This window comes from Streptomyces sp. NPDC028635 (assembly GCF_040637635.1).
Classification (GTDB): Bacteria; Actinomycetota; Actinomycetes; order Streptomycetales; family Streptomycetaceae; genus Streptomyces.
In genome coordinates this window covers 1-93,705 of the sequence record NZ_JBEZWX010000027.1, presented here as the reverse complement: position 1 = coordinate 93,705, position 93,705 = coordinate 1, and the positions used below count along the sequence as shown (strand labels likewise).

The following is a 93,705-nucleotide window of genomic DNA, read 5'->3' as shown; positions in this document are numbered from 1 at the left end:
GGGGTGTCCGCCCGCAGCGGCCGGCACCGAGACACTGAGCGCTCGTCGGGGACGGGCGGCCGGACCGAGGACGGACACCCCCCACCCCGGCCCCGACCCACAACGCACCGCAGGCGCGACACCAGCCCACCACGCACCGCGACGGGCCGCCGCAGGCACAAAAGGGGCGCGGGGAACTGCGCGACCAGCCACCACGCACCCGCAGACGACAACGCACCCGACCAGCCGGCCGCACGAAACCGCGCAGCCCCCTCACCTCACGGGCTCTCCGTCTCCGACTCCAGCATCGCCCGCGTCTGCGCCCCGTACACCCCCAGCCCGTCATCCGTGACGCCTCTCGCCCACTGGTAGTTGCGCAACGCGTCCTCGACCTGGGCGCTGAAATTGCCGTTGGCCTCGCCGTTGTACAGATACAGCTGGCGCAGGCGCAGCTGGAGTTCCGTGACCGCCGGCCCCCGGTCACCACGCCGCAGCACCTCGGCGTCGGCGTCCCGGTCGCCGTCGCCGGGGGCGGACGGCACCCCCGCCGAGGGTCCCGGGGACACCGTCGCCGTAGGAGTGGACACCGGTGTCGACGTCGGGCTCGGCCTGCCCGTGGACGCGGAAGGCGACGGCGTCGAGGACGGGCTCGCGCTCGTCCGGGACGCGCTCGGGGTGGGCGAGGACCCCGACGGAGAGGGTGACGGCGGAGGAGACGACGGCCCGGCCGTAGCCGTGACCGTGACCGTGTCCGGCACCGCCGCACGGACGCCCTCGGGCGCGGCACCGGCCCGGGTCGGCGTGTCGTACGACAGCAGCCCACTGGCCGCTCCGGCCACCGCGACCACGCCCACCACGGCCCCCGCCGCCGCCAGCAGCACGGCGGTACGCCGACGCCCGCCCGGCCCCGCAGCCCGGTGTTCCTCACGACGGGAGCCGCCGTCACCGGAGCGCCACGGTTCCGCCGTGTCGAACAGCCGCAGGTCCGTCACGCTGGGCGCCGAGTCCGACGGCGAGAGGGGCGCCGGCAGAACACTCGTAGGGTCATCCCCGACAACCGCCCGCAACGGAACGGTCTCCTCCGCGGCAGAACCACTCGCCGCGACAGAAACCCCCTCCGCGGCGGAACCCCCTTCCACGGCAGAGCCCCTCTCCGCGGCGGAACCCCCTTCCGCGGCAGAACCCCCCTCCACCCCCGCGCCCCCCGCGCCCGCCCCCGTCCCCGTGCCCGCCCCCGCCCCGTCCAGCTCCACATACGGCCGGATCCGCAGCGGATCGAAGTCCTCCGCCGCGGCCGCCGCGGCGCTGCGCGTGGCGCGCAGGGCGTCCGACGCCTGCCGCGTGCAGCCGCACGACGGGGTGCCGTCGGCCGCCCGGGGCTCCCCGCACCGCGGACACCGATGCGCCGGCGTCCCGGCCCCCGCCCCGCCACCCCCGTGTTCGTCCATGTGTTCGCCCCTCCCCATAGGAACTCCAGAGATTATGCGGTTCCTCCACACGGGCGAAGGCGGCTCCCCGCGGAATAGTGGGCTCCAACAGGACTCAACAGGCCATAACCGGTCACACCGAACAGGATGGATGTGTCACGAACGCTGGGGAGGTCTCCATGACCGTGGACGCGCACGCCAGGGCGGGAAGTGCGCAGCAGGAGCACGTGTCCGGCAACGTGCTCGTCTCGATCGGCGCCCTGCTGCTCGGCATGCTGCTCGCGGCCCTCGACCAGACCATCGTGTCGACCGCGCTGCCTACCATCGTCAGCGACCTCGGTGGTCTGGAGCACCTGTCGTGGGTGGTCACCGCCTACCTGCTCGCGTCCACCGCCGCGACCCCGCTGTGGGGCAAGCTCGGCGACCAGTACGGACGCAAGAAGCTGTTCCAGGCGGCGATCGTCATCTTCCTCATCGGCTCCGCGCTGTGCGGAATGGCCCAGAACATGCCGCAGCTGATCGCCTACCGCGCCGTGCAGGGCCTCGGCGGCGGCGGTCTGATCGTGCTGTCGATGGCGATCGTCGGCGACGTCGTCTCGCCCCGCGAACGCGGCCGCTACCAGGGCCTGTTCGGCGCGGTCTTCGGCGCGACGAGCGTGCTCGGCCCGCTGCTGGGCGGCCTGTTCACCGAACATCTCAGCTGGCGCTGGGTGTTCTACGTCAACCTCCCCGTCGGCGTCGTCGCCCTCGCCGTGATCGCGACCGCGCTGCACATCCCGCGCCGCCCCACCCGGCACGTCATCGACTACCTGGGCACCGCCCTCATCGCGTCCGTCGCCACCTGCCTGATCCTGGTCGCCTCCCTCGGCGGTACGACGTGGGGCTGGGGCTCGCCGCAGATCATCGGTCTGGCGGTGCTCGGCGTGGCGCTGGCCGGTGTGTTCGTCGCGGTCGAGCGCCGGGCCGCCGAACCCGTCCTGCCGCTGAAGCTGTTCCGCATCCGCACCTTCACCCTGTCGGCGGTGATCAGCTTCATCGTCGGCTTCGCGATGTTCGGGGCGATGACCTATCTGCCGACGTTCCTCCAGGTCGTGCAGGGCGTGACCCCGACCCTGTCCGGGGTGCACATGCTGCCGATGGTGTTCGGCATGCTGCTGTCGTCGACCGTTTCCGGGCAGATCGTCAGCCGTACCGGCCGCTGGAAGGTGTTCCCAATCGCCGGCACCGGCGTCACGACGCTCGGGCTGCTGCTCCTCCACCGGCTCGACGAGCACAGCTCGACGGCCGAGATGAGCGTGTACTTCTTCGTGTTCGGCCTGGGGCTCGGCCTGGTCATGCAGGTCCTCGTCCTGATCGTGCAGAACGCCGTCTCCTACGAGGACCTGGGCGTCGCCACCTCCGGCGCCACCTTCTTCCGCTCCATCGGCGCCTCCTTCGGCGTCGCCATCTTCGGCACGGTCTTCGCGAGCCGCCTCAGCGACAAACTCGCCGACGCCTTCCGGGGCGTACGGCTGCCGGGCGGGGCGTCCCCGGACGCGCTCAAGGCCGACCCGCGCGGCATCGGCGCCCTGCCGCCCGCGCTGCGGCCTGCGGCGCTGCACGCGTACGCGTCCTCCATCACGGACGTCTTCCTGTACGCCGCGCCGGTCGCCTTCCTGGGCTTCCTCCTGGCGTGGCTGCTGAAGGAGGACCGGCTGCGGGGCTCCGTCACGGCGCCGGACGTCACCGAGACGCTCGCCAGCAACCCCGTCGAGCGTTCCTCCTACGACGAGGTGTGCCGGGCGCTGTCCGCGCTGGGCACCCGGGAGGGGCGGCGCGAGGTGTACCGGAAGATCACCGAGCGGGCCGGGTACGACCTGCTGCCGGCCGCGAGCTGGCTGCTGCTGCGGATCAAGCGGTACGGGCGGGTGGAACCGGCCGTGCTGGCCGAGGGCGGCCCGGTGCCGCTGAAGGTGATCCTGGAGGCCGCCCGCCAGGTCGAGGAGCGGCAGCTCGCCCGCCGCGAGGGCATCGACCTGGTGCTCACGGAGCGGGGAAGCGAGGTCGCCGCACGGCTCGCGCAGGCACGCGAGGAGTCGCTGGCCCATCTGCTCGGCGACTGGTGGGGGCCGGACCGCCCCACGGATCTGACCCACCTGGTCAAGCTCCTCAACGAGGAACTCTGCGGCTCCACCCGCGAACAGCCCCGCACCCCGGGCCGGACGGCGGCCTCCGGCTGACACCCACGGCCCCAACACGGAGGTGTCCGGCGGCAGCGGCGGGAAGACCGGCCGGCCGACCCTGACCCGGCGCCTCGCGCACCGGGCTCGGCCCGGGCCCTCTCAGACGAGGCTCTTCCTGAACCAGTGCTCGGCGTACGGTTCGTCGTTGTGGCGTTCGGTCTCCCTGTAGCCGAGGCGGCTGTAGAGGGTGCGGGCCTCCACCAGGTCGCTGCGGGTGTCCAGGATCAGTTCGGTGGCGCCCAGCGCGCGGGCGGCGTCCTCGGCGGCGGCCACCAGCGCCGCGGCCCCGCCCCGGCCGCGCGTGGCGGGCAGCAGGAACACCCGCTTCAGCTCCGCCGTCGCCGCGTCCAGCAGCCGTACGCCCGCGCTTCCGGCCGGCTCACCGCCGTACCGTGCGATCAGCAGCTGCCCGCGCGGTGGCGCCAGATCGGAGCCGTCGGCCGCGGCGATCTCCCGTTCCAGCTCGTCCGGATCGGTGCGGCGCCCCTCGTGCAGCAGGTACCAGCGGTCGCTGACCTCCGTGTAGTACGCCCGCCACAGGGCGCGGGCGTCGGGGGAGTCGTACGGCTCGGGGGCGATGGTCCAGGTCATGGCCGTCATTGTGGGAAGGCGACCCGGGCCGGCCGCAACCCGATAAACGGACCCGCCCCGCACGCGGCCGTGCACGGACCGTTTGCCGGGCGGACCGCGGGCAACCCGATGAACGAAACCGGTCGGACGGGCCGGTCAGAATCGGAAGGCACCCGGAAGGCATTCATGTCCACAGGCGTGCTCATCGCTGTGATCGTCATCGTGGCGGCCGTCGTCCTCGTCGCGGCGGCCCTGACCCTGCGTGCCCGCGGTGCGGGCGGCGGACGGAGTCTGAAGCGGCGCTTCGGACCCGAGTACGACCGTGCCGTCGCCCGGCACGACGGGGATGTCAAGGCCGCCGAGCGGGACCTCGCCCGGCGCGTCGAGAAGCACGGAAGGCTGCGCGAGCAGCCGTTGGAGCCGGCCCGGCGCGAGGAGTACGAGGCCCGCTGGACGGCACTGCAGGAACACTTCGTCGACGCGCCGCACGAAGCGGTCGCCGAGGCGGACCGGCTGCTGGCCGAGGTGGCCGGCGCCCGCGGCTATCCCGACGGCGGCCAGTACGAGGAGCAGCTCGAAGCGCTCTCCGTGCACCACGCCCACCGCGTGCAGGGCTACCGTCACATGCACCGCGTCGCGCACGCGCCGCTGGCCGCGGACAACGACGGGTTCGGCACGGAGGAACTGCGCGAGGCACTCGTCGCGGCGCGCGAGCTGTTCACGGAACTCATCGCCCCGGCGCCCCACGACAGCGGGCGGCACCGCGCGGACCGCGCCGCGAAGGACGGACGCGAACAGGTCGCCGCGTCCCGGCCCACCCACCAGCCGTGGGGGCTGACCCGCGGCCACGCCAAGGGGAGTTGACCGCCATGACCGACGACAGCCGTCAAGGCATGCGCCACGCCCCGGTGACGGAGGAGCGCGCGCCGGTGGCACCCGCCGGGCACGCCGAGGGCCACACCGTGGCGCCCCCGGGACAGGGAGAGACCGTGCCCGGCCTGGGCGACAGGTCCATGACCGCCCCCGGCCCCGGCCCCGCTTCCGAACCGCCGACCCTGCCCCGCGACCCGGACGCACGCGGCGAGACAGCCACCGGCACCACTCACGGCGCCGGCCCGGCCGCGACGGCCGGCACCACCGCGACCGCGACGGCCGGCACCACCGCGACCGCCGCGAGCGGTACGCCGGCCGGAACCGGCGGCGCCACGGCCGCAGCGGCAGCGGCCGACGGCTCCAGCGGCCCCCTCATGCCGCACGAGGAGGTCGACGAGTTCCACGAGCGGCTCTCGCACACGCTGGCCGGGTTCGTCGACGGGCCGAGGGACGCGGTGGAGGAGGCCGATCGCCTGCTGCAGGAGATCACCGCGCACGTCACCGACGCCGTCTCCCGGCGCCGCCGCACCCTGCGGATGACCTGGCAGGGCGGCGAGGCCGGCGAGGACAAGCCCGCCACCGGCACGGACACCGAGCAACTCCGGCTGGCCCTGCGCGACTACCGCGAGCTGTCCCGGCGCCTGCTGCACCTGTGAAGCTCAGTTCACCGGACCGCCGCCCGCGGCCGTCCGCCGCTCACGCCACTGCCGTACGACGTCCTCGACGTCGTACGGCTTGCGGCCCAGCGGTGGGCCGGGCGGCGGTTTGAACATCATGTCGCGGATCTTGACGTTGACCTCGGTGATGATCCGCCGCACCAGGTGCTCCGACGGCGCCGCGTAGGCCGCCGCGAGCGCGTCGTCGGCCTCCTTGCGCAGCGCCAGCGCGGGCGGCAGCACGGACAGCCCCTCGCGGTGCAACTTGCGCTTGACCCACCACAGTTCGTCGTACGTCGACTCGATCTCGGGCGGCAGGGGCTCACCCGCGCCGGTCAGCCGGTCGAAGTCACCGCGGGCCTGCGCGTCGCGGATCTGCTTGTCGACCCAGGACTCGAACGGCACCCCGGGTGGCTTTCGCTCGGTCATGTACCCATTGTGCCGGACGCGGCCCGGCCGGCCGATCTATCATGCGGCGGCGGTGGACCAACCAGGCCACCGCATCGCGACGTCGCAAAGGGAGCGCACGTGCTCGAACTCACCATGGCCTCCGTCTCCGGGGGAGACGAGGGCGTCACGGCCGGGATGACCATGGCCGACGCGCCCAGCGAGCCGGGCGCCGTGCTGAGGGTCGGACGCGACGCCGCCACCTGCCGGCTCGTCACGCCCGAGGACTGGCTGTTCGTCTCCCGCGTGCACCTGGAGTTCCTCTGCGGCGCCGACGGCGGCTGGCAGCTGACCTGGCTGCGCGGCTCCCAGCCGGACCCGTCCTCCGAGGTGCGGATGATCGTCGGCGAGTACGCCCAGCCCCTCGTGTACGGCGGCACGGTCGCGCTTCCCCGGGGCGGCTCCGGCGAGATCGTCATCCAGGACCGCACCGGCCCGCGCAGCGTCAACGTCGGCTTCTACCACGACGTCTGAGCCCCGGCCCGCACACGCCCCCGGTCTCAGAGGACCCGGGCGAGGGCGAAACCGTCGTAGCCCTTGCTGCCGACGGTCTGGATCGCGGTGCCGCTGAGCCGGGGGTGGGAGCCGATCAGCTCGATGGCGGCGCGCGTGCCGCGGACGTCGGGGTCCTCGCTGCCGGCGTCGGCGACGCGGCCGCCGCGGACCACGTTGTCGACGACGATCAGGCTGCCCGCGCTGGTGAGGCGCAGCGCCCACTCCACGTAGTGGGCGTTGTTGGCCTTGTCGGCGTCGATGAAGACCAGGTCGAAGGGCGGCGGGTTCTCGTCGGCGAGCTGCGGCAGCGACTCCAGGGCCGCCCCGACGCGCACCTCGACGATTTTGTCCAGGCCCGCCCGGGCGATGTTGCGGGCGGCGATCTCGGCATGCTTGGGGCTGTACTCCAGCGAGATCAGCCGGCCGTCGGCGGGCAGCGCCCGGGCCAGCCAGATCGTGCTGTAGCCGGCCAGGGTGCCGATCTCCAGGACGTTGCGGGCGCCGTGGACCTGGGCGAGCAGCTGGAGGAACTTGCCCTGGGTCGGGGTGACGCTGATCCGCGGCAGCTGCGCGGCCTCGCTGTCGCGCAGCGCGGCCAGCAGCGCCTCGTCGTCCAGTGCGAGGTGGGTGGAGAAGTAGTCGTCGACGTCGTCCCAGAGCTGCGACCCGCTCATGCGTCTGCACCTTCCATGCGAATCCCGCGTCCCAGGCACAGCATTTCAGAGGTTGGGCACGGGTGCCCGGGAGGTGCGGCGGCGTGTGGCGCGTACGGTGCACACGGCGATGACGGCCGCCGACACCACCAGGACCCCGCCGGTGGCCGCGAGCCATGCGGGCAGGCCGGCGATCTCGCGCAGCCGGTAGTCGTAGACGACCTCGCGGTAGGCACGGTCGGTCGCGGCGCGCCGCAGCTCGTGGTCCCCGTCGATGCGGGACGGCACCGGAAACTCCTGGTCGAGCGCCGTGAGGTAGTCCGTGCCGCGGCTCAGTCCGGCCAGGGGGCCCCGGGCGTCCCTGACGCGTCCGGCGAAGGTGACCTTCGGACGGTCGCCGCCAATGGTGGTGCGCGGCTCCATGCGGTGCGCGGCGAGCAGGTACAGGCCGAGCGACTGGGGGTTGGCGGCCAGGCGGGACAGGCGCATCGGGTAGACGGGGGCGTCGGCGGCGAAGGTGAGGTGCAGCGGGTCGAGGGCGCCGTACAGGGCGGTGCGGCCGTCGCTCCGCGGGGCGAGCCGGATCGCCACGTACTCCCAGTGGCGGTCGACGTACGGCTGGAGGGCCTGCGCGAGGCGGGCAGGCAGGGCGAAGCCGTTGCGGTGCAGCCAGTCGCTCAGCGCGGCCGGGTCGTCGGCGGTGAGGCGGGCCACGTCGAACGGGCCGAGCCGCTGCCGGCCGACGACGCCGACGCCGGCGCCGGCCGCCGGCGGGGCCGCGGCGGAGGCGCCGTCCCCCGAGGCGAACGGCCAGTCGCCGGAGCGGGGCCAGAAGTAGTACCGGGTGCGGTGCTCGGGAGCGGTCTGCTCCTGCAACTGCTCGAAGAGACGGCGGTCCCCGAGGCGGACGGTGGCGCGGTGCGGGACGGGCATGATCCAGGCGGCGCGGTCGGCGGTGCCGGCGACGGTCAGACTCATCACGATCTGCTCCTGCCGGCCGTCCCACCGCACGACGGAGACCTCGCGGTCCACTCGGACCTGCGTGTGCCCGCCGGGGATCATCGCCCCGCACCCACAGGCGTACGCCGGCGCGGCGAGCCAGGCGAGCTGGATGCCGAGCAGCGTGAGAACGAGGGTGAGGATACGAGGTGTTGTGCGCACGCCACGTATGGACGACGACCCGGACCCCCCGGTTCCGACCGGGAGACACCCGACGTTGCGCGGCCGCGGCCGCGTTGTTGGCTGGTCGCGCAGTTCCCCGCGCCCCTAGGGGGTTGGCGGGGACCGTCGGCCGTTGACGGAGCGTCCGGCTGGAGGGGCGGTGCGTGGGGGCCGCGGGGGTTCGTTGGCCTGTGCGGGTGCGTCGTGGCTGGTCGCGCAGTTCCCCGCGCCCCTAGGTGACCACGGTCGCCGTCCGCGTTGGACGGACCGCCCGGCCCGCGCCCCGCACCGGACCCGGAAGGGGCGACGGGCCGCAGGCGCCGACGGCGGGGAGGGGACGGGGTGGGGGGTGTCCGCCCGCAGCGGCCGGCACCGAGACACTGAGCGCTCGTCGGGGACGGGCGGCCGGACCGAGGACGGACACCCCCCGCCCCGGCCCCGACCCAAGAACCGGCCGTAGGCGAGACGGCAACCGGCCACCGGACGGAAACGGGCCGCCGCAGGCATATAAGGGGCGCGGGGAACGGCGCGACCAGCCCCCACCGGCCCGCAGCCGACAACGCGACCAGCTACACCGCACCCCGCAGACGAACAACCGCGCCACGCCACGGCCCCGCCCCCGCCGGCACCACACGCCCGCCGGCGTCACGCGCCTGCCGACGCCACGCGCCCCCCGGCGTCACGCCCCCGACGAGACCACGTAGCCCGCCGGCGTCACGCCCCCGGCAAAGTCACGCCCGGCGGCGTCACGCCGCCCGGGACACCGCCGGGGCCGACCCCGGCAGCGGCCGTCCCGCCGACTCCGCCATGTACCAGACGGCCACGCCGCCCACGACAGCCGCCGCCATCATGTAGTACGCGGGCATCATCATGTTCCCGGTCGCCCCGATCAGCGCCGTGACCACCAGCGGCGTGGTCCCCCCGAACAGCGACACGGAGACGTTGAAGCCCACGGACAGCGACCCGTACCGCACCCGCGTCGGGAACAGCGCCGGCAGCGCCGACGGCATCGCGGCGGTGAAGCACACCAGCAGCAGCCCCAGCGCCCCCATGCCCAGCGCGACAGCGACCAGGCTGCCCTGCCGGATCAGCAGCAGCGCGGGCACGGACAGCAGCAGAAAGCCCGCGCACCCCGCCGCGATCACCGGACGCCGGCCGACCCGGTCGGTCAGCGCGCCCGCGAACGGCTGGACGATCATCATCACGGCCATCACACCGAGCACCACGAGCAGCCCGTGCGTCTCGTCGTACTTGAGCTCACTGGTCAGATACGACGGCATGTACGACAGCAGCATGTAGTCCGTGACGTTGAAGACGAGCACCAGGCCCATGCACAGCAGCAGCGCCTTCCACTGCCCGGTGATCATCTCCCGCAGCGGCACCTTCGGCCGCGCCGACTCCGCCTTCTCGACCTCCGCCGCGAACGCCGGGGTCTCCTCGAGCTTCATCCGCAGGTACAGGCCGATGATCCCCATCGGGCCCGCGATCAGGAACGGGATCCGCCAGCCCCACGAGGTCAGGTCGTCGGTGGACAGCAGCGCCGTCATCAGCGTGACCAGCCCCGCACCGCCGATGTAGCCGGCCAGCGTGCCGAACTCCAGCCAGCTGCCGAGGAACCCGCGCCGCTTGTCGGGGGCGTACTCGGCGATGAAGGTGGACGCGCCCGCGTACTCACCGCCGGTGGAGAAGCCCTGTACCAGCCGCGCGGCGAGCAGCAGCAGCGGCGCGCCGACGCCGATCGACGCGTACGACGGGATCAGTCCGATCGCGAACGTGCCCGCCGCCATCATGATCATCGTGACCGCGAGCACCTTCTGGCGGCCGACGCGGTCACCGAGCGGCCCGAAGACCATGCCGCCGAGCGGCCGGACCAGGAAGGCCGCGGCGAAGGCGCCGAAGGTCGACAGCAGCTGGGCGGTGGGGTTGCCCGAGGGGAAGAAGACCTTGCCGAGGGTGACGGCGATGTAGCTGTAGACACCGAAGTCGAACCACTCCATGGCGTTGCCCAGCGCCGCCGCCTTGACCGCGCGCTTGACGAGCGCCGGGTCGGTGACGGTGACGTCCGGGGTCTTCTTCAGGGTGACGGGCGTGACGGGATGAGCGACGGTCGCGGCCGAAGACAAAACTTCGCTCGCCTGCCTTTCGACGGGGACAGGGACAGGGTCCACGCGGCGGCGGTGACGGCGGACCGAAAACCGACCATAGGCGCCGTTGGTCCCGTTACGGGGCGTACGCACCTCGTTGCATGATGCAGCTAAACGTCGGTTGTGCAGGGGCATCTGCCCGATCGCGCCGCGGTCATCCGCCACTCCGGTGTGATCCTTCTCGCGCCGTGCGCAGATCATCACCAGCCAGGCGGTCTATCGTCTACCGGAACAAAACCGTCACTCATGGGTCAAGCGGGACGAGCGGGGTGGAGGGCCGGCCAGGCGTGGGGAATGCCGAGCACAGCGGGCGACCCGCGGCAGCCGTCGGTGCGACGGCCGGCCGCGCGGCCCGGGCGCGCGTGCGCGCCCTCAGGCTGGGTCTGTGGCTGGTCGCGGCCGTCCTCGCCGCCCGCGAGGTCGCCGCCGTCCTCACCGGCCCGCGCGGAAAGCGGCTGACCGATCTGGAGACCTGGGCCGGCCCGCACGGCGTGCTGCACGTCAACGGCTCCCTGTACGACTCCACCCGCTTCACCGGTACTCCTTTCGGGGGGCTCGTCCTCAAGCCGCTCACCGGGGCCGCCGAGCAGGCCCTCGGCTGGGGCTGGACCCTCTCCACCCTGCTGCTGGTCGCCGCTCTCGGCGTCGTCGCCGCCCGCGCCGTGCCCCACCCGGCCGCCGCCCGTGCCCTGCCCCACCCGGCCGCCGCCCGTGCCGTGCCCCACGGACCGGCCGCCACCCGCACCCTGCCCCACCCGGTCGGCGTCCGGACCTCGCTGCCGGCCGCGCCGGTCGCGATCAGCCTGCTCATGCTGTCGCTGCCGGTGCGCAACGCCCTGTGGCTCGGCCAGACCGGCATCCTGCCGGTGCTGCTGGTCCTGCTCGGCTGCTTCGTCGCCCGCGGCCGGTGGACGAGCGGCGTCCTGATCGGCGTGGCCGCCGCGCTGCAGCCGACGCTGCTGCTGTTCGCTCCGCTGCTGTGGTGCACCGGCCGCCGCGGGGCCGCCCGGTCGGCGGGCGTCGCCTTCGCCGTGTGCACGGGGCTGGCCTGGGCCGCGATGCCGCGCGACTCCGCCACCTACTGGGTGCACCACCTGGCCGGCGCGGGCCTCGGGGGGCGCGCCGACGCGCTCGGCAACCAGTCCCTGCACGGCGCGCTGCTCCGCCTCGGCCTCACCGGGCCGGCGGAGATCGCCCTCTTCCTCGCCCTGGGCACGGTCGTCGCCGTCCTCGGCGTACGCCGCGCGGTGCGCTACGCCCGCGACGGCCAGCTCCTCCTCGCGGTCGCCGTCACCGGCTGCGCCGCCATCGCCGTATCGCCCACCGCCTGGCAGCACCAGCTGCTGTGGGTGCTGCTCACCGCCGCCGGACGGGTCGGCCGGCGGGCCGCCGACCGGTATGTGTGGCCGGTCGCGGTCGTGCTGGTGATGACCCTGCCGGCCCGGACGCTGCTGCCGGACAAACCGCTGTTCCAGCCGCTGCTGGAGAACCTCGTCCTGCTCGCCGCCCTCGCCGCGGCCACCGCCGTGCCCTTCCTGCTCCGCTCCTCGGTGTACTTCGACAGCCCGGTGCCCACCCGGTACGCCGCGTCCGCGCCCGCCCGCTTCCGGCGGCTCCCCCGGCTGCCCGCCGTGCGCCGTGTCCTCAGCCGTCCGAGCCTGCTGTTCGAGCTGTTGCTGATCCGCCTGACCTACTGGGGGTACGCCCAGGTCCGGCTCGCCGCGACCGGCGGCACCACCAGCGGCGGGCGGGCCCGGGCCGAGCGGCACGGCCACCAGATCCACGGCCTCGAGGCGGTGCTGCACATCGACATCGAGCACTGGGTCAACCACACGGTCGTCGCGGCCGGCCGGCCCGCGGAGTTCTTCAGCTTCTACTACGAGTCGTTCCACTTCGGCGTCCCGCTGGCGATCCTCGGCGTCCTGTACCTGCGCCGGCCGCCGGAGTACCGCTGGGCCCGCTCCGCGCTCGGTTTCGCCACCCTGCTCGCGCTCGCCGGCTTCTGGCTCTACCCGCTCGCGCCGCCGCGCCTGATGCCGGGTCTCGGCATCGTCGACACCGTCAACGGCCCGCAGGACTTCGCCAGGCCGGACTACGGCACGCTCACCGAGCTGACCAACCAGTACGCGGCCATGCCCTCGCTGCACTTCGGCTGGGCGCTGTGGTGCGGTCTGGTGGTGCTGGTCCTCGCGCCGCGCGGGTGGATGAAGGCGCTCGGTCTGCTGCACCCGCTGCTCACCCTGTGCGCGATCGTCGCGACCGGCAACCACTGGGTGCTGGACGCGGTCGGCGGCGCGGCCGTGGTCGGTGCCGGCTTCGGCCTGATCCGCCTGATCCAGGGCCCGCGCGCCACTGGCGTCACGAGCCGGGCCGTGCGGGTCGGCAGCCGGCCGACGGAGCCGGAGCGGGACCGTACTCCGAGCTGATCTGGTACCGGCCCGGTCCGGACACGGTCAGCCGGGTGAACTCGCCGTCCCGGCTCAGGCAGCCCCCGTCGGAGCGCAGCCACGGCGACCAGACCACCCGCACGGTCACCGCTCCCGGCCGGGACACCCGCAGCACCAGGTCGGCGCCGGTGGCCCGCACCACGCTGCCGGGCGCGGAGACCAGCGGGACGGCGTCGCGCACCCGGAAGACCCGCCAGTGCGCGTCCCGCCACACCGGCTCCAGCCAGGCCGGCCGGCGGTCGCGCACGAGGTCCGCCTCCTGCCGGGCGTATCCGTCGGGCGGGGCCGGCGGCAGTACGACGTAGCCGACCGCCCAGCGGTCCAGCCAGGCCCGGTAGGCGGACGCGGAGAAGGTGCCGTCGTAGAAGAGGCGGGCCCGGACCATGTCCAGCTGCCGGTTCCAGCCGCGGGCCAGATTGAGGTGCCGGGCCAGTTCGACGGCCTCGCGGTGGTCGCGGGCCGGGACCGCCTCGACGCGGGCGCGCTCGGCGCCGAGGTCGCGCAGTGCGCGCACCACGGGCCCGGTGTCGGCCGCCCACGCGGGCACGGTCGTGGACACCCGCAGATCGTCGGCGGTCTTCTTGGCGACCCAGCCGACGGAGAACACCAGGGCCACGATCAGGGCACCGCGGCCGAGCCGGCGCGCCCGCGGTGCGGTGAGCAGCGCCGCGAGGAGAGCGGCGGGCGCGAACAGCTCCGCGAACCGCTCGATGTTCGTGCCGATCGGCGAGGGGATCAGATACACCAGCACGGTCCCGGCCGCGTACACCGCGCCGCTGATCCGGGCCACGCGCCAGGGCCGGGGTGCGAACGCGGCCAGGATCAGGCCCAGCGCGAGGGGCGGCCAGATCCGCGCGAGGGGCATCGGCTGCTGTCCCGTGAACGGGAACAGCGCGGCGGTCGCCGCGACGACCACGGCGGGCGGCACCAGCAGCGCCGCCGCCCGCCGCCAGTCCCGTACGCGGGCATGCCCGGCGCCGACCACCGCCAGCAGCAGCCCGGCCACCGGTGAGGCCGTCGTCGCGAGCAGCGCGTATCCGGCGGCCGGGACCCACCGCCGCTCCCCGGTCAGCAGGACACAGGCCGCGAGCCCGAAGGCGACCCCGAGCGCGAACGTGGAGCGCCCGGAGGCGACGTCGCACCACAGCGCGAGGGACGCCAGGAGGGCGGGCCCGAGCGGATGCCGGGTGCCGGTCCGGGCGATCAGCACGCCCGCCAGCCAGGAGGCCGCGAGGCCGGACAGCACGGTGACCGTGCGCACGCCGAGCGCGGCCATCAGATACGGCGAGATCAGGCTGTAGCCGGCGGGGTGCATCCCGCCGTACCAGGACAGGTCGTACGCCGATCCGCCGTACCGTGCCGCGAACTGCGCCCAGGCGTCCTGCGCGGCCAGATCACCGCCGCCCGTCGCGAGGAACACCCACCACACGGCGTACAGCGGCAGCACCGGCAGGGTGGCGAGCAGCGGCACGCGGTGCGGGCCGCCGAACGGGCGCGGCGCGCGGCCCGCCGACGGCGGGGCGGGTGCCGCGCGGCCGGGGTGGGTGGTGTCGGCGTGGGCCACACTTCCCACGATGCGCCAGGACGGGGCGGCGTTCACAGGGACGGGGCGTCTTCACTCCTGCGGGTCAGCGCGCGCGGACACGGCGAAGGCGGCGGCCCAGGGGATCGGGGGCCGCCGCCTTCGCGTCTGCCGGGGTACGGAAAGCGGGTCCGTACCGGCGCCATCAGTACCAGTTGTGGGCCTGCCAGAAGTTCCAGGCACCACACGGGCTGCCGTAGCGCTCGTTCATGTAGTTCATGCCCCACTTGATCTGGGTCGCGGGGTTGGTCTTCCAGTCGGAGCCGGCCGAGGCCATCTTGGAGCCGGGCAGGGCCTGCACCAGGCCGTAGGCGCCGCTGGAGGAGTTGGTGGCGTTCGGGTTCCAGCCGCTCTCGCGCTCGACGATGTTCGAGAAGCACTGGTACTGCGCCGAGCTGCCGATCATCTTCTGCGCGACCGCCTGGGCCGAGGAGGCCTGCGTCGTCGCGGCCTGGGCGGGCGCGGCGGCGATCAGGGAACCGCAGGCGGCAGCCGCCAGGGCGGCACCGGCGAGGGCCTTCTTGGGGGTGGAGACGCGACGGAAGAGGGAAACGGCGGTCACGGGAAGCCTTTCGTCGGGGACACTGGCGTCGCCGGCACACCGTGAGCACGTGATGCGTGGGGCCGCCTGGGTGCGGCCGTGGCATGCGGAGGCGCCGCGGCCCTGGGGGCACGTCGGCGCCGTGCGACGTCATCCAGAGAAGCAGCCCCGGCAGGCGTCCGCAATGACCCCTTTTACTAGTTGTGGTCGCATCGAGAAGAACGCCCCGGTGTGTGACCTGGCTCTCAAAGCCCAGGTCAGGCCCCATAAGGACGCGCGCATGACAGGCGGATGGATCTACGGCCCGGCCTCGTAGGTGACCTGGGTCATGTGGGGTGCTTCACCGGCGGGCCCCCCGCCCGTTCACGGTCGGCGACGGCCCCTCACTCCCCGGCCGGACCGAACGTGACCGGCGTCTCGAACGCCGCCCGCCGGGTGGCCCGGCGCAGCGCCCTGAGGATCGCCGGGCCGAGGGTCAGCGTGAGGACGAGCGTGACGAGCGCCCGGCCCAGGTCCCAGCCCAGCGAGGTGGCGAGGCAGTACGCGACGAAGCGGGCCAGGTTGGCGCCGGGACCGGCGTGCGGGTCGAAGGCGATGTTCGAGGCGTTGCCGCCCATGAAGGGCCAGCCCGCGAGGTTCATGACCGTGCCGTAGGCGAAGGCCGCCAGGAAGCCGTACCCGGCGAGCACGACGAGCTCGGCGCGACCGCGCAGCCGGTCGGGGCCGGGCAGCAGGCCCGCGCCCATCGTGAACCAGCCCATCGACAGCATCTGGAACGGCAGCCACGGACCGACCCCGCCCGTCAGCAGCGCGGAGGCGAACATCGTCACCGCGCCCAGCACGAAACCGAACCCGGGACCGAGGACCCGGCCGCTGAGCACCATCAGGAAGAACATCGGCTCGATGCCGGCCGTGCCCGCGCCCACGGGCCGCAGCGCCGCGCCGGTCGCCGCCAGCACCCCGAGCATCGCGACCGCCTTCGGGCCGAGTCCGGACTCCGAGATCGTCGCCGCGGCCACCGCGACCAGCAGCACCAGCAGCCCCGCGAACAGCCACGGGGCGTCCTGGGCGTGCGCGAGCACCTGGGAACCGGGCGGGGCGAGGAACGGCCACAGCAGCGCGGCCACCCCGACCGCGCCGACCAGCACGAGAGCGGCGACGGAACGGGGGCCGAGGCGGACGGCGTGCGTCCGGGCGGGACGTATACGCGTGCGGCGGGCGGCGCCGGGGGAGCGGCTCATGCGAGGGCCTTCCGCACCTGCGCCACCGTCAGCCACTGCTGCGGCGCGAGGATCTTCGTGACCTGCGGGGCGAAGGACGGCGAGGACACCACGACGTCCGCCGTGGGCCCGTCGGCGATCACCTCGCCCTCGGCGAGCAGGACCACCCGGTGGGCCAGCTCCGCGGCCAGCTCCACGTCGTGCGTGGCCAGCACCACCGCGTGCCCGGCGGCCGTCAGCTCGCGCAGGATCGTCACCAGGCGGGACTTCGCGGCGTAGTCCAGGCCGCGGGTCGGCTCGTCCAGCAGCACCAGGGGCGGCCGCGCGGTGAGCACGACGGCCAGGGCGAGCGCGAGCCGCTGGCCCTCGGACAGGTCCCGGGGATGCGTGCCGTCCGTCACGCCCGGCAGCAGCGCACGGACCAGGGCCCGGCAGGCGCCAGGCTCGGCGCCGGCGTCCTCGTCGGCGGCCGCGCACTCGGCGGCGACCGTGTCCGCGTACAGCAGGTCGCGCGGTTCCTGCGGGACCAGGCCGACCCGGCGCACCAGCTCGCGCGGCGGCGCGCCGTAGGGGGCCGCGCCGCCGGTCAGCACGGTGCCGGAGGTGGGCCGGACCAGCCCGACGAGGGCGCCGAGCAGCGTCGACTTCCCGGCGCCGTTGCGTCCCATCAGGGCGATCGTCTCGCCGGGGGAGACGGTCAGGTCGACGCGGCGCAGCGCCTGCACATGACCCCGGCGCACGGCGAGCGCCCGCACCTCGGCGGCGTACGCCTGCGGCGCGGCGGAGCCGGAGGGCCGCCGGCCCAGCAGCCGGGCGAGCCGGGACGGCGCCGGCCGCCGTGAGGCCGGCGGCGGAAAGGCCGGTGCGGCCGGGTTCGCGGGGGCTTCCGTCGCCGGGGCGGTGTCCCGTTCGGTCAGCCGGTCCCGCAGGCCGCCAGCCCGGCGCCGGGCGTCGCGGACCGTCAGCGGCAGCGGGGACCAGCCCGCGAGCCGGCCCAGGTCCACGACGGGCGGGAACACCGGTGACTCGGCCATGACGTCGGCGGGGGTGCCGACGACGGGTGCCTCGCCGGGGCCCGGCAGCAGGGCGACGCGGTCGGCGTACTGGACGACGCGTTCGAGGCGGTGTTCCGCCATGAGGACCGTCGTCCCGAGGTCGTGGACCAGGCGCTGGACGACGGCGAGGACCTCCTCGGCGGCGGCCGGGTCGAGTGCGGAGGTCGGCTCGTCGAGGACGAGGACCCGGGGGTGCGGGGTGAGGACCGAGCCGATCGCGACGCGCTGGCGCTGGCCCCCGGAGAGCGTGGCGATCGGGCGGTCGCGCAGATCGGCGAGGCCGAGCAGGTCCAGCGTCTCCTCCACGCGGCGCCGCATGACCTGCGGGGTCAGACCGAGGGACTCCATGCCGTAGGCGAGTTCCTCCTCGACGGTGTCGGTGACGAAGTGGGCGAGCGGATCCTGGCCCACCGTGCCGACGACGTCGGCCAGTTCGCGCGGTTTGTGGGTGCGGGTGTCGCGGCCGGCGACCGTGACGCGGCCGCGCAGGGTGCCGCCCGTGAAGTGCGGGACGAGCCCGCTGACCGCGCCCAGGAGCGTCGACTTGCCGACGCCGGAGGGGCCGACGAGCAGCACGAGCTCCCCTTCGGGCACCTCGAGGTCGACGCCCCGGACGGTGGGTCCGCCCGCACCGTCGTAGGTCACGGAGACGTTCTCGAAGCGGATCACGACGATTCCTCCGGCTCCTTCTTCGGCGCAGGGGACGGTTCCCTCGGCGCGGGTGCCGTGAACGCCGGCAGCAGGCCCAGCAGTACGGCCGCCGCCGGCCACAGCGGCAGCGCGGGCGCGGTGAGCGGGACCACCCCGGGGTTCAGGTCGGGGGAGCCGGCGAGGACCAGGGCCGCCGCCACGGCGACACCGCTCGCGGCGACCGACAGGGCGCGGGCGTCCCACGGGTCGGGGCGGTAGCGGGTGCGCGGGGTGCGGCGGCCGCCGAGCCACAGGCCGGCCAGCGCGGCGGCGAGCCCGACCAGCAGCACCGGCAGCCCGTAGCGGTCACCGTCGGCGGTGAGCAGCCCGTAGGTGCCGGCGCACACCCCGAGCAGCCCGCCGAGGGTGAGCGCGGCCGTCGTACGGCGCACCGGCGCGGGAACGTCGGCGCTGCGGCCGTAGCCGCGGGCGTCCATCGCGGCGGCCAGCGCCACCGACCGCTCCAGCGCGCCCTCCAGCACCGGCAGCGCCACCTGGAGCAGCCCGCGCAGCCCGCGGTCCGGGCGGCCCCGCAGCCGGCGGGCGGCCCGCAGGCGCTGCGCGTCGGCGATCAGATGCGGGGCGAAGGTCAGCGCGACGACGACGGCGACACCCGTCTCGTACAGCGCGCCCGGCAGCGACTTCAGCAGCCGCTGCGGGTTGGCGAGCGCGTTGGCGGCGCCGACGCAGACCAGCAGCGCGGCCAGCCGCAGCCCGTCGTACAGGGCGAACAGCACGCCCTCGGCGGTGACCCGGCCACCGAGCCGGATGCCCTGCGCCCAGTGCGGCAGCGGCACTTCGGGCAGGGTGAGGACGACATGCGTCCCGGGGATCGGGGAGCCGAGGACGACCGCGAAGCAGAGGCGTACGACGAGGACGGCCAGGGCCAGCTTCAGGAACGCGGCGTAGGAGCGGGCCCAGGGCGCGCGCGGGCGGCACGTCGTCACGACGTACGCGGAGACCGCGACGAGCAGCGCGAGCAGCAGGGGATTGGTGGTGCGGGTGGCGGCGGTGCCGAGGCCGAGGGCCCACAGCCACCAGGCGCCGGGGTGCACGGTGGCGGGGCCACCGTGCCTAGGCACGCCGCCGCCGCGCCTGCCACACCGCCGCCGCGCCCAGGGCGACGACGGCCGCGCCGCCCGCGATCAGGCCCACCGACGGGCCGCCGCCGTCGTTGCGCGTGGCCGGGGCCGCCGACGGGGCGCCGGTGGCCTTGTCCGAGACCTGCTCCCCGCAACCGCGCCGCGGATACCCGGCGATCGCGCACAGCAGGGCGTTGGTGTCGTAGCGCAGCGGCTTCGCGACCGTGGCCAGGGCCTCGGCGGTCGTCGCGTCCTCGGGCACCCGGGCGCAGGCCGTGCGGGCAGCACCCGGCGGCTTCTCGCCGGCGGGGGCGTCGGCGGGCGTGCCGAAGTCGATGACCAGCGCCACCCGCTTCGTGCCGTCCTGCCGCGGGGTGTGCGCGCAGATCGCGCCGAAGTCGGCCGCGCCGCGCGGCTGGTCGGCGTCGCCGGAGTCCTCGCTCACCGCGAACCGGAAACCCTGCACGGCACCGTCGGACGGCCGGGCCGTCGACGGCCCCTGCGTGGCGTACGTCCAGGCGGAGCCGTCGCGGTCCCAGAACGACCAGTACCGGTAGCCGGCGGCCCGCGCCTGGCCCGCCGCCACCAGCGGCAGCAGCAGGGCCAGGCACAGCAGGGCGACGCGGCGGATCACTTGGTGCGGCCCTTGCGGCCGCTGATGAGGAAGCCGGCGCCGATGCCGGCGACCAGGCAGACGCCGACGAACCACCACACGCCGAAGGGCGAGCCGTCGTCCTTCTTCTCGTCCTTCTTGTCGTTCTGCTGCTCGGCGGTCTGCGGGGCGGGACCCGTCGCGTTCAGCCCGGCGACGAGGTCCTGGCCGCCGAAGTGGCGCGGGTCGGCGCCCGCGGCGTGCGCGGCGAAGATCAGCTGCGCGTAGGCGGCGGGCCCGCTCTGCTTCGCCCAGGCGGCGCTGTTCTTCTCCAGCCACGCCAGCGGCTTCGCGGCCTGCGCGGCACCGCCCTGCGCGGCGAGCGCGACGACGGCGTCGGCGGTGTTGCCGTAGTCGGGCTGCGGGGTGGCGCCGGGCATGGCGGAGGTCAGGTGAGCGTCCTTCGCCATCGTCCTCGCCAGGTAGGCGGCCCCGTTGGCGGCGGCCTGCGCAGGGGTGCGGCCGTCCTTGCAGACCGCTTCGGACGCCGCGCCCGCGCCGGTCACCAGACCCTTGCCCAGCAGGCCGACGACACCGGCGGCGGTCGCGTCCGCGTTGGCGGCGAGCTTGCCGGACTTGTCGGGCTGGAAGGCGAAGGCGCCGCCCTCGGCGCAGGGCAGGGAGAGCTTCAGCAGGGCGTCCGCGGGCGACTTGCCGTCCTTGGTGACGCTCTGCGGCTTCTCCCCGGCCGCGGCGAGCGCGCCGACGACGACGGAGGTGGAGTTGGTGTCGCTGGCCCCGCCCGCGACATAGCCCCAGCCGCCGTCCTTGTTCTGCACGGACTTCAGCCACGCCAGCGCCTTGGTGACGGCCGTGTCGTGACCGCCGAGCGCGGTGAGGGCCTGCACGGCGGCCGCGGTCTGGTTGGTGTCGACCATCGTCCTCTCGTCGCACGGCTTGGCCGGCTCGGCGCGGAACGGGGCGAACGCGCCGCTCGCGCACTGCTGTCCGGTCAGCCAGTCCACGGCCTTGGCGGCGGGCTTCACCCCGGTGGTGTGCTGCGCCAGCAGCGCGAGCGACTGCCGCCACACACCGTCGTACGTCGGGTCGCCGCTGCCGAACAGCCCGGAGGGCAGCGCCTGCGACGGGGACGGGGCGGGCGACGCGGCCATGGCGGGCGCGGCGCCGCCGAGCACGGCTACGGCGGCCACGGCCGCTGCGCTGCGACGAATGTTCATGATCGGCGGGTGCCTCTCCCTGTGCCGGGAGCCGGGCGGCACGGGAGGACCCCGGGCGGCTCGGCCCCGTGGACCTCGACGGTGCGTGAGCCGTTCACGTCCGCACAGGGCGGTCCGGCTCGCCACCCTCTGGGCAGCTCACGGACAGGGCTCTCCCCTGCTCGAGCGCAGCCGAGCACGCGGGGAAGGGTCGGTGCCGGATGTGCACCGGCTTCCCCCTGTACGGGTGTGATGACGACGCGGCCACTTTACCGGGCCGTGGGAAAGGGCCCCCGAGGTGCCCTCGCTCCGCCGGCCGGGGCGGCGAGCGTCACCGGTCGCGCTCGTCCTCGGGCAGGTCGATGAGCCGGCACACCGTCTCGATGTCGAGGGTGACCTGGGCGATGGAGGCGCGGCCCGAGAGCCAGGTGATCAGGGCCGCGTGCCAGGTGTGTTCGATGACGCGGACCGCGGAGAGCTGGGCGGGGGTCGGGTCGGCGGTGCCCATCGCGTCCAGGATGATCGCCGTCGTCCGGCGGGAGACCTGGTCGACCTCGGCGGAGACGCTGCGGTCGGCGAACGTCAGGGCGCGGACCATCGCGTCCGCCAGGTGCGGCTCGCGCTGCAGGCCGCGGAAGGCGCGCATCAGGGTCTCCGCCACGCGTTCCGCCGCCGTCTCGCCCGCCGGGGGCCTTTTGCGGAGCGTGCCGTGCATGTGGTCCAGCTGGTCCTGCATGGTGGCGACCAGCAGATGGATCTTGGAGGGGAAGTAGCGGTACAGCGTGCCCAGCGCCACCTGCGAGGCCTCCGCGACCTCCCGCATCTGCACCGCGTCGAAGCCGCCCCGGCCGGCCAACTGCGCGCTCGCACGCAGGATGCGGCGACGCCGCTCCTCCTGCCGCTCGGTGAGCGGGGAGGGGCTCGGGGAACTGACGTGCGCAGGCATGGGTCCCGTCCGTGACAGTCGGTGAGGGCGTGCGTTCGGTCAGCATGGCAGCCGTGCACCCGTGGTGTGAATCACCTGATCCACTGCTCACAGCGCCGCTACCTGCCGGTAGATTCAGAGCCTCCTGAACGATCAAGTCTGAAACTTGTTCTAGATTAGCGTCCCGGCGTAATCTCGCGGGACGGAGCAGGCAGAGAGGGGCCCGGAGTGACCGCTGAGGCCAGTCGGACGGGGTCCCGTGAAGACCTCGCCGCGGACGGCGGGCGACCGCTCGACATCGCGCTCCTCACCTACAAAGGGAACCCGTTCTGCGGCGGCCAGGGCGTCTACGTCCGGCACCTGTCGCGGGAGCTGGCCCGCCTCGGCCACCGCGTCGAGGTCATCGGCGCGCAGCCCTATCCCGTCCTGGACGAGGGCTTCGACGGACTGCGCCTCACCGAGCTGCCCAGCCTCGACCTCTACCGCCAGCCCGACCCCTTCCGCACCCCGAAGCGGGACGAGTACCGGGACTGGATCGACGCCCTCGAGGTCGGCACCATGTGGACCGGCGGCTTCCCAGAGCCGCTGACGTTCTCCCTGCGCGCCCGCCGCCATCTGCGGTCCCGGCGCGGCGAGTTCGACGTCGTCCACGACAACCAGACCCTCGGCTACGGCCTGCTGGGCGACCTCGGCGCACCGCTCGTGACGACGATCCACCACCCCATCACCGTCGACCGGCAGTTGGAGCTGGACGCCGCCGAGACCTGGCAGCGCCGCTGCTCGGTGCGCCGCTGGTACGCGTTCACCCGCATGCAGAAGCGCGTCGCGCGCCGCCTGCCCTCCGTGCTCACCGTCTCCGGCACCTCCCGCCAGGAGATCGTCGACCACCTCGGCGTACGGCAGGACCGTGTCCACGTCGTCCACATCGGCGCCGACACCGGGCTGTTCTCGCCGGATCCGTCCGTGGCCAAGGTGCCCGGCCGGATCGTCACCACCTCCAGCGCCGACGTCCCGCTCAAGGGCCTGGTCTTCCTCGTCGAGGCGCTGGCCAAGGTCCGCACCGAGCACGTCGACGCCCACCTCGTCGTCGTCGGCAAGCGGCCCACCGAGGGCCCGGTCGCGCAGGCCGTCGAGCGCTACGGCCTCGAAGGCGCCGTCGGCTTCGTCAAGGGCATCTCCGACGCCGAACTCGTCGACCTGGTCCGCTCGGCCGAGGTGGCGTGCGTGCCGTCGCTGTACGAGGGCTTCTCGCTGCCCGCCGCCGAGGCCATGGCCACCGGCACCCCGCTGGTCGCCACCACCGGCGGCGCGATCCCCGAGGTCGCCGGCCGGGACGGCGAGACCTGCCTGGCCGTGCCGCCCGGCGACGCCGGGGCGCTGGCCGCCGCGCTGGGCCGGCTGCTGGGCAACCCGGAGCTTCGCACCCGCCTGGGACGGGCTGGCCGCGAACGCGTCCTGCGCCACTTCACCTGGGCGCGGGCCGCCGAGGGGACCGTGGCCCGCTACCGCGAGGCGATCGACGCCGCCGTGGGCCACCGGCCGGGCCGTACCGCGACCGCACCAGCAGCCATCTCCTCCGAAAGCCACTCCGAAAGCAGGGCCACGTGCTGACCGTCGACTTCTCCCGGTTCCCGCTCGCCCCGGGCGACCGAGTCCTGGACCTCGGCTGCGGAGCCGGCCGGCACGCCTTCGAGTGCTACCGGCGCGGCGCCCAGGTCGTGGCCCTCGACCAGAACGGCGAGGAGATCCGCGAGGTCGCCAAGTGGTTCGCGGCGATGAAGGAGGCCGGCGAGGCCCCCGAGGGCGCGAGTGCCACCGCCATGGAGGGCGACGCCCTCGCCCTGCCCTTCCCGGACGACTCCTTCGACGTCGTCATCATCTCCGAGGTGATGGAGCACATCCCCGACGACAAGGGCGTACTCGCCGAGATGGTCCGGGTGCTCAGGCCCGGCGGGCGCATCGCCATCACCGTGCCGCGCTACGGCCCCGAGAAGGTCTGCTGGACGCTGTCCGACGCCTACCACGAGGTCGAGGGCGGCCACATCCGCATCTACAAGGCCGACGAACTGCTCGCGAAGGTCCGCGAGGCCGGCCTGAAGCCCTACGGCACCCACCACGCGCACGCGCTGCACTCGCCGTACTGGTGGCTGAAGTGCGCGTTCGGCGTGGACAACGACAAGGCGCTGCCGGTGCGCGCCTACCACAAGCTGCTGGTCTGGGACATCATGAAGAAGCCGCTGGCCACGCGGGTCGCCGAGCAGGCGCTGAACCCGCTGATCGGCAAGAGCTTCGTCGTCTACGCGACCAAGCCGCACCTGCCGGCCGTGTCCGCAGAGGCGGACGCCACGTGACCACTCCCCGGACAGAACACCTCGTCCTGCCCGGGGTCCTCACCGCCGAGCAGGCCGCCGCCACCGTGCGCGGCATCCTCGCCGTGCAGCGGGAGGACGGGGCGATCCCCTGGTTCCGGGGCCACCACCTCGACCCGTGGGACCACACCGAGGCCGCCATGGCCCTCGACGCGGCAGGCGAGCACACCGCCGCGGAACGGGCCTACGACTGGCTCGCCCGCCACCAGAACGACGACGGCTCCTGGTACGCCGCCTACGCCGACGGCGCCCACGACCACGTCACCGACACCGGCCGCGAGACCAACTTCGTCGCCTATGTGGCCGTCGGGGTGTGGCACCACTATCTGTCCACGGGCGACGACACGTTCCTGGACCGCATGTGGCCGACCGTGTACGCGGCCGTCGAGTTCGTGCTGCGCCTCCAGCAGAGCGGCGGGCAGATCGGCTGGCGCCGCGAGGACGACGGCACGGCGACCGCGGACGCGCTGCTCACCGGTTCCTGCTCCATCCACCACGCGCTGCGCTGCGCGCTCGCGATCGCCGAGCAGCGCGAAGAGGCGCAGCCGGACTGGGAGTTGGCGGCGGGCGCGGTGCGGCACGCGATACGCCGGCACCCGGAGCGGTTCCTGGACAAGGACCGCTACTCCATGGACTGGTACTACCCGGTGCTGGGCGGCGCGCTGACCGGCGCGGAGGCCAAGTCGCGTATCGAGGACCGCTGGGACGACTTCGTCGTGCCCGGCCTCGGGGTGCGCTGCGTGGTCCCCAACCCGTGGGTGACCGGCGGCGAGTCCGCCGAACTCGCCCTGGCGCTGTGGGCGATGGGGGAGTCCGACCGGGCCCTGGAGATCCTCCAGGCCATCCAGCACCTGCGCGACCCCGCCACCGGCCTGTACTGGACGGGATACGTCTTCGACGACGAGGCGATCTGGCCGCGCGAGCTGACGACGTGGACGGCCGGGTCGCTGCTCCTCGCCGTCGCGGCGCTCGGGGGCCACGACGCGACGTGCGCGGTCTTCGGCGGTGAGCTGCTGCCGACGGGTCTGGAGACGGACTGCTGCGGCTGAGGCGGACGCGGCCGGACGCACGACGGCCCGTCCGCCCGCACGGTGACGTGGGGTGGACGGGCCGCGTACCGGCTAGTTGTCGTTGAGGTAGTTGTGCGTGGTCTGGGACTTGCGGTCCGGGCCCAGCCAGACGGTGATGCTGATGTGCCGGCCCTCGGGGAGGTCGTGCACGCCGCCCTGGGAAGCGCGGCTCGTGACGCAGGAGCCCTCGCCGCCCGAGGCGGTGAGCGAGTACTGCAGGTCGTAGAGACCGGCGATGCTCTCCTCGCTGAAGATGTCGGCGCGGGGAGCGAGTCCGTCGGCCGCGGTGTCGCAGAGCGAGATGACGTCGCCGTACTCGGAGACGTAGACCGTGCCGCCGTGCTTGGCGTCCGAGGTGGTGTACGTGTGGTCCCAGCCACCGCCGGGCGGGTCGACGGTCGCCGACGCCGACGTGGCGGTGGCGAGCGACGCGCAGCCGAGCATGACGGTCGTCGCGGCCAAGGCCGCGATCTTGTGACGCATGGGTCTTTCCCCCTTCATGGGCTCGCTCGTGGTCAGGCGAGCAGGATGACCCTACGTCAACTCACCGGTAACTTAGCCCAAGTTTCGATCAAGCTTGCGACCCCCGGGCCCGGTTGACGACGAACCACGCGACCCGCCGGGCCCGGGGTGTGCCGTGCGGGAGAGCAGGCGGGGGGCACCCCCGGGGTCGCGGGGGCGGGTTGGGCCGGTGGTGTGCCGTGTGGGGGAGACGGGCGCGTGTGGACGACGCGTGGGGGGCGCCCCCACCCTGGGGGCATCAGCGGGGCGCGTGGGCGCCTGGCGCCTCCCGGGGCGTCACCCGGGAGGCGGTGCGGGGCCCGCCGGAGGTGTCAGCTCCGGTGGATGCGGTTGGCGATCGCGTGGCCGACGAAGAGGTAGACCACGGCAGCCAGGCCGTAGCCGGCGACCACGCGGGCCCAGGCCTCGTCGAAGGTGAACAGGTCGCGGGACCAGCTCGCCAGCCAGTCCGCCGTGTTGTGGACGAACCGGACCAGGTCGTTGGCCCGGTTGGCGTCCAGCAGGTACATCAGGATCCACAGGCCGAGGATGACGGCCATGACGTCGGCGACGACGGCGACGACCGTCCCGGCCTGATTCGCGCTGCTGCGATATCGAGGGGACATACCCGTCGTGTTGCCGCCGGCCGGGGCGTGAAACCCGAACGGCCCCGCACCGCTGGCGGGTTCCGGCACCCCGGGTGAGGCTGCGGGAGAAGTGACACGCGTGCCTTCGGAGGACCCCGTGCCCGCACCCCTGCGCCGCCTCGCCGTGGCTGTCGTCCTGTGCTGCGCCCTGCTCGCCGCCACCACCGCCTGCGGTGGCGACGGCAAGGACGACGCCGCCGCCACGACCGGCGCCACGCCCACCGCGACGACCTCCGCCGAGAAGCAGAAGTTCGCCAAGACCCGCTTCGTGGCCAACGCGGGCCTGGCCGCCGGCGCCACCTACCAGTGGATCGTGAAGCCCTGGAAGGCGGGCCGGTTCACCAAGGGCGCCGACGGGCGTACGGCGGCCCTGATCAAGGCCGGCCTGGCCGGCGGCTTCGCCTACAACCGGCTCAAGGCGGCCGCCCGCAACGCCGAGGGCGACCCGACGCTGGCCAGGGCCGTCGCACCGCTCACCGCGGGCATCGACGCCCTGAAGGACCTGCCGTCCAAGCTCCGCAAGGGCGACACCTCCGCCGCCGGCGCCTTCGACGACGTCATCGGCAAGATCAAGGACGCCGGCCGCAGCGCGGGCGCCGAGGTGCAGGACAAGGTGCCCAGCGCAAGCGAACTGGCCGCCGGCTCCTAGGAGTTCACCGCACGGCGACGGCCCCCCCGCCCGGCAGGGGCGAGGGGCCGCGGAGGCGACGACGGCGGGCGGTCAGCCGCGCTGGATGCCCGAGGTGTCCTGCAGCACGCCCCGGCGGCCGTCCTGCGTCTGCGCGACCAGCTGTGCACCGCGCTGCTCCACCGCCAGGTACCAGGTGCCCGGAGCCAGTTCGGCGATCGGAGTCGGCGAGCCGTCCTCCGCGTACAGCGGCCGCGGCACCGGCACCGCGAACCAGAACGGGGAGAACTCCCCGGCCGGCGCCTGCGCCTGAGCCTGGCCGGCCTGCTGCGGCTGCGCGGCCTGCGGCTGCCCACCGTAGGGCTGGGCACCGCCCGGCTGCGGCTGACCGCCGTACGACGGCTGCTGCGCGCCGGGGTAGCCGTAACCACCCTGCGGCTGGGCGCCGTAGGGCTGCGGAGCGGCAGGCTTCGGGGCCGGCATCAGCGGTGCCTGCAGCGCCCCGACCAGCGGCGTGGCGATGGCGCCGCCCGCCAGCACCACGGCGGCGAGGAAGCCCAGGATGAGACCGGCGCCGGCGTTGCCCGAGTCGATCAGGGACCACAGCAGGACCCACGCGACCACCACGGTGACCGCGGTGCCGAACGCTCCCAGGTCCTGCCCCGCGATCTTCCGCGAGCCACCCGGCTGGAGACGGGCGAGCGCGACCAGGACGGCGCCGATCACCCCGGCCATGTAGACGCCGAGTCCCATTCCGAGGCTGTCCCACGCGTTCATGCGGTCGACCGCGTTGCAGTAGGGGTCCGGGGCGTTGCAGCCGGACTGAGCGAGGAACGACGCGATGAACAGCAACACCGCTGCTCCGATCACCACGCCGTCGCCTCGAGTGAGGGAGCGGATATTCACTTCAGGTCCTTCATAGGTCGTCTCGTCGTCGGAAGAGGCGTCGCTGTCACCATGTCGCCGTCAGGCCCCGGTGTGAAGCGCGGGGGTGGCCCCTCATCGTAGGGACGACATTATCGTCCGGCCGACGAGGCTGTCCGCAGGGAAGAGCGCGCTGATCCCTACCCGCGCAGGAAACTCACGATTCCCTCAGAGATCCCTTGCGCCGCTTTCTGCCGCCAGGCGCCGCTGGTCAGCAGCGCCGCGTCCTTGCTATCGCGCATGTTGCCGCACTCGATGAACACCTTGGGAACCGTTGACAGATTGAGACCGCCGAGGTCCTTCCGCGTGACGATCCCGGTACCGTCGCCGACGTAGTTGGAGGGCGCGCTGCCGGTGACGCGCACGAAGTTGCCGGCGATGCGCTCGCCGAGGTCGCGCGAAGGCCCCACGATGAGGCGGGTGTCGGCGGCGCCCGCGTGCACGGCCGCCGGCAGGATCACATGGAAGCCGCGGTTGCCGGGCGCGGAGCCGTCCGCGTGGATCGACACGACGGCGTCGGCGTGCGCGGTGTTCCCGATCCGGGCCCGCTCGTCCACACACGGACCGTACGGCCGGTCGCCGTCCTGCGTCAGCTTCACCGTGGCGCCCTGCTGCTCCAGCAGCGCGCGCATCCGGTGGGCGACGTCGAGGCTGAACCGGGCTTCGGCGTACCCGTCGTTGGTGGAGGTACCGGTGGTGTCGCACTCCTTCCAGTTCGTGCCGATGTCCACCTTGCGGTTGATGGCGGCGGTGTGCTGGACGTTGCCGGGGTTGTGGCCGGGGTCGATGACGACGACCTTGCCCTTGAGCGGGCCGGAGGCCGCGGGGGCGGACGCGCCGGGCGCGGAGGGCGACGCAGGGGGCGCGGGGGCGGCCGGGGTGGACGATCCGGCGGGGGCCTTGCCGTCGTCCTGTGCCGAGGGGGAGCCGCCGGTGTGCCGGGGCGTCGCCACCGCCGACGTCCGGTCGGGGCCGCCCGCGTCACCGGGGGCGCCCACCGCCTCGTACACCAGCCAGCCGAGCAGCGCGCCCGGCACGAGCGCCGCGAGCCCCACGACCAGCGGGCGGCGGGGGAAGCGGCGAGGCGTGGGTGGATCGAATTCCGGGCCTAGGTACGACACGCCTGCCACCCTAACCGGGGCGGACGCCCGGTGTTCAGATTCCGCCGCCCGTACGCCGCAGCACCCGCAGCGACCGCGTCACGGACACCTCGGTGAACGCGCCCGACTCCAGCGCCCGCAGATAGATCCGGTACGGCGCCTGGCCCGTGAACTCGTCCTCCGGGTCCGGGAAGACGTCGTGGATGACGAGCAGCCCGCCCTCGGCGACATGCGGGGCCCAGCCCTCGTAGTCGGCGTTCGCGTGCTCGTCGGTGTGCCCGCCGTCGATGAACACGAGCCCCAGCGGGGTCCGCCAGAACGCCGCCACCTGCGGCGAGCGCCCCACCACCGCGACGACGTGATCCTCGAGACCCGCCCGGTGCAGGGTCCGCCGGAACGTCGGCAGCGTGTCCATCAGCCCGAGCTCGGTATCGACGGTCTCCGGGTCGTGGTACTCCCACCCCGGCTGCTGCTCCTCGCTGCCTCGGTGGTGGTCGACGGTGACGGCGGTGACCCCGGCCTGCCGGGCGGCGTCCGCCAGCAGCACGGTCGACCGCCCGCAGTACGTCCCGACCTCCAGCAACGGCAACCCCAGCGCCCCCGCCTCCACGGCGGCCGCGTACAGGGCCAGCCCCTCGTCGAGGGGCATGAACCCCTTGGCGGCCTCGAACGCGGCGAGGACCTCGGGCTTGGGGGCGGTGGACATGGACGGGCGCCTCTCGGTCGTACGGCTCCTACGGGGGCCTTATGCTGCCGCACCCCCGGCCGACATCTCGACCGGGGGTGCGGGCAGCGCCCCGAAGGGGCACGGGGAACTGCGCGACGGGCCGCGACGGCGCCGCGGCCGCGGACGGCGGCTCAGGCGTTACGCGTCGACCGTCTCGCCGGGGAGGGACAGGTCCAGCTCGACCGAGAGGTCACCCCCGGCGTGGCTCGCAGCCGAAGCCAGCGGAGCATGCCCCGCGGCCTTGGCCGCGATGACGTACGGCCCCGGGTCCGGCACGGCCAGGGCGTAGCTGCCGTCCGCCGAGGACACCGTCGCCCCCGCCTGCCGCCCCCGCCGGTCGATCAGCGTGACCTTGGCCCGGGCGACCGGGGAACCGTCCGCGGACAGCACCCGCCCGCGGAAGCCCCGCAGCGCCTCTTCCGCCCGTGCCAGGTTCGCGTCCTCCTCGCTGGAGGCGACGAGCTGCGGCACCGCGGACGGCTTGCGTCCCGGCAGCAGCAGGGCCATCACCAGGCCCGCCGCGACCGCCACCGTGGCGATGAGGAAGGACACCCGGAAGCCGTGCATGGTCGGCACGGCCACGCCGCCCACGTGGTTCGCCGTGTTCGCCAGCACCATGCCGATCACGGCGCTCGACACCGACGTACCGATGGACCGCATGAGAGTGTTCAGTCCGTTGGCCGCGCCGGTCTCGGAGGCCGGGACCGCGCCGACGATCAGCGCGGGCAGCGAGGAGTAGGCGAGGCCGATGCCCGCGCCGAGCATGACCGAGGTCACGATCGTCTGCCAGGCTGCGCTCATCAGGCCGAGGCCGCCGGCGTAGCCCACCGCGATCACGAGCAGACCGATGATCAGCGTGACCTTGGGGCCGTAGCGGGCGGACAGGCGGGCGTAGAGCGGCGCCGTGAACATCATCGTCAGGCCCAGCGGGGCCACGCACAGGCCCGCGACGACCATGGACTGGCCGAGGCCGTACCCGGTGGCGGTGGGCAGCTGGAGCAGCTGGGGCAGGACGAGGGAGACGACGTAGAAGCTGACGCCGACCATGATCGAGGCGAGGTTGGTGAGCAGCACCTCGCGGCGGGCGGTGGTGCGCAGGTCGACCAGCGGCGCCTTGAGCCGCAGCTCCATCACGCCCCACAGCAGGAGCACCGCGACGGCGGCCGCGAACAGGCCGAGCGTGGTGGCGGAGGCCCAGCCCCAGTCGCTGCCCTTGGTGATCGGCAGCAGGAGCAGCACCAGGCCGGCGGACAGACCGAGCGCGCCGAGCACGTCGAACGAGCCCTCGGCCCGCATCGGGGACTCGGGGACGGTGAGCAGGGTGAGGACGATGGAGAGCACACCGAGGCCGGCCGCGCCGTAGAAGAGGGCGTGCCAGTCGGCGTGCTGGGCCACCAGGGCGGCGGCGGGCAGTGCGAGGCCGCCGCCGACGCCGATGGAGGAGCTCATGAGGGCCATCGCCGAGCCGAGCTTCTCGCGCGGCAGGGTGTCGCGCATCAGGCCGATGCCGAGCGGTATCGCGCCCATCGCGAAGCCCTGGAGGGTGCGGCCCACGATCATCGTGAGCAGGTCGTCGGTGACGGCGCTGATCAGCGCGCCCACCACCATCACGGCGAGGCTCAGGATCAGCATGCGCCGCTTGCCGTACAGGTCACCGAGGCGGCCCATGATCGGGGTGGCCACGGCGCCGGAGAGGAGGGTGGAGGTCAGGACCCAGGTGGCGTTGCTGGGCGCGGTGTGGAGCAGCTGCGGCAGGTCCTTGATCACCGGGACGAGCAGCGTCTGCATCACCGCGACCACGATGCCCGCGAAGGCGAGCACCGGGACGACGGCCCCGCTCGCTGACCGGGCGGGCTGGTCGGTCGTCGTTCGTGTCATGACCAGCAGCAACCCGTATGCATGGGCAACTATTCCGATGCTTTGGCCAGCTAATGATTTCTTGACCATGTCATGACCATCTGAACGGATGTCAGGCCACCGCCCGGCGGCGAGGCGCCACCGGGGCGGCCGACGGCGGGCTCCCGGGACCGGTCGGCGGCACGGCCCTGGGGCCGGCCGACGGCGCTGTCCTGGACCGGTCGGCGGCGCCGTCCTGGGGCCGGCCGGCGGGGCGGTCCTAGGACCGGGGGCGGACTCCGGTGCCCGGCGAAATCCCGATGCAAGGGGCGCCGGCCGGTTGAGAGCATGACACCCATGCTCGAAGCCGCCGCCACGCCCACCCGGACCCCCATCCGCTCCGCCCCGCCGACGTGGCTGGTCGTGGCGCTCGCCTGCGCCGGGCAGTTCCTCGTCGTCCTCGACGTGTCCGTCGTCAACGTGGCACTGCCCTCCATGCGCACCGACCTCGACCTGAGCGCGTCGGGCCTGCAGTGGGTGGTGAACTCCTACGCCATCGCCTTCGCCGGCTTCATGCTGCTCGGCGGCCGGGCCGGCGACCTGTACGGGCGTAAGCGGATGTTCCTGGTGGGGCTCGGCCTGTTCACGCTGGCCTCGGTGGGCGGCGGCCTGGCCCAGGAGAGCTGGCAGCTGCTGCTCGCCCGCGCCGTGCAGGGCCTGGGCGCGGCCGTGCTCGCGCCCTCCACGCTGACCATCCTCACCGCGGCCGTGCCCGAGGGCGCCGCCCGGGCCCGGGCGATCGCCACCTGGGCGGCCGTCGGCGCGGGCGGCGGCGCGGCCGGCGGCCTGGTCGGCGGGGTGCTCGTCGACGTGCTGTCCTGGCGCTGGGTCCTGCTGATCAACGTGCCCGTCGGCGCGGTCGTCCTGGCCGGTGCGCTGGCCTGGCTCCCGGAGAGCCGCACCGGCGACGGCCGGCGCCTGGACCTGCCGGGAGCCGTCCTGGTCACGGCCGGCCTGGCCACCCTGGCGTACGGGATCTCACAGACCGAGGCGCAGGGGTGGACCGCGCCGCAGACGCTGGCGCCACTGGCCGCGGGGCTCGCGCTGATCGCGCTGTTCCTCGCCGTGGAGGCGCGCACCGCGTCCCCGCTGATGCCGCTCGGCCTGCTGCGGCTGCGCTCGGTCGCCTCGGCGAACGCGGCGATGTTCGTGAGCGGTTCGACGATGTTCTGCATGTGGTTCTTCATGACCCTGTACGCCCAGAACGTGCTGGGCTACAGCCCGCTGGAGGCCGGGCTCGCCCTGGTGCCCAGCTCGCTGGCCGTCGTCCTCGGCTCCAAGGCCGCCCCGCGGCTGATGCGCTCGGCCGGGCCGCGCACGGTGGCGGTGCTCGGCTCGCTGGTGGCGGCGACCGGGTTCGGCTGGCAGTCGGCGATGACCGCGCACGGCCCCTATGTCACGACGATCATGATCCCCGGTGTGCTGATGATGCTCGGTGGAGGCATGGCCATGACCCCGCTGGCCGCCCTCGCCACCTCGGGCGCGGCGCCGGGGGAGGCCGGACTGGTCTCCGGTCTGGTCAACACCTCCCGCACGATGGGTGGTTCCCTGGGACTGGCGGTGATGTCGACGATCGCCGCGGCCCGTACAGGCGACGAGGGCACCCCGCAGGCCCTGACGGACGGCTACGCCCTGGTCTTCCGCGCGTCCACGGCGGTCCTGCTGGCGGGTACGGCGCTGATGCTGGTCTGGCTGCCGCGCAGGGGGACGACAGGGTGATGCCGCGCAGGGCTGCGGCAAGGTGAGGCGCGCGGCGCGGTGACGCACGGCGCGGCGCATTGCGGTACGGCGAGGTGAGGGCCCCGTGTGCCGCGGCGCGACGCCGATTTCCCGGGCCGCCGGAAACGCGCTTCCCGGGCCGCCGGAAGCCCGCTTCCCGGGCCGCCGGAAGCCCGCTTCCCGGGCCTCCGCGAACCCCGCTTCCTAGACCGCCGGAAAAGTGTCCCGGGCGTCCGCCGCAACGCCCCCGCCCCGCCCCGTCCGCGGGTCCCGGCCGCGTTTTCCCCGTACTCCCGGGGTGACGCCTCCCGCCCCCTCGCGCCCGCCCGCTCACGGCCCGCCCGGGCCTGTGGGCAGCGCTCCGGCAGAACCGCCTGACCTGGGCCCGAGCCCTTCTCCCGCCTACGATCACGGCACCCGGCAGGCGAGGGAAGCGAGGGCCTCATGGACCGTCACATCCGTACCACCGACGACGTACTGACGCTGCTGGACGGGCTGTTCGCGCCCGGCGCGGACCGCTGGACGGCCCGGGCGGCCGGATGGTGGGACGACTTCTACGCCGACCGGAGCCGGCCGGTGCCGTTCTTCGTGGACAAGCCGGACGAGCATCTGGCCGCCTGGCTGGACGCGGGCCGCATCACCGGGCGGCGCGCCCTCGACCTCGGCTGCGGCCCCGGCCGCAACGCCCGCCACCTCGCCGCGCGCGGTTTCCAGGTGGACGCCGTCGACCTGTCCCCGGCCGCCGTGGCGTGGGCACGGGAGAGGACGGACACCGCCGCGGTGCGCTATCTGTGCGGCAACGCCTTCGACTTGATGGGTACGGAACTGACCGGACCGTACGACCTGATCCACGACTCCGGCTGTTTCCACCACCTGGCGCCGCACCGCCGCATCAGCTACCTCGCCCTGCTGGACCGGCTGCTCGCGCGCGGCGGCCACTTCACCCTCTCCTGCTTCGCGTCCGGTGCCATGGGCTCGGAAGTGCCCGACGCCGAGCTGTACCGCACCGGCGCGCTGCACGGCGGCCTCGCCTACACCGCCGAGTCCCTTCGGGCGGTCTTCGCCGATCTGACCGAGCTGGAACTGCGCCCGATGCGCGACGAGCCGCAGGCCTCCCCGTACTTCGGGGAGCCGTTCCTGTGGGCGGCGGTGTTCCGGCGGGAGCCGTGAGCGCGGGAGCCGTGACAGCAAGAGCCGTGACGGCGCGCCGCTATGACGGCCGCCCCTTGGCGGCGGCCCCGCGAGAGACGGCCCCGGCAGCCGGTCCCGCTACAGCCACCCCTGCCGGCGGGCCTCGCGCATCGCTTCCATGCGGTTGCGGGTGCCGGTCTTGCCGATCGCCGAGGACAGGTAGTTGCGGACCGTGGACTCCGACAGATGCAGGACGGCGGCGATGTCGGCGACCGTCGCGCCGTCCGCGGAGGCCTTCAGCACGTCGCACTCGCGCACGGTCAGCGGACTGGGACCGGCGCTGAGCGCGGCGGCGGCCAGCGCCGGGTCGACCACCGTCTCCCCGGTCAGCACCCGGCGGATCGCCTCCGCCAGTTCCTCCACCGGGCCGTCCTTGACGAGGAATCCGGCGGCGCCCGCCTCCATCGCCCGGCGCAGATAGCCGGGCCGGCCGAAGGTGGTGAGGATCAGCACCCGGCAGTCGGGCACCTGCTCACGCAGCCCGGCCGCGGCGTCCAGCCCGCTGATACCGGGCAGTTCGATGTCGAGGAGCGCGACGTCGGGGCGGTGCGTCAGCGCGGCGTCCACGATCGCGTCCCCCGTGCCGACCTGCGCCACGACCTCGATGTCCGGCTCCATCCCCAGCAGTAACGCAAGGGCCCCGCGCATCATCCCCTGGTCCTCGGCGAGCAGCACCCGGATCGACTTGCCGGGGCGCCGCCCCCGGGGCATCTCCTCGTTCACCCGCCCAGCGTAGGCCGCACCGGCGTGGTGCACCCCGCTCATGCCGTGACCGTGTGCGCGACATCCGCCGGTGCCGGCAGCTCCGCCCGCACCACGAACCCGCCGCGCTCCCCGGCCCCGGCGGTCAGCGTGCCGCCGGCCGCCGCCAATCGCTCCGTCAGCCCCGTCAGTCCCGTACCGCCGACGCCCGCACCCGCAGTGAGGGGCCCGCGCCCGTCGTCGCTGACCGTCAACCGCACCTTCTCCCCGCCTCCCGTGACCGCTATCTCGCACCGCCGCGCGCCGCTGTGGCGCACCGCGTTGGTCACCGCCTCGCGCACCACCCACCCCAGCAGCGCCTCCGTCTGCGCGGCCGGCGGCGGCCCCGAGCGGCGCACGACCGGTTCGATGCCCGCCGCGGTCAGCGCGGAACGCGCCCGGTCCAGCTCCGTGGACAGGCTGCCGTCCCGGTATCCGGTGACGGCCTCCCGGATCTCGGTGAGCGCTTGGCGGCCGACCGACTCGATGTCGGTGATCTGCGCCAGCGCCGCGTCCAGATCACGCGCCGCCAGCCGCCGTGCCGCCTCGGACTTGACCACGATCACGGACATCGTGTGCCCGAGCAGATCGTGCAGGTCGCGGGAGAAGCGCAGCCGCTCCTGCTCCACCGCCCGGTGCGCCAGCTCCTCCCGGGCGGCGCGCAGTTCACGCACGGCCTCGGACAGGGAGAGGATCGCGGCCGTCACCATCGTGGAGGTCCACGTGGCGTACGCGATGGTCATCCCGTCCCAGCCGTCGTGCGCGTAGGACACCGCGCCCGCGAGGACGGCCACGGCGGCCCCGACCGCCTTCACCCGCGGCCCGCGCACCACCGAGCCCGTGGCCAGCCCCAGCAGCGGGAAGAACAGCAGCCAGCCGTCGCCGTACCCGACGGCCAGCCCGCACGTCACCGCGGCCATCAGCCCCAGCGCCACGCGCGTGGAGCGCTCCTGCCGCTTTTGCTTGTCGAACGCGCGGAACACGACGTAGATGTACAGCGAGTTGAAGGCGAGCAGACCCAGACCGCCGATCCACGGGTTCGAGGTCCGTCCCTGGAAGACGTTGGAGAACGCCCCCAGGCCCATCAGGAGCCAGGGCAGCAGGGTGAAACCGCTGGGCGGCGGGCCCGGGTTCTCCTCCTGCTTCCCGCACCGGCGGGTCCCGCGGGTCTCCCGCTGGCTCGCCCGGAAGCGCGCCATCTCCGTCCTGCTGCGGGCCGCCGCCTCCCGCGTCTTCCGCAGCCGGTGCCCTGCGTCGTCCCTGAACCCCATCCGTGATCCCCCGATCGATTGTGTCGCCGCGCGCTCAGCCGGTCCGCAAACGCGCCGGTACGGCCTACCGGGTCCGCACGCAAGGCCGTCCGCCGGCCGACGAGGACGAGCATGGCAGCCGTCCTGGGCACATGTCCCACCGCGTCCTTGACGGTACGGAGAGGGGGCGCCGTCCGGCAGATACGCGTGTACGGATTCCGGCAGGACAAATGTCCTTCCGGCGCACGTGGCCGACGGCCCGTCATGCGGTTCCGTTCCACCGGCGCACCGGGTTATACAGAGGGCAGTCGGCGACGTACAGGAGTCCCATGCCCATCGACACGAGCAAGGCCCTCGCGGCCGCGCCCCTCACCGGTGACATCTCCTGGACCGCCGAGGACGTCCAGCTCTATCACCTCGGCATCGGCGCGGGCGTCCCCGCCACCGACCCCGGTGAGCTGCGCTACACCCTGGAGTCCCGGCTGCACGTCCTGCCGAGCTTCGCCACCGTCGCCGGTTCCGGCGCGCCCGGCGTGATCCGCGCGCTGTCCGTGCCGGGCGTCGACGTCGACCTCGCACGCGTCCTGCACGCCGGGCAGACGCTGACCGTGCACCGCCCGATCCCGGTGGAGGGCACCGCGCGGACCACCTCGCGCATCACCGCCGTGCACGACAAGGGCGGGGCGGCCGTGCTCGTGCTGCGCACCGACGCCGCCGACTCCGGCGGCCCGTTGTGGACCGACGAGGCCCATGTCCACGTGCGCGGTGAGGGCGGCTTCGGGGGCGCCCGCGGCCCCGCCTCGCGTCTCGCGGCACCCACCGGTGAGCCCGAGCGGATCGTCGAGCACGCGACCCGCGAGGACCAGGCGCTGCTGTACCGCCTCTCCGGCGACCACAACCCCCTGCACGCCGATCCCGGATTCGCCCGGGCCGCCGGATTCGCGCGGCCGATCCTGCACGGGCTGTGCACCTACGGCATGACCCTCAAGGCCGTCGTCGACACACTGCTCGGCGGGGACGTGACGCGGGTGCGGTCGTATCGCGCACGGTTCGCCGGGATCGTGTATCCCGGGGAGACCCTGCGCATCCGCATGTGGCGCGCCGAGGGCGGTGTACGGGTCACCGTGAGCGCCGTCGAGCGGGACGAGGCGCCCGTCCTCACCGATACCGTCGTCCACCACGCCTGAGGCACCGGTCCCGGCGACGCGCCCCCCCGGAGACGCGGAACGGCCCCGCCCCGACTGCCCGGGCGGGGCCGTTCGCGCACGTACCGTCAGGCCGCCGATTCGGCCTGGTCGGACGTCCTGCGGTGACGGCCCTGGGGGGCCGCCTCGCCGTCCTGCACCGACACCGGACCCCGGTGCCTGCCGTGCCCGGCTGCTGCCATCTCGGCCTCACGGCCCTGCGGCTGCGTCGTGCTGGCGTCGCTCATCGGATGAATTCACCCCGTCAACATGATCTTTCCTTACAGCCGGGCGAGTGTAACCGGCGCACCTCGGGCCCGATCCAGCCGCACACGCCAACCGGCACTACTTCGTTACAAGTCGCCCCAACGGCGCCTGTTGCAACGGCACCGGGCGCGGCGCGGCCGGCTCGGGGGCCTCCTCGACCGGGGTCTCGCGTGCCGGCGGGACCACCGCCGGCACGCTCAGCCGGGCCAGCCCGCAGGGCACTTCCGCCGTGGTGTACGGCAGCAGCAGCTCGCCCTCGGGCGTGACGAGCCCGGCGCCCGTCAACCAGCCCGCGGGCGCGGCGAGATGGTGCACCTGCCGCTCGGCCGGCCGCCACATCCCGGCCCAGGTGCCCAGCGGCCCGTCGATGCGCAGCGCCACCGCGCAGCTCTCCGGCGTCAGCACCTGTCCCGGCTGGACCGCGAACGGCGTCACCCGGCACTCCGGCAGTCTGAGGCTCTCCGGGAAGCGCACCGGCAGGGTGCTGCCCATGACACCCCAGCCGAGCCGGGGCTCGCCGGGCGAGGGCGCGTCCGAGGAGATCAGCAGCAGCCCGCTGTCGGGGTCGGCGAGCAGCAGCCGGTCGTCGCTGGCCTCGGCGATCTGCAGCAGCGGCGACACCTCGCCGTCGCGCCCGAGGTCCACCACGACCGTCTTGGTCCGCCCGCCGTTCTCCCGGTCCAGGGCCAGCATCCGCCCGGCGTGATCCAGCCACACCCCGCCCGAGCAGCGCCCCGGCACCTCCGCCAGCCGCTCCGGGCCGAACGCCCCGCCCGCGACCAGCCACACCGTGCTGGAGCGCGGGCCCACCGCGAGCGCGTAGGCCCGCTCGCCGCCCGGAGCCGGCGGCAGCAGCCGCAGCGCGCCGTCCTGCGGGGGTGTCACCGCGCCGAGCGGCGCCTCGCCGGTGCCGGGGCCGGTGGGATAGAGGAGGCAGAAGTCGTAGCGCTCGCCGACCCGGCGCTTGATCAGCACCCGGCCGTCCGCCATCGGCTGCACCTCGCTGCCGGCCTCCTCGGGCTGGTTCCCGGGCAGCGGCACGGCGTAGGGCTCGGGGCCGCCGAGGGTCCAGCGCTCGGGGAAGGGGGACTCACCGTCGTGGGCGAGGCGCGCGGCGTAGCCGCCGTCCGCCGTGATCACGCACCCTGCCTGCGGGGAGAGGCCGTCCTCGTCCGCCGCCGGGGGTTCGATCGCACAGGCCGTCATCGTTCGGTCACCTCCGGCGACGAAGCTAGTTTTCGCACGCACGGGCGGGGCACGCGGCGGCCGGCCCTTCACACATAAGGGTGGTGCAGAAGCGATTCGCCTGAGGAAAACGGGGCGAATGTGCTGAGCGGCGCAGACCCGGTCACAGGGGCGGCGACAGCTGTACAGAGGGGCAGATCAGCCAGGTAGCCTTGCACCCGTGCCCCGTCTGTCTGAAGTCATCGCCGCGCTGGAGAAGCTGTGGCCCGCCGAGCGGGCCGAGTCCTGGGACGCGGTCGGCACCGTCGTGGGCGACCCGGAGCAGGAGGTCACGCGGGTCCTGTTCGCCGTCGACCCCGTGCAGGAGATCGTCGACGAGGCCGTCAAGCTCGGCGCCGACCTGCTGGTCACCCACCACCCGCTCTACCTGCGCGGCACGACCACGGTCGCGGCCTCCCACTTCAAGGGCCGGGTCGTGCACACGCTGATCAAGAACGACATCGCGCTGCACGTGGCCCACACGAACGCGGACACCGCCGACCCGGGCGTGAGCGACGCGCTCGCCGGCGCGCTGGACCTTCGTGTCGTACGACCGCTCGTGGCGGACCCGAGCGATCCGGAGGGCCGCCGGGGCCTCGGCCGGATCTGCGAGCTGGACCACCCGCTGCCGCTGCGCGAGTTCGCCGCGCGTGCCGCGGAGCGCCTGCCCGCGACCGCCCAGGGCATCCGCGTGGCCGGCGACCCGGAGACGGTGATCCGCACGGTCGCCGTCAGCGGCGGCTCCGGCGACAGCCTCTTCGACCAGGTCCGCGCGGCCGGCGTCGACGCCTTCCTGACCGCCGACCTGCGCCACCACCCGGCGAGCGAGGCGGTCGCCCACAGTCCTCTCGCGCTGCTCGACGCGGCGCACTGGGCCACCGAGTGGCCCTGGTGCGAGCTGGCCGCGAGCCAGCTCGACGAGATCTCCGACCGGCACGGATGGGACCTGCGCGTCCACGTCTCGAAGACGGTCACCGACCCCTGGACCAGCCACTCCCCGTCACCTGGAGCCCCCAACTGAACGCCGCGCCCGCCGACCAGATCCGACTCCTCGACGTCCAGGCCCTGGATGTGCGCCTGCAGCAGCTCGCGCACAAGCGGAAGTCGCTGCCCGAGCACGCCGAGATCGAGTCGCTCACCAAGGACCTGACCCAGCTGCGCGACCTGCTCGTGGCCGCGCAGACCGAGGAGAGCGACACCGCCCGCGAGCAGACCAAGGCCGAGCAGGACGTCGACCAGGTCCGCCAGCGCGCCGTCCGCGACCAGCAGCGCCTGGACTCCGGCGCCGTGACCTCGCCGAAGGACCTGTCCAACCTCCAGCACGAGATCGCCTCCCTCGCCAAGCGGCAGGGCGACCTCGAGGACGTCGTCCTGGAGGTCATGGAGCGCCGTGAGGCGGCCCAGGAGCGGGTGGGCGAGCTGACCGAGCGTGTCTCCTCCGTCCAGGCGAAGATCGACGACGCGACCGGCCGCCGGGACGCCGCGTTCGAGGAGATCGACGGCGAGGCCGCCTCGGTGACCAAGGAGCGCGAGGTCGTGGCGGCCTCGGTCCCCGACGACCTGCTGAAGCTGTACGACAAGCTGCGCGCCCAGCAGGGCGGCGTCGGCGCGGCCAAGCTGTACCAGCGCACCTGCCAGGGCTGCCGCCAGGAGCTCGCCATCACCGAGCTGAGCGAGATCCGCAAGGCCGCGCCGGACACCGTGGTGCGCTGCGAGAACTGCCGCCGCATCCTGGTGCGCACGGCCGAGTCCGGGCTGTAGGGAGCCTTCGGGGTGCGGGAGTTCATCGTCGAGGCCGACGGCGGGTCGCGGGGCAACCCCGGCCCGGCCGGGTACGGCTCCGTGGTCAAGGACGCGGCGACCGGGCAGACGCTGGCCGAGCGGGCCGAGTACATCGGCGTCGCCACGAACAACGTCGCCGAGTACCGGGGACTGCTGGCCGGTCTGCGCGCGGCGCACGAGCTGGACGCCTCGGCCTCGGTGCACGTCCGGATGGACTCCAAGCTCGTCATCGAGCAGATGTCGGGCCGCTGGAAGATCAAGCACCCCTCGATGAAGCCGCTCGCGGCTCAGGCGGCGACGGTGTTCCCGCCCGGCCGGGTCACCTACGAGTGGATCCCGCGCGAGCGGAACAAGCACGCCGACCGCCTGGCCAACGAGGCGATGGACGCGGGCGGCCGCGGCGAGCAGTGGACGCCGTCGGCGTCCCGCGCGGAACTGGACGCGGCCGTGATCCCCGAGCCGTCCGGTCCGCCCGGCGACGCCGCAGCGGGCGCGGCCCGCGCCCGCGCGGCCCTGGCCGACGTCCGCGCGGCCCGCACGGTCGCGGGAGCGACGGCGCGGGGGACGCCCGCGGCAGCGGCGCCCGGCACGGCCCCGGCCGTCTCGGATCAGGCGGGCGGCGCCGCCGAGACCTCCGCGCCCGGCTGGGGGTCCGGCCCCGATCTCGGGGCGCCCGCCACGTTCGTGCTGCTGCGGCACGGTGAGACGCCGTTGACGCCGCAGAAGCGTTTCTCGGGCAGTGGCGGCACCGATCCCGCCCTCTCCGGCGTCGGCCGGGACCAGGCCGAACGGGTCGCCGCCGCGCTCGCCCGGCGCGGCACCGTCCAGCACGTCGTCGCCTCCCCGCTGACCCGCACCCGTGAGACCGCCGGCATCGTCGCCGACCGCCTCGGACTGGAGGTGACGGTCGAGGAGGGGCTGCGCGAGACGGACTTCGGCGCCTGGGAGGGGCTGACCTTCGCCGAGGTGCGCGAGCGCTACCCGGACGACCTGAACGCCTGGCTCGCCTCCCCGGACGTCGCGCCGACCGGCGGCGGCGAGAGCTTCGCGGACACCGCGGTCCGCGTCGCGGCGGCACGCGACAAGCTGATCGCGGCGTACGCGGGCCGCACGGTCCTGCTGGTCACCCACGTCACGCCGATCAAGACCCTGCTCCGGCTCGCCCTGGGCGCGCCCCCGGAGTCCCTGTTCCGCATGGAACTGTCGGCGGCGTCCCTGTCGGCCGTGGCGTACTACGCCGACGGCAACGCGAGCGTGCGCCTGTTCAACGACACCGGGCACCTGCGCTGAGCGGTCAGCGGCCGCGCCCACCGAGCCCGGCCGCCTCGCGAGCCAGCCGCTCGATCCGCGCCCAGTCGCCGGCGGCCACCGCGTCCGCCGGCACCATCCAGCTTCCGCCCACGCAGCCGACGTTGGGCAGGGCCAGGTAGTCGGGGGCCAGGTCCGGCGTGATGCCGCCGGTGGGACAGAAACGGGCCTGCGGCAGCGGGCCGGCCAGTGACGTCAGATATCCCGTGCCGCCCGCGGCCTGTGCCGGGAAGAACTTCATCTCCCGCAACCCCCGCTCCAGCAGCGCCACCACCTCGGAGGCCGTCGACACCCCGGGCAGGAACGGCACCCCGGAAGCGGTCATCGCCGCCAGGAGGCCGTCCGTCCACCCCGGGCTGACCAGGAACCGTGCCCCGGCCGCCACGCACCGGCCGACCTGCTCCGGGGTGATCACCGTGCCCGCGCCGGCCACCGCGCCCGGCACCCCGTCCGTGATCGCCCGTATCGCGGCCGGTGCCGCCGGCGTGCGCAGGGTGACCTCGATCGCGGGCAGCCCGCCGGCGACCAGCGCCCGGGCGAGCGGTACGGCGTCGGCGGCGTCCTGCAGGACGACGACCGGGAGGACGGGGGCGAGGTCCAGCACGGAGCCAGGGGCAGGGGCGGAGACGGGCGCAGCGGACGCGGGGGCAGGCTGAGGCTCGGGCATGGCCTCATCCTGCCCGCCCGGTGCAGCCTGCGCAAAGGTCGTTGCAGAGAATGCAACGACTGCTGGTCGCGGCCTCAGTGGACCTCGTCCACCAGCACATCCAGGGCCCACGCCCGGCCCGACTTCGCGGGCGCCTCCGCCTCCACGACGTACCCGAGGTCCCGCAGGGCCTCCACGAGCCGCGCCGGGTCCTCGGGCGCGGCCCCGGCCGTCAGCAGGCTGCGCACGATCCGCCCCTTCGTCGCCTTGTTGAAGTGGCTGACCACCTTCCGGGTCGGCGCGTGCAGCACCCGCACCGTCGCGGTGCGGCCCGCCACCTCACCCTTCGGCTTCCACGCCGTCGCATACGCCGCCGACCGCAGGTCCAGCACCAGCCCGTCCCCGGCCGCCTCCGGCAGCACGGACGCCATCGGGGTGCGCCAGTACGCGCCCAGCGCCCCCAGCCCGGGCAGCTTCACGCCCATCGAGCAGCGGTAGGAGGGGATCGCGTCCGTCACCCGTACGGCACCCCACAACCCCGAGAACACCAGCAGCGAGCGCGCCGCCCGCTCCCGCGCCACCCCGTCCAGCGAGGCCAGGCCCAGGGCGTCGTACAGCACCCCCGTGTACACCTCGCCCGCGGGCCGCGCACCGGCCTCGTACAGCGCGGCGTTCTTCGCGACCTCCCCGCGCAGCCCCTCGCTCAGCCCGAGCACCTCGCGCGCCTTCTCCTCGTCGGCGGCGCACAGCTCGACCAGCTCCTCCAGCACGGTCCGCCGGGCGGCCGTGAGCCCCGGCAGGGACAGCGACTCCAGCGACAGCGGGGCGCCGGGGCCGGACGGCGCCTTGCCCTCGGAGGGCGGGAGCAGGACGAGCACGGGCTTTCTCCTTAACCAAGGGGGACCGCCCCAGCGTACGGCGTGCCACCCGGCCGCCCGCGCCCTACGGTGGCGGTATGCCCCGCTGCCCCGTGCACGTGACCGGCGCCCCCGAGGCACCGATGCGCAGCGCCCTCGACGCCCTGCGCACCCGGCTCGCCGTCCCCGGTCCCTTCCCGCCGGAGGTGCTCGCCGAGGCCGACCGGGTCGCCCGGGACCCGGCGCTGCCGGTGCACGACGCCACCGACGTCCCGCTGTTCACCATCGACCCGCCCGGCTCCCTCGACCTGGACCAGGCCCTGCACCTGTCCCGGCAGGGCGCCGGCTACCGCGTGCGGTACGCCATCGCCGACGTGGCCGCCTTCGTCGTACCGGGCGGTCCGCTGGACCGGGAGGCGCGGCAGCGGGTGCTGACCCTGTACTTCCCCGACGGCCGCGTCCCGCTGCACCCGCCCGTGCTCAGCGAGGGCGCCGCGAGCCTGCTGCCGGGCCAGACCCGGCCCGCCGTGCTGTGGACGATCGACCTGGACGCCGACGGCCGGACCCGGAGCGTCGACGTCCGCCGCGCCCTGGTGCGCAGCCGGGCCCGGCTGGACTACGCGGGCGTGCAGCAGCAGATCGACACCGGCACCGCGGAGGAACCGCTCGCGCTGCTGAAGACCGTCGGTCAGCTGCTCCAGGCGCGGGAGGCCGAGCGCGGCGGCGTCTCGCTGCGCGTGCCCGAGCAGGAGATCGTCCCGCGCGACCACACCTACGAACTCGCCTACCGCGCCCCGCTCGCCACCGACGGCTGGAACGCCCAGATCTCCCTGCTCACCGGCATGGCCGCGGCCCAGCTGATGCTGGCGCACGGCACGGGCGTCCTGCGCACCCTGCCGCCCACCCCGACCGGCGCCGTGGACCGGCTGCGCCGCACCGCGTTCGCGCTGCACATCGACTGGCCGCACCACGTGTCGTACGCGCAGCTGGTCCGCTCCCTGGACCCGCACCTGCCGCGCCACGCCGCGTTCCTCCAGGCGTGCGCGACGGTGATGGGGCACGCCGAGTACACGGTCTTCCGCGACGGCAACCTCCCGGAGCTCACCACGCACGCCGCGGTCGCCGCGCCGTACACCCACTGCACGGCCCCCCTGCGCCGCCTCGTCGACCGCTGGACCTCCGAGATCGCGGTCGCGGCTTGCGCGGGGAAGGAACCGCCCGAGTGGGCGCGCGCCGCGCTGGACGTGGTGCACGACCGGATGGCCGAGGGCGGCCGGCTCGCGAGCAAGGTCGACCGGGCCTGCATCGACCTGGTCGAGGCGGTGGTGCTCCAGGACCAGGTGGGGGCCGTGTTCCAGGGGTGCGTGGTGGAGCTGGACGACCACCGGGGAACCGTCCAGGTGGAGTCGCCGGCGGTCATCGGCGAGATCCGCGGCGCCGGCCCCGGCTCCCTCGGGGAGCGGCTGCCGGTGCGGCTCACCCAGGCCGACCCGCAAGCGGCGAAGGTGAGCTTCGAACCGGCGTGACCCCCCCCGCACCGGACCCCCGGCGCCGTCCGCGTACAGCCGCACGACCCCCACCTCCCTCCGCCGGCCCGGCAGCGCGACGTGGACGCCCTCGACGACCGCGGCGAGTTCTCCGATCCGCATCACCCCGTGAAGACGGTGGCGTCGCGGCAGGCCGAGCCACGGTCCGCCGCCTGACGCCCGCGTTCGTCGTGTGCCACGATCGAGGGGACGGTTTCCGATCTCTCGGACGGGTGATCACGCGATGTCCCAGCCTGGCGAGCGACCGAAGGAGGGGCGTGACATGACTGCCATGGCCCATGAGCCGCTCACGCAGGAAGAGGTCCTGCTCGAGGGCTTTCTCGCCCTGGACACCCCCGAGGGTTTCCGGGCCGAGCTGGTCGAGGGGGAGATCGTAGTGACACCGCCGCCCGACGGGGATCACGAGGACTACATCGAGCTGATCGTCAACCAGGTGTACAGGCGGTCGCGGACCGACATGCAGTTCTCCGGGAACAAGGGGCTGAAGCTGCGGAGCGGGGGCGGCTGCCCGAAGGACCACGTGATCCCGGACGGCACGTTCGCCCCCCGGAAGCTGCGGCTGTACCGGGGCGCCGACCCCTGGATGCCCTGCGACGGGGTCGCCATGGTGCTGGAGGTGACGTCCACCAGGCCGAAGGGCGACCGTGAAGCCAAACGCCGTTGCCATGCCCGCGGCGGCATCCCCCTCTACCTGCTCATCGACCGAGAAGCCTCCTCCGTCACGCTGTTCAGTGATCCGGAGAAGGACGAGTACCGCGAGCAGTGCACCCGCCCGCTCGGCAAGGCCCTCGCCCTGCCCGAGCCGTTCGCCTTCGAGCTGGAGACCTCGGACTTTCTCTGAGCCGGACGGTGTTGCACTCTCCGAGTCCAGGGGGTGCACGGCATGGGTGACGGGCGTGAAGAGGCGCGGTGGACCAGGGCGCGGCTGGGCCGTGGCGGGCCGCCGCTCGACCTGCTGACCGCCTCCTTCGACCGGCACGTCTACGCCCCGCACGCCCACGCCGAGTACACCGTCGGCGTCACCCTCGGCGGCCTGGAGGTCATCGCCTACCGGGGCGGCCGGATCCACTCCGGTCCCGGCTCCCTCGTCGTCCTGGAACCCGGCGAGATGCACACCGGCGGCCCCGCCGCGCCCGAGGGCTACGCGTACCGCGCCCTGTACGCGGCGCCCGCACTGCTGGGCGACGGCCTGCTCGGCGAGGGCCTCCCGCACTTTCGCGAACCGGTCCTGCACGACCCCGAACTGGCCGCCGCGCTGCGCCTGACCCACACCGAGCTCGCCGCCTGCCCCGATCCGCTGGAGGCCGAGTCCCGGCTGCCGTGGCTGCTCACGGCCCTGGCCCGGCGCCACTCCACGGCCCGCGCGGCGAGCGACACCGTGCCCGGCGCCGACCGCGTCGCCGCCGTCGTCCGTGACCGCCTGGCCGGCGAACTGCTCGCCCCGCCCTCCCTCGCCGACCTCGCCGCCGAGCTCGGTCTGTCCCGCTACCAACTGCTGCGCGCCTTCCGCACGGCGACCGGGATACCGCCGTACGCCTGGCTGGCCCAGCACCGGGTGAGCCGGGCCCGGGGGCTGCTGGAGGCGGGGCTGCGTCCGGCCGAGGTGGCCGGCCTGGTGGGCTTCGCCGACCAGGCGCACCTGACCCGCTGGTTCCGCCGGGTGCTCGGGGTCACCCCGGCGGCGTACCGCAACAGCGTTCAAGACGCGCGGTGAGGCCCTGGCCGAAACTCTTCGCATGACTGCACGCGGCTGGTTCCTCTTCTCCCTGATGGGAGTGGTCTGGGGCATCCCCTATCTCATGATCAAGGTGGCGGTGGACGCGGTGTCCCCGGCCACGGTGGTGTTCGTGCGCTGCGCGCTCGGCGCGGCCCTCCTGCTCCCCTTCGCCCTGCGCCAGCCCGGCCTGGCCCGTTCCGTGCGCACCCACTGGCGTCCGCTGCTGGCCTTCGCGTGCATCGAGATCATCGGCCCCTGGTACACCCTCACCGACGCCGAGCGGCACCTGTCCAGCTCCACGGCGGGCCTGCTGATCGCGGGCGTCCCGGTGGTCGGCGTGGCCCTGGCCCGCTTCTTCGGCGCCACCGAACACCTCGGCGTACGACGGCTGAGCGGCCTCGCCCTGGGTCTCGCCGGCGTCGGCGTCCTCACCGCCCCGCATCTGACCGGCGGCGACGCCCGCTCCCTCGCGGAGGTACTGCTGACGGTGGTCGGGTACGCCACGGCACCGCTGATCGCCGCCCGTCACCTCAAGGACGTCCCGTCCCTGCACCTGACGGCGCCCTGCCTGGCGCTGGCGGCGCTGGTGTACGCGCCCGCGGCGGCGGCGACCTGGCCCTCGCAGGTACCCGCGCCCCCGGTGCTGGCTGCGCTGGCCGGGCTCGGGGTGATCTGCACGGCCGTGGCGTTCGTCGCCTTCCTCGAGCTGATCAAGGAGGCGGGCCCGACCCGGGCGACGGTGATCACGTACGTCAACCCGGCGGTCGCGGTGGCGGCCGGCGCGGTGTTCCTGGGCGAGCGGCTGACGCCCACCATCGGCGTGTCCTTCGCCCTGATCCTGGCGGGCTCGGTCCTCGCGACGGCGGCGGGTCCGCGCAGGACCACCCGCCCGGTACCATGGTCCACACGGCAGACGAGCCGGGCGGACGGCCGCGTGGAGTCCCCTTGACGGGGGGCTTCCCGAGGAACGTCCGGGCTCCACAGGGCAGGGTGGTGGCTAACGGCCACCCGGGGTGACCCGCGGGACAGTGCCACAGAAAACAGACCGCCGGGGGCTTCGGCCCTCGGTAAGGGTGAAACGGTGGTGTAAGAGACCACCAGTGCCCAGGGTGACCTGGGCAGCTAGGTAAACCCCACCCGGAGCAAGGTCAAAAGGAGCGCTGTGAAAGGCGCTCTGCGCGGACGTTCGAGGGCTGCCCGCCCGAGTCCGCGGGTAGACCGCACGAGACCGGCGGCAACGCCGGCCCTAGATGGATGGCCGTCGCCCCGGCGTCCGCGAGGACACCGGGGAACAGAACCCGGCGTACAGCCCGACTCGTCTGCCCCAGCTGTGCCCGAAAGGGCCTCCGACCCGCGTCGGAGGCCCTTTCGCGCTGTTCGCGGGCGCACCGGTTTTTTGCGGGCTCGCCTGACCCTCGCGGGCGCACGTGCTCTTCGCGGGCTCACCGGCTTCCCGCAAGGTCACCTGCTCTTCGCCAGCTTGCGTCCTCCTCGCGGGCTCACCGGCTTCTCGCAGGCTCGCCCGTTTCTCGCCGCTCAGCCGCTTCCGGGGGCTGCCGCGCCGCCGTGCGGCTCGGCGCCCGGGCCACCCGGAGTTCTTCTCGCGTAGACGCCGTGTCGGCCCAACCTTTCGACAGGCGACGTCTGTTGACGGTCGGTCACCTGTTCGTCCGATGATACGATCACCGCACTTGCGGAGCGGGCGCGTCCACTCTCCTGGACGGGATCATCAGCCGGCCGTCAGTCGCCTGAAGAGAGTCTTATGACGGAATACACAGCGAACCCGGTGCTCTGGGCGCTTCTCGTCCTCCTCGTCGCCGCCGTCGCCCTCGTCGTCCGCCAGCGCAGGGCGGCCCGAGCGCTCCGGCAGGAGATCGACGGGCTCACCAGCCACTACTCCGACCTGGAGAACCACTACACGCAGTCCGTCCAGGCCGCCCAGGAGGAGGCCGAGGAGGCGACCAAGACCGTACTGAAGTCCGCGATGCGGACCCTTCAGGGCCTCGCCGCCGAGCAGCAGCTCGTCGTCTCCCGGCTCCAGGAGAAGTACGGCGACTCGGCCATCCTCCAGGACCTGCTGGAGATCGACCACACCAACTCGCAGTTCGGCCGGCGCGCCCAGTCCATCGCCGTGCTCTGCGACGGCTGGCTCGGCCGCCACCGCGACGTGGCGTCCGTCTACGACGTGGTGCGCAGCGCCCAGGGCCGCATCCGCCACTTCCGGCGCGTGGAGATCCTCTCCCAGGTGGACTTCGGCATCACCAGCCGGGCCGTCGAGCCGGTCGCGCTGGCCCTGGCCGAGCTGCTCGACAACGCCACCAGCTACTCCAGCCCGGACACCGTCGTCGAGATCAACATCCGCACCGTGCCCAAGGGCATCTGCATCGTCGTCGACGACGCCGGTGTCGGCATGAACGACGAGGAGCGGGCCCGCGCCGAGGGGCTGCTGTCCAGCCGCCGCGTCAAGGGCGTGTCCTCGCTCGGCAACCCCCCGCAGTTCGGCTTCGCCGTGATCGGCGTGCTCTGCGAACGCTTCGGCTTCGAGGTGTCCGTGGACTCCTCCTCCCCGTACGGAGGGGTGCGCGCGGTCGTCCTGCTGCCCCACGAACTGCTCACCGCCATGCCCGAGCAGAAGGCGCCGGCCCACATGCCCCCGCACGCGATACCCCACGCCACCGGGCCCGAGCCCGCGCTGACCGCGTCCGCCACCGCCGACGGCCTGCCCCGCAGGCGCCGCAAGCGGCCGATGGCGATCGTGCCGGGCAGCGCACCCGACGCCCGCACCTCCGGGCGCTCCGGCGCAGAGACGGCGGCGATCATGGGCGCGTTCCAGCGGGGCACGCAGTCCGGCCGGGCCGCGCGCGACGAGGCGGGCCCTACGAGCAGCACACGTGGTGCAAGCAGCGAAGGACATGAGGTCTCGTGAACGACGATCTGTCATGGATGCTCGACAGCGCCCTGGAGATTCCCGGGGCCCTGCACGCGGTCCTGATCTCGGCCGACGGTCTGTTGATGGCCCGGACGAAGGACTTCGACAAGGACGACGCCGACCGGGTCGCCGCCGCGATGAGCGGAGTGCAGTCCCTCAGCCGGTCGCTCGGCTTCTTCTGTGAGGACCCCCGGCACGCCTGGCGGCAGACGCTGGTGGAGTTCGACGGCGGCTGGGTCTTCCTGATCTCCGCCGGCGAGGGAGCCTACCTGGGCGTGTCCGCCTCCCCGGACGTCGACATGCAGGACATCACCTTCCGCATGCAGCAGCTCGTCGGCCAGCTCGGCAAGGCGCTCGCCGCGCCGCCGCGCGAAGACCTCGGCCTGCGCTCATGAGCGGGTACGAGGACTGGGAGCCCGAGACCGCGCCGTTAGTGCGTCCCTACGTCATCACCAAGGGACGCGGACTGCCCGACGACGAGCAGCTGTCCCTGATCACCCTCGTCACGGCGGCCCCCGAGGAGGGACAGCGGCCCACCCGGCTGTCGCCCGAGGAACAGCGGCTGCTGGACATCTGTTCCGCCGGTTACCTCTCGGTCGCCGAGATCGCGGGGCACACCCGGCTGCCGCTCGGCGTGGTGCGCATCCTCCTCGCCTCGCTGGCGGAGGGCGGCTACCTCATCACCCGCCCGCCCGTGGCCCGTGCCCCCCTCGCCGACCGGGAGATCCTCGAGGAGGTACTGAATGGTCTCCGCGCCAAGTTCGGCTGAGCCCGCCCGGCTCGGTGAGCAGGCGTACGTCCGCGGCGGCGCCGACCAGACCGCCGTGAAGATCCTCGTCGTCGGTCACTTCGCGGTGGGCAAGACCACCTTCATCGGCACGATCTCCGAGATCGAGCCGCTGTCCACCGAGGAGACCATGACCCGGGCAGGGGAGGGGATCGACGACCTCAAGGGCGTCACGGGCAAGACCACCACCACGGTCGCCATGGACTTCGGCCGCCTCACCATCAGCGACCGCGTCGTGCTGTACCTGTTCGGCACCCCCGGCCAGCAGCGCTTCGTGCAGATGTGGGAGGACATGGCCCGCGGCGCCCTCGGCGCGCTGGTGCTCGTCGACCCCGAACGGCTCGCGGACTCCTTCCCGGTGATCGACCTGATCGAGACCTACGGCCTCGACTACGCCATCGCCGTCAACCACTTCGACGGCTCCCCGCTGCGGGACGAGGCCGCGCTGCGTGACGCGCTCGACCTGCTCGAGGACACGCCCGTCGTCACCTGCGACGCGCGCGACGAGAAGTCGTCGGCGGCGGCGCTGACCACGCTGGTGCGGTACCTGCTGGACCGCGCCCGGTAACGCCTCGGCGCCGCGCCGGCGCGGGGGCGATCGCGGCCGCGGCACCGTCGTGGCCCCTCGCGCCCACGCGGCGCGGCCGCGTGTCGGACACAGCCCCGCGCCCCCGCGGGGCGCTTCGTGCCCCTCGCCCTCCCACCCCCCGGCACACCCCTAGGAACTGACATGGACGCTCACACCCCCGCCCCGGTGCCCCCGCCTGGGTGCCCGGCCCACGGCTCCGGTGCCCGGGTGCCGCTGTACGGGCCGGAGTTCGCGGCAGACCCGCAGGCGTACTACTCCTATCTGCGCCACTACGGGCCGGCCGCGCCCGTGGAGCTCGCCCCCGGTGTCGAGGCCACCCTCGTCACCGACTACACGGCAGCGCTGCAACTGCTCCAGGACTCCGGCACCTTCCGCAAGGACGCGCGCCGCTGGCGGGCCTTCGCCGAGGGCAAGGTGCCCGCGGACAGCCCGGTCGCGCCCCTGCTGGCGTACCGGCCCAACTGCATGTTCGCCGACGGTTCCGAGCACCTGCGGCTGAGGCAGGCGGTCACCGACTCCCTCGCCCGGGTCGACGTGCGGCGGCTGAGCCGCAGCACCGAGCAGATCTCGACGTACCTGATCGACCAGTTCGCCGGGCGCGGCTCGGTCGACCTGCTCGGCGACTACGCCAAGCAGCTGCCGCTGTTCGTCTTCAACGAGCTGTTCGGCTGCCCCGCCGACATCGGCGACCGGGTGCTGTTCGGCATCTCCGGCATGTTCGACGGCGTCAACGCGGATAAGGCCGTCGAGGTCCTCTTCCAGGCCGTCGGCGAACTCGTCGCGCTCAAGCGGAGCAAGCCGGGCGACGACGTCACCTCCTGGCTGATGCAGCATCAGGCGGCACTGTCCGACGAGGAGATGGTGCATCACCTCGCCCTCCTGCTGGGCGCCGGCGCCGAACCGCTGCGCAACCTGATCGGCAACACCCTGCACCGGCTGCTCACCGACGACCGGTACGCCAAGGAGGGCGGTCTGATCGACGAGGCCCTCGACGACACGCTGTGGGACAACCCGCCCATGGCGAACTACGCGCCCCACTACCCGGCCGCCGACGTGGACTTCGCCGGCCACCGGCTGGAAGCGGGCGAGCTGGTCCTGGTCAGCTTCGCCGCCGCCAACTCCGGTCCGGCACTGGCCGCCACCCGGCAGACCGGCAGCAACCGGGCCCACCTCGCCTGGAGCGCCGGCCCGCACGCGTGCCCGTCCAAGGAGCCGGCCCGGCAGATCACCGTCACGGCCGTGGAAAACCTGCTCAACCGGCTGCCCGACATCGAGCTCGCCATCCCCGAGGACAGCCTCACCTGGCGCTCCGGCCCCTTCCACCGCGCCCTGGCCGCCCTGCCGGCCCGGTTCACGCCGGTGCGCACCGTGCCTCGCGCTGTGCCGCCGCAGACCACCGCCCCCGCGGCGACGGCCCCCTCGGCGCCGGCCGGCCGCAAGCCCGAACGCACCGGTCTGTGGAGCCAGTTCCTCAACTGGCTCAGGTGACCCACCCGACACTCAGCGCCTTCGCCTCGTCGCATGACGGCTCGGCCTCACGGGTAGTGAGGAACGCGGCATTCCGAGTTACCGACGAGGCGAAGGAGGTTCCGTGGATCACATATCCACCGGCACCGGACCCAGACCCACCCTCAGCGAGTGGCAGCATCCCCCGATACCCGTCTTAGCAGGCGGGTATCTCCATGCCCGCCCCGGCTCGCGGCGGGAGCAGCGGTGATCGCCGCGCGGGCCGGGACGCTCGGCGGCCACACCGCCGGGCAGCTGCGGCGGCTGTGCGCGGTGGCGGGTCTGGACCCGACCGACACGGACACCTACGCGGACGTCCTGCTCACCACTCTGGGCCCGGCCGCCGAACGGCCGCTGGACCTGCCGCCGCCGTCGCGGACGTTCCTGTCCGACGACCACACGCCGGTGGAGTACTCCCTGTCGTTCACCGCCGGTGCGAACCCCGCACTGCGCGTCCTGCTGGAACCGGGCTGTGGCGCAGGCAGCCTGGCTCGCGGCGGCCGCGCGGCCCTGGCCGCCGTCCGGGAGATGGCCCGGCGCTGGGAGTTCTCCACCGAGCGCCTCGACGACCTCGAGGACCTGTTCCTGCCGCCGTCCCCGCACGGCCCGCTGGCCCTGTGGATCGCGCTGGAACTGCGGCCGGGCGGCGTGCCCCAGGTCAAGGTCTATCTGAACCCGGCCGCGTCCGGGCCGCACCGGGCCGCGCGGACGGTACGGGAGGCCCTGGGCCGTCTCGGCCACGAGCGGGCCTTCGAGGCGCTGCCCCCGGCCGACGGCTACCCCTTCCTCGCCCTGGACCTGGGCGACTGGGAGGCGCCCCGGGTGAAGGTGTACCTCAAGCACCTCGACCTGTCGGCCGCCGAGGCGGCTGGGCTGTGCCGGACGGAGCCGGGACCGCCCGCCGGGGAGGTCGCCGCGTTCCTCCACACCGCCGCCGGGGCCGCCTCGGCGTCACGGCTCGACCGCCGCCCCGGGCTCACCTGCCATTCCTTCACGGAGACGGACAGCGGGCTGCCCAGCGGGTTCACCCTGCACATCCCGGTCAGGGACTACGTCCGCGACGACGCCGAGGCGCTCGACCGCGCCCGCACCGTCCTCGCCGGACACGGCATGGACGCGGGACCGCTGACGCGTGCCCTGCCCGCGGTCACCGGCCGCCGCCCGGAGGACGGCGTGGGCCTGATCGCCTACCTGGCCCTGGCCCACCAGCGCGGCAGACCGCCGCGGGTGACGGCGTACGTCTCCTCGGAGACCTACGCGGTCCGGCCGCCGGCCCCGACACCCGAGCGGATCGACGCGCAGCCCGTGCACTGAGCCGGCCCGGCGAGCGAGGCTCCCGGTGCCGCAGGGGGCCTCGCCGCACGCGTCACACCGGCTGCAGCTCGCTCAGCTCCGCCAGATACGGCCCGAAGTCCACCTGGATCGAGGAGCCCTCGGTGTCGCCGTAGCGCTCTGCGACGGCGGCCAGATAGGTGTCGATCTCCTTGCGCATGACGTCCTCGGACGGCAGCGCGACGTCCCCGGCGACGATCCCCGCCACCCAGCGGGCCTGGGCCTCCACCAGTCGTGTGATCGCCCCCTGCGGCCGGACCAGCCCGACGAAGTGCAGCCCGGGGTGCCCGGGCGCGACCACCCGCTTGTACAGCTCCACGGCCCCCTGGGCGTTCACCGGGCAGCCGTCGGGCAGGGCGGGGAACGACATCCGGAACCCGGTGCAGCAGACGATCGCGTCGGCCCGTTCGGCGGTGCCGTCGGTGAAGACGACCCGGTCCCCGTCCAGCGAGCCGATCGCGGGCTTCGGTACGACGGCACCGTGCCGGATCCGGCTGAGGATCTCGTCGGAGACGGTCACGGCGGACGAGAAGATCGGGTGATCGGGCTCGGGCAGCCCGTAGTCGCCGAGTTTGCCCCGCGCCACCAGCAGCGCGTTCTCCACGAACCGGCGCGCCTCCGCGAAGGGCATCGCGGTGAACCAGGGTGCTTCGGCGATCAGGTCGACCGACATCCCGAACAACTGCTTCGGCACGATGTGCAGACCCCGCCGCACCGACAGCACGGTCCGCTCGGCGTGCCGGGACAGATCCGTGGCGATGTCCACGGCCGACGCGCCGAGCCCCACCACGACGACCCGCTGACCGGCGAAATCACGGGCGTCCTGGTAGTCCACGGAGTGCAGGATCGTTCCCGCGAACGACTGCGCGCCCTCGGGAAGCGGATCGGGCAGCGCGGGATCGGTGTTGTGCCCCGACGCGACGACCACATGGTCGAAGAGCCGGGTCCGCCGGCCGCCCCCCGCGCCCCGGGTCACCACCCGCCAGCCGCCGCCCGGTTCCTGCCGTACCGACAGCACCTCGGTGGCCGGCTCGATCCGCTCCCGCAGGCCCGCCCAGTCGGCGAAGGCACGCAGATAGTCCGCGACCTGGCTGTGCCGCGGGTACATCGGGTAGTCACCGGGCATCGGGAAGTCGGCGTACCCGGTCAGCGACTTGGCCGTGTTCAGGTGCAGCGTGCGATACCCCGGCCCCCGCTCACCCGCCCCCGGCTGCCGCCAGATCCCCCCGACGTCCGGCGCCTTCTCCACACACACGAAGTCGACGCCGCGGGCGTTGAGCGCGTGCGCGGCCGCCAGTCCGGACAGACCCGCACCGATCACGCACACGCTCACGCGTCCCCCCACACCGTCACCACCGATCGTTTTCGCACGGCCAGTGACTGCCCATCGAACACTTGCGTCACACCGGCGGCAGGGTGGTATACGCCACTACCGCACCACGGCCCCCACGCCACCCAGGTCACCACGCCACCGGCTCCACATCCCCCCTACGACGGCTCGCTCCCGAGGGACCGCCGTCTCACCCGCTCCAGATGCCCCGCGAACACGTCCCGCGCCTCCGGCGTCAGCGTCCGCAACGCCACCAGCGCGGTGATGACGACGTCGCACAGCTCGCCCTGGACGTCGTCCCAGGTATGACTGGCCCCCTTGCGCGGGTTCTGCCCGGTGGCCCCGATCACGGCCTGGGCGACCTCCCCGACCTCCTCGGACAGTTTCAGCACCCGCAGCAGCAACCCGTCCAAGCCGTCATGGCCCCGCCGCTCCTCCAGCCAGGCCCACAGCTCCTCGACGGTGCCCCACAACTCCACGTCCCGCTCACTCATACGGGGAGACTGCCACGCAAAGCGGCCTACTCGCCTTCGAACAGAGCCTCCTGCTCGCCCTCCCGCTGCCGGCGCAACTGCCTCATCCGGGCGCCGATGACGACGGCGGTGCCCGCCGCGGCGGTCGCGAAGGCGACCGGCACCATCCAGCCCCGGTTCACACTGTGGCCGAGCACCGCGTCCAGGGAGAGCCGGCCCGGCCCGGTGACGGCGAGCCCGGCGGCGGTCAGCCCCAGGGAGGCCGCGTACTCGTACCCGCCGCTCTGCGCGAAGAAGCCGTTCGGCGCGTGCACGGCGGCCGCGCCCGCCATCGCCCCGGCCGCGGACGCCCCGGCGGCCGGCGTGGCCAGCCCCAGCGCCAGCAGCACCCCGCCGCCGGTCTCGGCGAGCCCGGCCGCCATCGCGCTGGTCCTGCCCGGCCGGTACCCGACGGACTCCATGAACTGTCCGGTGCCCTCCAGGCCGTGCCCGCCGAACCACCCGAACAACTTCTGCGCCCCGTGCGCGGCCAGCACCCCGCCGGTCCCCAGCCGAAGCAGCAACAGCCCCAGATCACGTCGATCGAACGTCGTCACGGTCACTCCCTGAGCCCACGAGAAACGGCCCCCCTCCCACGGTGACACGGAGCCCGTCCGCCCACCCGCGCGAGCGTCCGTTCGGGTAGGCGGGTCAGACGCCGGCGCTGGGCTCCCGCACGGGCTCCTCCCGGGGCGCCACCCGGTCGTGCCGGGGGAGCAGGAGCGGGGTGGCGAGGATGAGCAGTCCGGCCACCGTCACAGCGGTGCGCGGGCCGGTGGCGTCGGCGAGCAGCCCGCCGAGCGCGGTGCACACGGCGATGGCCGCCTGCTGGCCGATCGACCAGGCCGACAGGGTGCGGGCGACGAGATGCCTGGGCGTGTGTTCGAGCCGGTAGGTGGCGAGCACCGGGGTGTACAGGCTCATGTTGACGATGATCGCCAGCTCGACGGCCATCACGGTGACGAGGCCGACGACACCGGGCCGCACGAAGGCGAGGCCGATCAGCCAGACGGCGCGCAGGGTGCCGACCCGGCGGAAGACCCACTGCGGGCCGTGGCGGGCCACGACTCGGCGTGCCAGCCGGGACCCGATGAGTCCGCCGAGGCAGGGGGCGGCGAAGGCGAGGCCGTACTGCCAGGGCGGGAAGCCGAGCCGGCGCACCAAGAGCACGGCCAGCAGCGGTTCGGTGGCCATGATCAGACCGGCGACGAGCATGTTGTTGAGGTAGAGCGCCCGCAGCCCGGGATGCCCCATGATGTGCCGCCAGCCGTCGAGCAGCCCGCCCGCCCGGACCCGGCCCGCGCCGGCCGTGCGCGGTGCTTCCTCCCGGCCGCCGATCGCGGTGATGCCGAGCGCGGAGAGCAGGTAGCTGAGCGCGTCGGCCGCCACCGTGACGACCGGCCCGAACAGGCCGATCGCCGCTCCGCCCAGCGGCGGTCCGACCGCGATGGAGCTCCAGTTCGTGGACTCCAGCCGGGCGTTGGCCACGAGCAGATCGTCCGGCGGGATCAGCGCCTTGAGATAGGCGCCGCTCGCCGCGCCGAACGCGATCCTGGCGGCGGCGGCCACCGCCGAGACCACGAGCAGCTGGACGAAGCCGAGCAGGCCGACGGCGTAGGCGACCGGGATCGTCGCCATGACCGCGAACCGGGTCAGATCCATCGCGATCATGACCGCCCGCTTGCGCCGGAACTCCACCCACGGCGCGAGGGGCACCGCGATCAGCGCCCCCACGGCGGGCCCCACGGCGGACAGCGCGGACACCTCGGCGGGCCCGGAGTGCAGCACCATGACGGCGATCAGCGGCAAGGCACCGAACCCCAGCCCGGACCCGTAGGCGCTGACCGCGTACGCCGCCCACAGCAGGCCGAACCGCCGGCCCAACCGTCTCCTGCCCACCACGCTCCCGCCCGGACAAACCCGCGTTGCCCACGCAGAGCTAAGCGAGACGCGCAACCCGAGGTCAAACAACCGCCCGGCCGTGGACGCACAACCACCGGTTGTTCACTAAGGTGACCCGGCGTGGATCTACAAGCAGTCCGTACGTTCGTCGCCGTCGCCGAAGCGGGCCAGTTCCAGAAGGCCGCCGCCGACCTGTCGCTCACCCAGCAGGCCGTCTCCAAGCGCATCGCGGCGCTGGAGCGCGACCTCGGCGTGCGGTTGTTCACGCGCACGCCGCGCGGTGCCGCGCCGACCATCGACGGGCAGGCGTTCCTGCCCCACGCGCGTGAACTGCTGCGCGCCGCCGAGCGCGCCGTCACCTCCGTGCGCGCCGGCCGCCGACCCCTGCGCGTGGACGTGCTCAACTCGCGCGGCGCGGCCTCGGGCCTGATGCGCGGCTTCCACCGCGCACACCCCGGGGTCGATCTCGACGTGGTGATGCTGCTGGACATCGAGACGGCCGTCGACGCCATCCGCTCCGGCACGGTCGACGCGTCCTTCCGCGCCGTCGCCGCGCCCGGCCGGCCCCTCCCCGAGGACATCGCCTCCGTGCGGGTGATCGACGAGCCGCTCCAGCTCCTCACCGGTCCCCACCACGCGCTCGCGGGCGCCCGGTCGGTGACCCTCGCACGGCTCGCCGGGCACCGGATCTGGATGCCGGGCATCGTTCCCGGGTCGGAATGGGCCGCCTACTACGACGACCTCGTCGCCGAGTTCGGCCTGACGATCGAGGCGACCGGCCCCAACTTCGGCTCCGACGCCCTCCTGGACACCGTGGCCGACACCCCGGCCCTGGCCACCTTCATGGGCGAGCACACCCGGCTCATCTGGCCCGCGGACCACGGCCTGCGACGCATCCCGGTCACCGGCCCGACCCCGGTCTACCCCCACTCACTCCTGTGGCACCGCGACAACCCCCACCCGGCGCTGCCCGTCCTCCGCGCCCATCTGACCACCGCGCCCCCCGCCCACTCGGCCCCCGGCACCTGGGTGCCGCGCTGGACGCTGCCGCGCTGAACGCACTCCGGCAGCGCCTCCCGGCGACCCCGGCGGACCCCGGCGTCCCGGGTGGCGGAAACACGGCAGCCGCCCCACCCGCACCGTCGCGCGTCCCGCAGGACGCACCCCCCCGGTGCTGTGGGACGGCTGCCGCCTCCCCCCTCGCCATGGCCTGCGGCCCGACGGTGGAACCATCGTGCTCCACATGTGAAGCTCCGATGAAGGAAAGTTGAGCATAAGTCCACCACCGGCCGCAATGCCACGGACCTTCAAATTCCACTTGTGCACATCACCGGCCTGACGCCCCGGCGCCTCTCAACCCCGTCCCACATACGGCATCGTCGTGGCCAGCACCGTCGCGAACTGCACGTTCGCCTCCAGCGGCAACTCCGCCATGTGCCGGACCGTGCGCGCCACATCGGCCACGTCCATCACCGGCTCCGCGGCCACCGCCCCGTTCGCCTGCAGCACACCCGTCTGCATACGAGCCGTCATGTCCGTCGCCGCGTTGCCGATGTCGATCTGCCCCACCGCGATCCGGTACGGCCGCCCGTCCAGCGACAACGCCTTCGTCAGCCCCGTCAGCGCGTGCTTCGTCGCGGTGTACGGCGCCGAGTGCGGCCGCGGCGCGTGCGCCGAGATGGAGCCGTTGTTGATGATCCGTCCGCCTTGCGGCGTCTGCTCCTTCATCTGCCGGTACGCCGCCTGCGCGCACAGGAACGCCCCGTTGAGGTTCGTGTCCACCACGTGCCGCCAGGCGTCGTACGGCAGTTCCTCCACCGGCACGCCACCCGGCCCGAACGTGCCGGCGTTGTTGAACAGCAGGTCCAAGCGCCCGAACCGCTCCACGGTGGCGGCGAACAGGGCGGCCACCGACTCGGGCTCGGTCACGTCTGTCGGCACGGCGAGCCACTCGGCGCCCGGCACCAGCGCCCCCGTCTCCTCCAGCGCGGCCGCGCGCCGCCCGGCCAGGGCCACCGCCCACCCCGCGCGCATCAGCTCGGCGGCGACCGCGCGCCCGATCCCGGACCCGGCGCCCGTCACGACCGCGACGCCGCGCCGTTCGGTGTTTCGTTCAGCGTTCATGGTCCCGAAGCGTAGACAAAGGTCCACACTCCGGAACCGGCCTTCCGTCATACGAACACGTGCCCGGGAGCGGCATCACCCGGGCAGGCGCACCGGCCGTCACACCGCGGTGAGTTCGGCCTCTCCCGTGAGGTCCCCCGTCTCGCTCGGATACCGGACACCGACCCGGCCGCGGATCGCGTCGAGCGTCCGCATCACCGCGAGCGTGCCGTCCAGCGGCACCAGCGGCGACTCGGTCTCACCGGCCCGCAGCGCCCGCATGACCTCCTTCGCCTCGTGCCGGAAGCTGGTGCGCGGCCCGTCCGCCGGGTCGGCGGCGAACTCCTCGGGCTCCTTGCCGTCGCGGTGCAGCACGAAGCGGTCGGGGTGGAAGAAGCCGTTCGGGATGTCGATCCGGCCGGCCGATCCGGTCACGGACGCGGTGACCGCCGTACCGCCGACGATGGAGCAGTGCACCGAGGCGAGCGCGCCGGAGTCGAAGGACAGCAGCGCCGCCGTCTGAAGGTCGACGCCCTCGGGGGAGAGGACCGCGCGGGCCGTGACGTCGGACGGCTCGCCGAGCAGCAGCTGGGCGAAGGAGACCGGGTAGACGCCGAGGTCGAGCAGCGCGCCACCGCCCTGCCGGGGGTCGCGCAGCCGGTGCGCGGGCGGGAACGGGCCGGCGAGCCCGAAGTCGGCCTGCACCGTGCGCACGTCCCCGACGGCCCCGTCGTCGACGAGGTCCTTCAGCCGCCGTACCAGCGGATTGCAGTACATCCACATGGCTTCCATCAGGAAACGCCCGTGCTCGCGGGCCAGTGCGACGAGTTCCTCGGCCTCGCGCAGGTTCAGCGTGAACGGCTTCTCGCACAGCACGTTCCGCCCCGACCGCAGGAGCAGCCCGGCCGCCGCCCGGTGCGCGGCGTGCGGGGTGGCGACGTACACCACGTCCACCTCGGCGTCCTCGGCGAGCGCCCGCCAGTCGCCGTAGGCCCGCTCGATCCCGAACCGTTCCGCGAACGCCGCCGCCGACTCCTCGGACCGCGAGGCCACCGCGACGACCTGCGCGTCCGGCAGATCCACCAGGTCCGCCGTGAACGCGGCCGCGATCCCGCCGGTCGCGAGGATGCCCCACCGCACGCCGTCCGCCGTCATACCCGCCCCACCCTCTGTTGCGTCTTCAAGCAGTCGTTCCGAGCTGAGAGCATAGGTGCCGATCCGTCGCCGAGGGAGTTCGAAAGGGAGGGCGCATGCCCGAGGGAGGGGCCCCCATACCCGAGGCCGCGCATCCGGCCACCACCGAGGCCGCGCGTCCGGCCACCACCGAGGCCGCGGATGCGCCCGCCTCCGAGACCACCGCAGCGGCCGCCACCGGCGCCACCGCAGCGGCTCCCACCGGCGCCACCGTGGGGGCCGGTACCGCCGCCGAGGCCGCCGCCCGTGCGGCGCACCGCCGCACCGGATGGCTCGTCACCCTCGTCCTGGGCGGCCTGACCGCCACCCCACCGCTCGCGATGGACATGTACCTGCCGTCGCTGCCGGCGGTGACCCGGTCCCTGCACGCGCCCGCCGCGACCGTGCAGCTCACCCTCACCGCCTGCCTGGCCGGCATGGCGCTGGGCCAGCTCGTCGTCGGCCCCATGAGCGACAAGTGGGGCCGCCGCCGCCCCCTGCTCATCGGCCTCGCCGTCTACGTCGTCGCCACCGCCCTGTGCGCGCTCGCGCCGAACGTGGAGACCCTGGTCGCCTTCCGGCTGGCGCAGGGCCTCGCGGGCGCCGCCGGCATCGTCATCGCCCGCGCGGTCGTGCGCGACCTGTACGACGGCGTCGCCATGGCCCGCTTCTTCTCCACCCTCATGCTGATCTCCGGCGTCGCCCCGATCGTCGCGCCGCTCATCGGTGGGCAGATCCTGCGCGTGACGGACTGGCGGGGCGTGTTCGTCGTGCTCACCGTGGTCGGCGTCCTGCTCGGCGCCCTGGTCCTCACCCGGCTGCCGGAGACCCTCCAGCCGCGGGACCGCCAGGACGGCGGCGTCAGCGAGGCGCTGCGCTCGATGCGCGCGCTGCTGGCCGACCTGCCCTTCACCGGCTACATGCTGGCCGGCGGCTTCGCCTTCGCCGCGCTGTTCGCCTACATTTCGGCCTCTCCCTTCGTCATCCAGGAGATCTACGGAGCCTCCCCGCAGACCTTCAGCCTGCTGTTCGGGCTGAACTCGGTCGGCCTGGTCGCCGTCGGCCAGCTCAACGGGAAGGTGCTGGTCGGCCGGGTCGCTCTGGAGAAGGTCCTCACGGCCGGCCTCACCGTCGTGATCCTCGCCGCGGCCGCGCTGCTGCTGATGGCGACGGGCACCTTCGGAGACGTGGGGCTCGCGCCGGTCGCGGCCGCCCTGTTCGTGCTGATGTCCGCGATGGGCGTCACCATGCCCAACACCCAGTCCCTCGCCCTGCTGCGCACCCGGCACTCCGCCGGCTCCGCCTCCGCGCTGCTCGGCACGTCCTCGTTCCTGGTCGGTGCCGTCGCCTCTCCGCTGGTCGGGATCGCCGGTGAGCACACGGCCGTCCCCATGGCCGTCGTCCAACTGGTGGCCGCTGTGGTGGCGATGGCCTGCTTCGTGGGAATGTGCCGTCCCTGGAACGCACGTGCGGAGGGAGCAGGGAACTGAGCGCGCCGAGACTGCGCAGGGACACCCCGGAGAAGGCCTGCCTCGACCCCGAGGAGCTGTGCCGCCTGGTCGCCGACGTGCGCGCCCTGACCGCCGGGCCGCGGCCCTGGGCGGCGGGCGCGGTCGTGGTCGCCGGACGCGGGCCGGTCGTCGCCGTTCAGGAGGCGTCGGGCTGGGCCCTGCGGTACGCCGCCTACGACCCGGAGACGGACAGCGGGGTGGAGCTGCCCGAGCCGGACCGGGTGCCGATGACCGTGGACACCCCGTTCGACCTGGCGTCCCTCACCAAACTCTTCACCGCGGTCGCGGCCGTGCAGCAGATCGAGCGCGGCACCCTCGGCATCGACGCCAAGGTCGGCGCCTACCTGCCCGACTTCCGGGCGGCCGCCGACCACGGCATCACGGTCCGGCAGCTGCTCACGCACACCTCCGGTCTGCGCCCGGAGCTGCCGCTGTACGACTGCGCGAACCACGCGGAACGCCTGGCCCTGCTGCGCGCGGAGGCGCCGAGCACACAGCCCGGCTCCTACGCGTACTCGGACCTGAACATGCTGCTCCTGCAGCACCTTCTGGAGCGGCTGACCGGCCGCACCCTGGACGTCCTCGTCCGCGACGGCATCACCCGCCCCCTGGGCATGACGGCGACCGCCTTCGGCCCGTGCCCCGGCGCCGCCGCCACCGAGGACCAGCGCCGCCCCTGGGCCAAGGCGGACCGGGGCCTGCTGCGCGGGGCCGTGCACGACGAGAACGCCTGGGCGCTGGGCGGGGTGGCCGGCCACGCCGGTCTCTTCTCCACCGGCCACGACCTGGCCGTCTTCTGCCGCACCCTGCTCGCCGGCGGCTCCTACGGCCCGGCCCGCATCCTCGGCCCCGACTTCGTGGAGCTGCTGCTGACCCCGCCCGGGCTGGGGTTCGCCGTGGACCAGCCGTGGTTCATGGGAGCCCTGGCCGGCCACGGCGCGGCCGGACACACCGGCTTCACCGGGACGTCCCTGGTCGTGGACCCGGCCACGGACACCTTCCTGGTCCTGCTGGCCACCACGGTCCACCCCCGCCGCCGCCCCCCGGACAGCCGCCCCCGAGCCGCGGCGGCCACCCGCCTGGCGCGGGCCGTCCGAGCGACGAAGGGCACGGCGGGACCTGAGAGAATTCCGGGGTGAACGCCCCCGTCTCCTCCTCCCCGGCCGAAACCCTGCGCACCACCCTCGCGCACCTGCTCGACGGGCTGCCGCCCAGGCAGGCCGCGCAGGCCGTGGAGCGGCTGATCGCCCACTACCGCGGAGCCACCCCGACCGACGCGCCGATCCTGCGCGACCGCGCGGACGTGGCCGCGTACGCCGCCTACCGCATGCCGGCCACGTTCGAGGCGGTGCGCGCGGCGCTGGAGGCGTTCGCCGAGGCCGCCGGGGACTGGACGCCGGGCAGCCACACCGACGTCGGCGGCGGCACCGGCGCCGCGACCTGGGCCACCGCCGCGACCTGGTCCGGCGAGCGCCCCGTCACCGTGCTGGACTGGGCCGAGCCCGCCCTCGCCCTCGGCAGGGAGCTGGCGGCCGCGCACCCCGGTCTGCGCGCGGCCCGCTGGCAGCGCGCCCGGATCGGCGCCGCCCTGACCCTGGAGGCCACCGACCTGGTCACCGTCTCCTACGTCCTGAACGAGCTGACGGCCACCGACCGGGCCGCCCTCGTCGACGCGGCGGCCTCGGCCGCGCAGGCCGTCGTCATCGTCGAGCCCGGCACGCCCGACGGCTACGCCCGCGTCATCGAGGCCCGCGACCGGCTCATCGCGGCCGGCTTCCGCATCGCCGCGCCCTGTCCCCACAGCGCCGGCTGCCCCATCGCGCCCGGCACCGACTGGTGCCACTTCTCCGCGCGGGTCAGCCGCTCCTCCCTGCACCGCCAGGTCAAGGGCGGCTCACTGCCGTACGAGGACGAGAAGTTCGCGTACGTCGCCGCCACCCGCTTCGCGGTCACCCCGGCGCCCGCCCGCGTCGTACGCCGCCCGCAGATCCGCAAGGGCCAGGTCCTGCTGGACCTGTGCGAGAGCGACGAACAACTGCGCCGCACGACGGTCACCAAGCGGCACGGCGAGCTGTACAAGGCGGCCAGGGACGCCGACTGGGGCGATCCCTGGCCGCCGCCGGGGGAGTGACTACCCCCGTTTCTCCTGGAGCCTGCGCAGCAGCTCCCGTTTCTGCGCCCGCGGGTCCGGGCCGCCACCGGCCCGGCCCGCGCGGCCGTTCCCGCGCAGTGCCGCACGCCCGAGGTTCTTCCGGGTACCGCCGACACCCAGCATCCCGCCCGCACCACTTCGCGCCATGACGCTCTCCTCCCGTTCCCAGTCGAGACGATACGTACCGTCTCGTGAAATGGATGATCCCAGCGTCGGCGAGACGCGCCGTCTTGTCAACCTGGTAGGTTGCGCCCATGGCCACCAGCAAGCCCACCCCCGACACCAGCCGCCGCAGCGAGAAGTCCCGGCGCGCGATCTACGACGCCGCGCTCGCGCTCGTCGCCGAGGCCGGCTACCCGAAGACCACCATCGAGGGGATCGCCGCCCGCGCCGGCGTCGGCAAGCAGACGATCTACCGCTGGTGGTCGTCGAAGGCGGACGTCCTGCTGGAGGCGTTCCTCGACCTCACCCACCAGAGCGCCGGGACATCCGGCCAGGAGTCCTACGCCCTCCCCGACACCGGCGACCTCGCCGTCGACCTCAAGGCCGTGCTGCGCGCCACCGTCGACGAACTGCTCGACCCCCGCTTCGAGGCACCCGCCCGCGCCCTGACCGCCGAGGGCGTGGTCAACGAACAGGTCGGCAGGCAGTTCATCACCCACCTCCTCGAACCGCAGCTCCAGCTCTACGTCGACCGCCTGCGGGCCGCCCAGTCCGCCGGTCACGTCCGCCCCGACCTCGACCCGCGCATCGCCCTGGAGCTCTTCGTCTCCCCGCTCGCCCAGCGCTGGCTGCAGCGCACCGGCCCGATCTCGTACGCCTACACCGACGCCCTGGTCGACTACGCCTTGTACGGCCTCGCCCCGCGCTGAGCGTGTGCGGTACGTCTCGTCCCCGGTACCCGGGATGTCCGCACAGGCCCCCCGATGCACCGGATGGTGGGACCATAGGGCATGCTGTCGGCACCACAGCGAGGCGAGGGGATAGATGAGCGCGGAGTTCGGCGGTCCGATGAGCCTGAGGGGCAAACTCACCCAGTGGCTGCGGGGACGCGGCCCGGAACAGGCCGCCGACGAAGGCGGCCGTGAGGCCCTGCTGCTCGCCGCGGCCCGGGCCGGACTGCCGCTCGCGCCCGCCGCGCACCCGGCGCCCGGCTACCGCTGCTCCTGCGACCGCGTGGGCTGTCCCACCCCGGCCCGGCACCCCGTCTCCTTCGCCTGGCAGACGCAGTCCACCACCGACCGCTCCCAGATCGAGCGCTGGGCCCGCCATCAGCCGCAGGCCAACTTCATCACCGCGACCGGCATGGTCCACGACGTGCTGGACGTCCCCCTGGAGGCCGGCCGCGAGGCCCTGGAGCGCCTCGAGTCGCAGGGCGTCGACGTCGGCCCCGTGGCCCAGAGCGACGACGGCCGCATGCTGTTCTTCACCCTCACCCGGGGCACCCCCGAGGACGAGGACGAGTGGTGGCCGTGCGAGTTGGACTGCCACCCCGAGACCATGGACGAACACCCCGGCCTGCGCTGGCACTGCCGCGGCTCCTACGTCCTGGTACCCCCCGCCCGCCTCCCCGGAGACGACGGCGAGTCGGTCCACTGGCTCCGCGGCCCCGAACACGCCCTCCCCGACCCCTTGACGCTCTTGGAAACCCTCACGGACGCCTGCGCCCGCCACACCGGCCAGGACCCGGCCCCCTGGCCCCTGCGCCACTGACCCTTCCGGCGACGAGAAACGCCGCAGGCGTCCCGAGCCCCGACGAAACCCCGGGCGTCCCGGACCCCGAGGCCCGCCACAGGCGTTCCGGGCCCCGAGGAACGCCGCGGGCGTTCCGGGGGCGCGGGGAACGGCGCGAGCAATCACGACGAACCCGCACGGGCCGCCGCAGGCGTTCCAGGGGCGCGGGGAACGCGCGAGCAGCCACGACGAACCCGCACGGGCCGCCGCAGGCGTCCCGGGGGCGCGGGGAACGCGCGAGCAGCCACGACGAACCCGCACGGGCCGCCGCGGGCGTTCCGGGGGCGCGGGGAACGGCGCGAGCAACCACGACGAAACGCGCGCGCCGCCGCAGGCACCCGCCCCGGTCAACTCCCTTGCGCCGACGTCATCCCCTGAGTCCGCCCCAGTACGCTCACCTCGGACCGACCGGAGGTCCGCGGCGGGTCCAGCGCGACCTCGTTCGACACGAACTCCATCGTCAGCGACTGCTTGATCTCCCCGGACGTCAGCGCCAGCACATCCCGTCCGGGATCCGGCACCGTCACCCCCGGCGCCGCCGTCTGCTTCTGGTAGTGCCGCGTGGTGAAGAAGACCAGCGCACCCCCGTCCGCCGTGCGCAGCGCGAGCGGCGCGTAGTCCCCCCGGGTCAGCGGCGTGTCGATGTACTGGTTCGCCAGCCCCGGCCGCCGCGCCTGCTTCTCGCGCGCGGCCCGCCACACACTCGTGTACGGCCCGTCCGCGAAGCCGTCACCACCGCTCTTGAGGTACGTCGTGTACCGCCGGCTCAACGACTCGGGCGTGGCCGCCAGATCCGCGGCGCCGGCGTCCACGGCCTCCGCGAACCCGTCCGCGTCCGTCTTGAACCGCGGCACGCTCCCCGGCTTGGCCAGGGTCAGATACCCCACCTGCCACGGCTCGTCCTGGTCGTGGCGCAGGAACACCAGCAGCCACCGCGACTTCCCCGCCCGGTTGCCGTGCGCGTCCGCCACGAACCACCGCGGCCAGCCCGCCTTCTTCGGGATCGTGTACGTCACGTCCGACAGCACCAGCGGCGTGTGTTCGGGGTTGCCCTGCGGACTGTTCGCGTGCCGCGCCTTGAGCCGCGCGGCGTCGATGTCGCCGAACGCCCCCGTCGTGAAGTCCGCGTCCTGGGAGGCGTCGTAGGCCTTGTCGGCCTTGTTGTACGCGGTCGTGAACTGCGTCAGCGCCTTCGCGGCCTCGGCCCGCGTGGTCGCGGGGAGCACCTCGCGCTCCCCGTGCACCACCACGCACCCGCTCGCACTCAGCGCCAGCGCGGTCAGCGACGCCGTCGTCAGCGCGGCGCGCTCACGCCTGCGAAGCCGTCGACGGCTGGGAACCCTTGTCTCCCGAGTCATTGGGCTGCTTCACCTTCCCCTTCCCGGAGGCGAACCCTACCGGGGCGAAGAAGACGGCGAGCGTGGGGATCAGGTACAGCAGCCACACCGTGACCTGGAGGACCGTCGGGTCGGGCTGGAAGTTGAACACGCCCTTGAGCAGCGTGCCGTACCAGCTGTCCGGCGGGATGGTGGAGGAGATGTCGAAGGCCAGGTTGTTCAGCCCCGGCAGCCGGTCGGCCTCCTGCAGATCGTGGAAGCCGTACGCCAGCACACCTGCGGCGACGACGACCAGCATGCCGCCGGTCCAGGTGAAGAACTTCGCCAGGTTGATCTTCAGCGCGCCCCGGTAGAACAGCCAGCCCAGGAACGCCGCCGTGGCGAGGCCCAGCGCGACACCGATCAGCGGGCGCGGCGTGCCGTCGGAGGCGGCGTGCACGGACGCCCACACGAACAGGGCGGTCTCCAGGCCCTCGCGGCCGACGGCGAGGAACGCGGTCGCGACCAGCGCGCCGGTGCCCATCTTCAGGGCGGCGTCCAGCTTGCCGTGCAGTTCGGACTTCAGATGCCGCGCGGTGCGCCGCATCCAGAACACCATCCACGTCACCAGGACCACGGCGAGGACGGACAGGGAGCCGCCGAGCGCCTCCTGCGCCTGGAACGTCAGCTCCTGCGAGCCGAACTCGAGGACGCAGCCGAAGCCGAGCGCGATGGCCACCGCGATGGCGATGCCGGTCCAGATGGGCCGGATCGCGTCCCGGCGCCCGGTCTTGACCAGGTAGGCGATGAGGATGCAGACCACGAGGCTGGCCTCGAGGCCCTCGCGCAGCCCGATCAGGTAGTTGCTGAACATCGAACTACGCCTCCTTGGAGAACAGCGTGCGGCCCCACCAGTCGCCGGCGTCCTTGACTCCGGGCGGGATCGCGAAGATCGCCGAACCCACGTGCTGGGTGTACTCGTTGAGCGCGTCCATGCGCGAGAGGTTGCGCTGGACGGGGATGAACCCCTTGCGCACGTCACGCTGGTAGGCCAGGAAGAACAGCCCGGCCTCCAGCCGGCCGAGGCCGTCGGTGCCGTCCGTGAAGGAGTAGCCGCGGCGCAGGATCGTCGCCCCGTTGTTGGAGTCGGGGTGCGCGAGCCGCACGTGCGCGGTCGGCTTCATCGCCTTCAGGAACGGCTCGTCGTGCTCCTTGGCCTTGCCGACGGCGGCGCCCTCGCGCTTGTCGCGGCCGAAGACGTCCTCCTGCTCCGCCAGCGAGGTGCGGTCCCAGGTCTCGATGTTCATCCGGATGCGCCGGGCCACCAGGTACGACCCGCCGGTCATCCAGTCGGTGCCGTCGCCCTCGCCGACCCACACGAACTTCTTCAGCCGGTCGGTCTCGGTGCCCGCGATGTTGCGGGTGCCGTCCTTGAAACCGAAGAGGTTGCGCGGGGTCTGCGCGCCGGGGGTCGTCGACGAGGTCTTGCCGAAGCCGAGCTGGGACCAGCGGATGGCGGCCTTGCCGAAGCCGATGCGGGCGAGGTTGCGGATGGCGTGCACGGCGACCTGCGGGTCGTCGGCGCAGGCCTGGATGCACAGGTCGCCGCCGCTGCGGGCCTTGTCCAGGTTGTCGCCGGGGAACTGCGGCAGGTCGACCAGGGCCTCGGGCCGCTTGTCCTTCAGGCCGAACTTGTCGAACAGCGACGGGCCGAAGCCGATGGTGAGGGTGAGCCGGGACGGCTTCAGGCCCAGCGCCTCGCCGGTGTCGTCCGGCGGGGCCTCGGCGAGTCCGCCGTAGGCGCCCTCGCCGATCGCCTTGCCGGCCGTCATCCGCCGCGCCGCCTCGGTCCAGTCCTTCAGCATCTGCACGAACTCGGCACGGCTGGCGGTGGTGACGTCGAACGCGGCGAAGTGCAGCCGGTCCTGCACGGGCGTGGCGATACCGGCCTGGTGGGCGCCGTGGAAGTCGACGGCGCCGCCCGTGTCGGCGGCGGCCGGGTCCATGTCGTCGGTGCGGGTCACCGCGACGGCACCACCTGCCACCGCGGCGCCGAGCGCCAGCCCGGCCCCGCCCCAGCCGATGAGCGCGCGCCTGCTGGGCGTCTTCGCTCCGGTCTCGGTGTCCGTCATCGCTGCTCCTCGGGGTTACTTCGCGACGGCGGCGGCGAGCTTGGACAGCGGCTCCGCCAGGGCGTTCACGGCGTCGGACAGCTGCTTGCGCTCACCGGCGCCGACCTTGTCGTAGGAGGTGAAGTCGTACGACTGCTGGTCGGCGCGGTACTTGTCCAGCAGCGTGTTCAGCGCGGCGAACTGCTTGTCCAGTTCGGCGGTGAGCGCCTTGTCGTTCGCCTGCACGACCGGCTTGAGCAGCTCGTAGGACTTCTGCGCGCCCTCGACGTTGCCCTTGAAGTCGACCAGGTCGGTGTGCGAGTAGCGCTCCTCCTCGCCGGTGACCTTGCCGGTGGCGACCTCGTCGAGCAGTTCCTTGGCGCCGTTGGCCATGGAGGTCGGGGTGATCTCGGCGGTGCCGACCCGCTTCTGCCAGTCCTTGAGGTCGGTGACGAGCTGGTCGGCGAGGGTCTTCTCCTCGGCGCCGATCTTCCCGCCCTGCCACAGCGCCTTCTCCAGGCGGTGCCAGCCGGTCCACTTCTGCCCGGCCTCCAGGCCGTCCTCGCGGACGTCGACCTTGGGGTCGATGTCGCCGAAGGACTCGGCGACCGGCTCGGTGCGCTCCCAGCCGAGGCGCGAGGGCGCGTACGCCTTCTTCGCCGCCTCCACGTCCCCGGCCTTGACGGCCTTCACGAACGTCTCGACCTTGGGCAGCGTCTCGTCGGCCTGCTCCTGCGCGTAGGTGCGGTAGGCGGCGACGGCCTGGTCCAGCCGCGGGTCGCGCTTGGCGGTGGTGCCGCCGGTGACCTCGAGGGTCTGGCGGATGCCCTTGCCCTTCATACCGGGCTTGCAGGCGATCTGGTAGGTGCCCGCCTTCACCTCGGCGGTGACCTTCTGCTTGGTTCCGGGGCCGATGTTCTCGCGCTCGGCGACGACGCGGTCGTCCGGGAAGAGGACGTAGACCTCGGTGACCTTGGAGCCCTTGTTCTCGATGGAGAGCTCGACGTGACCGGCGGGGACGTCCTTCTTGGAGACCTGGCACTTGTCGTCCGTGGCGGTCACCTGTATCGCACCGTCGCCGCCGTCGGCCTTGCTCTTCTGGGTGCAGCCGGTGACGGCGGCCAGAGCCGCCGCTGTGGCGACGGCGGCGGTGACGGTCAGTCTGGCGGCTCGCATGCGGGGCTCCCGGGCGGTGGCTGAAAGTCGTCGTGTCGGACCCCACGAGGTTGGTGAGGCTCGCCTAACTTAACCGAGGCTTACCTGTGCGGCGTACCCGCATGCAGTGATTCACCTCTCATGGACGCTGTAAGGGTGCGACTTGATCACGGTGACTCAAATGGAACGCCATGAATCAGTAAAGGGACATTCAAGGAATCCCCCCGCCCGCGGCCGGGACCTGCGACAGCGGCCCCCACGTGCCCACTGCTGCGGGCACCCGCCGGCCGCGGCACGTCAGGCGCACCGATGCGCCGACGGCGCACACGGCGACCGGCCTGCCCTCGATGCTTGAATGCCCCGGTGACTGACTACGACGTGCTGCGCGTCTTCTGCGCGCCGAACGGCGGCTACGGCAACGAACTGGGCGTCGTCCGCGACGGCAGCCGCATGCCCGGGGCGGCCGAACGGCAGGCGTTCGCGGGCCGGCTCGGCTTCAGCGAGACCGTGTTCGTCGACGACCCCGAGCGCGGCGTGATCGACATCTACACGCCCACCCTGCGGCTGCCGTTCGCCGGCCATCCCTGCGTGGGCACGGCCTGGCTCCTCGACGTGCCCGAACTCGTCACGCCCGCCGGGGTGGTGGGCGCCCGGCAGGACGGGGAGTTCTGCTGGGTCGAGGCCCGCGCGGAGTGGGCGCCGCCGCGCACCCTGCGCCAGTACGCGACGGCCGCCGAGGTCGACGCCCTGCCGGTGCCGCCGCCGGGGGAGTGGATCTACGCCTGGGCGTGGGAGGACGAATCCGCGGGCCGGGTGCGCGCCCGCGCCTTCCCCGGCCGCGACGACGGCATCACCGAGGACGAGGCGACCGGAGCGGCGGCACTGCTGCTCACCGACCACCTGGGCCGCGCCCTCAACATCACCCAGGGCACGGGCTCCCAGATCCTCACAGCCCCCCAGCCCGAAGGCTGGGTGGAGATCGGCGGCAGGGTGGTCCTGGAACGCTGACCGGGCCGGGAGCCCGCGCCGCGGGGCGAGTGGAAGCGCCCACGCCGGGCGGCGTCGCGCGCGCGGCTGGTGGCCGGGTGCGGTGCCCGAGGCCCGGGTCCCCGTCGGGTGTGGTGCCCGAGGCCCGGGTCCCCGCGAGGGGTGCGGGGTCGCAGGGCGGGGCCTGGCGCCGGGGGCGTGGGGCGGGGGCGTGGTGGTCGCCGTGGCGAACCGCGCGGCGCGGCCGCACAGCCGTTGGGGCCCGGATGGCCCGTGCCGGACGCGGGGTAGCGGCCCGCTGCCGGAGGGGCCGGTGCTGTTCGGGTGGGGTGCGCGCCCGTTCAGGTGGTAGCGCGAGCGCTCGGGTGGCGGTGCGTGTGCGGACGGTCCGCGCCGGGGACCTCTGGCGTGATCTGTCACCGACCCCACTGGAGGGTTCCATGCGCATGCGCTCGGTTCTGGCCGCCGCACTGCTGACCGTCACTCTGACCGCCGCCGGCGCGGCCACCGCCGCCGCGGCCGACTTCGACCCGCGCCACGGCGGCGGCGACGACGGCGCTGACGTCTGCGCCACCCACTACGGGGCCATCACCTCGGAGGAGGGCAACCTCGCCTGGGGTGGCTCCTTCTGCCGCGGCGACCTCTGAGCCCGCGATGACATCCGGGGGACGGGCGCGCCATGGGCGGCCCGTCCCCCGGGCGGTCGCAAAGCCCGCTCACGCCGACAGCGCGAACTCCTCGCCCAGCGCCCCGAACACCGCCGTGTTCAGCGCGAAGGCCCGCCGGCACTCGGCGACGATCCGCTGCTTCTCCAGCTCGTCCACGCCGATGCCGTCCAGCAGGCCCCGGTACTGCCGCTTGAACGCGCCCGGGTCGGCGATCTTCTCGAAGACGTAGAAGCGCACCCCGTCGCCCTTGCGCGCGAATCCCCACGTCCGCTCCGCCCGGCCCCGGACGACCTGCCCGCCGGAGAGATCGCCGAGGTAGCGCGTGTAGTGGTGGGCGACATAGCCGCCGGGCCAGCGCGCGGCGCACGCGCGCACCCGGTCCGCGTAGGCGCGCGTCGCGGGCAGCGCGGACAGGCCCGCCCGCCAGCCCGGGCCCCGCAGATGGGCCAGGTCCCGCTCCAGCGCCGGCAGCCGCAGCAGCTCCGGCCGGACGAACGGCCCCGCCACCGGATCCGACGCCAGCCGCCCGGCCCCGGCCTCCAGCGCCTCGTAGACGAACCACAGCTGCTCGGTGTAGCGCGCGTAGGCGTCGACGCCCAGCCGGCCGCCGAGCAGGTCGCTCATGAACGCCGAGGTCTCCGCCCGCGCGTGCTGCTCGCGGGTCGCGGTGCGGATGAGGCTCGAGAACGACTCCATGGACGACTCCCTGGTTGCCGACGGTCTGTCGGTAAGTTTACCGACAGACCGTCGGCAAAACACCGGAGCGGGATCACGGCACCCCGAGGACGGCGAAAGGCCCGCCCTCCGAGGAGAGCGGGCCACAGCGGGGGACCGGCGTCACGGCGAGGTGACGCGTCACGGCAGCGTGAGGATCTCCGCGCCGGTGTCCGTCACCACCAGCGTGTGCTCGAACTGCGCCGTCCGCTTGCGGTCCTTCGTCACGACCGTCCAGCCGTCGTCCCACATGTCGTACTCGTGCGTGCCCAGCGTCAGCATCGGCTCGATCGTGAACGTCATCCCCGGCTGCATCACGGTCGTCGCGTGCGGGCTGTCGTAGTGCGGGACGATCAGGCCCGAGTGGAACGAGGAGTTGATGCCGTGCCCGGTGAAGTCCCGCACCACGCCGTACCCGAAGCGCTTGGCGTACGACTCGATGACCCGGCCGATGACGTTGATCTGCCGGCCCGGCCGGACGGCCTTGATCGCCCGGTTCAGCGCCTCCCGCGTGCGCTCCACGAGCAGCCGCGACTCCTCGTCGACGTCCCCGACCAGATAGGTGGCGTTGTTGTCGCCGTGCACCCCGCCGATGTACGCCGTCACGTCCAGGTTCACGATGTCGCCGTCGCGCAGCACCGTGGAGTCCGGGATGCCGTGGCAGATGACCTCGTTGACGGACGTGCACAGCGACTTGGGGAAACCGCGGTAGCCGAGCGTGGAGGGATAGGCGCCGTGGTCGCACATGTACGCGTGCGCCACCCGGTCCAGTTCGTCCGTGGTCACACCGGGTGCGATCAGCTTCGCGGCCTCCTCCATGGCCCGCGCCGCGATCCGGCCCGCGATCCGCATCGCCTCGATCGTCTCCGGCGTCTGCACCTCCGGCCCGGTGTACGGCGTCGGCGCGGGCTTGCCGACGTACTCGGGGCGGCGGATGTTTCCGGGCACGGAACGGGTGGGAGACAGCTCCCCTGGTACGAGCAGCGACTGGCCAGACATGCCAGCGAGTCTAACCAGCGGGCATGGGGGAACATGTCGGTGGCGAGAGGAGCGAGGTCATGGCCCTGTTCAAGAAGCGCACGGCGGGCAAGCCGGGCGAGTGGTACTACTGCCTGGAGCACAAGAAGGTCGAGGAGGGCCCGGACTGTCCGGGCAAGGACCGCTTCGGACCGTACGCCTCCCGCAGGGAGGCCGAGCACGCGATGGAGACGGCCCGCGAGCGCAACCTCGAGTGGGAGAACGACCCCCGCTGGCACGACGCCTCCGCGGGCCGCACCCCCGAGGACGACTGAATCACGCCGAGGCGGCCTGCGCCGCGGCTGCGCGCTTCTCGCGCAGCCGCACCGCGTGCTCGTTCGTCCGCGCGTCGTACGCCATCAGCCGCGGCAGGCACAGCGCCAGCAGCGCCACCGCGCCCGCGCACAGCAGCCCGCCCGACCAGACCGACGCCCGCACCCCCCACCACGCGGCGAAGCCGCCCGATCTGACCTGGCCGACCGTCGGCCCGACCGAGTACGACAGCAGCTCGATCCCGGCGAGCCGGCCGCGCAGCTCGTCCGGGATCGTCTGGTTCCACATGGCGGAGCGGAAGATCCCGCTGACCATGTCGCAGCCGCCCGCCACGGTCAGGAACAGCAGCACCAGCCATACGTCGCCGACGACCCCGGCGGCCGCGATCGCCAGGCCCCACCCGGCGGCCGCCAGCACCACCGCCCGCCCGTGCCGGCGCACCCGTGAGGCCCAGCCGCCGGTCAGGCTCACCAGCAGCGCGCCGAACGGCAGGGCCGCGTACATCAGGCCCAGCGACCACCGCGCCTCCAGATCGTCCGCGAGGAACGGCAGCACGGCGAGTGGCATCGCGAGGAACATCGCCGCCAGGTCGATCGCGTACGTGCCGAGCAGCTCCTTGCGGCTCCACGCGTACCGGGCGCCCTCCGCGATCGAGCGCAGGGAGGGCCGGGCGGCCTCGTGGGAGGCGGGGGAGGAGGCGATGCGGACGACGTACAGCACGGACACCGCGAACGTGACGAGGTCCGCGGCGTACGCCCAGCCCAGGCCGGCGTAGGCGACGACCAGACCGGCGACGGCGGGGCCCGCCACCCCGCCCACCGTCCAGCGCAGCGAGTTCAGCGAGGCCGCCGCGGGCAGGTCGTCGTGCGCGACGATCCGCGGCCACAGCGAGTCCAGCGCCGGGCGCTGCACGGACACCAGCGCGGAGGACAGGGCGGCGACGAGATACAGCGGCCACACGGCCGGACGCGGCAGCAGCGCGTTGAGCAGCAGCAGCGCCGACAGCAGTCCCTGCCCGGCCTCCGTCCACAGGATCAGCTTCCGCTTGTCGAACGCGTCGGCCAGCGCGCCGCCGTACAGCCCGCACACCACCAGCGGCACCAGCTCCACGGCACCGATCGCGCCGACCGCCGCGGCGGACCCGGTCAGCTCCTTCAGCTGCACGGGCAGCGCGACGAACGTCAGGAAGCTCCCGAACCCCGAGATCAGCCCCGACATCCACAGCCGCCGGAAGTCGGCGGAGGCCTTCCAGGGCGCGAGGTCGGGCAGCAGCGCCCGAAGAGCGGAGGGGACGTTCACGAGACGCCATGCTCGGCGGCGGCGCGCCCGGGAGCAAACGCTTTTCCCACCCCCCGCCCTGCAACCCGGCCCCGCCCTCGGGCCTTCGGCCCTGGGTGCGGCCTCGGGCCTCGGGTGCGATCCCGGGCCCAGCCCCGCACCCGCCCGCTCGGGGCGGGCCGGGCCGGCGGCCCTGGCGCGGCTTCGAGCCCCGGCCCCGATGCGGGGCACAACCCCGGTCCCGGGCACGGCCCTGACGTCGGCTCGGGCCTGCCCCCGGCCTCGGGCCACGGGGTACAGCCTCGAGCCCCGGGCTCACACCCACCGAGCAGCCGGTGGCGGGGCCTGTGTCGGTGGTCGCATCGCTCCCGTAGGCGGGGGCGCCGTGGGGCCGGCCGGGGCCGGCCTCGGGGGCCGGCTTTCCGCGCCGGCCTCGCTGCCCGCGCCGGTGTGTCATCCCCGGTGGGTCACCAGGGCGCGGGCGGCGGGGCCGTCAGCGATTCCGCCAGCCGGGAGAGACGGTCGCGGAAGCGGCGGGGCGCCCTGCGGGCACCGGGCACCGTGTTCTCCCCGGCCGCCGCGCTCACCAGGTGCTGCACCGTGTCGAGATCCAGCTCCGCCCCGTCCGGCACCGTCAGCGCCTCGTGCGCCATCCCCGCCAGCTCGCCCTCCGTACCGCCCAGCGCCAGCACGGTCACCCCGGCCCGCCGGGCGTCGTGCACCCGCTGGAGCAGCGACGCCGGTTCGCCGGGCGCCACGACGAGCAGCGTCTCGCCCCGCCGCGCCGCCTCGATCCGGCCCGGCCCGACCGCCAGGTGCGCCGGATCCGACGGCCGCGCGTCGTGCCGCACGAGCGTCGGCGCCAGCTCCGGCGTCCCCGACCACGCGGCCTCGTCCACGAGATGCGCCGCGAGATGCCACGGCTCGTACTCCGGTGTGCCGACGAGCAGCAGCCCGCCCCCGTGCGACACGACCGATCCCCGCAGCGCCCCCGCGAACCTCCGCGTGGCCCCCAGCCACTCGGTCCCGGCGAGCACTTCCCGCAGCAGTGCGACCCGTACGGCGTCCATGGCCCGGCATCCTTGCGCAACCGGGCGTCCCGCGCCCCGGCTTCGGCCCGGGTTCGCCCGCAGAGGGGACGGACACGCTGCCCGCCGAGGGCCACGTATGGTCAGCACATGACCACTAGCGACAGCGCACAGAAGGCCCCCGCCAAGGACCCCTGGGACCTCCCGGACGTCTCGGGGCTCGTCGTCGGCGTGCTCGGCGGGACCGGACCGCAGGGCAAGGGGCTGGCGTACCGTCTCGCCCGGGCCGGACAGAAGGTGATCATCGGCTCACGGGCCGCGGAGCGCGCGCAGGCCGCCGCCGAGGACATCGGCCACGGCATCGAGGGCGCCGGCAACGCCGAGACCGCCCGCCGCAGCGACATCGTGATCGTCGCCGTGCCGTGGGAGGGCCACGCCAAGACCCTCGAGTCCCTGCGCGAGGAACTGTCGGGCAAGCTCGTCGTGGACTGCGTCAACCCGCTCGGCTTCGACAAGAAGGGCGCCTATGCGCTGAAGCCGGAGGAGGGCAGCGCCGCCGAGCAGGCCGCCGCCCTGCTGCCCGGTTCCCGGGTCACCGCCGCCTTCCACCACCTCTCGGCGGTCCTCCTCGAGGACCCGGAGATCGAGCGGATCGACACGGACGTGATGGTGCTCGGCGAGGCCCGCGCCGACGTGGAGATCGTCCAGGCCCTCGCCGGCCGCATCCCCGGCATGCGCGGCATCTTCGCCGGCCGGCTCCGCAACGCGCACCAGGTGGAGTCGCTGGTCGCGAACCTGATCTCCGTCAACCGCCGCTACAAGGCGCACGCGGGCCTGCGTATCACCGACGTGTGAGCCATGGGGGACACTGGGGGCGTCGCTGATGCCCGCAGTGTCCCGCCACCGGTCAGGGTGCGGTCCCGCGAGCGGCCCCGACGCACCGCCCACCTGACCACCGACCGTCCCGACAGGAGCCGACCCCCATGCCCCGCCTCGCCCTCTACGCCCTCGCCGTCTGCGTCCTCACCGTGGTCGCGGCCGTCGTCTCCTTCGTCCAGGGCAGCTGGCTGGGCGTCGTCTGGGTGCTGCTCGCGGGCGTGTCGTCCAACATGGCCTGGTACTACCTGCGGCGCGACCGCGCCTCCGCCCGGACGGCTCACCAGAACCGGTAGAGTTCCCGGCCCCAGTACGCGTCGAAGTCGCTCACCCCCAGCCCGCGCAGGATCGCGTGCACCGCGTCGAAGAACACGGTGTTCACCGACGGCACCCACAGCAGCGCGAACACGAACAGCAGCCCGAACGGCGCATACGGCTCCACCTGCCGCTTCACCCTCGCCGACAGCCACGGCTCGAGCACGCCGTAGCCGTCCAGCCCGGGTACCGGCAGGAAGTTCAGGATCGCCGCCGTCACCTGCAGCAGCGCCAGGAACGCCAGCGCGTACCGGAAGTCGCCGGGCATGCCGTCCGGCGAGCCCAGCCAGAACGGGGCCGCGCACACCACGGCGAACACGACGTTCGTCAACGGGCCGGCCGCCGAGACCAGGCTGTGCCGCCAGCGGCCCCGGATGCGCCCCCGCTCGATGAAGACCGCGCCGCCCGGCAGCCCGATCCCGCCCATGATCAGGAACACGACCGGCAGCACGACGCTCAGCAGGGCGTGCGTGTACCTCATCGGGTTGAGCGTGAGATACCCCTTCGCGCCCACCGTGACGTCCCCGCTGTGCAGCGCGGTGCGCGCGTGCGCGTACTCGTGCAGACACAGGGAGACGACCCACGCCGCCGTCACGAACAAGAACACCGCCACACCCGGCTGCCCGGCGAAACCGCTCCAGGCGGCCCACCCCGCCACCGCCGCCACGGCCACGATCCCGAGGAAGACAGGACTGATCCGGCGGTCACTGCGACGGGTCGCGGCGGTCGTCATGGGGCTCCTGACTGGGGTGGGCGGCGGCACGCGGGTCGACCGTACCGGTGACGCGGGGAGAACGTCCGGCGGGGCGCCCCGGGTTCCGGCCGGCCGGGGCGCGTCCAAAACCCGGGAGCGGTGCACCCGCGTCCCCCGACACAATGGACCCCGTGCGCTACCGCATCCTCGGCACCACCCAGGTACTCCGCCCCGACGGCTCGGCCGTCGCGCTCGGCGGGGCGCGGCTGCGTGCCCTGCTGACCGTGCTCGCCCTGCGGGCCGGCCGTACCGTGCCCGCGACGCTGCTCGTGGAGGAGGTGTGGGCCGGAGACGACCCGCCGGCCGACGCGCCCGGGGCGCTGCAGGCGCTGGTCGGGCGGTTGCGCCGGGCGCTCGGCGCGGACGCGGTGGCCTCCGTCGACGGCGGCTACCGCCTCGCCGCCGGCGCCGACGACGTCGACCTGCACCGCTTCGAGCGGCTGGCCGGCGACGGACTGCGCGCCCTGGCCGACGGCGACCCCGCCAAGGCGGCCGCCCTGCTGGACGACGCCCTCGCCCTGTGGCAGGGGCCCGCCCTCGCCGACCTGCCCGACCGCACCGCCGAGGCGGCCCGCTGGGAGACCCGCCGCCTGGACGCGCGGCGCGCCCGGCTGACCGCCGCGCTCGCGCTCGGCGAGGCCGACCAGGCGCTGCCCGAGCTGACCGCGCTGTGCGACACCCACCCCCTGGACGAGCCGCTGCAGGCGCTGCGGCTGCGCGCCCTGCGCGACACCGGCCGCACCGCGCAGGCCCTCGCCGCCTACGACGAGATACGCCACCTCCTCGCCGACCGCCTCGGCTCCGACCCCGGCCCGGAACTGCGCGCCCTGCACGCGCGGCTGCTCAGCCCGCAGGAGACGCCCCACGGCACGCCCGCCCCCCTCCCGACGGCCGCCGGCCCGCGCGACGTCCCGCCGGCCCCCGCCGCCCACGGCACGCCCCCGGCCGTCCCGTCCCCGCCGGCCCCGCGCCCCGCGGCCTCCGCCCCGCAGCCCCCCGGCAACCTCCGCGCCCGGCTGACCTCCTTCGTCGGCCGGGAGACGGACATCGAGGCGATCCGGCAGGATCTCGCCACCGCCCGGCTGGTCACCCTCCTCGGGCCCGGCGGGGCCGGCAAGACCCGGCTGTCGCAGGAAGCCGCCGAGACGGTGGGGGATGTCGCCCGCGACGGCGTCTGGCTCGCCGAACTCGCCCCCGTCGACGACCCGGCCGCCGTACCCGAGGCCGTCCTCACCGCCGTCGGCGCCCGCGAGACGGTGCTGCGCGGCGCCGGCGCCGAGGAGATGCGGGCCGTGGCCGAACGCCACGACGACCCCGTCGTCCGCCTCGCCGAGCACTGCGCCCGGCGCCGCATGCTGATCGTCCTCGACAACTGCGAACACGTCGTGGACGCCGCCGCCCGCCTCACCGAGGAGCTGCTGGCGCGCTGCCCGGACGTGACGGTGCTGGCCACCAGCCGCGAACCCCTCGGCGTACCGGGTGAAGTCCTGCGTCCCGTCGAGCCGCTACCCGAGCCGGTCGCGCTGCGGCTGCTCGCCGACCGCGGCGCCGCCGCCCGCCCCGGCTTCCGCGTCGACGCCGACGAGGAGACCGCGGCGGCCTGCGCCGAGATCTGCCGCCGCCTCGACGGCCTGCCGCTCGCCATCGAACTCGCCGCGGCCCGGCTGCGCATGCTGACCGCGCGCCAGATCGCCGACCGCCTCGACGACCGCTTCCGGCTGCTCACCTCCGGCAGCCGCACGGTCCTGCCCCGCCAGCAGACCCTGCGCGCGGTCGTCGACTGGTCCTGGGACCTGCTCGACGAGGACGAACGGGACGTCCTGCGGCGGCTGTCCGTCTTCGCCGGCGGCTGCGACCTGCCGGCCGCGGAGGCCGTGTGCGGCCCCGCCGCCTTCGACGCGCTCGCCTCCCTCGTCGACAAGTCCCTCGTCGTCGCCACCCCGACCGGCGAGGACGGCTCCATGCGCTACCGGCTGCTGGAGACGGTCGCCGAGTACGCCGCCGAACGCCTCGACGACTGCGGTGCCCGCGCCGACGCCGAGCGCGCCCATCTGACGTACTTCCGCGAACTCGCCCGCACCACCGACCCGCAGCTGCGCGGCCACGGGCAGCGCGCCGCCATCGAGCGCATCGAGCGGGAGTACGAGAACCTGCGCACCGCCCTGCGGCACGCCGTCGCCGCCCGCGACGAGCAGGAGGCGCTGTGCCTGGTGCTGTCGCTGTGCTGGTACTGGCAGATGCGCGACCTGCGCATCGAGACCCGCAACTGGGCCGCCGAGGTCATGGCCCTCGGCCCCGACCCGTTCACCGAGCCGGTACGCCCCGCCCTCCCGCTGTGGGAACGCTGCACGGACGCGCCGCCACCGATGACCGGCGAGGTGCTCGCCGAGGCCCGCCGCGGCGTCCACCTGGTGCACCTCGCCTGCATGGACACCGAGATGGACGCCTGGAAGACCCCGCAGGCGCAGGAGAAGCTGCGGATCGTGAGCGAGACGTACGTCCCGGGCCTGCCGCAGGTCTGCCGTCCGCCGGGCTACGTCTGGTTCTTCGCCGTGGTGCTCAGCGGCGACATCGACCGGATCCACACGATCAGCGACGCGGCCGTGGCGACCTGCCGCACCCGCTCCGACCACGAGTGGGAACTCGCCCTCTGCCTCCAGATGCGCGCCAACCTCCTGGCCAACCGCACCGACTGGGCCGGCGACGCCGCCGCCGACGCCGACGAGGCCCTGGAGATCTTCCTCCGTCTCGGCGACGACTGGGGCGTGGCGGAGTCGCTGTCGGCGCGCGGTGAGGCCCACGAGCGCAAGGGCGAGTCCGCGGCGGCCGCCGCGGACTACGAGGCCGCCGGCGCCGTCGCCGAACGGCTCGGCGCCCGCGCCCAGCAGGCCGTGCTCACCGCCCGGCTGGGCACGGCGCTGCTGGAGGCGGGCGACCCGGAGCGCGGCGAGGCGCTGCTGCGCGAGGTGGCCGACCAGCCGGAGGGCATGGTGACCGAGGCCATGCCGGCCGCCCGGCTGTTCCTCGCCGGCTGGCTGAGCGTCACCGGCCGCACCGCGGAGGCCCGTGAGCTGATCCGGCGGCTGCGGGAGGACTTCGGGCCGGCCTCCTTCTTCGTCTTCGACGGTTTCATCCTCACCCAGGAGGCGTGGCTCGACGTGGTCGACGGCCTTCACGACGAGGCGCTGTCCAAGACCCGCCGGGCGCTGGAGCAGGCCAACGAGCCGCTGTCGCGCACGATCGTGCCGCACATGCGCGCCCTGTGCCTGGTCCTCGCCGCCGCCGCCCTGGCCGGCAGCGACGGCGGCGCCCGCGCCCGGGACGGCGCCCGCTGCCTGGGCGCGGCCGAGACGCTGCTGCCGCGCGGCCATGTCTCCGGCTTCGCCGAACGCGCCGCCCGCGCCCGCGCCGAGCAGGAGGTCCGCGCCGCGCTCGGTGACGACGAGCAGTACGCCGCCGCATACGCCGAGGGCGCCGGCCTCTCCCCCGAGGAGGCCGTCGCCCTCGTATGACGCGCACCGACGCCCGCGCACGCGGCGTCAGTTCTTGGTGCGGAACTTGTGGATGGCGACCGGCGCCATCACCGCGGTGATCGCCACCGACCAGGCCACCGTCACCCACAGGTCGTGGGCGACCGGACCGCCGATCATCAGGCCGCGCGCGGAGTCGGCGAGCGTGGACAGCGGGTTGTAGTCGGTGAAGGCCTGCAGCCAGCCCGGCATCGACTGCGTCGGCGCGAAGATCGACGAGCCGAACTGCAGCGGGAACAGCACCAGGAAGCCCATCGCCTGCACGGACTGCGCGTTCTTCAGGATCACGCCCAGCGTGAGGAACACCCACATGATGGAGGACGCGAACAGCGCGGACAGCCCGATGGTCGCGAACAGTCCCGGCCAGTTGGTGATGTCGAACCCGACGAGCACGGCGACGATCATCAGGACGGCCGTGGCGAACAGCATCCGCCCCAGCTCCACGGTGATCTTCGCGAAGAGCACGGAGCCGCGCCCGATGGGCAGCGTGCGGAACCGGTCCATGACACCGCTGTTGAAGTCCTGGCTGAAGCCGGTGCCGACACCCTGCGACAGGGTCATGCTCATCATCGCGATCATGCCCGGGATGACGTACTGCACGTACTGGTCCTGGCCGCCGCCGAGCGCCTGCCCGATGGACCCGCCGAAGACGTACACGAACAGCAGCGTGAAGACGACCGGCATCAGCAGCGCGTCGAACATCGACTCGGGGTCCTGCCGGATCCACAGCAGGTTGCGGCGGATGAGGGCGCCGGTGTGCCGCAGGTGCCCGCGCAGCGGGATACGGGCGTCGGTCGCGGTCGGGGTGACAGTGGCGGCGCTCATACGGCGACCTCCTGGCGTTCGTCGGCGGGCTCGGCGTCCTGCGGGGCACCGGCGCGGTGGCCGGTGAGGGAGAGGAACACCTCGTCCAGGCTGGGCAGTTCGGTGGTGATGGAGGACAGCGTGATGCCGCGCGCGGTGACCGCGCCGACCACGGCGGTCAGCTGCTCGTCGCTGAGGACCGGCACCAGCAGGGCACCGCTCTCGGTGTCCACGGTGGTGGTGGCGAGTCCGGTGATGCCCAGCTCGTCGAGCATCCCGGCCAGCGGCTGGAGCTCGCGCGGGTCCAGCGGACGGACCCGCAGCGTGCGCCCGCCGACCTTCGCCTTCAGCTCCTCGATGCCGCCGCCGGCGATGACCTTGCCGCGGTCCACGACGGTCAGCTCGGAGGCGAGCTGCTCGGCCTCCTCCATGTACTGCGTGGTCAGCAGCACGGTGACGCCGTCGCCGACCATCCGCTTGACCTCGTCCCACACCTCGTTGCGGGTGCGCGGGTCGAGGCCGGTGGTGGGCTCGTCCAGGTACAGCACGGCCGGGTGGCCGATCATGGAGGCGGCGAGGTCGAGGCGCCGCCGCATGCCGCCGGAGTAGGTCCCCGCGGGCCGCTTGGCGGCCTCGGTCAGCGAGAACCGCTCCAGCAGCTCGTCGGCGCGGGCCCGGGCGTCCTTGCGGGACAGGTCGAGCAGCCGCCCGATCATGTACAGGTTCTCCCAGCCGGGCAGCTTCTCGTCGACCGAGGCGTACTGCCCGGTGAGGCCGATCACCCGCCGCAGCTGCCGGGGCTGCCGGATCACGTCGTACCCGGCGACGAACGCCTCCCCGGCGTCCGGAGTCAGCAGGGTGGACAGAATCCGCACGAGCGTGGTCTTGCCGGCGCCGTTCGGCCCGAGCACACCCATCACGGTGCCCTCGCGCACGTCCAGGTCGACGCCGTCCAGCGCCTTGGTCTCGCCGTAGTGCTTGACCAGCCCCCGCACGGTTACGGCGCTGCCCGCGCCGCCGGGGTTGTTGTCGATTCGCGTCATGACCACGACGGTGTCAGCCCGCACCGACAAACCACCGACAGACGCCCGACAGCCCGCGGAGGCCACCGACATCCCACCGACATGTCACACACGGGGCCTGCGGTTCGTCATAGGGACGACGACACGGACGAGGAAGGACACGGCCATGAACGACACGGTCATGAGGGACACGGCCATGAGCGACACGGCCATGAGCGGGAGCACGCCCTTCAGCCGGATGCACGACGCGGTGAACAGCGGCGACCTGGAACTGGTCGAGAAGACCATCGACGAGGTCTGCGACCCCGGTCTGGTCTTCCACGCGCCGGTGCCGACGGGCGTGAGCGGGGTGCAGGCCCTCAAGCAGGTGTGGCGGGTACTGCTGCCCGCCTTCCCCGACCTGCGCGTGGAGATCGAGGACGTGATCACCCAGGGGGACAAGACCGTCTACCGCAACACGGTCACCGGCACCCACCTCGGCGACTACCGCGGCCTGCCCCCGACCGGCCGGCCCGTCCGCTACGCCGAGATCTTCGTCGTACGCCAGAAAGCCGGCCGCATCACCGAAATCCGAGGCGTCGTCGACACCCTGACCCAACTCCGCCAACTGGGCGCCATCGAGGCGTGAGGAGGGGCGGTGGCCGACGCGAGCCCGCACCCCCGCCCGCGCCCACGGACCGACGGGCCGTGCACGGGGGGCCGGGGGCGGCGGAGTCCGCGGGGGCGCTTGCGGAGCATACGGCGGGGCGGAGCGGTGGCTCTTGGCTTCGAACAACGGGTGGGTGGGAAACGCCCCCCGGCGTCCGGGGGCGGAGCCCCTGGGCCGGTCACGGGACCCGCCGCGGCCGCGCAGCGCACGGCCCCGCCGGCGGGGGAAACCGGCGGGGCCACTCGGCGTTGGCTTCAGTCGACGTTTCCCCTGCGAGGGAGGGAGCCGTCAGCCGACGGAGTCGTCAGTGGACGGAGTGCTCCTCCAGCGGGAACGTGCCGCCGACCACGTCACCGGCGAACGCCCTCGCCGCGTCGCCCATCACGGACCGCAGGTCGGCGTACTGCTTGACGAACTTCGGGACCCGCCCGCCGGTCAGCCCGAGCATGTCGGTCCACACCAGCACCTGCGCGTCCGTCTCCGCGCCCGCCCCGATGCCGACCGTCGGGATGTGCAGCACCCGGGTCACCTCGGCGGCCAGCTCGGCCGGCACCAGCTCCAGTACGACGGCGAAGGCGCCCGCGTCCTGGACGGCCTTGGCGTCCCGCAGCAGCTGCTGCGCCGCCTCCTCACCGCGCCCCTGGACGCGGTAGCCCATGGCGTTGACGGACTGCGGGGTCAGCCCGATGTGCGCCATCACCGGGATCCCGGCCTCCACCAGGAGACGGATCTGCTCGTGGGAGCGCTCACCGCCCTCGAGCTTCACGGCGCCGACCCCGGCCTCCTTCACCAGCCGGGTCGCCGAGCGCAGCGCCTGCACCGGCCCCTCCTGGTAGGAGCCGAACGGCAGGTCCCCGACGATCAGCGCACGCCGGGTGCCGCGGACGACGGCCGCGGACAGCATGGTCATCTGGTCGAGCGTGACGGGCACGGTCGTGTCGTACCCGAGATGGCAGTTGCCCGCCGAGTCGCCGACGAGGAGGACCGGGATCCCGGCCTCGTCGAAGACGGACGCGGTCATCGCGTCGTAGGCGGTCAGCATGGGCCACTTCTCGCCCCGCTCCTTGGCGGCGGCGATGTCCCGGACGGTGATGCGGCGGTTGATCTTGCCCCCGTACAGCGCCTTGCTGCCGTCGGAGGGACCGCTCTGCGTGTGCGAGGCAGCCGGAAGCTGCGTCATGGCACGGCTCCTAACGTCATCTCGAGGCACCCTGACGGTGTCCCCGGACCACCTCCATGGTGGCACCTCGTGCCAGTCGGAGCCAGGGGGCCCCGCCATGGGCCGTGTCACGCGCCCGGGGAGGGCCTTCGCGCGCGCCGACCCGACGTAAGAACCGGGTAAAAACATTTCGATACGACACGGTGCCGTATCGAAAATGACTACGCTCGTCCCATGACCACTCCCGCCGTCTCCGCCCCCCGGATACCCGAAGCCGTGCACCGGCGCCGCTGGGCGATCCTCGCGGTCCTGATGCTCAGCCTGCTGATCGTCGTCCTGGACAACTCGATCCTGAACGTCGCGATCAAGACGATCTCCACCCCGGCCCCGACGGGCCTCGGCGCCACGCAGAGCGAGCTGGAGTGGGCGATCAACGCCTACACCCTCGTCTTCGCCGGCCTGCTGTTCACCGCCGGCCTGCTCGGCGACCGCCTGGGCCGCAAGAAGGTGCTGCTCGGCGGTCTCGCGGTGTTCGGCATCGGCTCCGCGCTGGCCGCCGAGTCCGGCTCCCCGGCGCAGCTCATCGCGTTCCGCGCGGTGATGGGCCTCGGCGCGGCCTTCGTGATGCCGGCCACCCTCGCCGTGCTGATGAACGTCTTCGAGCGCGAGGAGCAGCCGAAGGCCATCGGCATCTGGGCCGGCGGCGTCGGCCTCGCCATCGCCATCGGCCCGATCACCGGCGGTCTCCTGCTCGCCCACTTCTGGTGGGGCTCGGTCTTCCTGGTCAACGTGCCCATCGTGCTCCTCGCCCTGGCGCTGATGCTGTGGCTGGTGCCCGACTCCCGTGACCCGAACCCGGGACACGTCGACCCGGTGGGCGTCGTCCTGTCCGTCGTCGGCCTGGTCCTGCTGGTCTACGGCATCATCAAGGGCGGCCAGCTCGCCGACTTCACCGACACCACGGTGCTCGCGACCATCGCGGCCGGTGTGCTGGTCCTCGCCGCGTTCGTCGTGTTCGAAAAGCGCAGCGACCATCCGTCCATCGACGTCACCTACTTCAAGAACAAGGTCTTCTCCGCCGCCATCGGCGCGATAGCGCTGGTCTTCTTCGCGCTGATGGGCGTGACCTTCTTCTCGGTCTTCTACACCCAGAGCGTGCGCGGCTACACCCCGCTGCAGACGGGCCTGCTGATGCTGCCGCTGGCCGCCGCCCAGATGATCTTCGCGCCCCGGGCCCGGCTGCTCGTCGACCGCTTCGGCAACCGGGCCACCACCACGGCGGGCATGCTGGTGATCGCCGCGATGCTGGCGGCGTTCGCGACGCTCGAGGCCGACACCCCGATCTGGCTGCTGGAAGTGATCTTCTTCCTGATGGGCACCGGCATGGCGCACATCATGACCCCGGTCAGCGTCGTCATCATGCAGGCCCTGCCGCGCGAGAAGGCCGGCTCGGCGTCCGCGCTCAGCAACACCTTCCGCCAGGTCGGCGGCGCCCTCGGCATCGCCGTCCTCGGCTCGGTGCTCTCCACGGCCTACCGCAACGGCATCGAGGACAAGCTCGGCGCGCTGCCCGCCGGCCTGCGCGACGTCGCGGGCGAGTCCATCGAGGCCACCCTCGGCGTCGCCGCCAAGCTCGGCCCGCGCGGCAAGGACCTGGTCGGCCCGGCCAACGACGCCTTCCTGCACGCCATGCACGTCACCGCCCTGTGGGGCGCCGGTGTGGCCGTCGTCGGCGCGGTCGTCGTGGCGCTGTTCCTGCCGGGCCGCCCGACGGAGGGTCAGCGCGGCAAGGAGGAGCCGGAATTGGTCGCGGCCGCGGAATAGACCGCTCCGGCGGGGGACAATTCCCGCAGGCCAGGAACGGACGAAGGGACGGGACGACGTGAGTCTTGCCGACAGCCGCAGCGAGGCCCCGGCCCGGGGCCGGCCTCGCAGCGAGGCCGTGGAGCGCGCCATCCTCGAGGGGGCGATGAAACTCCTGGAGGAGGGCGTGCCGCTGGCCGAGTTGTCCATCGAGCGCATCGCGCGCACCGCGGGCGTCGGCAAGGCCACCATCTACCGCCGCTGGAGCGGCAAGGAGGAACTGTTCGTCGACGTCATCCGGGCCGCCGAACCGCCGGACCCGGTGCTGCCCGGCACCTCGACGCGCGACGACCTGATCGCCCTGCTGGAGTCGCTGCGGCAGCGCGCCCTGGCCAGCCGGTCCTCGGCCCTGCTGCACAACGCGCACGTGCAGATGAAGTCCAGCCCCCGCATCTGGGCGGCCTATCACGCCAACGTCATCGTGCCCCGGCGCAACCTCGGCCTGGACGTGCTGCGCCGGGGCCGCGAGGACGGTGAGATCCGCGCCGACGTGGACCTCGAACTGGCCAACGACATGTTCGTCGGCCCCCTCCTCATGCGCACCCTGCTGCGACCCGAGGCCGACCTGCCCGAGGGCCTGGCGGAGAGGATCGTCGACACGGTCATGGAAGGACTACGCCCCGTCAGTTCACAGCCGTAATGTGCAGGTTTCGTCACAACCCCCGTGCCCGGGGGCGTAAACGGAACTTCGCGCGCCACCCCATTCGTCCTCGTGCCCGTACGGCCGTCGCGAGACGGCAGGGACAGAGCCGATCATCCCCTAGGGTCGTAAGGGCGCGGGGGACGACGGTGTGCACGGCAGGTAGTGAGGCGACGGTATGGCGCAGCAGGCATACGTGACGGAGACGGCCGACGGTGGCGCGGGGGACCAGCGCCCGGGAACCCGGATCCGGCGCGTGGCGGCCCGCTGGCTGCGCTCCTGGCGCGGCGACGTACGCATCTGGCGGCGCGGTCTGCTCCTCGCGGCGGTCGCGGTGGCCCTCGCGCTGGTGATGCTGATCCACTCCCGCATCCCCAACACCTTCGGCAACCTGGGCAGCCTCACCGAGACGTTCCTGCCCTGGCTGGGAGTGCTGATCCCGTTCCTCGTCCTGGGCGCCCTGGTCCGCCGCTCGGCGACCGCCCTGATCGCGGTGGTGCTGCCCGCGATCGTGTGGCTGAACCTGTTCGGCGGGCTGCTCAGCGACAAGAGCGGCAGCGGCGGCGACCTGATGGTGGCCACCCACAACGTCAACGCCGACAACCCCGACCCCTCCGGCACCGCCCGCAAGGTCGCCGCGTCCGGCGCGGACATGGTGGCCTTGGAGGAGATCAAGGCGTCCGCGGTGCCCACGTACGAGCAGGCGCTGGCGGCCACCTACCCGCACCACGCTGTCGTGGGCACGGTGGGACTGTGGAGCAAGTACCCGATGTCCGGCGTCGAGGCCGTGGACATCCGGCTGGGCTGGAAGCGGGCGATGCGCGCCACCGTCGCCACCCCCGAGGGCCCGGTCGCGGTGTACGTCGCCCATCTGCCGTCGGTGCGGGTCAAGGCGGCCGCGGGCTTCACGGCCCGGCAGCGCGACAAGAGCGCCGACGCCCTCGGCGAGGCCATCGCCGAGGAGAAGCTGCCCCGGGTGATCCTGCTCGGCGACCTCAACGGCACCATGAACGACCGCGCCCTGAACGCGGTCACCTCCCAGATGCGCTCCACGCAGGGCGCGGCCGGTGACGGCTTCGGCTTCAGCTGGCCGGCGTCGTTCCCGATGGCCCGGATCGACCAGATCATGGTCAAGGGTGTCGAGCCCGAGCGCTCCTGGACCCTGCCGGCCACGGCCAGCGATCACCTCCCGGTCGCGGCCCGTGTGAAGGTGACCACAACGGGCTCGTAAAACCGCAGGTCGCAGCAGAGCCGTAACTTCGGCGCCATCGGGCGGAACACTCCGCCTGAGAGACTTTGTTCCGAATGGAAACATAGAGAGTTTCCGAACGTCCCCAAAGTCTCGAAAGGTACTTCATGCCCCTGGCCCTGCTCGCCCTCGCCGTGGGCGCCTTCGGCATCGGTACGACCGAGTTCGTGATGATGGGGCTGCTGCCCGACGTCGCGGACGACCTGCACATCTCCATCCCCGCCGCCGGCCATCTGGTCTCGGCGTACGCCCTGGGTGTCGTCATCGGCGCTCCGCTGCTCGCGGCGCTCACCGCGCGCATGTCGCGCCGTACGGTGCTGATCGCCCTGATGGTCCTGTTCGTCGTGGGCAACGCGCTCTCCGCGTTCGCCCCCACCGATGCCACCCTGCTCGCGGCCCGCTTCCTCAGCGGCCTCCCGCACGGCGCCTTCTTCGGTGTGGGAGCCGTGGTCGCGACCACCATGGTGGCGCCGGAGCGCAAGGCCCGCTCGGTCTCGCTGATGTTCCTCGGCCTGACGGTCGCCAACATCGCGGGCGTCCCGGTGGCCACCCTGATCGGCCAGCACCTCGGCTGGCGGGCAGCGTTCCTCGGTGTCAGCGTGATCGGCCTGGCCGCGATCGCGTCCCTGGCCGCGCTGATCCCGCACGACCACACGCACGCGTCCGCCACGGGCCTGCGCGGCGAACTGGCCGCCCTGCGCTCGGTGCCGGTCTGGCTGGCCCTCGGCACGACGGTCGCCGGCTTCGGCGCGCTGTTCGCGGCCTACAGCTACGTCACGCCGATGCTCACCGACGCCGCCGGCTACGCCGACGCGAGCGTGACCGTCCTGCTCGCCCTGTTCGGCGTCGGCGCGACGATCGGCAACCTCCTGGGCGGCCGTCTGGCGGACCACTCGCTGCGCGGCACCCTCTTCGGCGGCCTGACGTCCCTGGCCGTGGTCCTCGCCCTGTTCCCCCTCCTCATGCACACGCAGATCACCGCGGCGCTCGCCGTCGCCCTCCTCGGCACGGCCGCGTTCGTCACGGGCTCCCCGCTGCAGCTGATGGTGATGGAGAAGGCGCAGGCGGCCCCGTCCCTGGCCTCCTCGGCCAACCAGGCGGCGTTCAACCTGGCCAACGCGGGCGGCGCCTGGATCGGCGGCCTGGCCCTGGCGGCCGGCTTCGGCACGACGTCCCCGGCGCTGGCCGGCGCCCTGCTGGCGGTGCTCGGCGTGGGCGTGGCGGCGGTCGCCTACGCGGTGGACCGCAGGTCCCCGCAGGAGGGCCGCGTCGTGGCGGCGCACGTCCCGCACGAGGCACCCACCCTGCACCACTGACGACGAACGGGGGCGCCCCGAGGCGCCCCCGGCCGTCTCAGACGGACTCCCGCCACCCGTTCGTGATGGGCAGCCGCCGGTCCTTCCCGAACCCCTTCGGCGAGATCTTCGTCCCCGGCGGGTACTGCCGCCGCTTGTACTCGGCGGTGTCGACCATCCGCAGCGTCCGGGCCACCAGCTCCGGGTCGTACCCCGCCGCCACGATGGCGTCGGCCCCCAGATCCCGGTCCACGTACAGTTCGAGGATCGCGTCCAGCACCGCATAGTCCGGCAGCGAGTCCGTGTCCACCTGCCCCGGCCGCAGCTCGGCGCTCGGCGGCTTGGTGATGGAGTTCTCCGGGATGGGCGGCGTCTGCCCCCGTGCCTCGGCGGCCCGGTTGCGCCACTCGGCGAGCCGCCGGATCCACGTCTTGTAGACGTCCTTGACGGGCCCGTACGCCCCCACCGAGTCGCCGTACAACGTCGAATACCCGACCGCCAGCTCGGACTTGTTGCCCGGCGCGAGGACGATGTGCCCCTCCTGGTTGGACAGGGCCATGAGCAGCGTCCCGCGCAGCCTGGACTGCAGGTTCTCCTCCGCGAGCCCGGTCAGCTCGGCCGCGGCCATGTAGGCGTCGAACATGGGCGCGATCGGCACGGTACGGAAGTTCAGTCCCGTCCGCCGGGCCAGCTCGGCGGCGTCCCCCCGGGAGTGCTCGGAGGAGTACTTGGACGGCATGGCCACGCCGTGGACGTTCTCGGCCCCCACGGCGTCACAGGCGATGGCCGCGACGAGCGCGGAGTCGATCCCGCCGGACAACCCGATGAGCACGGACCGGAACCCGTTCTTGCGCACATACGCCCGCAGCCCCACGACGAGGGCCGAGTAGACCTCCTCCTCGTCGTCGAGCCGCTCCGCGTGGCCGCCGCCGTGCTCGGGCGCGTACGGGGCGACCGGCTCCTCGGACAACACGACCCGATCGATGCGCAATCCGTCGTCGACCACCCCCTCGGGAGCCTGCGGATCGGCGGCGGGCAGCTCCAGATCGAGCACCACGCACCCCTCGGAGAACTGCGGCGCCCGCGCGACGACCTCCCCGTCACGGTCCACGACGATCGAGTCGCCGTCGAACACCAGCTCGTCCTGGCCGCCGACCATGGCGAGATAGGCGGTGGTGCAGCCGGCCTCCTGCGCCCGTTTGCGGACCAGCTCGAGCCGGGTGTCGTCCTTGTTGCGCTCGTACGGCGAGGCGTTGACGGAGACCAGCAGCCCCGCCCCGGCGGAACGCGCCGCCGGCACGCGCCCCCCGTCCTGCCACAGGTCCTCGCAGATGGCCAGCGCGATGTCCACGCCGTGCAGCCGCAGCACGGGCATCGAGTCACCGGGCACGAAATAGCGGAACTCGTCGAAGACGCCGTAGTTCGGCAGGTGGTGCTTGGCGAAGGTGAGCACCACGTCGCCCCGGTGCAGCACCGCGGCGGCGTTCTGCGGCGCACCGGCCGGCTGACCGTACTTCGGCTGTGCGGTCTCACAGCGGTCGAGGTAGCCGACGAGCACGGGCAGCTCCCCGAGCCCCTCCTCGACGAGCCGCGCGGCGAGCGAACGCAGCGCGGTACGGGACGCCTCCACGAACGACGACCTGAGCGCCAGGTCCTCGACGGGGTAGCCGGTCAGCGCCATTTCCGGGAAGACCGCGAGATGCGCCCCCTGCTCGGCGGAGTGCCGGGCCCAGCGGACGATCGTCTCGGAGTTCCCGGCGAGGTCGCCGACGCGCGAGTCGATCTGATTCAGAGCGAGACGAAGTTGAGGCACACGGCCAGTCTAATCGTCACCTCGACATAATGTCCCCGACGATTTCCCGCGGCGGCCCCTGCCGGCCCCGAAAGGAGCGCCGGCGCGCGCGGGTGCGTCGTGGCCACTCGCGCAGTTCCCCGCGCCCCCAGGGGGTTGCGGTCGCACCCGACCCGGAAGGGCCGACGGCCCGCACCGGACCCGCAGGGGCGACCACCCCCCGAAGGGGAAGGGGCGACGGCCCGCAGTCGCCGACGGCGGGAAGGGGCCGGGGTGGGGGGTGTCCGCCCGCAGCGGCCGGCACCGGGCAACGGCGCCGTATCGAGTGACGGGCGGCCGGACCGAGGACGGACACCCCCCACAACGGAACAGCACAC

General features: G+C 73.6%; 87 protein-coding genes, 1 other RNA gene and 1 pseudogene. 43 read left to right on the top strand and 46 right to left on the bottom strand.

Features of this window, described 5'->3' with window-relative positions; translation table 11 throughout:
* Positions 1–257: 257 nt before the first annotated feature.
* Positions 258–521, bottom strand: a complete 264-nt coding sequence (locus AB0E88_RS25565; protein WP_361634690.1) for a peptidoglycan-binding protein — start codon at positions 519–521, stop codon at positions 258–260.
* A gap of 1,064 nt (positions 522–1,585) precedes the next feature.
* Here AB0E88_RS25565 and AB0E88_RS25560 point away from each other — a divergent pair.
* Positions 1,586–3,625 carry an MDR family MFS transporter gene (locus tag AB0E88_RS25560; protein ID WP_361634687.1) on the top strand — a complete coding sequence of 680 codons (2,040 nt, stop codon included), beginning with the start codon at positions 1,586–1,588 and terminating at the stop codon, positions 3,623–3,625.
* Positions 3,626–3,727: 102 nt separating this feature from the next.
* Here the strand turns inward: AB0E88_RS25560 and AB0E88_RS25555 are convergent, their stop codons facing one another.
* Positions 3,728–4,219: a GNAT family N-acetyltransferase gene (locus AB0E88_RS25555; protein ID WP_361634684.1), complete on the bottom strand. Its 492-nt coding sequence runs from the start codon at positions 4,217–4,219 to the stop codon at positions 3,728–3,730.
* A gap of 165 nt (positions 4,220–4,384) precedes the next feature.
* Here AB0E88_RS25555 and AB0E88_RS25550 point away from each other — a divergent pair, with 165 nt between their 5' ends.
* Positions 4,385–5,062, top strand: coding sequence for a hypothetical protein (locus tag AB0E88_RS25550; RefSeq protein ID WP_361634681.1), 678 nt, complete (start codon positions 4,385–4,387; stop codon positions 5,060–5,062).
* A 5-nt stretch (positions 5,063–5,067) separates the two neighbouring features.
* Positions 5,068–5,727, top strand: coding sequence for a hypothetical protein (locus tag AB0E88_RS25545; RefSeq protein WP_361634678.1), 660 nt, complete (start codon positions 5,068–5,070; stop codon positions 5,725–5,727).
* A 3-nt stretch (positions 5,728–5,730) separates the two neighbouring features.
* On the opposite strand, the gene AB0E88_RS25540 is transcribed toward AB0E88_RS25545, so the two are convergent.
* The gene (locus AB0E88_RS25540) at positions 5,731–6,156 is read right to left on the bottom strand and encodes a DUF1992 domain-containing protein (protein ID WP_361634675.1); all 426 of its coding nucleotides are present in this window, start codon (positions 6,154–6,156) and stop codon (positions 5,731–5,733) included.
* A gap of 99 nt (positions 6,157–6,255) precedes the next feature.
* Here AB0E88_RS25540 and AB0E88_RS25535 point away from each other — a divergent pair, with 99 nt between their 5' ends.
* Positions 6,256–6,648: a hypothetical protein gene (locus tag AB0E88_RS25535; RefSeq protein WP_361634672.1), complete on the top strand. Its 393-nt coding sequence runs from the start codon at positions 6,256–6,258 to the stop codon at positions 6,646–6,648.
* Between the two features lie 26 nt (positions 6,649–6,674).
* Here the strand turns inward: AB0E88_RS25535 and AB0E88_RS25530 are convergent, their stop codons facing one another.
* The 3 genes from AB0E88_RS25530 to proP all read right to left on the bottom strand — a co-directional run bounded on the left by AB0E88_RS25530 (position 6,675) and on the right by proP (position 10,606).
* Positions 6,675–7,343 carry an O-methyltransferase gene (locus AB0E88_RS25530; RefSeq protein ID WP_361634669.1) on the bottom strand — a complete coding sequence of 223 codons (669 nt, stop codon included), beginning with the start codon at positions 7,341–7,343 and terminating at the stop codon, positions 6,675–6,677.
* 45 nt (positions 7,344–7,388) lie between these two features.
* Entirely contained in the window at positions 7,389–8,483 is a 1,095-nt protein-coding gene (locus tag AB0E88_RS25525) for a DUF2330 domain-containing protein (RefSeq protein WP_361634666.1), read from the bottom strand.
* A 746-nt stretch (positions 8,484–9,229) separates the two neighbouring features.
* Positions 9,230–10,606 (bottom strand): glycine betaine/L-proline transporter ProP, encoded by a 1,377-nt coding sequence (proP, locus tag AB0E88_RS25520; RefSeq protein WP_361634664.1) that lies wholly within the window; start codon positions 10,604–10,606, stop codon positions 9,230–9,232.
* Between the two features lie 308 nt (positions 10,607–10,914).
* Between proP and AB0E88_RS25515 the strand changes: the two genes are divergently transcribed.
* Complete coding sequence (locus AB0E88_RS25515; RefSeq protein ID WP_361634661.1) at positions 10,915–13,053, top strand: bifunctional glycosyltransferase 87/phosphatase PAP2 family protein; 2,139 nt, start codon at positions 10,915–10,917, stop codon at positions 13,051–13,053.
* On the opposite strand, the gene AB0E88_RS25510 is transcribed toward AB0E88_RS25515, so the two are convergent.
* The 8 genes from AB0E88_RS25510 to AB0E88_RS25475 all read right to left on the bottom strand — a co-directional run bounded on the left by AB0E88_RS25510 (position 12,986) and on the right by AB0E88_RS25475 (position 21,999).
* A complete protein-coding gene (locus AB0E88_RS25510) occupies positions 12,986–14,638 on the bottom strand; it encodes a hypothetical protein (RefSeq protein WP_361634658.1) in 1,653 nt (550 codons plus the stop codon). The two genes, AB0E88_RS25515 and AB0E88_RS25510, sit on opposite strands and share 68 nt — an antisense overlap.
* A 163-nt stretch (positions 14,639–14,801) precedes the next feature.
* Positions 14,802–15,218, bottom strand: a complete 417-nt coding sequence (locus tag AB0E88_RS25505) for a transglycosylase SLT domain-containing protein (protein ID WP_361634655.1) — start codon at positions 15,216–15,218, stop codon at positions 14,802–14,804.
* A 362-nt stretch (positions 15,219–15,580) separates the two neighbouring features.
* Complete coding sequence (locus AB0E88_RS25500; RefSeq protein WP_361634652.1) at positions 15,581–16,438, bottom strand: ECF transporter S component; 858 nt, start codon at positions 16,436–16,438, stop codon at positions 15,581–15,583.
* Entirely contained in the window at positions 16,435–18,141 is a 1,707-nt protein-coding gene (locus AB0E88_RS25495; RefSeq protein WP_361634650.1) for an ATP-binding cassette domain-containing protein, read from the bottom strand. Before AB0E88_RS25495 ends, AB0E88_RS25500 begins: the two co-directional genes overlap by 4 nt.
* Positions 18,138–19,244: an energy-coupling factor transporter transmembrane component T gene (locus tag AB0E88_RS25490; protein ID WP_361634647.1), complete on the bottom strand. Its 1,107-nt coding sequence runs from the start codon at positions 19,242–19,244 to the stop codon at positions 18,138–18,140. Before AB0E88_RS25490 ends, AB0E88_RS25495 begins: the two co-directional genes overlap by 4 nt.
* Entirely contained in the window at positions 19,237–19,878 is a 642-nt protein-coding gene (locus AB0E88_RS25485) for an SCO2322 family protein (RefSeq protein WP_361634644.1), read from the bottom strand. Before AB0E88_RS25485 ends, AB0E88_RS25490 begins: the two co-directional genes overlap by 8 nt.
* The gene (locus AB0E88_RS25480; RefSeq protein WP_361634641.1) at positions 19,875–21,074 is read right to left on the bottom strand and encodes a prenyltransferase/squalene oxidase repeat-containing protein; all 1,200 of its coding nucleotides are present in this window, start codon (positions 21,072–21,074) and stop codon (positions 19,875–19,877) included. The genes AB0E88_RS25485 and AB0E88_RS25480 overlap by 4 nt, the downstream gene beginning before the upstream one ends.
* Positions 21,075–21,384: 310 nt before the next feature.
* Positions 21,385–21,999: a TetR family transcriptional regulator gene (locus AB0E88_RS25475; protein WP_361634638.1), complete on the bottom strand. Its 615-nt coding sequence runs from the start codon at positions 21,997–21,999 to the stop codon at positions 21,385–21,387.
* A 207-nt stretch (positions 22,000–22,206) separates the two neighbouring features.
* On the opposite strand from AB0E88_RS25475, the gene AB0E88_RS25470 reads away from it, so the two are divergent.
* From AB0E88_RS25470 to AB0E88_RS25460, 3 genes are read left to right on the top strand one after another with little or no spacing between them, the layout of a single operon-like run.
* Positions 22,207–23,589: a glycosyltransferase family 4 protein gene (locus AB0E88_RS25470; protein WP_361634635.1), complete on the top strand. Its 1,383-nt coding sequence runs from the start codon at positions 22,207–22,209 to the stop codon at positions 23,587–23,589.
* On the top strand, positions 23,583–24,329 hold the full coding sequence (locus AB0E88_RS25465; RefSeq protein WP_361634632.1) for a class I SAM-dependent methyltransferase: 747 nt from the start codon (positions 23,583–23,585) through the stop codon (positions 24,327–24,329). Before AB0E88_RS25470 ends, AB0E88_RS25465 begins: the two co-directional genes overlap by 7 nt.
* Positions 24,326–25,396, top strand: coding sequence for a prenyltransferase (locus tag AB0E88_RS25460; RefSeq protein WP_361634629.1), 1,071 nt, complete (start codon positions 24,326–24,328; stop codon positions 25,394–25,396). Before AB0E88_RS25465 ends, AB0E88_RS25460 begins: the two co-directional genes overlap by 4 nt.
* 72 nt (positions 25,397–25,468) lie before the next feature.
* Here the strand turns inward: AB0E88_RS25460 and AB0E88_RS25455 are convergent, their stop codons facing one another.
* Together AB0E88_RS25455 and AB0E88_RS25450 are read right to left on the bottom strand one after the other, a co-directional pair.
* Positions 25,469–25,900, bottom strand: coding sequence for a hypothetical protein (locus AB0E88_RS25455; protein ID WP_361634626.1), 432 nt, complete (start codon positions 25,898–25,900; stop codon positions 25,469–25,471).
* Between the two features lie 350 nt (positions 25,901–26,250).
* On the bottom strand, positions 26,251–26,544 hold the full coding sequence (locus tag AB0E88_RS25450) for a hypothetical protein (RefSeq protein WP_361634624.1): 294 nt from the start codon (positions 26,542–26,544) through the stop codon (positions 26,251–26,253).
* Between the two features lie 118 nt (positions 26,545–26,662).
* Between AB0E88_RS25450 and AB0E88_RS25445 the strand changes: the two genes are divergently transcribed.
* Entirely contained in the window at positions 26,663–27,214 is a 552-nt protein-coding gene (locus AB0E88_RS25445) for a hypothetical protein (RefSeq protein WP_361634705.1), read from the top strand.
* A gap of 72 nt (positions 27,215–27,286) precedes the next feature.
* Here the strand turns inward: AB0E88_RS25445 and AB0E88_RS25440 are convergent, their stop codons facing one another.
* The 4 genes from AB0E88_RS25440 to AB0E88_RS25425 all read right to left on the bottom strand — a co-directional run bounded on the left by AB0E88_RS25440 (position 27,287) and on the right by AB0E88_RS25425 (position 31,822).
* Positions 27,287–28,099 carry a hypothetical protein gene (locus AB0E88_RS25440; RefSeq protein WP_361634621.1) on the bottom strand — a complete coding sequence of 271 codons (813 nt, stop codon included), beginning with the start codon at positions 28,097–28,099 and terminating at the stop codon, positions 27,287–27,289.
* 158 nt (positions 28,100–28,257) lie between these two features.
* Positions 28,258–29,238 carry an N-acetylmuramoyl-L-alanine amidase gene (locus AB0E88_RS25435; protein ID WP_361634618.1) on the bottom strand — a complete coding sequence of 327 codons (981 nt, stop codon included), beginning with the start codon at positions 29,236–29,238 and terminating at the stop codon, positions 28,258–28,260.
* A 34-nt stretch (positions 29,239–29,272) separates the two neighbouring features.
* Positions 29,273–29,923, bottom strand: a complete 651-nt coding sequence (locus AB0E88_RS25430; RefSeq protein ID WP_361634615.1) for a class I SAM-dependent methyltransferase — start codon at positions 29,921–29,923, stop codon at positions 29,273–29,275.
* Positions 29,924–30,082: 159 nt separating this feature from the next.
* A complete protein-coding gene (locus AB0E88_RS25425) occupies positions 30,083–31,822 on the bottom strand; it encodes an MFS transporter (protein WP_361634612.1) in 1,740 nt (579 codons plus the stop codon).
* A 306-nt stretch (positions 31,823–32,128) separates the two neighbouring features.
* On the opposite strand from AB0E88_RS25425, the gene AB0E88_RS25420 reads away from it, so the two are divergent.
* Entirely contained in the window at positions 32,129–33,559 is a 1,431-nt protein-coding gene (locus AB0E88_RS25420; protein ID WP_361634610.1) for an MFS transporter, read from the top strand.
* A gap of 444 nt (positions 33,560–34,003) precedes the next feature.
* A complete protein-coding gene (locus tag AB0E88_RS25415; RefSeq protein ID WP_361634607.1) occupies positions 34,004–34,729 on the top strand; it encodes a class I SAM-dependent methyltransferase in 726 nt (241 codons plus the stop codon).
* A 99-nt stretch (positions 34,730–34,828) separates the two neighbouring features.
* Here AB0E88_RS25415 and AB0E88_RS25410 read toward each other — a convergent pair whose 3' ends face one another.
* Positions 34,829–35,461 carry a response regulator transcription factor gene (locus tag AB0E88_RS25410; RefSeq protein ID WP_361634702.1) on the bottom strand — a complete coding sequence of 211 codons (633 nt, stop codon included), beginning with the start codon at positions 35,459–35,461 and terminating at the stop codon, positions 34,829–34,831.
* A gap of 50 nt (positions 35,462–35,511) precedes the next feature.
* Complete coding sequence (locus AB0E88_RS25405) at positions 35,512–36,690, bottom strand: histidine kinase (protein ID WP_361634699.1); 1,179 nt, start codon at positions 36,688–36,690, stop codon at positions 35,512–35,514.
* 380 nt (positions 36,691–37,070) lie between these two features.
* Here AB0E88_RS25405 and AB0E88_RS25400 point away from each other — a divergent pair, with 380 nt between their 5' ends.
* Positions 37,071–37,928: a MaoC/PaaZ C-terminal domain-containing protein gene (locus AB0E88_RS25400; protein WP_361634605.1), complete on the top strand. Its 858-nt coding sequence runs from the start codon at positions 37,071–37,073 to the stop codon at positions 37,926–37,928.
* A gap of 86 nt (positions 37,929–38,014) precedes the next feature.
* Here AB0E88_RS25400 and AB0E88_RS25395 read toward each other — a convergent pair whose 3' ends face one another.
* Together AB0E88_RS25395 and AB0E88_RS25390 are read right to left on the bottom strand one after the other, a co-directional pair.
* On the bottom strand, positions 38,015–38,173 hold the full coding sequence (locus AB0E88_RS25395; RefSeq protein ID WP_361634603.1) for a hypothetical protein: 159 nt from the start codon (positions 38,171–38,173) through the stop codon (positions 38,015–38,017).
* A gap of 97 nt (positions 38,174–38,270) precedes the next feature.
* The gene (locus AB0E88_RS25390; RefSeq protein WP_361634600.1) at positions 38,271–39,398 is read right to left on the bottom strand and encodes a hypothetical protein; all 1,128 of its coding nucleotides are present in this window, start codon (positions 39,396–39,398) and stop codon (positions 38,271–38,273) included.
* A 199-nt stretch (positions 39,399–39,597) separates the two neighbouring features.
* On the opposite strand from AB0E88_RS25390, the gene AB0E88_RS25385 reads away from it, so the two are divergent.
* Genes AB0E88_RS25385 through AB0E88_RS25375 form a run of 3 tightly spaced genes read left to right on the top strand, consistent with a single transcriptional unit; the run spans position 39,598 to position 42,488 of the window.
* On the top strand, positions 39,598–40,437 hold the full coding sequence (locus AB0E88_RS25385) for a Nif3-like dinuclear metal center hexameric protein (RefSeq protein ID WP_361634597.1): 840 nt from the start codon (positions 39,598–39,600) through the stop codon (positions 40,435–40,437).
* Entirely contained in the window at positions 40,434–41,177 is a 744-nt protein-coding gene (locus AB0E88_RS25380; RefSeq protein ID WP_361634696.1) for a C4-type zinc ribbon domain-containing protein, read from the top strand. The genes AB0E88_RS25385 and AB0E88_RS25380 overlap by 4 nt, the downstream gene beginning before the upstream one ends.
* 12 nt (positions 41,178–41,189) lie before the next feature.
* Positions 41,190–42,488, top strand: a complete 1,299-nt coding sequence (locus AB0E88_RS25375; RefSeq protein WP_361634594.1) for a bifunctional RNase H/acid phosphatase — start codon at positions 41,190–41,192, stop codon at positions 42,486–42,488.
* Between the two features lie 4 nt (positions 42,489–42,492).
* Here the strand turns inward: AB0E88_RS25375 and eda are convergent, their stop codons facing one another.
* Positions 42,493–43,173 carry a bifunctional 4-hydroxy-2-oxoglutarate aldolase/2-dehydro-3-deoxy-phosphogluconate aldolase gene (eda, locus tag AB0E88_RS25370; protein WP_361634591.1) on the bottom strand — a complete coding sequence of 227 codons (681 nt, stop codon included), beginning with the start codon at positions 43,171–43,173 and terminating at the stop codon, positions 42,493–42,495.
* 74 nt (positions 43,174–43,247) lie between these two features.
* Entirely contained in the window at positions 43,248–44,030 is a 783-nt protein-coding gene (gene yaaA / locus AB0E88_RS25365) for a peroxide stress protein YaaA (protein ID WP_361634588.1), read from the bottom strand.
* 77 nt (positions 44,031–44,107) lie between these two features.
* Here yaaA and AB0E88_RS25360 point away from each other — a divergent pair, with 77 nt between their 5' ends.
* The 11 genes and pseudogenes from AB0E88_RS25360 to AB0E88_RS25310 all read left to right on the top strand — a co-directional run bounded on the left by AB0E88_RS25360 (position 44,108) and on the right by AB0E88_RS25310 (position 54,398).
* A complete protein-coding gene (locus AB0E88_RS25360) occupies positions 44,108–45,535 on the top strand; it encodes an RNB domain-containing ribonuclease (RefSeq protein ID WP_361634585.1) in 1,428 nt (475 codons plus the stop codon).
* A gap of 283 nt (positions 45,536–45,818) precedes the next feature.
* The gene (locus AB0E88_RS25355) at positions 45,819–46,397 is read left to right on the top strand and encodes a Uma2 family endonuclease (protein ID WP_361634582.1); all 579 of its coding nucleotides are present in this window, start codon (positions 45,819–45,821) and stop codon (positions 46,395–46,397) included.
* A 42-nt stretch (positions 46,398–46,439) separates the two neighbouring features.
* On the top strand, positions 46,440–47,270 hold the full coding sequence (locus AB0E88_RS25350) for an AraC family transcriptional regulator (protein ID WP_361634579.1): 831 nt from the start codon (positions 46,440–46,442) through the stop codon (positions 47,268–47,270).
* A 22-nt stretch (positions 47,271–47,292) separates the two neighbouring features.
* A pseudogene (locus tag AB0E88_RS25345) lies at positions 47,293–48,072 on the top strand (DMT family transporter); the annotation flags it as partial.
* A 115-nt stretch (positions 48,073–48,187) separates the two neighbouring features.
* Positions 48,188–48,595, top strand: an RNA gene (gene rnpB / locus AB0E88_RS25340) — RNase P RNA component class A.
* 440 nt (positions 48,596–49,035) lie between these two features.
* The gene (locus AB0E88_RS25335; protein WP_361634576.1) at positions 49,036–50,199 is read left to right on the top strand and encodes an ATP-binding protein; all 1,164 of its coding nucleotides are present in this window, start codon (positions 49,036–49,038) and stop codon (positions 50,197–50,199) included.
* Positions 50,196–50,597, top strand: a complete 402-nt coding sequence (locus AB0E88_RS25330) for a roadblock/LC7 domain-containing protein (RefSeq protein WP_361634573.1) — start codon at positions 50,196–50,198, stop codon at positions 50,595–50,597. Before AB0E88_RS25335 ends, AB0E88_RS25330 begins: the two co-directional genes overlap by 4 nt.
* Positions 50,594–50,971, top strand: a complete 378-nt coding sequence (locus AB0E88_RS25325) for a DUF742 domain-containing protein (protein WP_361634570.1) — start codon at positions 50,594–50,596, stop codon at positions 50,969–50,971. Before AB0E88_RS25330 ends, AB0E88_RS25325 begins: the two co-directional genes overlap by 4 nt.
* Positions 50,946–51,557 (top strand): ATP/GTP-binding protein, encoded by a 612-nt coding sequence (locus AB0E88_RS25320; RefSeq protein ID WP_361634567.1) that lies wholly within the window; start codon positions 50,946–50,948, stop codon positions 51,555–51,557. The genes AB0E88_RS25325 and AB0E88_RS25320 overlap by 26 nt, the downstream gene beginning before the upstream one ends.
* Before the next feature lie 162 nt (positions 51,558–51,719).
* Complete coding sequence (locus AB0E88_RS25315) at positions 51,720–53,066, top strand: cytochrome P450 (RefSeq protein ID WP_361634564.1); 1,347 nt, start codon at positions 51,720–51,722, stop codon at positions 53,064–53,066.
* Positions 53,067–53,291: 225 nt separating this feature from the next.
* Positions 53,292–54,398, top strand: a complete 1,107-nt coding sequence (locus AB0E88_RS25310; protein WP_361634561.1) for a tryptophan dimethylallyltransferase family protein — start codon at positions 53,292–53,294, stop codon at positions 54,396–54,398.
* Positions 54,399–54,450: 52 nt separating this feature from the next.
* Here the strand turns inward: AB0E88_RS25310 and AB0E88_RS25305 are convergent, their stop codons facing one another.
* From AB0E88_RS25305 to AB0E88_RS25290, 4 genes are all read right to left on the bottom strand, one after another.
* Positions 54,451–55,749, bottom strand: coding sequence for an NAD(P)-binding domain-containing protein (locus tag AB0E88_RS25305; RefSeq protein WP_361634558.1), 1,299 nt, complete (start codon positions 55,747–55,749; stop codon positions 54,451–54,453).
* 155 nt (positions 55,750–55,904) lie between these two features.
* Entirely contained in the window at positions 55,905–56,240 is a 336-nt protein-coding gene (locus AB0E88_RS25300; RefSeq protein ID WP_361634555.1) for a MazG-like family protein, read from the bottom strand.
* A gap of 26 nt (positions 56,241–56,266) precedes the next feature.
* Positions 56,267–56,815 carry a DoxX family membrane protein gene (locus AB0E88_RS25295; RefSeq protein WP_361634552.1) on the bottom strand — a complete coding sequence of 183 codons (549 nt, stop codon included), beginning with the start codon at positions 56,813–56,815 and terminating at the stop codon, positions 56,267–56,269.
* Between the two features lie 94 nt (positions 56,816–56,909).
* Complete coding sequence (locus tag AB0E88_RS25290; RefSeq protein WP_361634549.1) at positions 56,910–58,160, bottom strand: MFS transporter; 1,251 nt, start codon at positions 58,158–58,160, stop codon at positions 56,910–56,912.
* Positions 58,161–58,280: 120 nt separating this feature from the next.
* Between AB0E88_RS25290 and AB0E88_RS25285 the strand changes: the two genes are divergently transcribed.
* Positions 58,281–59,216 (top strand): LysR family transcriptional regulator, encoded by a 936-nt coding sequence (locus tag AB0E88_RS25285; RefSeq protein ID WP_361634547.1) that lies wholly within the window; start codon positions 58,281–58,283, stop codon positions 59,214–59,216.
* Between the two features lie 297 nt (positions 59,217–59,513).
* Here AB0E88_RS25285 and AB0E88_RS25280 read toward each other — a convergent pair whose 3' ends face one another.
* Entirely contained in the window at positions 59,514–60,284 is a 771-nt protein-coding gene (locus AB0E88_RS25280) for an SDR family oxidoreductase (protein WP_361634544.1), read from the bottom strand.
* A gap of 99 nt (positions 60,285–60,383) precedes the next feature.
* On the bottom strand, positions 60,384–61,418 hold the full coding sequence (locus AB0E88_RS25275) for a Gfo/Idh/MocA family oxidoreductase (RefSeq protein ID WP_361634541.1): 1,035 nt from the start codon (positions 61,416–61,418) through the stop codon (positions 60,384–60,386).
* A 95-nt stretch (positions 61,419–61,513) separates the two neighbouring features.
* Between AB0E88_RS25275 and AB0E88_RS25270 the strand changes: the two genes are divergently transcribed.
* From AB0E88_RS25270 to AB0E88_RS25260, 3 genes are read left to right on the top strand one after another with little or no spacing between them, the layout of a single operon-like run.
* Positions 61,514–62,926, top strand: coding sequence for a multidrug effflux MFS transporter (locus AB0E88_RS25270; RefSeq protein ID WP_361634539.1), 1,413 nt, complete (start codon positions 61,514–61,516; stop codon positions 62,924–62,926).
* On the top strand, positions 62,884–64,086 hold the full coding sequence (locus AB0E88_RS25265; RefSeq protein WP_361634536.1) for a serine hydrolase domain-containing protein: 1,203 nt from the start codon (positions 62,884–62,886) through the stop codon (positions 64,084–64,086). Before AB0E88_RS25270 ends, AB0E88_RS25265 begins: the two co-directional genes overlap by 43 nt.
* Positions 64,083–65,078, top strand: coding sequence for a small ribosomal subunit Rsm22 family protein (locus AB0E88_RS25260; protein WP_361634534.1), 996 nt, complete (start codon positions 64,083–64,085; stop codon positions 65,076–65,078). The genes AB0E88_RS25265 and AB0E88_RS25260 overlap by 4 nt, the downstream gene beginning before the upstream one ends.
* On the opposite strand, the gene AB0E88_RS25255 is transcribed toward AB0E88_RS25260, so the two are convergent.
* A complete protein-coding gene (locus tag AB0E88_RS25255; protein ID WP_361634531.1) occupies positions 65,079–65,246 on the bottom strand; it encodes a DUF6243 family protein in 168 nt (55 codons plus the stop codon). It abuts the gene before it with no gap.
* A 107-nt stretch (positions 65,247–65,353) separates the two neighbouring features.
* Between AB0E88_RS25255 and AB0E88_RS25250 the strand changes: the two genes are divergently transcribed.
* Positions 65,354–65,971 carry a TetR/AcrR family transcriptional regulator gene (locus AB0E88_RS25250; protein ID WP_361634528.1) on the top strand — a complete coding sequence of 206 codons (618 nt, stop codon included), beginning with the start codon at positions 65,354–65,356 and terminating at the stop codon, positions 65,969–65,971.
* A gap of 115 nt (positions 65,972–66,086) precedes the next feature.
* Entirely contained in the window at positions 66,087–66,812 is a 726-nt protein-coding gene (locus tag AB0E88_RS25245; protein ID WP_361634525.1) for a bifunctional DNA primase/polymerase, read from the top strand.
* Between the two features lie 368 nt (positions 66,813–67,180).
* Here AB0E88_RS25245 and AB0E88_RS25240 read toward each other — a convergent pair whose 3' ends face one another.
* Genes AB0E88_RS25240 through efeO form a run of 4 tightly spaced genes read right to left on the bottom strand, consistent with a single transcriptional unit; the run spans position 67,181 to position 71,436 of the window.
* The gene (locus tag AB0E88_RS25240; protein WP_361634523.1) at positions 67,181–68,191 is read right to left on the bottom strand and encodes a hypothetical protein; all 1,011 of its coding nucleotides are present in this window, start codon (positions 68,189–68,191) and stop codon (positions 67,181–67,183) included.
* On the bottom strand, positions 68,142–69,023 hold the full coding sequence (efeU, locus tag AB0E88_RS25235) for an iron uptake transporter permease EfeU (RefSeq protein WP_361634521.1): 882 nt from the start codon (positions 69,021–69,023) through the stop codon (positions 68,142–68,144). Before efeU ends, AB0E88_RS25240 begins: the two co-directional genes overlap by 50 nt.
* A 4-nt stretch (positions 69,024–69,027) precedes the next feature.
* On the bottom strand, positions 69,028–70,281 hold the full coding sequence (gene efeB, locus AB0E88_RS25230; RefSeq protein ID WP_361634519.1) for an iron uptake transporter deferrochelatase/peroxidase subunit: 1,254 nt from the start codon (positions 70,279–70,281) through the stop codon (positions 69,028–69,030).
* A 15-nt stretch (positions 70,282–70,296) separates the two neighbouring features.
* Positions 70,297–71,436: an iron uptake system protein EfeO gene (efeO, locus tag AB0E88_RS25225; RefSeq protein ID WP_361634517.1), complete on the bottom strand. Its 1,140-nt coding sequence runs from the start codon at positions 71,434–71,436 to the stop codon at positions 70,297–70,299.
* Positions 71,437–71,778: 342 nt separating this feature from the next.
* Between efeO and AB0E88_RS25220 the strand changes: the two genes are divergently transcribed.
* Positions 71,779–72,423 (top strand): PhzF family phenazine biosynthesis protein, encoded by a 645-nt coding sequence (locus AB0E88_RS25220; RefSeq protein WP_361634514.1) that lies wholly within the window; start codon positions 71,779–71,781, stop codon positions 72,421–72,423.
* A 419-nt stretch (positions 72,424–72,842) separates the two neighbouring features.
* Positions 72,843–73,049, top strand: coding sequence for a hypothetical protein (locus tag AB0E88_RS25215; RefSeq protein ID WP_361634511.1), 207 nt, complete (start codon positions 72,843–72,845; stop codon positions 73,047–73,049).
* Positions 73,050–73,118: 69 nt separating this feature from the next.
* Here AB0E88_RS25215 and AB0E88_RS25210 read toward each other — a convergent pair whose 3' ends face one another.
* Entirely contained in the window at positions 73,119–73,766 is a 648-nt protein-coding gene (locus AB0E88_RS25210; RefSeq protein ID WP_361634508.1) for a biliverdin-producing heme oxygenase, read from the bottom strand.
* 159 nt (positions 73,767–73,925) lie between these two features.
* Positions 73,926–74,783 (bottom strand): type I methionyl aminopeptidase, encoded by an 858-nt coding sequence (gene map / locus AB0E88_RS25205; protein ID WP_361634505.1) that lies wholly within the window; start codon positions 74,781–74,783, stop codon positions 73,926–73,928.
* 59 nt (positions 74,784–74,842) lie between these two features.
* Between map and AB0E88_RS25200 the strand changes: the two genes are divergently transcribed.
* Positions 74,843–75,076, top strand: coding sequence for a hypothetical protein (locus tag AB0E88_RS25200; RefSeq protein WP_361634502.1), 234 nt, complete (start codon positions 74,843–74,845; stop codon positions 75,074–75,076).
* 1 nt (position 75,077) lies between these two features.
* Here the strand turns inward: AB0E88_RS25200 and AB0E88_RS25195 are convergent, their stop codons facing one another.
* Both AB0E88_RS25195 and AB0E88_RS25190 read right to left on the bottom strand, forming a co-directional pair.
* Positions 75,078–76,298, bottom strand: a complete 1,221-nt coding sequence (locus AB0E88_RS25195) for an MFS transporter (RefSeq protein WP_361634693.1) — start codon at positions 76,296–76,298, stop codon at positions 75,078–75,080.
* Between the two features lie 521 nt (positions 76,299–76,819).
* Positions 76,820–77,422, bottom strand: coding sequence for a hypothetical protein (locus AB0E88_RS25190; protein ID WP_361634499.1), 603 nt, complete (start codon positions 77,420–77,422; stop codon positions 76,820–76,822).
* A gap of 108 nt (positions 77,423–77,530) precedes the next feature.
* Between AB0E88_RS25190 and npdG the strand changes: the two genes are divergently transcribed.
* Together npdG and AB0E88_RS25180 are read left to right on the top strand one after the other, a co-directional pair.
* Positions 77,531–78,235, top strand: a complete 705-nt coding sequence (gene npdG / locus AB0E88_RS25185) for an NADPH-dependent F420 reductase (protein ID WP_361634497.1) — start codon at positions 77,531–77,533, stop codon at positions 78,233–78,235.
* A 128-nt stretch (positions 78,236–78,363) separates the two neighbouring features.
* A complete protein-coding gene (locus AB0E88_RS25180; protein WP_361634494.1) occupies positions 78,364–78,552 on the top strand; it encodes a hypothetical protein in 189 nt (62 codons plus the stop codon).
* On the opposite strand, the gene AB0E88_RS25175 is transcribed toward AB0E88_RS25180, so the two are convergent.
* Entirely contained in the window at positions 78,537–79,304 is a 768-nt protein-coding gene (locus tag AB0E88_RS25175; RefSeq protein WP_361634491.1) for a site-2 protease family protein, read from the bottom strand. The genes AB0E88_RS25180 and AB0E88_RS25175 overlap by 16 nt on opposite strands.
* A gap of 143 nt (positions 79,305–79,447) precedes the next feature.
* On the opposite strand from AB0E88_RS25175, the gene AB0E88_RS25170 reads away from it, so the two are divergent.
* On the top strand, positions 79,448–82,837 hold the full coding sequence (locus AB0E88_RS25170; RefSeq protein WP_361634488.1) for a BTAD domain-containing putative transcriptional regulator: 3,390 nt from the start codon (positions 79,448–79,450) through the stop codon (positions 82,835–82,837).
* 27 nt (positions 82,838–82,864) lie between these two features.
* Here the strand turns inward: AB0E88_RS25170 and AB0E88_RS25165 are convergent, their stop codons facing one another.
* The gene (locus AB0E88_RS25165) at positions 82,865–83,680 is read right to left on the bottom strand and encodes an ABC transporter permease (protein ID WP_361634486.1); all 816 of its coding nucleotides are present in this window, start codon (positions 83,678–83,680) and stop codon (positions 82,865–82,867) included.
* The gene (locus AB0E88_RS25160; protein WP_361634483.1) at positions 83,677–84,702 is read right to left on the bottom strand and encodes an ATP-binding cassette domain-containing protein; all 1,026 of its coding nucleotides are present in this window, start codon (positions 84,700–84,702) and stop codon (positions 83,677–83,679) included. The genes AB0E88_RS25165 and AB0E88_RS25160 overlap by 4 nt, the downstream gene beginning before the upstream one ends.
* A 145-nt stretch (positions 84,703–84,847) precedes the next feature.
* Between AB0E88_RS25160 and AB0E88_RS25155 the strand changes: the two genes are divergently transcribed.
* Positions 84,848–85,309 (top strand): ester cyclase, encoded by a 462-nt coding sequence (locus tag AB0E88_RS25155; RefSeq protein WP_361634480.1) that lies wholly within the window; start codon positions 84,848–84,850, stop codon positions 85,307–85,309.
* Positions 85,310–85,634: 325 nt separating this feature from the next.
* Here AB0E88_RS25155 and panB read toward each other — a convergent pair whose 3' ends face one another.
* Positions 85,635–86,510, bottom strand: coding sequence for a 3-methyl-2-oxobutanoate hydroxymethyltransferase (gene panB, locus AB0E88_RS25150; RefSeq protein WP_361634477.1), 876 nt, complete (start codon positions 86,508–86,510; stop codon positions 85,635–85,637).
* Positions 86,511–86,723: 213 nt separating this feature from the next.
* Between panB and AB0E88_RS25145 the strand changes: the two genes are divergently transcribed.
* From AB0E88_RS25145 to AB0E88_RS25130, 4 genes are all read left to right on the top strand, one after another.
* A complete protein-coding gene (locus AB0E88_RS25145) occupies positions 86,724–88,313 on the top strand; it encodes an MFS transporter (RefSeq protein ID WP_361634474.1) in 1,590 nt (529 codons plus the stop codon).
* A 58-nt stretch (positions 88,314–88,371) separates the two neighbouring features.
* A complete protein-coding gene (locus AB0E88_RS25140) occupies positions 88,372–88,992 on the top strand; it encodes a TetR/AcrR family transcriptional regulator (RefSeq protein WP_361634472.1) in 621 nt (206 codons plus the stop codon).
* Between the two features lie 178 nt (positions 88,993–89,170).
* The gene (locus AB0E88_RS25135) at positions 89,171–90,223 is read left to right on the top strand and encodes an endonuclease/exonuclease/phosphatase family protein (RefSeq protein ID WP_361634469.1); all 1,053 of its coding nucleotides are present in this window, start codon (positions 89,171–89,173) and stop codon (positions 90,221–90,223) included.
* Positions 90,224–90,348: 125 nt separating this feature from the next.
* The gene (locus AB0E88_RS25130) at positions 90,349–91,557 is read left to right on the top strand and encodes an MFS transporter (protein ID WP_361634466.1); all 1,209 of its coding nucleotides are present in this window, start codon (positions 90,349–90,351) and stop codon (positions 91,555–91,557) included.
* Between the two features lie 37 nt (positions 91,558–91,594).
* On the opposite strand, the gene AB0E88_RS25125 is transcribed toward AB0E88_RS25130, so the two are convergent.
* Positions 91,595–93,349, bottom strand: a complete 1,755-nt coding sequence (locus AB0E88_RS25125; RefSeq protein ID WP_361634464.1) for an NAD+ synthase — start codon at positions 93,347–93,349, stop codon at positions 91,595–91,597.
* Positions 93,350–93,705: the final 356 nt, after the last annotated feature.

Excerpts from the sequence above, each read along its gene's own strand:
- AB0E88_RS25560 (WP_361634687.1), top strand. The coding sequence starts at position 1,586 with ATGACCGTGGACGCGCACGCCAGGGCGGGAAGTGCGCAGCAGGAGCAC.
- AB0E88_RS25555 (WP_361634684.1), bottom strand. The coding sequence starts at position 4,219 with ATGACCTGGACCATCGCCCCCGAGCCGTACGACTCCCCCGACGCCCGC.
- AB0E88_RS25550 (WP_361634681.1), top strand. The coding sequence starts at position 4,385 with ATGTCCACAGGCGTGCTCATCGCTGTGATCGTCATCGTGGCGGCCGTC.
- AB0E88_RS25545 (WP_361634678.1), top strand. The coding sequence starts at position 5,068 with ATGACCGACGACAGCCGTCAAGGCATGCGCCACGCCCCGGTGACGGAG.
- AB0E88_RS25540 (WP_361634675.1), bottom strand. The coding sequence starts at position 6,156 with ATGACCGAGCGAAAGCCACCCGGGGTGCCGTTCGAGTCCTGGGTCGAC.
- AB0E88_RS25530 (WP_361634669.1), bottom strand. The coding sequence starts at position 7,343 with ATGAGCGGGTCGCAGCTCTGGGACGACGTCGACGACTACTTCTCCACC.
- AB0E88_RS25500 (WP_361634652.1), bottom strand. The coding sequence starts at position 16,438 with ATGAGCCGCTCCCCCGGCGCCGCCCGCCGCACGCGTATACGTCCCGCC.
- AB0E88_RS25480 (WP_361634641.1), bottom strand. The coding sequence starts at position 21,074 with ATGAACATTCGTCGCAGCGCAGCGGCCGTGGCCGCCGTAGCCGTGCTC.
- AB0E88_RS25475 (WP_361634638.1), bottom strand. The coding sequence starts at position 21,999 with ATGCCTGCGCACGTCAGTTCCCCGAGCCCCTCCCCGCTCACCGAGCGG.
- AB0E88_RS25455 (WP_361634626.1), bottom strand. The coding sequence starts at position 25,900 with ATGCGTCACAAGATCGCGGCCTTGGCCGCGACGACCGTCATGCTCGGC.
- AB0E88_RS25450 (WP_361634624.1), bottom strand. The coding sequence starts at position 26,544 with ATGTCCCCTCGATATCGCAGCAGCGCGAATCAGGCCGGGACGGTCGTC.
- AB0E88_RS25430 (WP_361634615.1), bottom strand. The coding sequence starts at position 29,923 with ATGTCCACCGCCCCCAAGCCCGAGGTCCTCGCCGCGTTCGAGGCCGCC.
- AB0E88_RS25425 (WP_361634612.1), bottom strand. The coding sequence starts at position 31,822 with ATGACACGAACGACGACCGACCAGCCCGCCCGGTCAGCGAGCGGGGCC.
- AB0E88_RS25420 (WP_361634610.1), top strand. The coding sequence starts at position 32,129 with ATGACACCCATGCTCGAAGCCGCCGCCACGCCCACCCGGACCCCCATC.
- AB0E88_RS25415 (WP_361634607.1), top strand. The coding sequence starts at position 34,004 with ATGGACCGTCACATCCGTACCACCGACGACGTACTGACGCTGCTGGAC.
- AB0E88_RS25410 (WP_361634702.1), bottom strand. The coding sequence starts at position 35,461 with ATGCCCCGGGGGCGGCGCCCCGGCAAGTCGATCCGGGTGCTGCTCGCC.
- AB0E88_RS25405 (WP_361634699.1), bottom strand. The coding sequence starts at position 36,690 with ATGGCGCGCTTCCGGGCGAGCCAGCGGGAGACCCGCGGGACCCGCCGG.
- AB0E88_RS25400 (WP_361634605.1), top strand. The coding sequence starts at position 37,071 with ATGCCCATCGACACGAGCAAGGCCCTCGCGGCCGCGCCCCTCACCGGT.
- AB0E88_RS25395 (WP_361634603.1), bottom strand. The coding sequence starts at position 38,173 with ATGAGCGACGCCAGCACGACGCAGCCGCAGGGCCGTGAGGCCGAGATG.
- AB0E88_RS25390 (WP_361634600.1), bottom strand. The coding sequence starts at position 39,398 with ATGACGGCCTGTGCGATCGAACCCCCGGCGGCGGACGAGGACGGCCTC.
- eda (WP_361634591.1), bottom strand. The coding sequence starts at position 43,173 with ATGCCCGAGCCTCAGCCTGCCCCCGCGTCCGCTGCGCCCGTCTCCGCC.
- AB0E88_RS25360 (WP_361634585.1), top strand. The coding sequence starts at position 44,108 with ATGCCCCGCTGCCCCGTGCACGTGACCGGCGCCCCCGAGGCACCGATG.
- AB0E88_RS25355 (WP_361634582.1), top strand. The coding sequence starts at position 45,819 with ATGACTGCCATGGCCCATGAGCCGCTCACGCAGGAAGAGGTCCTGCTC.
- AB0E88_RS25350 (WP_361634579.1), top strand. The coding sequence starts at position 46,440 with ATGGGTGACGGGCGTGAAGAGGCGCGGTGGACCAGGGCGCGGCTGGGC.
- AB0E88_RS25335 (WP_361634576.1), top strand. The coding sequence starts at position 49,036 with ATGACGGAATACACAGCGAACCCGGTGCTCTGGGCGCTTCTCGTCCTC.
- AB0E88_RS25325 (WP_361634570.1), top strand. The coding sequence starts at position 50,594 with ATGAGCGGGTACGAGGACTGGGAGCCCGAGACCGCGCCGTTAGTGCGT.
- AB0E88_RS25320 (WP_361634567.1), top strand. The coding sequence starts at position 50,946 with ATGGTCTCCGCGCCAAGTTCGGCTGAGCCCGCCCGGCTCGGTGAGCAG.
- AB0E88_RS25315 (WP_361634564.1), top strand. The coding sequence starts at position 51,720 with ATGGACGCTCACACCCCCGCCCCGGTGCCCCCGCCTGGGTGCCCGGCC.
- AB0E88_RS25300 (WP_361634555.1), bottom strand. The coding sequence starts at position 56,240 with ATGAGTGAGCGGGACGTGGAGTTGTGGGGCACCGTCGAGGAGCTGTGG.
- AB0E88_RS25280 (WP_361634544.1), bottom strand. The coding sequence starts at position 60,284 with ATGAACGCTGAACGAAACACCGAACGGCGCGGCGTCGCGGTCGTGACG.
- AB0E88_RS25275 (WP_361634541.1), bottom strand. The coding sequence starts at position 61,418 with ATGACGGCGGACGGCGTGCGGTGGGGCATCCTCGCGACCGGCGGGATC.
- AB0E88_RS25270 (WP_361634539.1), top strand. The coding sequence starts at position 61,514 with ATGCCCGAGGGAGGGGCCCCCATACCCGAGGCCGCGCATCCGGCCACC.
- AB0E88_RS25255 (WP_361634531.1), bottom strand. The coding sequence starts at position 65,246 with ATGGCGCGAAGTGGTGCGGGCGGGATGCTGGGTGTCGGCGGTACCCGG.
- AB0E88_RS25250 (WP_361634528.1), top strand. The coding sequence starts at position 65,354 with ATGGCCACCAGCAAGCCCACCCCCGACACCAGCCGCCGCAGCGAGAAG.
- AB0E88_RS25245 (WP_361634525.1), top strand. The coding sequence starts at position 66,087 with ATGAGCGCGGAGTTCGGCGGTCCGATGAGCCTGAGGGGCAAACTCACC.
- AB0E88_RS25240 (WP_361634523.1), bottom strand. The coding sequence starts at position 68,191 with ATGACTCGGGAGACAAGGGTTCCCAGCCGTCGACGGCTTCGCAGGCGT.
- efeU (WP_361634521.1), bottom strand. The coding sequence starts at position 69,023 with ATGTTCAGCAACTACCTGATCGGGCTGCGCGAGGGCCTCGAGGCCAGC.
- efeB (WP_361634519.1), bottom strand. The coding sequence starts at position 70,281 with ATGACGGACACCGAGACCGGAGCGAAGACGCCCAGCAGGCGCGCGCTC.
- efeO (WP_361634517.1), bottom strand. The coding sequence starts at position 71,436 with ATGCGAGCCGCCAGACTGACCGTCACCGCCGCCGTCGCCACAGCGGCG.
- AB0E88_RS25215 (WP_361634511.1), top strand. The coding sequence starts at position 72,843 with ATGCGCATGCGCTCGGTTCTGGCCGCCGCACTGCTGACCGTCACTCTG.
- AB0E88_RS25210 (WP_361634508.1), bottom strand. The coding sequence starts at position 73,766 with ATGGAGTCGTTCTCGAGCCTCATCCGCACCGCGACCCGCGAGCAGCAC.
- map (WP_361634505.1), bottom strand. The coding sequence starts at position 74,783 with ATGTCTGGCCAGTCGCTGCTCGTACCAGGGGAGCTGTCTCCCACCCGT.
- AB0E88_RS25200 (WP_361634502.1), top strand. The coding sequence starts at position 74,843 with ATGGCCCTGTTCAAGAAGCGCACGGCGGGCAAGCCGGGCGAGTGGTAC.
- AB0E88_RS25190 (WP_361634499.1), bottom strand. The coding sequence starts at position 77,422 with ATGGACGCCGTACGGGTCGCACTGCTGCGGGAAGTGCTCGCCGGGACC.
- npdG (WP_361634497.1), top strand. The coding sequence starts at position 77,531 with ATGACCACTAGCGACAGCGCACAGAAGGCCCCCGCCAAGGACCCCTGG.
- AB0E88_RS25180 (WP_361634494.1), top strand. The coding sequence starts at position 78,364 with ATGCCCCGCCTCGCCCTCTACGCCCTCGCCGTCTGCGTCCTCACCGTG.
- AB0E88_RS25175 (WP_361634491.1), bottom strand. The coding sequence starts at position 79,304 with ATGACGACCGCCGCGACCCGTCGCAGTGACCGCCGGATCAGTCCTGTC.
- AB0E88_RS25170 (WP_361634488.1), top strand. The coding sequence starts at position 79,448 with ATGGACCCCGTGCGCTACCGCATCCTCGGCACCACCCAGGTACTCCGC.
- AB0E88_RS25165 (WP_361634486.1), bottom strand. The coding sequence starts at position 83,680 with ATGAGCGCCGCCACTGTCACCCCGACCGCGACCGACGCCCGTATCCCG.
- AB0E88_RS25160 (WP_361634483.1), bottom strand. The coding sequence starts at position 84,702 with ATGACGCGAATCGACAACAACCCCGGCGGCGCGGGCAGCGCCGTAACC.
- AB0E88_RS25155 (WP_361634480.1), top strand. The coding sequence starts at position 84,848 with ATGAACGACACGGTCATGAGGGACACGGCCATGAGCGACACGGCCATG.
- panB (WP_361634477.1), bottom strand. The coding sequence starts at position 86,510 with ATGACGCAGCTTCCGGCTGCCTCGCACACGCAGAGCGGTCCCTCCGAC.
- AB0E88_RS25145 (WP_361634474.1), top strand. The coding sequence starts at position 86,724 with ATGACCACTCCCGCCGTCTCCGCCCCCCGGATACCCGAAGCCGTGCAC.
- AB0E88_RS25135 (WP_361634469.1), top strand. The coding sequence starts at position 89,171 with ATGGCGCAGCAGGCATACGTGACGGAGACGGCCGACGGTGGCGCGGGG.
- AB0E88_RS25130 (WP_361634466.1), top strand. The coding sequence starts at position 90,349 with ATGCCCCTGGCCCTGCTCGCCCTCGCCGTGGGCGCCTTCGGCATCGGT.